Origin of the sequence: Paenarthrobacter sp. YJN-5 (assembly GCF_015040095.1) — a bacterium.
GTDB classification, from domain to species: domain Bacteria; phylum Actinomycetota; class Actinomycetes; order Actinomycetales; family Micrococcaceae; genus Arthrobacter; species Arthrobacter ureafaciens.
In genome coordinates this window covers 1364614-1479956 of the sequence record NZ_CP053544.1, presented here as the reverse complement: position 1 = coordinate 1479956, position 115343 = coordinate 1364614, and the positions used below count along the sequence as shown (strand labels likewise).

The following is a 115343-nucleotide window of genomic DNA, read 5'->3' as shown; positions in this document are numbered from 1 at the left end:
GCTGGTTGATGGGGCTGATACCGCCAAAGGCGCGGTAATGGTGCGATACCTCTTCAAGGCGTTCGTCAGGGATGCCCCGGCCCCTGGTTACATTCCGCAGGAACGGGATGACGTCTTCCTGGCCTTCCGGACCACCGAAGGAGGCCAGCAGCACGGCGTCGTAGTTCTTCGGCTCCAGCCTGCCGCGCTCGGTCACCTGGTTCGGTTCAGTGGAGATGGGGAAAGTGCTCATGCAAGGACCTCTGCAATCTCAGCGGCGGTGACCCGGCGCCCGGTGTAGAACGGAATTTCTTCACGAACATGGTTGCGGGCCTCGGTGGCGCGCAGGTGGCGCATCAGGTCCACGAGGTCCACGAGCTCAGGTGCCTCGAGGCCGAGGATCCACTCCCAGTCACCCAAGGCAAAGGATGACACGGTGTTGGAAATGACCTGGGGGAAGTCCCGGCCCAGGAGGCCGTGGTCCCGCAGCATCTTGCCGCGCTCTTCAGCCGGCAGGATGTACCACTCGTAGGAGCGGACGAACGGGTAGACGCAGAGCCAGGTGCTGGGCTCGACGCCACGGGCGTAAGCAGGCACGTGGTTCTTGGCGAACTCCGCTTCGCGATGGACGCCCATGGCCGACCAAACGATTTCCGTTCCTGCGAAGAGCTTGCTCCGGCGGATGGCGCGGACAGCGGACTGCAGGTCTTCGGGCTTGGAGCCATGCAACCACACCATGATGTCAGCGTCGGCACGCATGGCGGACACGTCATAGCACCCCCGCACCGTCACGCCGTCCGCAGCCAGTTTCCCGGTCAGGGCTTCAAATTCCTGGGCAGCTTCGCCGCTGCGCAGGACGTCGGCAGAGCGCTTGAAAACGGTCCACAGCGTAAAAAACTGTTCTTCGTTTTCGGCAGTTTTAGTGACAGATTCGGCGGAAGTGTGGCTCATGGTTCAAGTTTGCCCCGTGCTGGCCCCTAAGTCGAAACGGATCAGTTCTACAAGACGTAGAAGTGATGCAAATCACATACTGGCGGTCTCGTGGGCAAGCTTCTTCGCTTGGGCCCGGGTATCGGCAACCACGGCAGCAAGGCCGTTCCCGGCCAGCCATCCCCCCACGACAGCCAGGCCCTCCATAGCCCCGCAGACCCGGCGAACCTCAGCCACGCGCTGTTTGTGACCCACGGCGGCAAACGGCAGGGCACCTTCCCATCGCACGACGTCCCAGTCCACGACGTCCGCACGGGTGATGGGAACCGTGAGGAGGTTCGAGGCGTCTTCCACTGCAGCCGAAAGCAGGGACTGGTCGTCCATGGCCGATGCAGACTGCCCGTCAGAGCCTTCGACGCCGACCAGCCGTCCGTAGGAAAGGCGGACCACGTGGGTGCCGGGACCGGCTTCCCCGGCAAGCCAATCCCACTTGGAGGTGGCGTGCGTCAGGGCCTTGGCCCTGATTCCCGGAGTTTGGGGGGCAACGAGGATTCCGGTACCGCGCGGCCGGCTGTCCAATTCGGGAAGATCCACTACCAGCGTCACCAGGCTGACCAGCGGGCCTGCTTCCGGGCGGAGTCCAGCCAGCGCCGGCACTGACTCCGCAAGCAGTCCGACGGCGGCCGGGCCGTCGAGCGCAACCACCAGCCGCCCGGCGTCGTACGTGGAATCACCAGCCGAAACCTGCCAACCGGTTCCGGCCTTGCGGATGCCGTCCACCCGCTGGCGGGTCAGCAGCACTGCCCCGCGGTCCTGCAGGTCCTTGATCAGGGCTCCGACCAAGGTGTGCATGCCGCCCTTCAGCCCCGCGACGGCGGAGCCGGCTTTGGCAGGCGCGGACCCCGCACCGCGCGCAGCCTTTCGTTGTGCTGCGACGGCAGCGGCAAGCGAGCCGTTGGCGCGGACGCCATCGCGAAGCCCGGGCGCCACCATGTCAACGTCCAACAGGGCCGGGTCGGCCGAATGGACGCCGCCCACCACGGGCTCCACCAGGCGCTCGAGGACCCGCTTGCCCATTCTCGTCCGGACCAGTTGGGAAACGCTCGTCAGCTCGGCAGAGGTGCCGAGCCCGGCCGGCAGGATCCGGTCCATGGATGCGCGCAGGGCACCAAGGAAGCCCAGCGAGCGCCGGACCTCGGGGTCCCACGGCTTGGCCGGGATGCCCAGGATTCCGGTTTTCGGAAGTTCCCTGGCGCCCTCGGGCAATTGCACCCATGCTCCCCCGGGCCGCGGTGCGACAATCTGCCCGCCGATTCCCAGCTCCCGGACCAGGTCGGCAACAGCGGAAGAACGGGTGGCGAATGACTCAGCCCCACTGTCAAGGGACAAACCTGCCACGACGTGGCTTCCCACACAGCCACCCCAGGACTCCGAGGCCTCGAGAACCGTCACGGCGATGCCCGCCATCGCCAGTTCGCGGGCGGCCACCAAGCCTGAGACGCCGCCGCCTACAACCACCGCCGTGGGGCTTTGGGGCGCGGCACCTCGCGAGCGCACGACGACTACTCCGAGGGGATGGAGTGGATGAGTTCAACAACCCGGGTCAACACGGTGGGATCCGTCTCGGGCGGAACACCATGGCCGAGGTTCACTACATGTCCGGGTGCCGCGGAACCGGCTGCGATGACTTCCCGGACGTGGGCCTCCAACACCTCCCAGGGAGCAGAAAGGAGCGCTGGGTCGATGTTGCCCTGCAACGGCACGCTTCCGCCCAACCGGCGGTTGGCCTCGTCCAGGGGCAGCCGGTAGTCGACGCCGACGACATCCACGCCAACATCCCGCATGGCCACCAGGAGCTCGGAGGTGCCGGTACCGAAATGCACCAACGGCGCACCCAGTCCGCGAACGTGGCTGAGGGCCCGCGAAGAGGCCGGCGCCACAAACCTGGTGTAATCAGCCAGGCCGAGGGAACCCGCCCAGGAATCGAAGAGCTGGCCGGCCGACGCGCCGGCTTCCAACTGAGCCTGCAGGAACAGGCCCGAGGCGTCGGCAGCCCAGTTGGCCAACGCCGTCCAGGTTTCAGGGTCTGCGTGCATCATGGTCCGGGGGCCCAGATGGTCCCGGGAAGGACGGCCTTCCACCATGTAGGCAGCCAGGGTGAAGGGAGCGCCGGCAAAACCGATGAGCGGAGTCTTGCCAAGCTCCGCCACCGTGAGGCGGACGGCTTCGCGGATGGGCTCCAGCGCTTCCCAGGTCAGCTCGGGCAGCGCGGCTACGTCGTCGGCAGTCCGTACCGGCTTGTCCAACACCGGCCCGACACCGGGAACGATGTCCACTCCGACGCCGGCGAGCTTGAGGGGAATGACGATGTCGGAAAAGAAGATACCGGCGTCTACATCATGGCGACGCACGGGCTGCAGCGTGATCTCTGCGGCGAGTTCAGGACGCAGGCATGAATCGAGCATGGCAACGCCCTCGCGTACCTTGAGGTACTCGGGCAGGGAACGGCCGGCCTGACGCATGAACCAGACGGGCCTGCGCGAAGGCGTACCGCCGCGGTAGGCGGTGATCAGCGGCGAGTCCGCAGTGCGGCCATCATTGAGGGGGTGGCCCGGCCCAAGCTTGCCTGCTGGGGCATTGATGGCCGTATTGTTGGAGGGTGCCGCGCTAGAAGTCATGCCTTTGATTGTGCCGAAAATCCGGTGCAAAAGATAACGACAGGCTGTCACGTTCCACCCGCCGCCATACCCATGTGGCAGGGATCACTCCAGCTGGTGGTCATTGCCACGGCGGCACGTTGTTCTACCGCGCTACGAAAAAGCTATGATTGGTTTGTTGTGGTTCTTTTCTCATTGGTGGCTACACACGCCGACATCGACCTCGAAACCGTCGCTCAGTTGAGCAACGGTTCCTCCGAGCTGGCTTCCACCGCCCTGACGGGCTCACCGGTCGTCTCCGGAGCCGTGGTCCTGGCAACGTGCAACCGCTACGAAATCTATGGCGAAACAGCGAACGGCGCCGACGTCGAAGCCGCCCGCTCCGCCCTGGTTTCCCAGATCAGCGAACTCAGTGGACTCAATGAGCAACTCGTGTCGCGTTCCTTCAACACCCATGCAGGTCCGGACGTAACACGCCACCTCTTCGCGGTGAGCGCCGGGTTGGATTCCGCCGTCGTGGGCGAACGTGAGATCGCGGGGCAGGTCCGCCGCGCCCTGATCACCGCACAGCAGGAAGGCACCGCAAGTCCGGGGCTGGTCCGGCTCTTCCAAGCGGCTTCCAAGACCGCCAAGGACGTTGGCGCGCAGACGGCACTCGGTTCCCGTGGCCTTTCCATTGTCTCCGTGGCACTGGACCTGGCAACCGATCTTTCGGACAATCCGGACTGGTCCACCAAGAAGGTAGTGATCTTCGGTACCGGCGCCTATGCGGGAGCCACCATGTCCCTGCTGCGCGAACGGGGCTGCTCGGACATCTCCGTCTATTCCTCCTCCGGCCGCGCGGAAACATTCGTTGCCACCCGCGGCGGAACAGCCCTCGACGCCGATTCGCTTCCCGGGGCCGTGGCAGCCGCCGACGTGATGATCGGCTGCAGCGGTTCCGACAACCGGGTTGAGGCAGAGGATCTCGCCCGCGTCAGGACCAATTCGGGAAAGCCGTTGATTGCGATCGACCTTGCACTGACCCACGACTTCGATCCCGCCGTCGGCGAACTCGACGGCGTTGAACTCCTTACCCTCGAATCAGTCCGCCTGGCTGCGCCGCAGGAGCAGGCCGAGTCACTGTCCCAAGCCAGTGCGATCGTCAGCGGCGCCGCCACGGCTTTCGAATCAGAGCGCGAATCGCGCTCGGTGGATTCGGCCATCGTTGCCCTGCGACGCCACACCATGAACGTCCTCGACTCCGAAATGGAGAAAGTCCGCGCCCGGCACGGGTGCACTGCAGCGGCCGAGGAAGTCGAATTCGCACTTCGCCGGATGGTGAAGCAGCTGCTGCACATCCCCACCGTACGTGCCCGCGAACTGGCCTCCGACGGCCGTCAGGAAGACTACGTGGCAGCGTTGGAAGCGCTCTACGGTATCCAGGTGGAGCCGCCCCAGGCAGCTCCCGCAGCGGAGTGCCCGGTAGACCACCAGCAACTTCGCTCCGAAAGCGCCTAGCGCAAGCTTCGCCGGCTAAACCTGGCTGCCGCTCACCGCGACCGGTAGGCGGCTATTCTCTGCCTACATGTCAGTAGACGGGCTTCTCCGGTTCCACATCCCGCACCCAGGCGAGGATGCCGCCGTCGAGATGGCTGACACGCGTGTACCCCGCCTTCCGTGCGGCCTCCAGCACTGCGGCCGAACGCGTCCCTGCCTTGCAGTGGAACACGATGTCCCGGTTCTGCGGCAGGTCAACCCAGGCCTCACCGGCCAGGATCCTTCCCTGCGGAATCAGCACGGCGCCATCGATATTCACGATGCTGTACTCGCCTGATTCCCTCACGTCCACCAGGTCAAAATCGCGCTCCCCCGCTGCACGTTCGGCCAGCATCGCGGCGAGTTCCTTGGCTGTGACGGTGTGTTCGCCGTCGGTCGGGGCCGGCGGCGTAACCCCGCAGAATGCCTCGTAGTCCGTCAGTTCAGTGATGGGTTGGGCTTCGGGATCCTTGGACACCTTGATTTCGCGCCAGCTGCCGCCCAACGCGTCGAAGAGGGCAACCCGCCCCAGCAGGGAACGCCCGACGCCGGTAATCAGCTTCACTGCCTCGGTCACCATCAGCGAGCCCACTGCGGCGCACAGCATGCCGAAGACACCGCCCTCGCCGCAGGAGGGCACCGAGCCGGCGGGCGGGGCTTCGGGGTACAGGTCGCGGTAGGTGGGGCCGTGTTCTGCCCAGAACACGCTGACCTGGCCGTCAAAACGGAAGATGGAGCCCCAGACGTACGGCTTGCCGAGGATCGCTGCGGCATCGTTGACCAGGTAGCGCGTGGCGAAGTTGTCCGCACCGTCGAGGATGAGGTCATAGCCCGCAAAAAGCTCCAGCGCGTTGGACGCATCCAGCCGCTGGTTGTGCAGGACTACGGTGACCAGCGGATTGAGCTCGGCGATGGCCTTGCGTGCGGACTCGATCTTGGGTGTGCCCACATCGTGAACACCGTGGATGACCTGGCGCTGGAGGTTGCTCAGGTCAACGGCGTCATCGTCCACGATGCCCAGAGTCCCGACGCCGGCCGCGGCCAGGTACAAAAGCGCCGGAGAGCCCAGGCCACCGGCACCTATGACAAGGACTTTCGCATTCTTAAGCCTGCGTTGGCCCACCGCGCCGATTTCGGGAATGATGAGATGCCGGGAGTACCGTTCCACCTCGGCCGGCGTCAGTCCGTCGGCCGGTTCAACGAGTGGCGGCAGGACCGCGGGCGCAGTGGGGGCAGCAAGAATTGAGGCCATACCCCAATGTATGCCTGCCGATGCCGCCCGGTCATATTACCCACCGGTACAGTGGTCATAACTGCAAAGGAAAGGCGGCAGACTGTGGCTGACGGCGCACGGGCAAACGATGGGGCAGCAGCAAAGCAGGAACGGTCCGGTTCCACCCGCTCAGCAAGGTTGCCGCGGGACGAGCGCCGGGCACAATTACTGAACGCGGCATTGGAGGTTTTCGTTTCCAATGGCTTCCATGGAGCAGCCATGGATGAGATCGCCGAAACCGCCCACGTCAGCAAACCGGTCCTCTACCAGCACTTTCCCTCCAAACGGGACCTCTACATGGCGTTGCTGGACAGCCATCTGGCCGCACTGACGGAACTGATGCTCAGCGCGCTGAACTCCACCACGGACAACAAGGAACGCGTCAAGGCGGTAATGCGCGCCTATTACAAGTTCATTGCCGATGACGACCAGGCCCACCGCCTCGTCTTCGAATCGGACCTCATCAATGATCCCGACGTCAGCTCACGCCTGGAGACGTTCAACAAGACGTTCGCGGACGCAGTAGCCCATGTGATCGCCGAAGACACCAAGCTGCCGCCCCTTGAAGCTCAGTTGCTGGGCCGCGGCCTGGCGGGAATGGCGCAGGTCAGCGCCCGGTACTGGCTGGAAACGGATGGAAACCTTGACCTCGATGTGGCCAGTGATCTGATCTATCGTTTAGCTTGGCGCGGAATCAGTCGATTCCCCAAAGAGTCCTAGGCTACAAATAAGGGACTGACCTAAAACGTTGATTGGCTTGGAGGCCTTGTTGTGGAAGTAAAGATCGGCATTCAGAACGTTGGCCGCGAAATTGTGCTCGAATCCTCGCTCGATGCCGAGGCCGTAGGCAAGCTTGTTTCAGACGCCCTGTCCAAAGGCTCGGAATTGCGCCTCACCGATGATAAGGGCCGTCAGGTCATCGTTCCGGGCGGTGCCCTGGGCTACGTCGAGATCGGCGCTGAGGAAGTTCGTCGCGTGGGCTTCGGCGCACTCTGATCCAGAACGCCCGCAACGCTAAGGAGACCCCATGCTTTCCCTCGTCGTGATGGTGTTCGTAACCGTCGCCACCGGCTTCCTGGTGTGGGCAAACGACAAACGGCATGGCAAGTACGGCATTGCCGTCCCCGCGGGAGTATCCCTCGGAGTCGGGGCCCTCAGCTGGATCGCCTTCATTGCGGCCGGCTTCGGCTACCAGCCGGGGCTGACCTGGATTCCATGGGTCTTGCCGATCGTCCTTGGCACGGCAGCTGCGGCAGGCGTCGCGGTGTTCCTTGGCAGGACCCGGACCCTGCGGGACACTGAAGCGCTCACCAAAGCACTCCGTCTGTAGCACCTTCCCGGCTCAACGGGGCGACTAACAACTGTGGCCACCGCCCGCATGGGGTGGTGGCCACAGTTGTCAGCAGTACCCGCCGTCGCAGCTTTAGTAGGGACTCAGAGGAACTCTGCCCGGCCCTCCATCGCCGATGATGCCAGCGCGTGTTCCCTCCGTGGAATGCGGCCTGCCAGCCTGGCCAGCCTGCCTGCCTTGACGGCGTGCATGAATGCCTCACCCATCTGGACAGGGTTCTGGGCACGCGTCACCGCTGTGGCCAGGAGGACAGCGTCGCAACCGAGCTCCATGGCCAGTGCCGCATCGGAAGCAGTTCCGATGCCTGCGTCCAGGACAACAGGCACGGAGGCACGGGACACAATGACTTCAATGTTGTGCGGGTTAAGGATGCCCAGGCCGGTTCCGATCGGTGCTCCGAGGGGCATGACCGCAGTGGCGCCGAGGTTTTCCAGTCGCAGTGCCAACACGGGGTCGTCGTTGGTGTACGCGAATACTTTGAAACCCCGATTGACCAGTTGTTCAGTGGCGTCGACGAGTTCAACCGCGTCCGGCAACAGCGTGTGTTCGTCCGCGATGACTTCCAGCTTCACCCAATCGGTCTCCAGTGCCTCGCGGGCCAGCTCAGCGGTGAGGACAGCGTCCTTGGCAGTGAAACAACCTGCCGTGTTGGGCAGCACCCGGATGTTGTTGTCCACCAGCAGTTGGAACAGCGAGCCCGTCTCGGCCGGCGAGTAGCGGCGCATGGCCACCGTGGTGAGCTCCGTACCGGAAGCAACCAGGGCCGCCCCCAAACCGTCCAGGCTCGGGGCGCCACCGGTGCCCATAATGAGCCGCGAACTGAAGGCGACACCGTCGATTTCCAGCGTGTCAGTAGTGGTTTCGGTGTTGAGGATAGTCATGGTCAGCCTCCCTGGACTGCGGTAACGAGTTCGAGTTCATCGCCGTCGGCGAGGTTCGTTGCTGCCCACTGGCTACGCGGGACCACCTCCGCATTGCGCGCGACGGCGACACCCAGCTTGCCGCCGTCGGCCGCCTGTCCGCTCGGGTCGAGGATGCGGCCCGTAACGGACGTGACCAGGGTGCTGACGGATGCGCCATCGGCCACGGTGTGCCGGGCGCCATTGAGTGTGATGTTCATGCTGTTTCCTTGGTGGAAGCGATGGATGGTGTTGGAATGCCGCGCCCGGCGAGGGCGCCTTGCGGAGAAAAACGATCCGGACGGAACCGGACCCACCGGTCATCCGCGGAACCGTCGAGCAAGCCGGCCACGATCTGTGCGGCTATGGGGGTCAGGAGTACGCCGTGGCGGAAGAAACCCGTGGCTATGATCAGGCCCCGGACGGCGCCGTCCGGCGCACCCACCCGCCCCAGGAGCGGGGCGTTGTCCGGTGTTCCCGGCCGTGCCCGGGCTGTCACTTCGATGAGTTCCAGCTCACCGACTGCGGGGACCAGGACCTGGGCGTCCCGAAGCAGCTGGTACACGCCTCCGGCAGACACCGCATTCGATCCCGTCGAAAGCCCGTCCTCGCGTTGGGTTGCCCCGATCACCACGGTCCCGTCCTCGCGGGGCACGATGTACACCGGCACTCCCCGCACCATTCCGCGGACTGTGGAGGTCAGCAACGGCCGCAGGTCCTTCGGTACCCGGAGCCTGAGGATGTCTCCGTAAACCGGCCTGAGCGGCAGGTGCAGGTCCTCAGGAAGTCCGCCGGTCGCCGCAGCCGCCAAGCCATTGGCCAGCACGGTTTCCCTTGCCGCTACCACTTGGCCGGTGGAGAGTTCAGCGCCTACAACGCGGTCACCCTCCCACAGCAGCCGCCGGGCCGCCGCTGCCAGCTGGAACCCGCAGCTTGCGCCCGGGACCCATGTGGCATCCGACGGGGTGTGCGCGGCCAATCCGGCGAGTATGCACTCCGCCAGCCGGCGGGGGTCCACTTGGTGGTCGGCCGGGATATCGAAAGCGCATGAAATTCCGGGGCTGAGCAGCGGCTCGCGCTGCCGCGCGTCCCGCAGCATCAACGGCTCCACTGTGAGCCCCGCCGCCTGTTGCACGGAGCGCAGATCGGCGAGCGCCCGTCGATCGGCGGCGTCGGCACCCACCGCGAGCGTCGACGTCGTGCTGTAGCCGGTGGTGACGCCGGTACCGGACAATCCGGACACGAACGTTGGCCATAGCCTGGACGATTCGAGCATCAGTTCCAGGAGATCTTCTTCCTGGTAGTGGAGTTCGCTCACGGGGGCCAGCATCCCGGCCGCTGCAAAGGTTGCTCCACTGGCAGGGTTCGGATCGATGAGGGCCACGGAACGGCCTGTGGCCCGGATCCGGTGGGCGATGCCCAGGCCGACTACGCCTGCGCCGATGACGGCAACGTCTGCTTCGATGGCTTCTGCCATTGGTTTCCTTCCCTACGCCGGTATTAGCCGGATCAGGTCAAGCGGTCGGCTCTGAAGCCCTCTCAGCCGGACGGTCATATGACGCTGTCACGGCTCCCGCAGTACGTGCCCAGTTTAGAGGAACTACTCTGGTTTCCATGACCCAGCCTGATCTCCTGACCGACGCCCGCCTCTACCTGTGCACCGATGCCCGCCGGCGGCAAGGCGATTTCGAAGACTTTGTGGACGCCGCGTTCGAAGGCGGCGTGGACATCATCCAGCTCCGTGACAAGACCCTTGAGGCCGCCGAGGAACTGGAGTTGCTCGAGGTCCTGAACAAAGTTGCCACCCGCCGTTCCAAGCTCTGGGCGGTCAACGACCGGGCTGATATCGCCCGTGTTTCCGGGGCTCCTGTGTTCCACGTGGGCCAAAAGGACCTCCCGCTGCCCGTGGCCCGGCAGCTGCTCGGGGACACCGCTGCCATAGGTCTTTCCACGCATGGGCCTGATCAGGTGGACGCGGCCATTGCGGCTTCGTCGGGCAGCGAAGGACTGGACTACTTCTGCGTCGGTCCCCTCTGGGCCACACCCACCAAACCGGGCCGGACGCCAGTGGGCCTGGGCTTGGTCACATATGCCACCGAAGCTGTGGAACGCGCAGGATCCGCCCTTCCCTGGTTTGCCATTGGCGGGATCGATCTTTCGAATGTGGAGCAGGTGGTTGCGGCAGGAGCCAGCCGCATCGTCGTAGTCCGCGCCATCACCGACGCAGAAGACCCGACGGCGGCGGCCAAAGCGCTGCTCGAAGCCCTGGACGCCTAGGCAGTCAGTCCGAGGCCCGTCATCCGGCGCCCGTGGTGATCGGCGAGTTCCGCCGTCAACCGGCGTACCTCCGCCTTGGCCTGTCCGTCATGAAGTACGGCACGCAGGTCCGGGTGCTCCAACGCCACCCGTTGCACCTGGGTGAGGGCCTCACCGACCAGCCTTCGGCCCCATAGGGCAAGGCGCGAAGCCAACCTGGGATCGTCCCTCAGGGCCCGCATGAGGAGGATGCGCAACGCCTCGGTGGCTTGGTCCGCAGAAGCGACTTTCCGGACGAATTGCTGTGTCCCGGCGTCCAGGAAGCCGGACACCGTCCTGTAGAAGTCCGAGGACACCGTGTCGATGATGTACGCCTTCAGAACAGACTCGTACCAGTCCCCTGGCGGGGTGCGCTCATGGAAGTGATCGAACGACGGCTGGAAGCGAAGCATGGCGTCTTCGGGGTCCCGCCCCATCTCGGTAAGCCTGCCGCTGATCAACGCATAGTTGCCGAACGCACCGACCGCGATCTTGGCAAAGGTAGCCCGGTCCCGGAGGGTAGGGGCAAAGCGGGAGTCCGCGGACAACCGCCCGAACGCTGACAATTCGCCATAGGCCATGGCTCCCAGCAGCTCTGCCGGGAGAACGTCCGCGGGAATCCCGCCAAGAGTGGACGTGCCCATGGTCCAAGACTATCCGCCGTTTTCGGGCTAGTCTGACTTTCGTGTCACATCACCGGATAGCGCCCAACGTCGACGATTCTTCCGACCGGCTCGCTGCCTCCCTGGCTGCCTTGAGGAGCGAGCTGGAACTACCCGGCGACTACCCTGCCGACGCCGAGCATGAAGCGCGCCAGGCGGTTCAAAACCTGCAGTTGCCGCCCCGCAGCCTGCTGGACGTGCCGTTCGTGACCATAGACCCCGCGACTTCCACCGATCTGGACCAAGCGCTGTTCATTCAGCGGAACGATGCCGGCTACAAGGTCCTGTACGCAATTGCCGACGTGCCTTCCTTCGTGGCCCCCGGCGGAGCCTTGGACGCCGAAACGCGGCGGCGCGGGCAAACGTTCTACGCACCGGACGGAAGGGTCCCGCTGCATCCGGAGGTCATCAGCGAGCAAGCCGGGAGCCTCCTGGCAGAGCAGGAATGCAGCGCCTTCGTGTGGGACTTCGACCTCGACCACAACGCGGAAGTGGTCTCCATGTCCGTGGAGCGGGCCACCGTTCGCAGCCGTGCAAAGCTCAGCTACAAGGGTGCACAGAAGCAGATCGATGCGGGAACCGCCCCCGAGGTCCTCATGCTCCTGAAGGAAGTGGGCCTGAAGCGGGTCGAACTCGAGCGCAAACGCGGCGGGGCGAGCCTGAACATGCCCGAACAGGAGATCGTCCAGGTCACCGACGGCGACTACCGGATCGTGGCTGCTCCCTCGCTGCCGATCGAGGACTGGAACGCCCAGATGTCCCTGATGACCGGAATGGCTGCGGCCCAATTGATGCTCGACGGCAAGGTGGGCATCCTGCGGACCATGCCGGCCCCTGATGAGCGCTCCTTGCTCCACTTCAAACGCCAAACCCAGGCCTTGGGAAAACCGTGGGACGGCGACATCAGCTACGGCGAGTACCTCCGGACCCTAGATGGTTCGGATCCGAAGCAATTGGCCATCCTCCACTCCGCCGGCATGCTGTTCCGGGGCGCCGGCTACACCCCGTTCGACGGAGAGGTACCGGAGAACGTCATCCAGTCCGCCATCGGGGCCCCGTACGCGCACACCACTGCTCCACTCCGCAGGCTCATTGACCGCTTTGTCCTGGTGATCTGCGAAGCCCTCAGCAACGGCCGGGAGATCCCCGCCTGGGCGCGGGAAGCGCTGCCTGACCTGCCCGGGATCATGGCTGCTTCCGACTCATTGGCCGGCCGCTTGGAGCGAATGGCCCTGGACACCGTGGAAGCCGCGCTCGCGGCAAACCACGTAGGTCAGGTATTCGACGCCGTGGTGATCTCCGGGTCCAAGCCAGCCAACGGGAACGGCAACGGCAATGGCCCCTACGGCACCGTGCAGATTGCCGAACCTGCCCTCACTGCCCGATGCGATGGTGAGCTGGTGTCCGGAACCCAAGTGCGCGTGCGCCTGGTGAAGGCCGACATCACCGGCCGGGTGATCAGGTTCGAACTGGCCGAATGACACCTTGTGGGCCAGGGAATCCGCGGTGTCGGGCCGCTATGGGCCTCGGGGATTTCGGCCGCAACGGGGTTTTTGTCCGGCACAGGATAGACTGGGACAGTAGTAATGGATGCCCGGTCGTTGATTCAGTTAATTTTTGAACTCAACAAGCCCGCCCCTACGCGATCTTGAGATGTGCCCGCTGGTCCCCAGTGCCAGTACTTAGATAGCCCGCGATCGGCTTCCACTGGAAATGCTTGCGCCAGTTCGTGCTCCGGTACAGCTTTGCCGCCGTTGAGCATGCAGCGCCTGCCCAAATGAATAAGGAAACTCCCTGTGAGTGAATTGCACACCCATGAAGTCCTGACGGACTCCACCGGAACCGAGACCATCGAACCCGAGGAAACGATCACCTCGGACGAGACCCCCCACGAGATCGAAGAGAAGTCCTTCGCCGACTTCGACGTCCGCGCGGACATCGTCGAGTCCCTTGCCGACGCCGGAATTACGCACCCGTTCCCGATCCAGGCCATGACGCTTCCCGTGGCCCTGGGCGGCCATGACATCATCGGCCAGGCGAAGACCGGAACGGGCAAGACCCTGGGCTTCGGCATTCCGGTACTCCAGCGGATCGAAGGCCGCGATGACCCCGGATACGCCAAACTTGCCGTCCAGGGTGCGCCTCAGGCGCTGATCATCGTCCCGACCCGCGAGCTTGCGGTCCAGGTGGCCAACGACCTCCAGACGGCTTCGCGCAAGCGCAACGCCCGCATCGCCACCATCTACGGCGGACGTGCCTACGAACCGCAGATCGATGCCCTCCAGAAGGGCGTGGAGATCGTGGTGGGCACCCCCGGACGCCTGATCGACCTGTACAAGCAGCGCCACCTGAGCCTCAAGAACGTCAAGATGGTAGTCCTCGATGAGGCCGACGAGATGCTCGACCTCGGCTTCCTGCCGGACGTCGAGACCCTCATCGCCGGCACTCCCCCGGTCCGCCAGACGCTGCTCTTCTCGGCCACCATGCCCGGCCCGGTCATCGCCATGGCCCGCCGGTACATGACCCAGCCCACGCATATCCGCGCTGCGGACCCCAATGACGAGGGCCTGACCAAGCGCGATATCCGCCAGCTCATCTACCGTGCGCACAGCATGGACAAGACTGAAGTCGTTGCCCGGATCCTGCAGGCCAAGGACCGCGGCCGCACCATCATCTTCACCAAGACCAAGCGCACCGCCGCGAAGGTGTCCGAGGAACTCGTGGACCGCGGCTTCGCAGCAGCGGCCATCCACGGCGATCTCGGCCAGGGAGCCCGCGAACAGGCGCTGCGTGCCTTCCGCAACAACAAAGTGGACGTGCTCGTCGCAACCGACGTCGCCGCCCGCGGCATCGACGTCGAGGACGTCACCCACGTCATCAACTACCAGTGCGTCGAAGACGAAAAGATCTACCTGCACCGCGTAGGCCGCACCGGCCGTGCCGGAAACAAGGGTACGGCCGTGACGTTCGTGGACTGGGACGACGTACCCCGCTGGGCGCTGATCAACAAGGCACTGGGACTCAACGTCCCCGAACCGGTTGAAACCTATTCCTCATCCCCGCACCTCTACACCGACCTCGACATCCCCGAGGGGACCAAGGGACGGCTGCCCCGCAACAAGCGGATGCTGGCAGGCGTGGACGCCGAGGTCCTGGAGGACCTGGGCGAGACGGGCAAGAAGAACTCCCGCTCGCGCAGCGGAGGACGCCAGGGCGGATCCGGTCGCGATGGTGGCCGCACCCGTGACGGGAAGTCCGCAGACTCCGCCGGCTCCAAGGGCGAGGGTGGACGCAACCGCACGCGCCGCCGTCGTACCTCCGATGCAGAGGGCACCGCGACTACTGGCGCCGCTGCTCCCCGCGAGGAGGGTGCATCGGAGAAGCCGGCGCGTACCCGCCGCACCCGCACCCGTCGTCGCAACGGCGAGGTAGTTTCCGGCGAGGCCGCAGGCACCACGCCTGCCACCACCGAGGCCTAACCGGACGGCGATGGCTGAAACTGTTTGGGCGCCGGACGGCAGCAACCTGGTGGTACATGCGGACAACGCATCGTTCCTCCCCACGCTGCCGGACGGCGCCTTCACACTCATCTACGTGGATCCCCCGTTCAACACCGGGCGGGTCCAGCGGCGCCAGGAAACGCGCATGGTCCGCAACGCGGACGGTGACGGTGACCGGGTGGGCTTCAAAGGCCGTTCCTATGACACCATCAAGGGCGCCCTGCACAGCTACGACGACGCCTTCAGCGACTACTGGTCCTTCCTGGAACCAAAGCTGGTGGAAGCGTGGCGGCTCCTGGCCGATGACGGCACACTGTACCTGCACCTGGACTACCGCGAGGTGCACTACGCCAAGGTCATGCTCGACGCCATTTTTGGCCGCGAGTGCTTCCTCAACGAGATCATCTGGGCCTACGACTACGGTGCGCGGGCCAGGAACCGCTGGCCCACCAAACACGACAACATCCTTGTGTACGTGAAGAACCCGGCCAAGTACCACTTCGACAACGAGGAAGTGGACCGGGAGCCGTACATGGCGCCGGGACTGGTGACGCCCGCAAAACGCGAGCGCGGCAAGTTGCCGACCGACGTCTGGTGGCACACCATCGTCTCCCCCACGGGCCGCGAGAAGACCGGCTACCCCACGCAGAAACCCGAGGGGCTCATCCGCAGGGTAGTGACAGCTTCAAGCCGCAAGGGTGACTGGTGCCTGGACTTCTTCGCCGGTTCCGGAACGCTCGGCGCTGTTGCCGGCAAACTCGGCCGGAAGTTCGTGTGCGTCGATCAGAACGAACAGGCGATCGAAGTCATGCGCAAACGGCTGGGAACCAAGGCGGTCTTCCACGCCGCTCCTGCTTCCCCTGACGGATCAGGCGGCTCCCTTGACGGGTCAGGCGGCGCCCTTAACGAAAGCCTGCACAGCGTCGGCGATCATCTGCACGGCAATAGCTGACAGCAGCAGGCCGGCAATCCTCGTCACGAGTTCCACGCCGTTTTCGCCCAGCACGCGTTGGACGACGCCGGCGAAGCGCATGGCGAGGTAGAGCGAAACGAGCACGGCTGCAATCCCCGCGCCCACAGCCAGGTATTCGGACAGCTCAGTGGACTGCTGCACGAACACCATGACTGCCACGATGGCGCCGGGGCCGGCCATTAACGGCGTCCCCAACGGCACAAACGCCACGTTCTTGTACTTGGCGGCGTTCTCTTCCCCGCTGGTGCTGCCGGTCAGCAGCTGCAGGGCGATCAGCACCAGCAGGAGTCCTCCCGCTCCCTGCAGCGCAGCCAGGGAAATGTGCATGTAGTTGAGGATGGACTGGCCGAAGATCGCGAACACGACGATGACGCCGGTGGCCACCAGCAGCGCCTGCAGGGCTGAACGGTTCCTGTCCTTGGCGCTCATCTGTGCCGTCAGGGACATGAAGATCGGCACGGTTCCGGGCGGGTCCATGATGACGAACAAGGTGACGATCACGGACGCCAGCAACTGCAGGTCCATCACCGGACCACAGTACTTCCCGTGCCCAGCTCCTCGATCCTTTCCAGGACGGCCGGATCAGTGAGGTTCTCGCCCAGCAGGTTGGGTTTGCCGGTGCCGTGGTAGTCGGAGGACCCGGTGATCAGCAGGCCGTGTTCGGCTGCGAGGTTGCGGAGGAACTTCCGTCCTTCTTCCGGATTGTCGCGGTGATCGATTTCCAGGCCCAACAGCCCGGCGTCGATCATCTCCCGGTACGTCTTGTCCCCCACGATGCGGCCACGCGAAGACGCAACGGGATGGGCGAACACGGGCACGCCGCCGGCGGCCCTGACAAGCCCGACGGCGAGTGCCGGGTCAGGTGCGTAGTGCTGGATGAAGTAACGCGAATGCGAGGTGAGGATGCTGTTGAAGGCCTCAGACCGGTCGGCAACCACCCCGGCGGCCACCAAGGCGTCGGCTATATGCGGCCGACCCACCGTAGCGCCCGGGGCTACATGGTGGATGACGTCGTCCCACGTCAACGGGTAATCCTCGGAGAGCAGGGTGACCATGCGCTCGGCACGGGTGAGCCTGGCGTCCCTGGACTTGTTGATTTCCTCCAGCAGGCCGGGGTGGGTGGGGTCGTGGAGATAGCTGAGCAAGTGGACGCTGATGCCCTTGTCCGTGCGGCACGAGATTTCCATGCCGGGGACGAATGCGAGGCCATGCTGGATTGCCGCTTCCGCTGCTTGGTCCCAACCGTCGGTGGAGTCGTGATCCGTCAGCGCCACGGCGTCCAATCCGGCCTTGGCAGCTGACCGGATCACCTCGGCCGGGGTTTCGGTTCCGTCGGAAACATTCGAGTGCGTATGCAGGTCAATCCTCACTTTCCCAGCCTATGGGATGCTGGCTTGTTCAGCGTGTTGCGCCGTGGGCCTCCCCACGGAACAGGTGTTGGCCGCATCATGGGGCAGCCGTTGGCCGCGCCATGGCGCAGCCGTTGGCCTCCTCTTGGAACTGGTGGGACGATGTAACGGTGAATGATGCCAAAAACTCCCAGCACATGGACTCCGCTGAGTCCCAGCCACTGCAAGAGCGCGTCAACAACCGCTCGCAGCGGCCCACGTCCGATGCCTTCAAGGCGTTCATGGCCAGCAATTGGGCGCCGGCCCCGCAGGTGACCCCTGCGCGTGACGCCGTCGCGGACCACGCCGCCCGCCGCCGTCGTGCCATTTCCGAGAAGTTCAAAGGCGAACGGCTTGTCATCCCGGCCGGTCCGCTGAAGGTCCGCTCCAACGACTGCGACTACCGCTTCCGCCCGCATTCGGGCTTCGCCCACCTCACCGGCCTCGGCCTGGACCACGAGCCGGATGCCATCCTCATCCTTGAGCCGGTGGCAGAAGGCAAGGGCGACGACGGCGGCCACCACACCGCGACGCTCTACTTCCGTCCGCTGGCGGGCAGGGACACAGAGCAGTTCTACGCTGATTCCCGTGCCGGTGAGTTCTGGATCGGCCCCCGGCCGACGCTCGCGGAGTTCGAGGCCCGCCTGGGGCTGCCCACAGCCCACATTTCCGAACTTGAAGTGGCCATCACCAAGAACGTCGGCGCACCGGAGATCGGCGGCATTTCCATCCGCCTGGTGCGCAAGGTGGACGAGAACATCGACGCCCTGGTGGACACGGCCCGCTACAACACGGCCAAGGACCCCGAGAACCTTGACCTGGGCGAGCTCGATGCCTTGGACGAGAAGCTCAGCGAAGCCCTTTCAGAGCTCCGCCTCATCAAGGACGAATGGGAGGTGGAGCAGATGCGGATCGCCGTCGCGGCCACCGTGGAAGGTTTCGCCGACGTCGTCCGTGCACTTCCCCGCGCCCTTACCCACAAACGCGGCGAACGCGTCGTGGAAGGCGCGTTCTTTGCCAAGGCGCGCGAAGAAGGCAACGAACTGGGCTATGACACCATCGCAGCGTCAGGGAACAACGCCACAGTGCTGCACTGGAACCGCAACACGGGAACGGTCGACGCCGGCGATCTGCTCCTGCTCGACGCGGGCGTGGAAGCTGACTCCCTCTACACCGCCGATGTCACCCGCACCCTGCCGGCGAACGGCAAGTTCACCGACATCCAGCGGAAGATCTACGAAGCAGTGCTCGACGCCGCCGACGCCGGTTTCGCCGCTGCCCGTCCGGGAGTGAAGTTCCGCGAGATCCATACGGCAGCCACCACGGTGCTCGCCGAGCGCCTGGCCGAGTGGGGCCTGCTGCCGGTCTCCGTGGAGGAAGCCATCAGTCCCGAAGGCCAGCAGCACCGCCGCTGGATGCCGCACGGTACCAGCCACCACCTGGGCTTGGACGTCCATGACTGCGCCCAGGCCAAGCGCGAACTTTACCTGGATGGTGAGCTCGCCGAGGGCATGGTCTTCACGATCGAACCCGGCCTGTACTTCAAGGCCGAGGACCTCGCCATCCCGGCTGAATACCGCGGCATCGGTGTACGGATCGAGGACGACATCCTCATGACGGCGGATGGCCCGGTGAACCTGAGCGCCGCCCTCCCCCGCAAGGCCGACGACGTCGAGGCCTGGATGGCGGGAATCTACCAGGAGGGCTAGTTCCCAGCGTGGAAGAAAGCCGAAGGGGCCACCGGGATAATCCCGGTGGCCCCTTCGCTTTAATATTGCCCGCCTGCTACTTCCTGCCTGCCTGCTTACTGCCTGCCGGCGTCGTGCTCGGAGGCTTCAGGTGACTCTTGGCCGGCTTGGTTCTGGCCTGGCTGCGGCCGGCCATTGTCATCGCTGCCCTGGTGGCTGTGCCGGGACTGCTGACTCTGCTGGGGCTGTTGGCCCTGCTGCGGTTGCCCTTCGGGAACCCTGATGCCGTACTGGGGACGTCCGTCCGGCAGGTCCGGGTACCGTGCTGATGACGGTGCAGGCGCCGGGGCGGGCTGCGCAGGACGCGGTTCAGGTTCCCCGGGCTGCGGGGCGCGCTGGCCATAGGGGTCGTTCCAGGTGGATGGGCGTTCCGGGGCCTGGCCCGGCTGCTGGAACGGCTGGGACGGCTCCTGGCGCGAAGCGTAGCCCTGCCCCTGTCCCGCGGCCTGCGCCGGATTCATGGGCAACTGCTGGAGGAGGCGCCGGGCCTCATTGGCAGCTTCGAAAGCCACAATGACGTCATAGTTGGTGGCCACCACCTGGCTGGTGGACGTGAAGTCACGCTTACCCCGCTGGGTGGCATAGGTGACAATGCCGAACAGCATGAAGAAGGCCGCGCCCATGAGCACCGAGGTGATGATGGAGAACGGACCGCCGCCCGGCGTGAAGAAGGACAGCATGACGCCAACGAAGAGGCCGAACCACATGCCGCTCAGGGCACCTGACAGGGCAACCCGCGGGTAGCTGAGCCTGCCCGTGACGCGCTCCACCATTTTGAGGTCGTTGCCAACGATGGATACCAGCTGCACGGGGAACTGCTGGTCTGCGAGGTAGTCCACCGCCTTCTGGGCATCCAAATAGGAAGTGTAGGAGCCTACGGTGTCACCTTGCGGGACGCTCCGGGCTTCTTCGACGGCTTTTGGACCACCAAAAATGTTAGACATAGCCCCATTGTGTCGCATGGAGATGTGCAGGAGCTGGAATTCAGCTAAAAGAGAGCAGACTCGGTAGCCTGTAAATATGAGCACACATCCCTCACGCGTCTTTGTTGCGCGCCTGCTCGGCTTGGACGTCTTCGACCCCATGGGCGATCGTCTGGGCCGCTTGCGGGACGTCGTTGTGCTCTCCCGGGGCACCCGCGGAGCTCCGCATGTTGTGGGCATTGTTGTTGAAGTTCCCGGCAAAAAGCGCGTGTTCGTTCCGATGACCCGGATCACGTCCATCGACCAGACGCAGATCATTTGCACCGGCCTGGTGAACCTCCGGCGCTTCGAGCAACGCGGGGCGGAAACCCTGGTGGTGGCCGAAATGTTCGATCGAAGGGTCACCTTGGCCGATGGCAGCGGGGACGCCACCATCGAGGACATCGCCATGGACCAGCACCGGTCCAAGGACTGGTTCGTGAGCAAGCTGTTTGTACGCCGCGGCCACTCGTTGTCTCCCCTGAGCCGGCTGCGGCGAAACGAAACGCTGATCATCGACTGGGCAGACGCCGTCACCGGTGCCCGCACCGAACCGCAGGCGGCAACGCAGTTCGTGGCAACGCACGAAGACCTCAAACCGGCCGACTTCGCAGAAGCGCTCCAGGAGATGAGCGACAAACGCCGCTTCGAGGTGGCCAGCGAGCTGCAGGACGAACGGCTCGCCGATGTTCTCCAGGAGCTCCCGGAAGACGACCAGGTGGAGATCCTTTCCGCGCTGGACCTGGAACGCGCTGCCGACGTCCTCGAGGAAATGGATCCGGACGACGCCGCCGACCTTTTGGCGGAACTCCCCACGGCCCAGGCAGAGGAACTCCTGCAGCTGATGGAACCCCAGGAAGCAGAAGACGTCCGCCGCCTGCTGGAATATGACGAAGACACTGCCGGCGGTCTGATGACCCCCGTTCCCGTCATCCTGCCGCCCGAAGCCACGGTCGCCGAGGCCCTCGCGCACGTCAGGCGCGAAGAACTTTCGCCTGCGCTGGCCTCGTCCATCTTCATCACGCGTCCGCCGCTGGAGACTCCCACCGGCCGGTTCCTTGGTGTGGTCCACATCCAGCAGCTGCTGCGCTTCCCGCCTCCGGAGCCACTGGGGAACCTCGTGGACAAGAACCTGGAACCCCTGTCGGACCAGGCCCACATCAGTGAAGTAGCCCGGACGCTGGCCACGTACAACCTGAACTCCCTTCCCGTCGTCGACGACGATGGCCGCCTTGTGGGGGCGGTGACTGTTGATGACGTGCTGGATCACCTGTTGCCGGATGATTGGCGCGCCCACGAGGACGACGCCCCTGTAAGGAAACTTGGAGGCCGCATTGGCTGATAACACCGCCACACGTTCAACCAAGTCCTCGGACCGGATGGCAAGCAGCCTCGACACTCCGCTCAGCGGCAGGAAACGCATCCTCCCCAAGTTCTCCCCCAACCCGGACGCGTTCGGGATCGCGACGGAGGGCTTTGCCCGCTTCATGGGCACGCCGCAGTTCCTTCTGTACATGACCATCTTCTGTGTCTTCTGGCTGGCGTGGAACACCTTCGCGCCCACTGAATGGCAGTTCGACCGGGTGGAACTGGGCTTCACGCTCCTGACGCTCATGCTGTCCCTCCAAGCTTCCTACGCCGCTCCGCTCCTGCTCCTTGCCCAGAACCGGCAGGACGACCGGGACCGCGTGTCCCTCCAGCAGGACCGCCAGCGGGCCGAACGGAACCTCTCCGACACCGAGTACCTCACCCGGGAACTGGCCTCACTGCGCATCGCCCTGCGCGAAGTGGCTACCCGCGATTACGTCCGCGCGGAGCTGCGCAGCCTCTTGGAGGACATCATCGATGCCCAGGAGGAACTCCGGGACGGCGAGGCAGCATCGGAGGAGGGCGAATCGGCAAGCGAACGGGTGAAGGAAAAGCTGAAGGAAAAGCGGGACAAGTCCCGTGGTCCGCGCACGCAGCAGCTGCCCAAGGTCCGGCCCCGGCGGAATGCTCCGTCGCAGTCCAGCCCCAAACCATCGACATCCGATCCCGAAAGCCGAGCCTGACCCCATGAGCACCCCCGCCACTGAGGCGCTGCAAGCTGCCCTGGCGACCGTCATCGACCCTGAGCTGCGGCGCCCCATCACGGAACTGGGCATGGTGGAGTCGGTAGCAGCCGGTGATGACGGCACCGTTCAGCTTGTTGTCCTCTTGACCATTGCGGGATGCCCGCTCCGCGAGACGATCACGGCAGATGCCACGGCGGCATTGTCACAGGTTCCCGGGGTTAAGGCCGTGGACGTGGAGCTGAAGGTCATGACGCCGGAACAGCGCGACGCCCTCAAGGAACAGCTCCGGGGTCCCGGCGGCCAGCGCGGTATCCCCTTCGCCAAGCCCGAATCGCTGACGAAGGTCTACGCCGTGGCCAGCGGAAAGGGCGGCGTTGGCAAGTCTTCTGTCACTGTGAACCTTGCCAGTGACTTGGCGGCCCAAGGCTTGCGCGTGGGCATCGTGGACGCGGACGTCCATGGGTTCTCCGTCCCGGCGCTCATGGGCATCACGCAGAAACCCACCCAAGTGGACGACATGATTCTTCCCCCGGTGGCCTACGGCGTGAAAGTCATCTCCATTGGGATGTTCGTCGCCGGCAACCAGCCCGTTGCCTGGCGGGGCCCCATGCTGCACCGCGCTTTGGAGCAGTTCCTCACGGACGTTTATTTTGGCGACCTGGATGCGCTCTTCCTGGATCTGCCGCCGGGCACCGGAGACATTGCCATTTCCGTGGCGCAACTCCTGCCCAACGCCGAGATCCTGGTGGTCACCACTCCCCAGGCTGCCGCCGCGGATGTGGCCGAACGTGCCGGGACCATCGCCACCCAGACCGGACAAAAAGTGGCCGGCGTCATCGAGAACATGTCCTTCCTGGAAATGCCTGACGGCGGCCGGATGGAATTGTTCGGAAGCGGCGGCGGGGAGGTCCTCGCCGAGCGGCTCAGCAGCGCTGTGGGGGCGGAAGTTCCCCTGCTGGGACAAATACCTTTGGACATCGAACTGCGTGAAGGCGGGGATGCCGGCAAGCCCGTGGTCTTGTCCACGCGGGAGACCGCTGCGGGCCAGGCCATGAAGGCTATCGCCGCAAAGCTGGCCACCCGGCCACGGGGATTGGCGGGGATGCCCCTGGGGATCCAGCCCCGGTAGCAGCGGGAGCTTCCTGTTCCTAGGTAGCCTCGGTGTCGAACGGAGCAGGTTCGCCGGGAGCGAGGCGTTCGATCACGCGTGACGGAGCCTGGGCCCTCGCGGGTGCTGCCGAAGCGACGGTCGCAGCAGCTGCGGCGGCTCCGGCTGCGGGGGCTCCGGCGCTGACCGGTTTTGTGTCGTCCTCAAAGAGGGCATCCTTGATGATGCGGCGGGGATCGTACTGACGGGGATCGTATTTTTTCCAGTCGACGTCATCGATGTCGATGCCGACTTCTTCTTTGATCTGTTCCCGGGCACCGGACGCCATCCGGCGTACTTCCTTGACCAGGTTCGCGAGCTTCTGCGTGTATTCGGGCAAACGGCTCGGTCCGATGATGAGTACGCCGATGATCAAGAGGACTATGAACTCCGGGCCGTTGATTCCAAACACGTTACGAAGATTACCCTGTCTGTGAACCCGCTCATAAACCAGCGGGATGAATGAGGGTGCGCAACCCCCGGAGCAGCCGTTCCAACCAGGTTTCGGAGGTTCCACTGGCTGCTTGGTGGGCCATCGAGTCGGCGGCGCGGACCAGTTCAGGAACGGCGTCGTCCGCCTTCTCCGCAGGCAAGTCGGACGAGTAGCTCAGCACCCCGGCCGACGTGCGGTAGACGGCTTTCCACGGGTTGCCCTGGCTGAGTGACAATTGCGCGGAAGTGGCGCCTGCAGCAGCCGACGCGTTCGGGACCGGCAAGTGCTCTTCCATGACCGTCGCGTGATGGTTCCCGTTTTCCAGACGGATCTCCACGGCAGGATGGCCGTTATGCCGGGTCACCTCGGCTGAAACCACCTGAAACCCCATCCCCGACAGTTCGGGGCATGCCCAGCCTTGGGAACGCAACGAGTCCAGCTCAGACGGAGCGAGGACGCGGCGCGACTCCGGGACGGGACCGGACGCGGCACGTTCCGTAGGGCCTCCGAGCATTGCTGCCATCGACGACGCGCCGACGTTACGGACCGCTCCGGCATCGTAAACCGCGTCTCCAGCCACGGTGTAAGCGGCCAGGGCCAAGGCGCCGGCGCTCACGGCAAGAGTCCCGGCAGCTATTCCGGCGGTCCTGATGCTGCGCCATGAAGTGCGCCTTACGAGCGGGTCGGCGGTGGCGGTTTGGTCCGCAAGCAACTGGGTCTGCTGGAGCAGCCGCCGGGTCAGGTCAGGGCTGGCTTCGGGGACCGCCGCACCGCGAAGGCGCTCCAGATACTGCCGCTCACGGTGCACTGCGGACCGGCACTCAGGACACAGCTCAACGTGCTCCGGATGACGCGTGTGGCGCAGGCCGCCCGCTTTGGACCGGGGCGGCGGACCCGGCAGGAATTTCCGACGAGGCATTGACTTCCTAGAGAATGCCGGCGATCCGGGGCATTTTCAGACGTGGCTTGCGCGCGGCTGCCGAGCGGGGGTCGCGGTGTGCGAGCTTCTCGCGAAGCATGGTGCGGCCCCGGTGGATGCGGGAGCGGACAGTGCCCAGTTTCACGCCAAGAGCTTCTGCGACCTCGTCATACGAAAGGCCCTCAAGATCGCAAAGAACGACGGCGGCCCGGAAGTCGGGCGGCAGTTCCTCCAAGGCGCGCTGGACGTCGAGGTCAAGATTGTTGTGCTCGTAGCTCTGCTCGGGGCCGGGTTCACGGCCGGGAAGGCGGGACTCGGCGTCCTCGGCCAAGGCATCGAAGCGGATACGGCTCTTACGCCGGGCCTGGTCCAGGAAGAGGTTGGTGGTGATGCGGTGCAACCAGCCATCGAGGGTTCCGGGCTTGAAGTTCTCCAACGAACGGAAGACGCGGACGAAGACCTCTTGGGTGAGGTCCTCGGCGTCGAACTTGTTGCCTGTCAGGCGGTACGCGAGGCGATAAACCTTCGCGGAGTGGTTGGCAACCACTTCCTCCCAGCTGGGCATGACCCAGTCAGTCGCAGCCTCGTGGCTCTCCGATATTTGGACTGGCGCAGCATTCGATGCCGGCATCGTCCACTCCCCTCAAACTGTGGTTCACCTTTCCGGTGCCGGCCGCCGCGTGGATGACCGGACCAATATCATCCCAAGAATTTCTGGGAATTTCCTGACTGCAGCAGCTTTTTCCCGGACGGCATAACACCGGTTCCGCCGGTGCCGTAGAGAACACACGCAGGCACGGGGCCGAACGCCGGAGTAGCGTGCGCGAACACAGTAGTCTGGAGGGTAAATCCCCTACACGCGGAAAGCGAACCCTTCATGAGCGCCGACAAGTCAACCAGCTGGTCCTACGCAGAGAACCTGCCTGCTGAGGACGAGGTTTTGTTGCGCGCCCGCGAGCGGTCCTTCGAACTCGGTGTGACCCCCGTCAGCCAAGGCGTGGGCGCGGTCCTGACCGTTCTGGCGGCCGCTTCCAAAGCCCAGACCGTGGTGGAAGTCGGTGCAGGAGCCGGCGTTTCCGGTGTCTGCCTGTTGCGCGGCTTGGGACGCCAAGCCGTACTGACCACCATCGACCTGGATGTCGAACACCTCAAGGCGGCGCGGCAGGCGTATCTGGAGTCAGGCTCCCCGGCGAACCGGATCCGCACCATCTCCGGGCGGGCGGCAGACGTATTGCCCCGCCTGACGGACAATGCCTATGACCTGGTTTTTATTGACGCAGACAAAGCAAACTTCCCTAAATACGTCGAGCAAGGAATACGGTTGCTCAAATCCAAGGGAACGCTTGTAGTCAATGATGCCTTGGATAAGGACCGGGTCTCCAATCCCGCAGCCCGCGATGCCACCACCACGGTTCTCCGGCAGGTAGGTAAAAGCATTCGCGAGGACGACCGCCTGGTTTCGGCAATGCTGCCCACCGGAGACGGCCTGCTGGTAGCGGTCAAAAAATAGGAATTTCTTTTAGGCAATGAATAAAAGACCCTGGATCCGGTCCGGGCCTTAAACCCAAAAGCAGCGCCCGGTGACGGCCGGACGCTGCTCCTAAACGTTTCTATTCGGTTACGCCTACCAGGCACTCCTTGAGGTTTTGGGCCTCTGCGGCATTCAGCTCCACCACCAACCGCCCGCCACCTTCAAGCGGCACGCGCATAATCAAGCTGCGGCCCTCTTTGGTCACTTCCATAGGGCCGTCGCCAGTACGTGGTTTCATAGCCGCCATTAGGAAAATCCCCTCCATTTGTCCCAAGTCACGCCCAACCCGGCCGGGCTGGATCCGCGTCGCAATTGCAGCCGGCGGCAACGCTTGGGAGGCCGCCTTGGCCGGGCACAATATGTGCTTTTGTCCTTGCTTGTATTCCATTATCCCGTACTTACCCGCCCGTAGCGAATCAATGGAATGCCTTACGGAGGATAGTCGCCGCCGCCGGGCAATTGCGCCCATGCCCACAGCCACACCACCCAGACGATTTGGAGGAGGAGGAACATGAGCACCACCGTGCCCCGGTATGCCTTCGATCTGGAGAGCAGGGCAGCGCCAAGCGCCAACGGAAAGAGCGGCAGGAGCATCCTGAATGTACTGGTCTGCGGGTGGAGGAAAACCAGCAAGTAGCCCATGTAAGCGGCGCACCACAACCTCAGTTCGGTCCCCAGGGCACGGACCGGCTTTGAAATCATCACAAGGACGAACAGTCCGGCGAAGACGAAGGGGGCCAAGACGCCGAGGACCGGCCCGAACAACATTCGCCCGGCATCGAACCAAGGCTTAAAAGGAACCAGGTCGTCCCCTCGCCATGCCGTCTCCGTGCGCGTGTAGGCGGTCGGGTCCCCGGTGACAGCCCACGCGATAGCGGGCCAGGCCAATGCGCCGGCGCCAGTAGTCACCACCAGCGTTGCCAAGGACAACAGCTTCGGTGTGGCGACGGCGTCGCCCACCTCACGGGCGGGGCCGAAGCGCCGCCAGAGGTGCCATACCAGGAGGAGGCCCACCATCGCAGCGAACGGAACGCCGGTTGGTCGGGAAAAACACATCAACAGCACCACTGGAACAGCGGCAAGGTAGTGACGCCGTACCACCAGGAGCAACGATGACGCCAGCAGCAGGAGGTTGAGGGACTCAGCGTACGGAACCTGGAGGATGGGCGAGACCGGGAAGGTCGAAACAAAGACGACGCCCCACATCGCAGTGCGTCGACCGGTCACTTCCCGGAAGAGCTTGAAGATCACCAGGGCGGCACCCAATCCGGCCACCATGGCGATCGCCGTCAAGGACTGGAGCGTCCCGAGCCCGGTTATCGCGCTCAGGCCCCTGCCCAGGAAGGGGAAGAGCGCGTAAAAGGCCCAGGCGTTTTCTTTGACGACGCCGTTTTGGTCGACGGGCAAGGTGGCCGGATAGCCATCCTCCGCCGCCCGTTGGTACCAGCGTCCGTCCCAAATGGTGATGAAGTTCCAGTAGTCAGGGGCCGGGGGAAACCACGGGTTGGTTCCCTGATGGATGGCTGCTGCCATGAAGATGGCGGCACTGACGAGCCGCGCGGCGACGAAAACCAGGGAAACCTGGAGCCACCAAGGCCACGCCGCCATCGCGGCTCCTGCCCGGACAACTGCGCCTGCGAGGTGCTTCGTTGCTCCCTCCGTGGCCGCCGGGGTTCCGGCTGCCCGGGAGGGAACCTGGTTGTTCACTGCGTGGCCCTCAGGTTTTCGCCACCCTCGGCCTGCGACTTCAGCTGATCCCGCAGCCGCTCAATTTCGCGGTCCTTTGCCAGCAACTGGTCCCTTAGTTGGTCCAGGACCTGGTCTACCTGGTCCATCCGGTATCCGCGAAGGCCGAGCCCAAAACGAACGTTGTCCACGTCGGCTGCGCCCGCTTGCTCCGGCAGGAGGACTGGCGGCAGGTTGGGGGTTGGTTCGTCCAAGCCGGCTCCCATCGAGCGGCCCCGGACGATTCCGGCTCCGAAATACAGACCTGCCCCGACGAGGACGATCGCGAAAAATACCAGAAAAGAGCTCACAGCACCATCGTGCCAGAAGCAGTTGCCTACTCCGGGCGTTGCTCCCCCGTCGGCGTGGGCAGGGGTTCGCCGTGAAGCACACGGTGTACCGCGTCTGCGGGGTCATCCACCAACTGGATCAGGTCAAGGTCCTTTTCCGACACCATGCCCTCGGCCACCAGCGTGTCACGGATCCACTCGATCATCGGGCCCCAGAACCGGACGCCCAGAAGGACGATCGGGAATGATGTCACTTTGCGCGTCTGGACCAGCACCATGGCCTCGAACAGCTCATCGAGGGTTCCCAGGCCGCCCGGAAGCACTACGAAGCCTTGGGCGTACTTGACGAACATCGTCTTCCGGGCGAAAAAGTACCTGAAGTTGATGCCGAGGTCCACCCAGGGATTCAGCCCCTGTTCGAACGGCAGCTCGATCCCCAAACCGACGGAAACGCCGTTGCCCTCCACGGCTCCTTTGTTGGCAGCTTCCATGGAGCCCGGGCCACCGCCCGTGATGACGGCTACGCCGGCTTCGGCCAGCTTGCGTCCCACGTCCACTGCCATCTCATAGAACTCTGTGCCCGGCTTGGTGCGGGCGGAACCAAAGACACTGACAGCGGGCCCGATGTCGGCCAAAGCCCCAAAGCCCTCTACGAACTCGCTTTGGATGCGCAGTACCCGCCAGGGGTCGGTATGGATGAACTGTCCGGCGCCGCTTGTATCCAGCAGGTGCTGGTCCGACATTCCGGTATCTGCCTGTTTACGCCGCAGCTCCAGGGGGCCTTTATGCTTGGCCGGCGCTGCCGCGGAAGGAAGCGCCGCGTTGCTCCCCCCTCGGCCGTTGGCGTCGGGGTTGGGAACTGGATGCTGGCTGATACTCATTGCCCAAGGCTAACGCCTAGGAATGCGAGTATCCGCACTTGGCGCACAAGCTCGCATTGCAGTCTCATATCCGGCTGAAAAACAGGTTTCTGTTCAGTCACGATCTCAAAGAAGTTGCCGTGATCGTGGTCATAATTGCTGCGTAGTTCGCTAGATTCAAGCTATGACTACTCAAGTGCCCGGCGATGCGCTCGTCTCCCTGAACAGCGTCAACAAGCATTACGGTCAATTGCACGTCCTCAAAGACATCAACCTTCAGGTCAAGAAGGGTGAAGTTGTAGTGGTCATCGGACCCTCCGGCTCCGGTAAGTCCACGTTGTGCCGTGCCATCAACCGTTTGGAAACGATCGACGACGGCGAGATCTCGATCGACGGAAAGAAGCTCCCCGAAGAGGGCAAGGAACTGGCCCACCTCCGTGCCGACGTCGGCATGGTCTTCCAGTCCTTCAACCTCTTCGCCCACAAGACGATCCTCGAGAACGTCACGCTGGGTCCCATCAAAGTCAAGGGCGTCGCGAAGGGTACGGCCGAGCGCGAAGCCATGGCCCTCCTGGAGCGCGTCGGCGTCGGGCATCAGGCACCGAAGCTTCCTGCGCAGCTCTCCGGCGGCCAGCAGCAGCGTGTGGCCATCGCCCGGGCCCTGGCGATGAAGCCCAAAGTGATGCTCTTCGATGAGCCCACCTCCGCGCTCGATCCGGAAATGATCAACGAGGTCCTCGATGTCATGATCCAGTTGGCCAAGGAAGGCATGACGATGATCGTGGTCACCCACGAGATGGGCTTCGCGCGCAAGGCAGCCGACCGCGTTGTGTTCATGGCGGACGGACAGATCGTCGAAGACGCCAAGCCTGAGGAATTCTTCACGAACCCGCAGAGCAACCGGGCCAAGGACTTCCTGTCCAAACTCCTGACCCACTAGCTCCTGAAGGCCTTCACCCTGGCCACCAGGAATCGCACCCCCGGCCGTACACCGGCCATCCACTGAAAGGAACGTCATGAAGTCTCTGATTACCCGGAGGAAGTCACTCCTGGTTGCCGCATCGGCTGCGCTTGCCCTCTCGCTGAGCGCCTGCGGTGGCGGCGGGAGCTCGACGACTCCCCCCGTAGCGTCTGCGAGCTTCGAAGCAGGCACCACCATGGAGAAGCTCAACAAGGCACAGAAGATCACCATCGGTACCAAGTTCGACCAGCCGCTCTTCGGCCAGAAGGGCCTTGACGGCAAGCCGGTCGGTTTCGACGTTGAAATCGGCAAGGCAATCGCCGCCAAGCTGGGCATCCCGGCAGACAAGATCGAATGGGTCGAGACCGTTTCGCAGAACCGCGAATCGTTCATCGAGCAGGGCCGCGTTGACCTGGTCATCGCCACGTACACCATCAACGACGCCCGCAAGGAAAAGGTCTCCTTCGCTGGCCCGTACTACGAAGCCGGCCAGGCACTGCTGGTCAACAAGGACGACAACTCCATCACCAAGCCGGAGGACGTCAAGGGCAAGAAGGTCTGCTCCGTCACTGGTTCCACCCCTGCCAAGACCATCGCCGAAAAGTACGGTGCTGAAGTTGTTCCGGCCGCTACCTACACCGCTTGCCTGGAGCCGCTGCGCAACAAGCAGGTTGTCGCCGTGACCACGGACAACGTCATCCTGGCCGGTTACGTTGACAAGGAACCGGATGCCTTCAAGCTCGCCTCGGATGAAACCTTCACCAAGGAGCCTTACGGCATCGGCCTGAAGAAGGACGACACCGTCTTCCGCAACTGGATCAACGACCAGCTTGAAGCCATCCAGAAGGACGGCGACTACAAGAAGGCTTGGGAAGCTACGGCAGGCAAGGTCATCAAGACCGCACCTGAGCTTCCGGCCGTCGACCGCTACTAGCAGTCAGTCCAGCAGCTGCCGCCGTCCCTTCCCCGGGACGGCGGCAGTTCCTGAACCAGGACCCTGTTCCGTGATCAGCTGCAGCAAAAGGAAGCCATGGACGCCGTCATAGCAAGCCTCCCCCAATACTGGGACGGATTTCTCCGCACCCTCTACCTCTCCGTCATCTCAGGAATCATCGCCCTCGTCGTAGGAACCATCCTCGCGGCCATGAGGGTCTCGCCCGTTGCTGCGCTCCGCGGCTTCAGCATGTTCTATGTGGAAGTCGCCCGGAACACGCCACTGACGATCATCTTCTTCTTCTCCGCAATCGTCCTCCCCAGGCTGGGAGTGAAGTTCGACCAATTCGAAGTCGCCGCCATCATCGCACTGAGCAGCTACACGGCCGCCTTCATCGCCGAAGCCGTCCGTTCCGGCGTTAACAGTGTTCCGGTGGGACAGGCAGAAGCAGCCCGAAGCGTCGGCATGACCTTCACCCAGGTTTTGGGCTTCATCGTCCTGCCCCAGGCTGTCCGCACCGTGGTTCCGCCCTTGATCAACATCCTGATCGCCTTGGTCAAGAACTCTTCGGTTGCCGGCGCCTTCTTCGTCCTCGAGTTGTTCGGCTACGGCCGCCAGCTCTCCAATGACTACGGCAACCAGGTCCTTTGGATCCTGCTCGGGGTGGCGTTCTTCTACCTCCTCATCACGGTTCCGTTGGGTCTCCTGGCGCACTTTGTTGAACGAAAGGTGGCGATTGCCCGATGACCTCGGTCCTTTACGACGTCCCGGGGCCGAAGGCCCGCCTTTACTCGCTCATCGGTTCGGCGGCCGGGATCGTCCTGATCCTTGGCGTGCTGGCCATCGCCGTCATCACGCTTGCGCAGCAGGGCATTTTCGACGCCGACCGCTGGGAAATCTTCTACGGTCCCATGGCGCCGGATGTCTGGAACCTGATCGGCCAGGGCATCATCTCCACGCTGACCGCGGCGGCCGTGGCAGCGATCATTGCCTTTCCGCTGGGAATTGCGCTCTGCCTCCTGAGGATCTCGTTGATCCCGTGGGTTCGAATTCCGACGCAGGTGGTCCTCGAGTTCCTCCGCGGCATGCCGGTTGTCCTCATGATGTTGTTCGTCCTGCTGGTGTTCGCCACCGGACAGTTCCAAGCGGTGGTTGTGGGCCTGGTGCTCTACAACGCCGCCATCTTCGCCGAGATCCTGCGTGCAGGCATCCAGTCGCTGCCCAAGGGCCAACGTGAAGCCGGCCTGGCCATCGGCCTGCGCAGCTTCCAGTCGCGCATGATCATCGAATTCCCGCAGGCTGTACGCCGCATGCTGCCGTCCTTGGTGGCACAGCTCGTCGTGCTCCTGAAGGACACGTCGCTCGGCTACATCGTGGGCTACGAGGAATTGCTCCGGAAGATCCAGATCATGGCTGACTTCCTGGGTCCGGACTTCCTGTTCCCCGCGTTCTTCGTGGGCGCTGCGATCTACATCCTGATCAACCTCACGGTCTCCCGGATCGCGATCTGGATCGAACGCCGCGGCTCCAAGAAGGCCGCGGGCGGCACAGCCCGCGCCAACGCGGCCGGAACCGTACCAACCGCCAAGTAGTCGTAAAGCCCGACTATGCGCCAAAAGGGGCGGGACCGGTGATCTTCACCGATCCCGCCCCTTCTGCATTGCCGGCAAGGGACTACTGACCCAGCCACGTCCTCAGGGCACGCAGGCACTCACGGATGGCATCGGCGTCGACGTGTTCATTGTCCTTGTGCGCCAGCAGCGGGTCCCCGGGTCCGAAGTTCACAGCCGGGATGCCCAACTCACTGAAGCGTGCGACGTCGGTCCAGCCGTATTTGGGCTTCGGCTCGGCTCCCACTGCGGCCACGAAGGACGCTGCGGCAGGGTGGTTCAGGCCGGGACGCGCACCGGCCGCGGCGTCGGTACGGACGACCTCGAAGCCTTCCAGCAGTTCCCGCACGTGGGCTTCGGCTTCATCCGGAGTCTTGTCCGGCGCAAACCGGTAGTTGATCTCCACCACGCAGCGGTCCGGGATGACGTTTCCGGCCGTTCCGCCGTTGATCTTCACGGCGTTGAGGCTTTCCCGATAGTCGAGGCCGTCCACGTTGATGGTGCGCGGTTCATAGGCTGCCAGCCGGGCAAGGATGGGAGCCGCAGCATGGATGGCGTTGCTACCCATCCATGCGCGGGCCGAGTGCGCCGCTTCTCCCAGCGTGGTTGCTTCGAAGCGGCTGGTTCCGTTGCAGCCGCCCTCCACTGTGCCGTGGGTAGGTTCCAAAAGGATGGCGAAATCACCGTCCAGCAGCTCGCCGTGGTTCCGCACCAACCGGCCAAGGCCGCTCTTGACGGCCTCCACTTCCTCATGGTCGTAGAAAACGAACGTGACGTCCCGGTCCGGCTCCCGGTCGCCGTCGAACAGTGTTGCTGCCAAGGCGAGCTGTACAGCCACTCCGCCCTTCATGTCCGTGGTCCCGCGCCCGTAAAGGACACCTTCGCCGGGAACACCGGACTCCCACGTGGCTGGAACAGTACCCAGCGAGCCAGGAACCGTGGGAAGCGGGACGGTGTCCAAGTGGCCGGCCAGGATGACCCGCTCCGGGCGGCCCAGCTCCGTGCGGGCGATGATGGCGTCACCGTCCCGCACCACTGTGTAGCGGGGAAGGGCCCGCAGGGCGGCTTCGACGGCATCGGCCAGTTCGGTCTCGTTGCCCGAGACGCTGTTGATATCGATAATGGCCGCCGTCAGTAAAGCAACGTCCTGGCGCAGGTCGAGGAGGGCAGGTGCGGATTTCAGGGTCACCCCTCCACCTTAACTGCTGCGCGCCTCGGACCAGGGAAAAGGGAATACGACTCCAGTCCTTGGAACGGGTTTCAGCCGCACCGCGCCCGGTAGCTAAACTTGGGGCCATGACTGAAACTGCTTCTTCCGCTGTGCCCGTAACTGCGTCCGTTAGCGACCGATCAGCTTACGGATTCGGCCTCGCCACGATCGCTACCTCGGCCTCCGGGGAAGCAACCGTACTGGATGTCTGGTACCCCTCCCCCGCGTTGGGGGTAGCAGCCGACACCCTGAGGGACGTCGACAACGCCGACCCTGCACTGACTGCCCTCGCCGAGGACGGCAAGGACGCCGACCGCGGCACCGAGCAGAAGGTAGTGTTCGCCCAGATCGACTTGGACGCTGCCCCGGCCGACACGGCTGACGCCTACCTCCGCCTGCACCTGCTGTCACACCGCTTGGTCAAGCCGAACAGCATCAACCTGGACGGTATCTTCGGCAAGCTCCCCAACGTTGTGTGGACCAACTTCGGTCCGGCCGCCGTCGAGGGCTTCGAGCTGACGCGCGCACGCCTGCGCAAGCGTGGCAACGTGGTGGTCTACGGCGTGGACAAGTTCCCCCGCATGGTGGACTACGTCGTCCCCACCGGCGTCCGCATCGCCGACGCCGACCGCGTCCGCCTGGGTGCCCACCTTGCCGAAGGCACCACCGTAATGCACGAAGGCTTCGTTAACTTCAACGCCGGCACCCTGGGCACGTCCATGGTCGAAGGCCGTATCTCCGCTGGCGTGGTGGCCGGCGACGGCACCGACGTCGGTGGCGGCGCGTCCATCATGGGCACGCTGTCCGGCGGCGGCAAGGAGAAGATCGCCCTGGGCGAGAGGGTCCTGTTGGGCGCGAACTCGGGCGTAGGCATCAGCATCGGTGACGACTCCGTGGTGGAGGCGGGCCTCTACGTGACCGCCGGCACGCGGGTCCGCGTTCCGGGCCCCAAGGACGAGAACGGCGAGGACACCAGCCAGATCATTAAGGCCGTGGAGCTTTCCGGAGTCCCCAACCTCCTGTTCCGCCGCAACTCCACCACCGGTGGCGTCGAGGTCCTGCCACGCAAGGGCCAGACCGTGGAATTGAACGAGGCTTTGCACGCCAACTAGCAGGAGACCAACTGTGCGCCGTTTGCGCCGCATCATCATCATGGTGCTGGCCTTGGCCTTGGTGGCCGGCGCCGTTTACGCCATAGTCGCCGTGCTGCAGCGCTCCGAGACACTGGTCTCGGAGCGCTGCGTCGCTGTGGTGGGCTCAGCCAGCTTCGAACTCGCCACAGACCAAACCGCGAACACGGCGCTCATTACGGCTGTGGCCGTCCGCCGTGGCCTGCCTCCGCGCGCGGCCAGCATTGCCCTGGCAACCGCGATGCAGGAGTCACGCCTGCGGAACATCAATTACGGAGATGAGGCCGGCCCGGATTCCCGCGGCCTGTTCCAACAGAGGCCATCCCAAGGCTGGGGAACCGAAGCCCAGGTCATGGATCCCACCTATGCCGCGAATGCTTTCTATGACGGGCTGGTGAAGATTCCCGGCTACGAAAGCATGGAAATCACGCAGGCGGCGCAGGCAGTCCAGAGATCGGCCTTCCCGCGCGCGTACGCCCAGCATGAACCCATGGGCCGCGCCTTCGCTTCTGCCCTGACGGGTCATTCCGAAGCAGCGTTGGACTGCGAGTTGAGGATGCCGGAAGCGGCCGGTGACCCTGCCGCCGTAGTGGATGAACTCACGACGGCGTTCGGCACCCAAGTGGCCGGCGTCGAGGGACGGTCGGTGCGCCTTGAGGTGACGGGCCCGCAGGCGTGGGCTGTGGCCCATTGGGCCGTGGCCAATGCCAAGTCACTGTCGATTACCCAGGTCGATGCGGCCGGCCGGACCTGGAACCGGGAGCAGCGCAAAGGCTGGACCGACTCTGCGGCGGCATCGGACGGTGTGACCATCACGGTGTCAGCCCCCACCACCTAGGCCACAGGTTCAGGCAGCGGGCCTAGGCAAGAAGCTCCACCACCGGCTGGACGTAGCTCCGGAACACGTCCGGCTGGGACAGGAGCCTGTGGCTCATGAAGATCGTGCTCGGCTCCAGGTACCAGGCCCGTGGCTCAGTCAGCGGAAGCTCGATGATGGTGAGGTCGAAGTCGCGCGAGCTCCGCCCCACTTCCAGGAGCCGGTCCTCCACCAGCTCGTTGAGGACGTTGGTGACCCCGTTGGCTTCGCGGGCCGCTTCGAGATCCGCATATTCGTCGATCCTGTCCGTGGCCCATGCCAGGGCAGCTCCGAAGTGCGCCTGCAACACCCTTTGTAGGGCCGGTGAGTTGCCGAAGGCCTTGAAACTGGGAGGAGTAAGCTCCTGGGCCGGTTCGGGATAGGACTTGACGAGCTTCTCCCACCACGCTTCCCATTCGGTCTTCAGCGCGCTGATACCTCCCACATCCGAGGTGAGGTGGCTATGGTCGGCTTGGCGGATCTTGGGAGCGGCGTGGGCCAGCATCGGCTTTCCGACGCCGTCGAGTCCGGCTACGTCCCGCAAGTACAAGGCGATGAGCATCGGCCCTGACGTGTCCATGGTGATGCGCCATCCCGGGCCGCCTGACTCATGCATCCGAATTCCTCCCTTGGACAGGGTTCCCGACATGTCCCAGTCTATTCCTGAAGGGCCCCGGGGGTAACGGCCCGGGGGCACGGCTTCCGGGGTTAGGCCCGGGCCGAAGCCACCTGAAGGGTTTGGAGGTGTGCTTCCAGGACGTCGCTGCACATCGCTGCGGTCATCCATTCAGGCTGCAACAGCGCATGCATGCATAATCCGTCCACAGTGGCCAGGAGCCGTTCCGCTTCCGTCACCAGCGCCTGCGGGTTGTCGATGTCCTGTGGACGCAACAGCACCATCAACCGTCCGATGACGGCGGCAACCGAACGGTGGCTGCGTTCGGCCTCGGGGGCCAATACGGGGGTGATCCGCGCTGCCTGCCGGAAAGCCATCCATACGCAGGCGTCCACGGCCGATTCCTCGTCCAAGGGCAGGAGCTGACCCAGGAGGTTCAGAACGGCCTTGTGGTGTTCAGCGCCCTCACTATCCTCTACCAGTCCCAGAGCCGCTTCCAGGCGGGCAACGATCCGGTCCACAACGGAGGCGAAGGAGTACACCAGGAGTTCATCGCTGCTGGCGAAATAGTGGCGGACCGATCCGACGGCGAGCCCCGCTTCATCGGCCACCTCGCGGAGGGATGCCCTGTGCAGGCCGTCGCCGGCGATGATGCGGAACACGGCTTGGACGACTTCCTGGCGCCGGACTTCGGCATCAACAATTTTGGGCACCAGTATTTTCTAGCACGAATGTGCTTCCACCACGCTCAACACTGAGCGGCGTGGCTCCGATTTCCGATAGCGTAGACACCATGAAAATTCTTGTCACGGGCGGCACCGGCTACATCGGTTCGCACACCGTTTTGTCCCTCCAGGAAGCCGGCCACGACGTCGTCGTCCTCGACAACCTCGTGAACTCCAGCGAAGAGTCGCTGCGGCGGGTGTCTGAACTGACAGGCAAAACCGCCGCCTTCCACGAGGTGGACCTGGTGGACGAGCCGGCCGTCGAGGCGGTCTTCGGCCAGCACGACATCGACGCGGTCATCCACTTCGCGGGCCTCAAGGCAGTGGGTGAATCAGTCCAGGAGCCTCTGGCCTACTACTACAACAACATCGTGGGCACGCTGAACCTTCTCCGCGCCATGGATAAGCACAACGTCCGATCGATCGTTTTCAGCTCCTCGGCAACTGTTTATGGCGAGCACAACCCGATCCCCTACATCGAGAAGATGGAGATCGGCGCCAACAATCCGTACGGCCGCACCAAGGAACAGATCGAGGACATCCTCTCCGATCTTGGCAACGCCGATGACCGCTGGCATATAGCACTGCTGCGCTATTTCAACCCGGTGGGCGCCCATCCCTCGGGCCGGATCGGCGAAGACCCGCAGGGCATCCCGAACAACCTCGTTCCGTTCATTGCCCAGGTTGCCGTGGGCCGCCGCGAGAAGCTCATGGTCTTCGGCGGCGACTACGACACCCCTGACGGCACCGCCCAGCGTGACTACATCCACGTGGTTGACCTCGCGGAGGGGCACGTGGCCGCACTGAACTACATCGCGTCCCGCCAGGGCGTCCGCCGCTGGAACCTCGGTTCGGGCAAAGGATCCTCGGTGCTGGAAGTCCTCCGCTCCTTCGAGAAAGCCGTGGGCCGGCCCATCCCCTACGAGATCACGGGACGCCGCGCAGGAGACCTTCCTGCCTTCTGGGCCGACGCTTCCTCCGCTTTGGCAGACCTTGGCTGGTCCACTACCAAGACCGTGGACCAGATGTGCGAAGACCACTGGCGCTGGCAGAAGAACAACCCGTACGGATACAACGCCACCGAGCCTGCCGCGGCCCAAGCCTAGGCGGGCACCACTTCGGTGACCAACGACGGCGGCCGCCCACCTCGCGCGAGGTGGGCGGCCGCCGTCGTTATTGGCTCTGATGCAGTATCAGTTGGCCGGGTAGTTGCGCTCCGGCTCCCCCGTGTAGAGCTGCCGCGGACGGCCGATCTTGGTCTGGGGATCGTTGATCATCTCACGCCACTGGGCAATCCAGCCCGGGAGGCGTCCGATGGCGAAGAGAACGGTGAACATCTTCTCCGGGAAGCCCATGGCCTTGTAGATGAGGCCGGTGTAGAAGTCGACGTTCGGGTACAGCTTGCGCTGGATGAAGTAGTCGTCCGCGAGGGCCTTTTCTTCCAGGCGCATGGCGATGTCCAGCAGTTCGTCGTTGCCGCCGAGCTTGCTGAGGACCTCGTGGGCCGTGGCCTTGATGATCTTCGCACGGGGGTCGTAGTTCTTGTAGACGCGGTGCCCGAAGCCCATGAGGCGGACGCCGTCTTCCTTGTTCTTGACCTTCTCCATGTAGTCCTCAGGCTTGATGCCCTCGGCCTGGATCTGGCGGAGCATCTTCAGCACGGCCTCGTTGGCGCCGCCGTGGGCAGGGCCGAAGAGTGCGTTGATGCCTGCCGAAACGGAGGCGAAGAGGTTTGCGTTGGATGAACCCACCAGGCGCACCGTGGACGTGGAGCAGTTCTGCTCGTGGTCGGCGTGCAGGATGAGCAGGAGATCCAAAGCCTTGACCACAACGGGGTCGAGCTCGTACTGCTCCGCCGGGAGGCCGAAGCTCAGGCGCAGGAAGTTCTCCACGAGGTTCATGGAGTTGTCCGGGTAGAGCATGGGCTGGCCGATGGACTTCTTGTGGGCGTAGGCAGCGATCACCGGAAGCTTGGCCATGAGCCGGATGGTGGAAACTTCCACGTGTTCGGCGTTGAACGGATCCAGCGAGTCCTGGTAGAAGGTGGACAGCGCGGAAACAGCCGAGGACAGCACCGGCATCGGGTGGGCGTCGCGCGGGAAGCCGCCGAAGAAGCCCTTCAGCTCTTCGTGCAGCAGGGTGTGGCGACGGATGCGCTGATCGAACTCTTCCAGTTCGGTGGGGGTCGGCAGGTTGCCGTAGATCAGCAGGTAGGAAACTTCCAGGAAGTTCGAGTGCTGTGCGAGCTGCTCAATGGGGTACCCGCGGTAGCGCAGGATGCCTGCGTCACCGTCAATGTACGTGATGGCCGATGTGGTAGCTGCGGTGTTCATGAAGCCGGGGTCATAGGCAACGGCGCCCGTCTGCTTCAGCAGCTTGGAAACGTCATAGCCTTCGTTTCCTTCTACAACCTTGATGCGCGGCAGTTCAAGTTCGCCGCCGGCATGGCGCAGTGTCGCGCTGGTGGTCTCAGTCATGGAGTCCCCTTCACGAGGCCTCTGGGCCTCTATAGAACGCTTGTCCAATCAACTTCTGGTGACGCCGTGTTCTGCCCTGCTGTTGCAGGACTCCAACGGCCGGAGTGCTTTCTTATTGAAGGCCACCATTGATAGTCAATTAAAAAGCTACCGCCAGTAACCGTCGGGAACTAATCCAAGCCCAACGATTACTGGCGGAATCACGCTAATTGTGCCGCAAGTCACAGCTTCGTTATGCGACCGAGTTCAACCTCTCCACAGCCGCGTCGATTCGTTCGTCCGTGCCCGTCAATGCCACGCGAACGAAGCCGTTGCCTGCCTCGCCATAGAACACGCCTGGTCCCACCACGATGCCCAGCCCGGCGAACCGTGCCACGGTATCCCACGTGGCTTCTCCGGCCGTCGACCACAGGTAGAGTCCCGCGTCGGAGTCGTGGATGGTCAGTCCAAACTTCTCCAGCGCCGGAACCAGCCTCTCGCGGCGGCTCCTGTAAAGGTCCTTCTGCGCCAGGACATGGTCGGCGTCGCCCAGTGCCACGCGCATGGCTTCCTGCACCGGGTAGGGCACAATCATTCCGGCATGCTTACGGCTGTTAACCAGGTTCGCCATGATGGCGGCGTCGCCGGCCACGAATGCGGCCCGGTAGCCGGCCAGGTTGGATTGCTTGCTCAGGGAGTACACACTCAGCAGCCCGTCAGTGGAACCACCCGTAACGCGCGGGTCCAGCACACTGGGTACCGGTTCTCCCCCGCGTTGGGCGTCCCAAGCACCCCAGCCCAGTTCCGCGTAGCATTCGTCCGACGCCACCACAGCGCCGATCTCCCGGGCCTGGGCCACAATTCGCCGCATGGATTCGACGTCCCTCACGCTGCCCGTCGGGTTGCCCGGCGAGTTGATCCAGACCAACCGCACCTTGGCACGGGTGGCGGCATCAAGTTCGTCCAGGTCATCTGCGGCAACGGCCGTGGCTCCGGCCAGCGTGGCACCGATGTCGTAGGTCGGGTAAGCCACCGTGGGCCGCACCACCACATCGCCGCTTCCCAGACCCAGGAGGAAGGGAAGCCAGGCGACCAGTTCCTTGGAACCCACAGTCGGCATCACGTCGCGGGGGTCCAGGCCGGGGACGCCACGACGGCTGGCAAACCAATCCACAACTGCCTGGCGCAGCGGTGCAGTGCCGTGGACAGTGGGATAACCGTGGGCATCCGATGCCGACGCCAAGGCCTCACGGATGAGGCCAGGCGTGGGATCCACGGGAGTTCCGATGGAGAGGTTGACTACCCCGCCAGGGTGCTTCGAAGCGGTCGCAACATACGGCGCCATGGCCTCCCACGGGTAATCGGGAAGGTTAAGGCCGAACGCGGGCGCCGCGGAAATCAAGGGCGCAGCCACCTCTAGTGGTCTTGGTTCTGCGGCGGCAGGGCGGCAATGAACGGGTGGTCCTTGCCGGTGTTCCCGATCTTCGCAGCACCACCCGGAGAGCCAAGGTCGTCAAAGAATTCGACGTTGGCCTTGTAGTAGTCTGCCCACTCTTCCGGGGTGTCATCCTCGTAGTAGATGGCTTCCACCGGGCACACGGGCTCGCAGGCACCACAGTCGACGCATTCGTCGGGGTGAATGTAGAGGGAACGCTCACCTTCGTAAATGCAGTCAACAGGGCACTCTTCGATGCATGCCTTGTCCTTGACATCCACACACGGCTGCGCGATTACGTACGTCACGTCCCAGACCTCTCAACGGTTTGTCCCGGCAACAGGCCGGGTAATACTCCCGACAATATGCCGGGCACTCAACTTCCAACCTATTATCCATCAGTGCCGCGACGCCAACCTAGCTCGCGTCATAGTATGAATCGGTGACCCAAACGCTGCCGCCCGCTCAATTCCTCCAGACAGCCGAGCCCGGTACGCGGGTAGTGGTGCGCTACAGGATTGCCGACGGCCTCACGGATGCACTGGGCTACTTGCTGGAGGCCGGCGAGACCAGCTGCACCGTGCGGACGCGGACGTCCGACGTCGAAATTCCCTTGGAACTGGTGATCGCAGCCAAGCAGGTACCGCCCCCTCCGCCGCGGCGTAAGCCGACCGTGCGCTGAGAGGTTCAGTCTTCTCTTGCCGTTGACGCAACGTCCACGGCGGCATTCCACCGGGCGCGAAGACGGCTGGCGACCAAGAGCATGATGAACGTCACGCCGGCGATGCCGTAGACCCAGACGTTTCCCGCGACGTCCGCCAGGACCAATTGCTTGGCGGGACCGCCCGAGGACAGTACCCCCACCGCAGCGTAGGTCACAATACCGGCGACCGCCGTCGGGACTACCGAACGGCGCCATGCCGCCAGCCACAGCTGCACGGAAGCCAGCAACAGCAGCGCGGCACAAATGCCCCAGGGAAGTTCGACGCCGGCCACGGATACGGTCTGCCGGTGCAGGGCCGTGCCCGCAAGGGACACGAAAAGAGCCGCCAGTACGGCTGCAGCAATGCTGCGGGCTGTACTGGCGGCTCCCCTCTTCATGCAGAGATTCGGTTCCCTGCGGCGACTATGCGCGGGCGCGGGCGCGGTTGGCCTTCGCGCGCTCGTTCGAGTCCAGGATCACCTTGCGGATGCGGATGTCCTCCGGGGTGACCTCAACGCACTCGTCCTCGCGGGCGAACTCGAGCGACTCTTCCAGGGTGAGCTCACGCGGCGGGGTCAGGTTCTCGAAGGAATCCGAGGAAGCCGCACGCATGTTGGTGAGCTTCTTTTCCTTGGTGATGTTCACATCCATGTCGTCGGCGCGGGAGTTCTCGCCGACGATCATGCCTTCGTACACCTCGGAGGTGGGCTTCACGAAGAAGGAACCGCGCTCTTGGAGGTTGATCATGGCGAACGGAGTCACAACACCGGCGCGGTCGGCGATCATCGAACCGTTGGTGCGGTATTCGATCGGGCCGGCCCACGGCTCGTAGCCCTCGGAAATGGAAGCCGCGATACCGGCACCACGGGTGTCCGTGAGGAACCGGGTACGGAAGCCGATAAGGCCACGGGCGGGAACAATGAACTCCATGCGGCACCAGCCGGTGCCGTGGTTGGCCATGTTGGTCATGCGACCCTTGCGGGCAGCCATGAGCTGCGTTACGGCACCCAAGTACTCTTCCGGCACGTCGATGGTCATGTGTTCCATCGGCTCGTGCAGCTTCCCGTCGATGGTCTTGGTGACTACCTGCGGCTTGCCGACGGTGAGTTCGAAGCCTTCACGACGCATCTGCTCAACGAGGATGGCCAGGGCGAGCTCGCCACGGCCCTGGACTTCCCAGGCGTCGGGACGCTCGGTGGGGAGCACCTTGATGGAGACGTTACCGATCAGTTCCTTGTCCAGGCGGTCCTTCACCTGGCGCGCGGTGACCTTGGCACCCTTGACCTTGCCGGCCAGCGGCGAGGTGTTGATACCGATCGTCATGGAGATCGCGGGATCGTCCACCTTGATCAGGGGCAGCGGCTGCGGGTTTTCCAGGTCGGTGAGCGTCTCACCGATGGTGATGTCTTCGATGCCCGCGACGGCAACGATCTCGCCGGGTCCTGCGGATTCAGCCGGTACGCGCTCGAGTGCCTTGGTGGCCAGGAGCTCGGTGATCTTGACGGTCTTCAGCTCGCCGTTCTGGCGGGCCCAGGCAACCTGCTGGCCCTTGCGGAGGGTTCCGTTGTAGATGCGGAGCAGGGCGAGGCGACCGAGGAACGGGGAGGCGTCCAGGTTGGTCACGTGTGCCTGCAGCACGCCTTCCGGGTTGTACGTCGGGGCCGGGATGTGCTCGATGATCGTCTTGAACAGGGGCTCAAGGTCCTCGTTCTCCGGAGCCGAGCCGTTGGCAGGCTGTTCGAGGGATGCGCGGCCGACCTTGGCTGCTGCGTAAACGACCGGAACTTCCAGGACCTTGTCCAGGTCCAGGTCCGGAACTTCGTCGGCGAGATCGGAGGCCAGGCCCAGGAGGAGGTCCATGGACTCGTGCACAACCTCATCGATACGGGCGTCGGGGCGGTCGGTCTTGTTGACCAGGAGGATCACCGGCAGGTGGGCAGCCAGTGCCTTACGGAGGACGAAGCGGGTCTGCGGAAGGGGACCTTCGGAAGAGTCGACCAGCAGCACGACGCCGTCAACCATCGAGAGCCCGCGCTCAACTTCGCCACCGAAGTCGGCGTGGCCGGGGGTGTCGATGACGTTGATGGTGATGGTCTCGCCATTGGAGGACGGGCCGTTGTAGGCAACCGTGGTGTTCTTGGCGAGGATGGTGATGCCCTTTTCGCGCTCCAGGTCACCGGAATCCATGACGCGGTCCTCAACCTCGCCGTGGGAGGCGAAGGAGTTGGTCTGCTTGAGCATGGCATCGACCAGGGTGGTCTTGCCGTGGTCAACGTGTGCAACGATCGCGACGTTGCGCAGATCGCTCCGCGACGCAGTATTAACGGTAGTTTCAGACATGCGTTTATGACTCGTTTCAGTGGTGAAGTCAGCTGTTGTAATCCGCGCGCAAACCTGATCTTCCTGACCGGAATACACAACGAAAAGACCCCGGGACACAGGGCACCTATGGCTATTCTAAACGCACACGCATGAGAGGGCCTAAAAAGCAATACTTCAGGGGCCCGGATGTGCCCCTGCTCACGCTGCCGCAGCGTTTGCTAAATGTTCAATCAAGATGCTGGATTTTCTTCCCGCCGTGCCCCATGATGTCTGCAGGAACCAGTGCCCTTCGGAGAAAATCGATGCGAAAAGCTTCGGCCGTGTTCCGCATGCTCGCACCGTTGATCGCCGTAGGCGTTCTGGCGGCCGGCTGCGGAACAAGCCAGCCATCCCCTGCCGCCACCTCACGCTCGGCCGCGCCCGCAGCGGCAGCGACGGCGGCCGCGGAAAAACCCCGGAGCGTGGCCTCGGAGTCCCCCGCTCCGAATCTGCCCGCAGGCTCCCTCTACAGGAACCCCGCGAACAACCGGAACGAAATCGTCCTGGCCGACGTCCGCCACACGGCTGTCCTCATTGGCGACTCCCAGTCCCAGCCCAAGGACTCGTGGCCACAACGCGGCATCGCTGCCCTCGGCTACAAGCTGTACGTGGCAGGGATGGGCGGCACCGGCTTCGTGGCCGCCAACGACAAGACCGGTAACTACATTGACGCCCTCCAGCGCGGTGACTGGGTGCTCCCCTACGGGAGCCCGCCGCTCATTGTCATCCAAGGCGGTGGCAATGACGCCGCCCAGAAAGCTACGGACGCGCAGATCGCTTCCAACGCCGAACGGCTCCTGGCGGTGCTGAAGAAGCGGTACCCCGGCTCGAGGATGGCCATGATCGGCACCCTGGCCAAGGGGGCTGCCAACGGCGGCGGACGGCGGACAGAAGTGGATGCCCTCCTCGGCAGGGTTGCTGCCAAGAACAACATTCCGTTCGTCAGCGCCGGCGACTGGCTCACGAGCTACGACGCGGCGAAGGACCTGCAGGACAACGTCCACATGAAACCGTCCGGCCACGAGAAGCTGGGCAAGGTCTTGGCGGGCCAGCTTGCCGCCCTCGGGCTGGCTCCGCGGCCGGACAGCGATACCGCGCCGCAACCGGCGTCGTAATTTGTCCCTTAGACGGCAAAGCCGGTGGTTCCCTTTCGGGGACCACCGGCTTTGCCGTTGCTCTACTGACCGGAAGTACGACGCCGGTTATGCCACCGCCGGGGGCAGCAGCAGCGAGCCGCCCGGGATCGCATCCAGCAGGGCCTGCGTGTAGGCCTGCTGCGGGTTGTCGAAGACGTCGTCGGTGCTTCCCGTCTCTACCAGCTTGCCCTTCTCCATGACGCAGACGTGATCGGCGATCTGACGGACCACCGCGAGGTCGTGTGTGATGAACAGGTACGTCAGGCCGAGGTTGTCCTGAAGTTCAGCGAGGAGATTGAGCACCTGCGCCTGGACCAGGACGTCCAGTGCGGAAACAGCCTCGTCACAGATGATGACCTCGGGATCCAAGGCGAGGGCACGCGCGATGGCAATACGCTGGCGCTGACCGCCGGAGAGCTCGTTCGGGTAACGCTGCATGGTGGTCTGCGGCAAGGCGACCTGGTCCAGCAGCTCCCGGACCTTCTTCTCACGGCTTGCCTTGTTCCCAATCTTGTGGGTCCGAAGCGGTTCTTCGATGGTCCGGAAGATGTTGTACATCGGATCCAGCGAACCGTAGGGGTCCTGGAAGATTGGCTGCACGCGCCGCCGGAACTTGAAGAGGTCCTTGCTGTTAAGCGTGGAGGTATCCACGCCGTCGAAAATGATCTTTCCCGACGTTGGTTCCAGCAGATTCAGGACCATTTGCGCGACGGTGGACTTTCCGGAGCCGGATTCGCCAACGATGGCGGTGGTCGTTCCACGCTTCACGGCAAAGGACACGGAATCCACTGCCGTGAAGTCCGTGGTCTTGCCCACGCCCCCGCGCAGTTTGAATACCTTAGTGAGGTTCTCTACCTGCAGCACATTCTCCGTGAGCTCGGGCTGAGCTACAACCGGTTCCGTGGGGGCCAGCACTTCTTCGGACTCGATGCCCTGTTCCTTGGCCACCTGAATACGCCTTGAGGCGAGGGAAGGCGCGGAAGACACAAGCCGCTGGGTATAAGGGTGCCGGGGATTGCGCAACAGTTCGAGCGATGGACCTGATTCAACCACCTGGCCCCGGTACATCACGACTACCTTGTCGGCGCGCTCAGCCGCCAAACCGAGGTCGTGGGTGATCAGCAGCACCGCTGTCCCGAGCTCGGTGGTCATCTTGCCCAGATGGTCAAGAATCTGCCGCTGGACGGTGACGTCAAGCGCCGACGTGGGTTCGTCGGCAATCAGAAGCCGCGGCTGACACGACAGGCCGATGGCTATCAAGGCACGCTGCCTCATACCCCCGGAAAATTCGTGGGGGTATTGGTTGGCCCGACGGGATGCATCAGGAAGCCCTGCCTCGGAAAGGACCTTCGCAACATCCTTCGGGCCGGAAGGCAAACCGTTGGCTTTGAGCGTTTCACGCACCTGAAAACCGATCTTCCACACCGGGTTGAGGTTGGACATCGGGTCCTGCGGAACCATGCCGATCTGGTTGCCGCGAAGTTCGATCATCCGCCGTTCATTGGCGTGGGCGATGTCCTCGCCGTCAAAGATGATCTCGCCGCCTGCCACACGACCGTTTCCCGGGAGGAGTCCTATGGCGGCCAAGGCCGAGGTCGACTTGCCGGAACCGGACTCTCCTACGATGGCGACCGTTTCGCCCGGCATCACCGTAAAATGCGCGTTCCTCACAGCGTTTACTTCGCCATTGCTCGTAGCGAAGTTGATGGCCAGATTCTTGACTTCCAGGAGCGGACGCTCCGCGCCGGGCGTCTCTTCCGTGATGTGAACACTTGCGTTCATGTCAGGGCCTTTCATCGTTTCCGCGCTTTGGGGTCCAAGGCATCACGCAGGGCGTCACCCAGCATGATGAAGCTCAGGACCGTTATGGAAAGCGCGATGGCGGGGTACAGCAGCGGCATCGGGTTGGACCGCAGGGAGGCCTGCGCCGCCTGGATATCGTTGCCCCATGACATGACGCTCGGCGGAAGACCAATGCCCAGGAACGACAAGGTGGACTCGGCGACGATGAAGGTTCCCAAGGAGATGGTGGCTACAACGATGATTGGCGCCAGCGAGTTGGGCAGGACGTGCCGGACCAACGATTTGAACCGCGATACTCCCAGGGAACGTGCGGCAACCACGAAGTCGGCATTCCGCACCTCTATGACGGCGCCACGGGTAATACGCGCAATCTGTGGCCAGCCAAACGTGATCAGAATCAGCACCAGTGTCCACACTGTCCGATTGGAGCGGAACATCGGCAGCTGCATCAGAACGATTGCGCCGAGGATCAGGGGCAGAGCGAAGAAGATGTCGGTGACACGGGCGAGGATGGCGTCAAGCCAGCCGCCGTAGTAGCCGGCCAACGCACCGATGATGCCACCCAGAAGGACGACGCCGATGGTGGTGAACAGCCCGACCATCACGGACGACCGCGTGCCGAATATGACGCGGGCGTATACGTCGCAACCCTGCTTGTTGAAGCCCAATGGATGCCCGCCAACCGGTGCGCCGTTGGAATTGGCCAGTTGACAGGCCTCGCTGGACGGATCGATCGGGGAGAAAAGGTGCGGGAAGATCGAGACGACTACCACTGCGAAGATCATGATCACCGAGATGATGAACAAGGGCTGCTTGCGCAAGTTCTTCCATGCTTCACCCCAAAGGCTTGAGGGTGCGTTCTCCTCCCTCACCTTGTCAGTGGCCTGCAGCGGTGTTTCGTCCACGTCGGCAACGAAGTGCTCGATACGACGGCGGGTAGTGCTGCTCTTCCCCGTCAGGTTGTTATCAGGCGTCATAGCGGATCCTCGGGTCAAGCCAGGCGTACAGGAGGTCAACGAGGAGGTTCGATACGCAGTAGATCAAAACCAGTACGGTGACGATGGAAACAACGGTCGGTCCCTCACCTGACAATACGGCGCGGTAAAGACGATTGCCGACGCCGGGCACGTTGAAGATTCCTTCTGTGACGATGGCGCCGCCCATCAGCGTTCCCAGGTCCGCACCCAGAAAAGTCACGACAGGAATGAGGGAGTTACGCAGAATGTGAACGTTGACCACCCGGAACCGGGAAAGGCCCTTGGCCGTGGCCGTGCGGACGTAGTCGGCGTTCATGTTCTCAATAACACTGGTTCTGGTCAGTCGCAGCACATAGGCAAAAGACGCCAGGCCAAGGACCACCGCCGGAAGGATGAGGTCCGGAATAGTGGCAGCGGCGCTGACCGTGGGTTTTGCCCATCCCAGTTGCACACCGATGAAGAACTGGAGCAGGAAGCCCAGAACGAAGATGGGGATGCCGATCACAATAAGGGAGGCGATCAGGACGGTGCCGTCAAAGAGCTTGCCTTTCCGGAGGCCAGCGATCAGGCCGAAGGCTATACCGAAGACACCTTCAAAGATAAGGGCCATGACAGCCAGTCGCGCCGTGACCGGGAAGACCTCACCGAGTACAGCGGCGATGGGCCGGCCGGAGAAGTCCTGACCAAGATCAAACGTGACGATGCTCTTGAGGTAGAGCAGGTACTGGACAATAAACGGCTGATCCAGGTTGTATTGCGCCCGTAACCGGGCCGCGACAGCCTCGTTCACGGGTTTGTCGCCGAACAGGGCGGCGATGGGGTCCCCGGGAAGACTAAACACGAGGAAGTAGACCAACAGGGTAGCTCCCAGGAAAACCGGGACCAGTTGGAGGAAGCGCTTGAGGATGTACGTTGCCATCAGCAGACCACATCCTTGTCAGCAGGCACCCGTTCCAGGGGTACAGCGGAGTTGTTCATTGAAGAACCTTTTCGTTTGAAATGCGGTCGGCACTCCCCCAGGACGTGTCTCCGCACAAGGACGCCCAACCGGAGTTGGGCGTCATTTAGTTGATGCGCAGTAAGGCGGTGGCGGTGCTCATGACACCACCACCGCCTAGCCGTTTATTTGCCAGTGATGTTGTAGTACAGCGGGACACCGTCCCAGCCGTAGTCAACATTGGTTACGCCGTCACTCCAGCCACCCTGGGCAACTTGGTACCACAGGGGAATGGCGGGAAGATCCTGAAGCAGGAGCTCCTGCGCCTTGTTCATGGCCTTATTGCCCTCAGAAACCGAGGATGCGGACAGGCCGTCGGAGATGGCCTTATCGAATTCAGCATTGTTGTAGCGTGCATCATTCGAACCGGCGCCGGTCTTGTAGATCGGGCCGAGGAAGTTGTACAGCGACGGGTAGTCAGCCTGCCAACCGGCACGGATAGCTCCGGTCAGCTTGCCTGACGTCGCGAGGTCACGGGCTTCCTTAAAGGTCGCGAAAGGCAAACCTTCGGCCTTGATGCCGAGGTTGTTCTTCAGCTGGTTGGTCATGGCTTCAACCCAAGCCTTGTGGCCACCCTTGTCGGCGTTGTAAGCGACGGTAAAGACGGTGTTGGGATCCCACTTCTGAATGGCGTCTGCCTTGGCCCAGAGGTCCTTGGCCTTCGTGGCGTCAAATTTCAGGTTGTCGGAGCCCGGGATGCTGTCGTTGTAGCCGTCCAGAACAGGAGCCGTGAAGTCCTTGGCAGGCTGGCGACCACCGCTGAAGATCACCTGGGTGATTTCCTCACGGTTAATTGCCATGGAGATAGCCTGGCGACGAAGCTTGCCGGCCTCACCGCTCCACTCCGGAAGGTATTCCGGGATGGCGATAGTCTGGTTGCCGGCGTAAGGCTTTTCGATGAAACGGTCGCCGAGGTCGGACTTGAAGTTTGCCAGCGCGCTGGTCGGGATTGTCTGGAGAATGTCCAGGTTGTTGCCGAGCAGGTCCTGGTACGCGGCGTCGTCGTTCTGGAAGATCTTGAACGTTACGCCGCCGTTCTTGGCCTTCCGCGGGCCGTTGTAGTCCGGGTTCGGAACCAGTTGGATCTGGACGTTGTGCTGCCAGCCATTTTCAGCCATCTTGTACGGGCCGTTGCCTACAGGCTTCTCACCATAGGTCTTGGGATCAGCAAGTGCAGCGGCGGGCACGGGCATGAAGGCCGTGTAGCCAAGGCGCAGAGGCCAGTCTGATTCAGGCTGCTTCAGCTCAACGGTGAAGGTGGTGTCATCCACAACTTTCAGGCCGGACATAGTATCCACGGTGGAGCCTTCAGCACTGGCTTCGTCGTAGCCCTTGATGCTCTCGAAGAAAGTCGCACTCAGCTGCGCGTTCTTTGCTGCGGCCCCGTAGTTCCAGGAATCCACGAACGTCTTTGCCGTGATTGGGTCACCGTTGGTGAACTTCTGGTCCTTCTTGATCTTGATGGTGAAGTTCTGAGCGTCCGGCGCCTCGATGGACTCCGCTAACTCATTGACCGGTTTGCCGGAAGGATCGTAGCTGACGAGCCCAGAGAAGATCAGTGTGGCGACCTTGCCGCCACCTACTTCATTGATGTCGGCTGGCATAAGCGGCCGCTGCGGCTCGGAGCCGTCAGCAATGATGACCTTGTTAGGGTCGCCGGCAGAAGAGCTGTTGGATGTACCGGAGCCGCCGGAGCAACCGGTCATGGCGAGGGCAACAATGGCCGCTACGCCCAGAGCTTTGGAAGTGCGCGAGAAACGCATTCCGCCTCCTATGAGTCGTGGAGTTGGGCAGGGAGAAACCAGGTTCTCCCCAGGCGCGGGCACAGATTCCTACTGTGACGTTGCCTACATGTGAGTGTAAGCCTACCCACATTGCGTCCAGATGTTGGAACAAACCAACCAAACTGTAACCGTTCCGCAACCTCTACTTGCCTAATTTGCCAACGATTTCAAGTCAAAGACTACTCGGTGGTAACATTCGCTGTCTGACAGCAGGACAGGGGTGATTTTGGGCATAAAGAAGCCCCGGTCCAGCTAACGAATCAACAGGACGGGGATTAATACAACAGGACACCTCTGGGTGATCGCTCGTAGTAGCAGTTAGCCGGCGACGTTCTCCCTGTTTTGATAACCAGCGACACTTCTGCCAAACCCGGGACGTCGGCGGGATCTCCTTCAAGGCAACGACGTCCAGTTCAGTTATACAGCGATTGCCGTGGTCAGGATCTCATGGTCCGGGCGCAGTCCCCCGTCGGTGACAACGTCCACCTCAACACCTAATAACTCACTTGCAGCTGCAGCGAAGGCAGCTATGGTCAAGAGCCCTACCCCGAGCGAACGTGTGACGAGGATATCGAGATCACTGCCGGGGCGGTCGGTGCCACAGGCTGCTGAACCAAAGACACGAACGTTGCTTAGCCCGTATCGAGATGCCAAATCGGTCAATTCATGGCGATGATTCGCAAGTGCATCATGCGGCAGGGGCTGAGCAGCCGCCCGCAACCTTTGCAGCATGGAAGCCGAAGCCCTGCGTCGACCCGTTTCATATGCAGCTATGTTGGGTTGAGCTACACCGGAACGTAGAGCGAGCTCAGCTTGGCTAAGCCCTGCTGCTTCCCGAACCTCACGCACCACGTTGCCCACGCCCATCACAGTATCGCTTGATATGCCCAGTGTCTCTGGTGACCCGGCGCCACGGTAATCCCCGCAACCACCATTGGCCGGGCGGTGTCCTTACCCGATCAGGTACACCATGCCTCGTCCTTCGTCAGCGAGGCCCCGCACGAAAGTCCGGGCCCGTCGAAGATAGGGGATGGCATACTCAGCGTCGGAGTCCGAAAGGGCACAGGAAGTGGTGGTGCCCTGCACCCTCATCGTGTCCCTCTACTCAGGGCGGCCAAGCTGCCGTATGTGGATAACGCGGATACCATGCCTCACTTGTATGTCTTTTCAGGGTTGGCCCCGCAGTGCCGCTGCCAAATACGGCGCCGTCCGGCCTCAGCGGAGCGCGCCACCTCAACCGGCGTTCCGGCGGCGATGATCCGGCCGCCGGCGTCGCCTCCCGCGGGTCCCAGGTCGATCACCCAGTCAGCGCCGGCCACCACGTCCATGTAGTGTTCGACCACGATCACTGTGTTGCCGGCATCGACCAGCCGGTGCAGCTGCGCCATCAGAAGCTGGACGTCTGAGGGGTGCAATCCTGTGGTGGGCTCATCCAGCACATAGAGGGTGTGGCCACGCTGGGCCCGCTGCAGTTCGGTGGCGAGCTTGATGCGCTGGGCCTCTCCACCGGAGAGTTCGGTGGCGGGCTGGCCCAATTTCAGGTAGCCCAAACCTACCTCGCGCAGGGTCTTGAGGCTGCGCGCGGCGGCAGGCACGTCTGCAAGGAACTCTGCGGCGGAGTCCACCGTCATGGCGAGGACCTCGGCGATGTTTTTGCCGCGGTAACTGACTTCCAGCGTTTCCGGCTTGTAGCGCGTGCCGTGGCACTCCGGGCAGGGCCCGTAGCTTCCGGGCAAGAACAGCAGTTCAACGGCCACGAACCCTTCGCCCTGACAGGTCTCACAGCGGCCTCCGGCCACGTTGAAGGAAAACCGTCCGGCGTCGAAGCCGCGGGCGCGGGCTTCGTCCGTGGCGGCGAATTCCTTCCGAACGGCGTCGAAGAGTCCCGTATACGTCGCGAGGTTGGAGCGCGGAGTACGGCCGATCGGTTTCTGGTCCACCTTTACAAGCCGGTCCAACAGCCCCAGCCCCGAGACGAATTTTCCTGTCAGCGCTTCGGCGGGGTTCCCGGCCTCAGTGCCGTGCTCCTCCGACGCCGGTTCCCCAAGAGCATCGGCGTCCGGACGCAATTGAGTGCCCACCATCCCGGCGAGAACCTGGCTGACCAGGGTCGACTTGCCTGAGCCGGATACGCCGGTCACCGCGGTCAGCACCCCCAGCGGAAAGTCGGCGTCGAGCTTACGCAGGTTATGCCGGCTGATGTCCCGGAGTTCCAGCCAACCAACCGGTTCCCGGCGGGTACCTCTGCCGCGGGCAAAATCTGCGACCGAACCGCCGTCGACCGTTCCATCGGAACCATTCGGGAACAAGAAGGGCCTCGTCACGGATTCGGGGACCTCGGCGAGGCCGGCTACCGGGCCGCTGTAGAGCACCTCGCCTCCTCCTTCACCGGCGCGCGGACCCACATCCACCAACCAGTCCGCGCGGCTTACCAGATCCATGTTGTGCTCCACCACGAACACGGAATTGCCGGATGACTTGAGTCGGTCCAGGACCGCGAGCAAGGGTTCGGCGTCGGCGGGGTGGAGACCGGCGGAGGGCTCGTCAAGCACGTAGATCACACCGAATAACCCGGAACGAAGCTGGGTGGCAATCCTGAGGCGCTGCATCTCTCCCGGGGAGAGCGTGGGCGTGGAACGTCCCAAGGCAAGGTAACCCAGCCCCAAATCCAACAGCACAGTGATCCGCATCAACAGGTCCCGGGTGATGGCGACAGCCACCTCATTGCCTTCGCCTGAAGACTGCTTGCGGGAAGCGGTACCGGCTGCCGTCAGTTCCGTGGTGGGCCGGATTACCTCCGCCAGCTCGGTCATGGACAAGGCGTTCAGCTCGGCGATGGTCTTTCCGGCAAAAGTAACAGCCAAGGCTTCCGCCCTGAGCCCGCTGCCGGCACAGCGCGGGCACGGTCCCGTCTGCATGAAGCGCAGCACGCGGTCGCGCATGGCGGAGCTTTTGGAGTCAGCCAAAGTGTGCAGCACATAGCTCCGGGCGCTCCAGAACCGGCCCTTGTACGGCTTGGCGACACGGTCGCGTTGCGGCGTCACCTCCACCACCGGCTGCTCTTCCGTGAAAAGGATCCAGTCACGGTCCTTCTTGGGTAGCTTCCGCCACGGGGTTTCGATGTCGTAGCCGAGGTGGGCCAGGATATCGCGCAGGTTCTTGCCCTGCCATGCACCGGGCCAGGCGGCGATGGCGCCCTCGCGAATGCTGAGGGAAGGATCAGGGACAAGGGAGCTTTCACTGACGGTGTGCGCGACGCCTAAACCATGGCATTCCGGGCAGGCACCTGCCGCGGTGTTCGGGGAGAAGGCATCCGAGTCCAGCTGACCGGAACCTTCCGGGTAGCTGCCGGCGCGGGAGAAAAGCATGCGCAGTGAGTTGGACAGCGTAGTGACAGTGCCAACCGTGGACCGGGCCGTTGCTGTACCGCGGCGCTGCTGAAGCGCGACGGCGGGCGGCAGGCCCGTGATCTGCTCCACCTTCGGGTTGTGCCCCTGCTGGATGAGCCGGCGTGCGTACGGCGCGACAGATTCGAAGTACCGGCGCTGGGCTTCGGCATAGATGGTACCGAAGGCCAACGACGACTTCCCCGAGCCTGACACGCCGGTAAACGCCACGATGGCGTCGCGAGGCACGTCAACGTCCACGTTGCGCAGGTTGTTTTCCCGGGCGCCGCGGACCCGGACAAAGCCATCTCCGGAGTGGTCGGGATCCAGTGTGGACAAGGTCAGCGCAGGCAGATCGGAAGCATACTGTTCACTAGTCATCGATCCGACTCTATCGGTGGCGGTGAGTCAATGCCGACCCGGCTGGTCAGCCGGGTCGGCAGCCTCGATGGCAGTGAGCAGGCAGAGGCTTAGACGTTGAAGCGGAACTCCACCACGTCGCCGTCGGACATGACATAGTCCTTGCCTTCGATCCGGACCTTCCCGCGGGACTTGGCCTCGGCCATGGATCCGGCATCGACGAGGTCGTCAAAGGAGACGACTTCGGCCTTGATGAAGCCGCGCTGGAAATCGGTGTGGATGACGCCGGCAGCCTGCGGGGCGGTGTCACCCTGGCGGATGGTCCAGGCACGCGTTTCCTTGGGTCCTGCGGTGAGGTACGTCTGCAGGCCAAGAGTGTGGAAGCCAACGCGGGCCAGCTGGTCAAGGCCGGACTCGGTCTGGCCGTTCATTTCCAGCATCTCGCGGGCTTCTTCCTCGTCGAGTTCAACGAGGTCCGCCTCCAGCTTGGCATCCAGGAAGATGCAGTCGGCGGGAGCAACCATGGCGCGCAGTTCTTCCTGCTTCTCCGCGCTGCCCAGGATGCCTTCATCTGCGTTGAAGACGTAGATGAACGGTTTGGCTGTGAGGAGGCTGAGCTCCTTCAGGTACTCCAGCTCCAGCTTGTCGCTCTTGATCGAGGAGAAAATGGTGTCCCCACGCTCCAGCACCGCTTGGGCGGCCTTGATGGCGTTGAGCTCGGCAGCCTCGCGCTTCTTGATCTTGATTTCTTTTTCGATGCGCGGGATGGCTTTTTCGATCGTCTGCAGATCGGCCAGGATCAGTTCGGTGTTGATGGTTTCCATATCCGAACGCGGATCAACCTTGCCGTCAACGTGGACAACGTCGGGATCGTCGAACACCCGGATGACCTGGGCGATGGCCTCGGCTTCGCGGATGTTCGCCAGGAACTGGTTGCCCAGGCCTTCGCCCTCGGAGGCGCCCTTGACGATGCCCGCGATGTCCACGAAGGACACGGTTGCCGGCAACTGCCGCTGGGAACCGAAGATTTCAGCCAGCTTTTGCAGACGAGGGTCCGGCAGGTTCACGACGCCGACGTTTGGTTCGATAGTTGCGAACGGGTAGTTCGCTGCAAGAACCTGGTTCCGGGTCAGTGCGTTGAAGAGGGTTGATTTGCCGACGTTGGGCAGTCCGACGATGCCAATAGTAAGAGCCACGAGCATTGATTCTACCCGGTAGCGCACGCCGTTCCGATTCAGCTCCCTCCGGGTTGGGACACCCCGGCAGGGCCCTGCACTAAAACTGTCGTACCCCTGTGACAGGGTTACTGCATGGATGGATTTGGATTGGTTCTGGCCTTGTTGATGCTGCTGATCGGAGCAGCACTGGGACTTGGCATCGCGTACGTTGTCTTCCGTCGCCGGGGTGCGGGATTGGAAGCGGATTTCGACGCCGTTTCGGCGCGCCTCTCGGAGGTGACCGCCCAGTACGCAGCCGCCGACGCCGAACGTCGCCTTCTGTTCGCACAGAACCGCGAGCTCAGCGAATCGAGGAACTCGGACGGCAGCGTGCTACGCGCCCTGGCCCCGGTTGCGGAGAAGCTGACAGCCGTCCAGCAGCAAGTCTCGCTGCTGGAGCGCGACCGCGTTGAGCAGTACGGCCAGCTCGCCCAGCAGTTGCAGGATGCCCGCCTTTCCGACGAGCAACTCCTGAGGTCGACGCACGCGCTGGCCTCGGCACTACGTTCCAACAGTGCCCGTGGCCAGTGGGGCGAAGTCCAGCTCCGCCGGGTGGTTGAGGCCTCCGGAATGATGCGCCACGTCGACTTCTACGAGCAAGTCCATTCCGGGCGGAGTGAGAACACGCTGCGGCCCGACCTCGTGGTCCAGTTGCCGGGCAGCAAGCAACTGGTGGTGGACGCCAAGGTACCTCTTGGGTCGTACCTCGCGGCGCAGGAACAGATCCACGGTGAGGGTGCCCTGGGAGAATCAGTCACGGACCAGGCCCGTCAGGATTCCAAGAGTCTTCTGGCCCAGCATGCGAAGGCCCTCAAGGCCCACATCGACGCCTTGGCGGCAAAGAAGTACTGGGATATCCCGGGCAACTCCCCCGAATTAGTGATCTGTTTCCTGCCGGCGGAGTCGATCCTCGCCTCGGCGCTGGAAGCGGACGCCGGGCTCCTGGAGCACGCGCTCTCCAAGAACGTCGTCCTGGCATCGCCCGGAACGCTCTTGGCAGTCCTCAAGTCGGTGGCGTTCACCTGGCGCCAGGACGTCCTCACGGACAGCGCACACGAGCTCTTCGAGCTGGCCAAGCAGCTTTACGAGCGCATGGGCACCTTGGGGGAAAATGTCGGCAAGCTGGGCAGCTCACTGAAAACGTCCGTGGACCGCTACAACGCGATGGTTGGCACGCTTGAAGCCCGGGTTCTTCCGACCGCGCGCAAGCTCAACACCATGGATGACGCCGGCCTCACCTCACCCCCTTCGGTGGAAGTGGTCCCGCGCTCCCTCGCAGCACCCGAACTCCTCGCTGTAGAGCCGAGCGACAGGGGCATCGACGCAGATGCAAGCAGGGAGTCTGCCGCCTGAGGACCTGACAGGGCATAAGGAAACGGCCCGGTTGCTTGCATCCTGTCGATGCACGCAACCGGGCCGTTGACGATCACGAACCGTTAGGACGTGGGGCGGTTGCCCCGTCCGCCCAAGGCACGGCTGACGTCGCCGGCTTGCTTGAGCGTTGCGCGGAGTTCCTTGGGCAGCGAGAAAAGGAGGTCTTCCTCTGCCGTGACAACTTCCTGAACCTCGCCGTAGCCATAGTCGGCCAAAAGCCGGAGCACGTCCTGGACCAGGACCTCGGGAACGGATGCCCCTGAAGTCACGCCCACCGTGGCCACGCCTTCGAACCAGCTTTCGTCCACCTCATTGGCGAAGTCCACCCGGTAGGACGCTTTGGCCCCGTATTCAAGGGCTACCTCGACGAGGCGGACGGAGTTGGAGGAGTTGGCCGAACCAACCACGATCACCAAGTCAGCCTGGGGAGCGATCTTCTTGATGGCTACCTGGCGGTTGGTGGTGGCGTAGCAAATATCGTCGCTGGGCGGATCCTGGAGGGTGGGGAACCGCTCCTTGAGCATCCGCACGGTCTCCATGGTCTCGTCAACGCTCAGGGTTGTCTGCGAGAGCCAGATGGTCTTCTCCGGGTCGCGGACAGTCACCTTGCCGACCTCGTGCGGGCCGTTGATGATCTGGATGTGTTCCGGGGCTTCGCCGGCGGTTCCTTCAACTTCCTCGTGGCCGTCATGGCCGATCAGCAGGATGTCGTAGTCCTCCTTCGCGAAGCGAACTGCTTCACGGTGGACCTTGGTAACCAGCGGGCACGTGGCATCGATGGTCCGCAGGCCGCGGTCCTCTGCGGATTGAACAACGGCCGGAGACACGCCATGCGCCGAGAAAATGACCAGGGCACCCTCGGGTACCTCGTCCGTCTCGTCAACGAAGATGGCGCCCTTTTCTTCGAGGGAGGTAACAACATGCACGTTGTGCACGATCTGCTTCCGTACATAGACGGGCGGACCGTAGTGCTCCAGCGCTTTCTCCACCGCGATGACGGCCCGGTCCACGCCGGCACAGTAACCGCGGGGAGCTGCCAGCAGGACTTTCTTGGTTCCCGTAACCGGGGCGGCAGCCAGCACCTCTTCAGGAGATCGACGTCTGCGGGGCACCGTGGGCATCGGAATAGAAACTGCTGTGCTGGTCATCCTTCAATGTTACCGGCCAGTGCCGGACCGGACCGCAGAACGTGACCGTCCTCTCCCTGTGAGAAGCCACGCAATGACGCCCAACGCCAGCATTCCGCCAGAGGCCCATATGCCCGCCGCAATCCATTCCCCGAAGCCGGATCTGGCCGAGGCGAGAAACTCCTCCTTGAAGAGTTCCGCCACACTGTTGCCGCTGGAGAGGTTTTCCGCAGCACGGACGGCGATGTCCGCCGTCGTCGTCCACACTGCAGCCAATGCCAGCCCGCCCAGCCCAAGGAAGATCAGGACCACCGCGCGTCGCCGCGCTGCGGCGAGGGCAAGCAAGGCGGAAAGTACGGCACCGACGGCGGCCACCCACCACAGCGGGGCAAACGCAGAAACACGTTCAATGACCTGCCGTTGCGCGGGTTGGCCGAGAGTTACGACGCTCTGTTCGGGTACGTCCAACCGGATGCCCGTGGAGGAGGCAAAGTGATCCCGGATCAGCCGCACCAGCGGAGCAATATCCAACTGCAGCGCCGTTGGTGACTGCGCCTCCTCCGTCTGGACGGTGCCGAAGTTCAGCCGGTGGCTGTTCCTCGCGGTCTCCTCCCAGGCCTGCGGGTAGTCGCCCCAGGATTGCATGCCGGACGCGGCATCCTTGATGGCACCGGCAGCGAGGTTTCGGACGGGTTCCGGAAGCGAAACAGACGATTCAAAGGTGCCCGCTGCGGCAGCGGCGAGCCGTTCCTGGAAGCCCGGATCGTTTCCCAGCGCCGCAGCCATCCGGACGAAGCCATCTTCCTTGACCACGTTGGTGTCCACCCACGCCAGTGGTATAGCTACTGCTGTCAGCAGCAACGCAAGGATCACTCCCACTGCAGAAACAAAGGTACGCACAGTCATCCTTGAGGTTCGGGGGCAGTGCCACCATCCTAGGCTGTCCACATACGGGGAAAAATGTCGGACCCGGGGTTGAGGCTATGGATAGAGTTGGAAGGCGCCGGCAACGGCAACAGCAGCGCTAGCGAGGACAAACACATGCAGGACAACGCACGGATCACTGATGTCAGCTGAAGCCAGACCCGAATCGACCCTGCCCGGTACTGCTGCGGAGACCAGCCCGGACAATCCGTGGCCGCTCCAACTGTTGTCCCGCAAGCTCAAAGCCCACATTGAGCGCGCACCTGCAGCCTGGATCGAGGGCCAGGTTATTGAAATGAACCGCCGCGGAGGCAACGCCTTCCTCACCTTGCGGGACATCGACGCCGAAATCTCCCTGCCCGCCTCCGTGTGGTCCACAGTCCTGGACCGCCAGCGGACTCCCTTGGAACGGGGCTCCCGCGTGGTGGCCCTGGTGAAGGCAGACTTCTGGGTCAAGACCGGACGGCTCAACATGTCCGTCAAGGACATCCGGCCGGTGGGTCTGGGCGATCTTCTCGCCAGGATCGAACGGCTACGCCAGGCGCTGGCTGCCGAGGGCCTCTTTGCCGAATCCAGGAAACGCAAGCTACCGCTCCTCCCCCACCGGATCGGCCTCATCACCGGCCGGGATTCGGACGCCAAGAAAGACGTCCTGCGGAACGCTGCGCTCCGCTGGCCCGCCGTGGAGTTCGATGTCCGCGAAGTTGCGGTCCAAGGCAACACCGCCGTATCGCAGATCATCGGGGCGCTCCGGAAACTGGATGCGGATCCGCATGTCGATGTCATTGTCATGGCCAGGGGCGGCGGAGCACTGGAAGACCTCCTGCCTTTCAGCAACGAGGACCTCATCCGGGCCGTGGCCGCAGCAACCACCCCGGTGGTGAGCGCCATTGGCCACGAGGCCGACCGTCCAATCCTTGATGACGTTGCCGATCTCCGGGCGTCCACGCCAACCGATGCGGCAAAGCGGATTGTGCCGGACGTTTCAGAAGAACTCGCGGCGGTGCGGCAGGCACGCGACCACCTGAGGCGCAGCATCGGAAGGATGGTGGATCGGGAAACCGACAGACTGCACGCGCTGAGGTCGCGTCCGGTCCTGGCAGCCCCGGATACGCTGGTGGATGTCCGCGCCGACGAGGTTGCGCGTCTTAGGCAGAGGTCCCACACGGCCGTGAACTCGGCGGTAGTGCGGGCCCTCGACCAGGTGCACCACCTTCGCGCCCAGGTGTGTGCGCTGTCTCCGCAAAAGACCCTTGACCGGGGTTACGCCGTAGTGCAGATCGTCGGTGAGGATCAGGCAGGGCACACCGTGGTCACCAGCCCGGATCAGGTACCTGAAGACACGCCCCTCTCGATCCGGGTAGCAGACGGCAGGTTCCGGGCGACGTCCGCCGGCCATGCCGAAATAGCCGAACGATAACCGAACGCCGGGCGCACCCAGGAAATGGAAACAGCCGCCGGGCACGCCCACTCACCCGCTGGCAGCAGCACTAAGACAAAAGGATTTTCAATGACCGAGAACAGCAGCCAAACACCTGATGCCTTGGACGGGCTGAGCTACGAAGAGGCACGGGAACAGCTGGTGGCCGTCGTTGGGCGGCTCGAGGCAGGCGGAGCAAGCCTCGAGGAGTCCCTGGCGTTGTGGGAGCGCGGAGAGGCCTTGGCCAAGCGCTGTGAGGAGTGGCTCGAAGGAGCACGGAAGCGCTTGGCGGCTGCCCGTGAACCGGGCAACGGCCCGGAGTAACCCGAAAAGCTTAGGATTCCGCCACGAGCGCGCGCTCTGCGGCAACGTCGAATTCCGCCTTGGGCCAGTCCAACGACATCCCCCGCAGTGCCTCCAACAGCAACTCCTGGACAGCGATCCGTGCGTACCACTTCTTGTTGGCAGGAACTACGTGCCACGGAGCTGTGTCCGTAGAGGTTTCCGCAAAGGCAGCCTCGTACGCCTTCATGTAGTCATCCCAATGGGCCCGCTCGGTGAGATCGCCACGGCTGTACTTCCAGTGCTTGCTGGGATCGTCCAGCCGGGCGATCAAACGCTCCTTCTGCTCGTCCTTGCTGATATTGAGCATGACCTTGACGATCGTGGTGCCCTGTTCGGTAAGCCTGGCTTCGAAATCGTTGATGGCTGCGTACCGCCGTTCCAGCTCCTTGGCGTCGGCCCAACCGTGGACGCGATGGATGAGGACATCCTCATACTGGGAGCGGTCGAAGACGCCCACCATGCCTGCGGCCGGAACCTGCTTCTCGATCCGCCACAGGAAATCGTGGGCTTTTTCCTCGTCCGTGGGCGCCTTGAACGCCGTCAGGTGGACGCCTTGGGGATCCATGGCACCGACGACGTGGCTGACGATCCCGCCCTTACCGGCGGTATCCATGGCTTGAAGGATCAACAGCAGGCGTTTGTCGCTGCCGAACTTACCTTCGGCAAACAGCTGTTCCTGAAGCTCAGCCAGCCTGTCGTCCTGTGCACCCAGCAAAGCCTTCCCGTCAACCTTGTTGCCTGTGTAGCCGGGCGTCGATTCGGGATCCACGCTTGCGAGCGTAAACCCCGAACCGACCTTCAACGTTTCTGCGGGACTCTTGGCGAACTCAACTGCAACCATGGCTAGCCTTTCTGCCGGACGACGCCCCCGTGGCGCCCTGGGATTCAGGCTAGTTGCCCGGATACCTCGACAGGAAGTCCGCCATGCGGCCGATTGCTTCCTCGATGTCCTTGACGTTGGGCAGCGTCACCATGCGGAAGTGGTCAGGGCGCACCCAGTTGAACGCCCTGCCGTGCGAGACAAGGATCTTCTGTTCCTTCAAGAGATCCAGGACAAACTTCTCGTCGTCCCGGATGTGGTAAACCTCCGGGTCCAGCTTGGGGAACAGGTAGAGGGCTCCCCTGGCTTGCTGCGTGCTCACTCCCGGAATGGCGTTCAAGAGGTCGTGGGCTTTGTTGCGCTGCTCAAGGAGCCTGCCGCCGGGGAGGATGAGGTCGTTGATGCTCTGGTAACCACCCAGCGCCGTTTGGATGGCGTGCTGGGCCGGAACGTTCGCGCAGAGGCGCATGTTCGCCAGGAGGTTGATGCCTTCAAGGTAGTCCGCGGCGTCCTTCTTGGGGCCGGAGATGGCCATCCAGCCGGCCCGGTAGCCACAGACGCGGTACGCCTTGGACAGTCCGCTGAACGTCAGGCACAGCACGTCGTCGCCGGTCAGGCCCGCCAGGTTCACGTGGACGGCGTCTTCGTACAGGATCTTCTCGTAGATCTCGTCGGCGAAAATCACCAGCCCGTGCTTTTCGGCCAGGGCGACGATCTTCTTCAGGGTCTCTTCGGGGTAGACCGCGCCCGTGGGGTTGTTGGGGTTGATGACGACGATGCCCTTGGTACGTGGCGTGATCTTCGATTCCATGTCATCAAGATCCGGCTGCCATCCCGATTCTTCGTCGGTCAGGTAGTGGACGGGACGGCCGCCGGCCAAAGAGACGGACGCCGTCCACAAGGGGTAGTCCGGGGTGGGGATGAGGACTTCGTCGCCGTCCTCGAGCAACGCCATGAGGGACATGGTGATGAGTTCGCTGACCCCGTTGCCCAAGTAGATATCATCCACATGGATGTTCTGGATGCCGCGCGTCTGGTAGTACTGCGACACCGCCGTACGGGCGGAGAAGATACCGCGGGAGTCACTGTAGCCCTGGGCATTGGGAAGGTGGCGGATCATGTCCACCAAGATGGCGTCAGGCGCTTCAAACCCAAAGGGTGCCGGGTTTCCGATGTTCAGTTTGAGGATCCTGTGACCCTCCGCCTCCATTTGCTGGGCGGCCTGAAGAATCGGTCCACGGATGTCGTAGAGGACATTATGAAGCTTGGTGGACTGCTTGAAATTCGCCATCCCTCAAATATGCCACAGGGGTCATGCGCTTCCGTTGAGACATCACTCACAGAGAGACCGACGGCGGAGACGGACCTCCGGAGGTCCGTCACCGCCGTCGTACGCGGTTTTACCCAAGTGCTACTTGACGATGCCCTTGTCCTTCAGCCATGCGGCAGCAGCGTCCTTGGCGCTCTGCTTCTGGTCGCCGCTGACGGAGCGGTTCAGGTTGATGAGGTCCTCGGTGGTGAGGATCTTGGAAACGTTGTTGAGCGCTTCCTTCGCTTTGTCCGTCATCTTGGACTTGTTGTAGAGCGGCAGGACCTGCTGGGCCTTGAAGTTGTTCTTCGGATCTTCGAGGACCACGAGGTCGTTGTCGGCGATGGACGGGGTGGTGGTGTAGATGTCGGCCACCTGCACCTTGTCTTCCAGGAGTGCCTGGAGCGTCAGGTTGCCGCCGCCGTCGTTGAAGGGCTGCAGGCCCTTCAGTTCGCAGTTGTAGTTCTTCTTCAAACCGGGGAAGCCGTAAGCGCGTGTCTCGAAAGTGGCCGGCGCTGCCATGGTGAAGTCCTTGCACACCTTGGCGAGGTCCTCGATGGACTTCAACTGGTACTTCTCCGCCGTAGCCTTGGTGACCACCATTGCGTCCTTGGACTCAGCCTTCGCCGGTTCAAGGACAGCCAGCCCCTCGGGCAGCTTCCCCGGAAGGGCTTTGTAGACGTCTTCGGCCGAAACCTCGGTGGCCTCGGTGTCCACGTAGGACAGCAGGTTGCCGGAATAGTCCGGAACAATGTCCACCGAGCCGTCCTGAACGGCCTTGAAGTAGATCTCCCGCGAGCCAATGTTGGGCTTGGTGCTGGCTGTGACCCCGGCTGCGTTGAGCGCGCCGGCGTAAATCTCACCGATGACCTGGCTTTCAGGGAAATCGGCTGAACCCACCACCAGGGGAGCCCCGGAGTCCGCAGACCCGGAACCTGCCGAAGTGGAAGGCGAATCCAAGGGGGTGCCGCCACCGCATGCGCTCAGCGCAAGTGCCACACCGAGGCCGGCTGCCAGGCCGCCGAGGCCCCGGCGTGTAAGGGACGTGGGGTTAGTGTGTTTCATGGTGTACCTCCTTGAACGGCAGCCCCTGCGGGAGCTGTGGCTGTGGAATCGGCGGTTGCCTTGTGGCTTCCGCGTGAATCGAGGGTGAGCCCGGGTGAGAGGGCCAGGCGTTGAACGGCGGCGAGGATGAGGTCCACGGCGATCGCCAGGGCCGCGATGAGGAAGGAACCGGCAAGCATGCGCGGGAAGTCCTGCAGGACCAGCCCGTCGAACAAGTAGCGGCCAAGGCCGCCCAGGGGCAGGTAGGCGACCACCGACACTGTGGCGATCACCTGCAGCACAGCTGTCCGGATACCGCCGAACATCACCTGCAGCCCGTTGGGCACCTCCACCTTGAACAGGATCTGGAGTTCGGTCATGCCCATGGCACGCGCCCCGTCCACTACTGAACGGTCAACGCTGGAAATGCCTGCGTACGTACCGGCGAGCAACGGCGGAACGGTGAGGATCACCAGGGCCCACACGGGAGGCATCAGTCCACTGCCGGCCAGCAGTGCGAACAGCACCAGCAAACCCAGGGTGGGCAAGGCCCGCAAGGCGCCTGCCAAGGCTACGGCTACGACGCGCCCGCGCCCGGTGTGGCCGATGAAGAGTCCCACCGGGATGGAGATGGCAGCCGCTATCAGCAAAACCAGCCCGCTGTACTGCAGATGCTCGGCCAGGCGGACGGGGATACCGCCGCTGCCGCTCCAGTGGAGTGGATCGGCCAACCAGGCCACGGTGTCGGTGAAGACGTTGCTCATGCCGACGCCCCCGGTTCCGGACGGCTGACGACGGCGGTCCCTGGCTTTGGTTCGGTGGCCGGCGCCGGGGTGGCTGAGCGGCCGCCCGTTCCCGTTGCCCGGGTCCACGGCGTCAGGACGCGTTCGAGGACCACCAGGATTCCGTCCATCACCAAGGCCAACACCAGGATGGCGATGATGCCAACAACAACCTCCGTCACGAAGGTGCGCTGGAGGCCGTCCGTGAACAGGATTCCCAAGTTCCCCACTCCCAGCAGGGCGGCTACGCTCACCAACGAAATGTTGCTGACCGAAACGACGCGAAGTCCTGCGAACAGGACCGGCAGGGACAACGGAAGGTCCACCTGGAAGAAACGAGCCAATGGCTTGAAGCCCATGGCAACAGCCGCGTTCCGGAGGTCGTCGTCCACGGAATCGAAGGCATCCATGGCTGCCCTGACCAGGAGTGCCACGGCGTAGATAGTCAACGCCACAACGACGTTGAGGGGATCGAGGATCCGGGTGCCAAGGATGGTTGGCAGGATGATGAACAGGGCCAAGGACGGAATGGTGTAGAGCAGGGACGTGGCTGTGGCCACCACGGACCGCAGCGTACGGTTGCGGCGGGCAAGTTGGGCCAGCGGGATGGAGATCAACAGTCCAAGGACCATGGGAACGACCGCCAGGACCAGGTGTTGTCCCGCGAGGCCGAACACCATTGCGCTGTTCGCGATGAACCACTCCATCAGGTGGCGTCCTCGCGGTGGCGGCGGACTTCCTCGATGAGGGCAAGGACTTCCGGCGCCTTGAGGACTCCGGCAACCCTGCCGTCGTCGTCCACTGCGACGCCCAACCCCGACGGCGAGGACAGTGCCGCATCCAAAGCCCGGCGCAGCGTGTCCCCCTTGCGGAACAGCGAACCCCCGGGAATGATGCCGGCGCCGTCGCGGGGCGATGACCAACCCAGAGGCCGGGAATCCTGATCCACCACCAGCGCCCACTCCCCCGATTCGCGGCCGGCGTGGTGCCCGTCGGAGACACTCACCATGGTGACGGGGTGCAGTTGCACGGAGTCGGCAGCGTTGAAGGCGAGGTGCCGGAAGCCCCGGTCCCTGCCCACGAAGGAGGCGACGAAGTCGTTGGCCGGTGCCCGAAGGATTTCTTCAGGAGCCGAGTACTGGGCCAGCTTTCCGCCCACGGCAAAGACCGCCACCTTGTCCCCCAGGACTGTCGCCTCGTCGATGTCGTGGGTGACGAACACGATGGTCTTGGCCAACTCCCGCTGCAGTCTCAGAAGTTCCTGCTGGAGCTCGTCGCGGACCACCGGGTCAACGGCGCTGAAGGGTTCATCCATCAGGAGGATCGGAGGATCGGCGGCGAGCGCACGGGCTACGCCAACGCGCTGCTGCTGTCCGCCGGACAACTGCGACGGGTACCGCTTGCCGAGGCTGGAAGCCAGCCCGACGACGTCGAGCAGTTCAGCGGCGCGTTTCCGCGCCGCTGCCTTGGGCACGCCGTTGAGCCGGGGAACCGTGGCGATGTTGTCCAGGACGGATCGGTGGGGAAGCAGGCCTGCTGACTGCATGACGTAGCCCATGGAGCGGCGGAGTTGCGCCGCCGGAACCTGGGAAACGTCTTTGCCGTCCACCGTGATGGAGCCTGAAGTGGGCTCCACCATGCGGTTGATCATCCGAAGCGAGGTGGTCTTGCCGCAGCCCGAGGGACCGACGAAGACTGTGATGGCGCCTTTGTCGATGGACATAGTCAGATCGTCAACCGCCGGCTGTCCCCCCTGGTACCGCTTGGTCACGCTCTGGAACTCAATCATGGCTTCAGCCATACCTGGGCTTACCTATCTGTAAGTCGACATCCTCGGACGGTAGAGCCAAATGATCATAAGCACACTGACTTTGGCTGTAAAGCCGATCTTCCCCCAGAGTAGCCAGCGGGCCTTGCGATGTCAGCGGCGCCACGTATTCCGTAATGAATCGGCAATAATCGTCACCGCTTCCGGCGCTTTCCCTTCCTGGCCGACCTCTCCTGAGCCCGATCATGGCGGTACCTTTCGGCGGCGCGTTGCCCTCGTTCGGCCGACACTACTTTCTGGTGCCATTCCCGCTGGTAGGCGCGGCGCGCAGCAGCGTCGTGCTTCCGGTTGAGTGCTGCCAATTCTCGTTGCAGTTTCAGGAAGCTGTCCCACCTCCGCTGGTCCAGGGAACAGTCGGCCAAGGCCTCCAGCACAGCGCAGCCAGGCTCTGCCTGGTGGGAGCAATCAGAGAACCTGCATTGTTCAAAGAGCTCTTCCAGATCGCCGAACATCTCTTCCATGCCATCGTCAGCATCAAAGAGGCCGAAGCCGCGGACTCCGGGCGTGTCCATCAGCACGGCTCCGCCGGGAAGGGGAACCAGTTCACGGGACGTCGTGGTGTGCCTGCCCTTGCCGTCACCGGCGCGTACTGCACCCGTGGCCTGCTGCCGGCGCCCCGTGAGCGCGTTGATGAGCGTGGATTTACCGGCACCGGAGGGTCCCAACATCACGAGGGTCGCCCCCGCCGGGATGTGTCTCAGGAGCTCGTCGATGCCGTCACCCTGTTCGGCCGAGGTGGTGACAACGTCCACGCCGGCTGCCTGCCGCAGCACTTCCCCCACGACGTCGTCTGCGATGTTGGCAAGGTCCGCCTTGGTGATGACCACCAGCGGCGTTGCCCCTGAATCCCAAGCGGCTACCAGGGTTCGTTCGAGCCGGTTGTGGGTCAGTGGACGGTCCATGGGGACCACTACCGCCACGATGTCGATGTTTGCCCCGAGGACCTGCTCCTCGGAGGAGGACTCGAAGGCGCGTTTGCGGCTAAGTGCCGACAGGCGCGGGAGGATCGCGACGACGGCAGGCTCACCTGCCGTGTTGTGGCCCAGCCAGACCCAGTCGCCCGTGGCAGGGGCAGGCCCGTGGGACGGGTACGGCAGGTGCAGCAGGCCCTCGCTGGATGCGACGAGGACTCGGTTCCTGTCCAGCCTCACGATCCGGCCGGGCGTGCAATCTTCCTTCTCCGGGACGGGGTTGTCGCGGAAATGCCCGGCCGTGGCGGGAGTGAAGCCGTATTCGATGGGGCCATGAGCCGGCGGAGCCGTGGTGTGGTTGTTTTCAGTAATGGTGGGGTCGCTTGATGAAGCGTAAGTGTGCAATTCAGTGCCTCTTGTGAGGCCCGGCAGACCTAGCTCTGGCAGGTGGATGCCGGGACGTGGTTGGTGGTGTGATGATGCGCCGCGGCTGTGAGCGGGGCGCGCAGGACTGTGGCAGTCATCAAATCCACCTCCTCGGCATCAGGACCGGCATCTCATCAGCCGTCAGCGTCCAAACAATTGGCAACAGAGTTCAGGATAGCCAGCTTCGGGGGTCCTGACCAGACCTCAGGACCCGATTGGCGCGGGCTTTTCCACCTTTAGGTCGAGCCGGCATGTTCCGCATCAGCCCAGCTCGGCCGCGGCTATGGGACCTGCCTCGGCCGGTCCCAGGTCCGGCTTTTCCCGGAGTTCGACGACGTTCCCCGCCTTCTCCAACTCGAGGACCCTGATGCTGTTGAGACCGGCTTTAAGCAAAGGGGCCGGGGCATACAGCGTGGCTTGCGGGCCTTTGTTCCAGAAGCGGCCAAGGAGGAAACCATTGAGCCAGACGAATCCCTTGCTGGACTGCGGAAGGGCGATGTGGGTGTCCGCCGGCTCGGGCACGTCAAAGGAGGCTTCGGCAAGACCCTGAAGGTTCTCCTGCGTCCAATCGGCCAAGGCAACAGGGGTCTGCGTCCAGTGGAATGTATAGCGCTGGTTGATCAGGACGCCGCCCAGGATGCCCTTGCCGTGGCCCGTCATGGGACCGTAGTTGATGCGGCCCAGGTTTTCGACGAGGATTTCAAGTTTGGCCGGGGCACCCTCTCCGGTGACGGCAATTCCTTCAGGGCCCGTGACGTCGTCCAGGACCCCCACATAACGGCCATCAACCCGGAGGTAGGCGCGATCGTTCAGCCCGGCAATCCTGATGCGGCTTTCCACAGGGGCGCCCGGTCGTCCCGGGAGGATCGCCGTTGCCTCGTAAAGCACCATGCCGCCGTCGAGCCCCAGCTCCTCGAAGCTGAGCGGCCTGACGCTGGTGACCGGTTTGCCGGAACCGCGGGCCGAATCCCACAGGTCCTGGCCTTCCGAGAGCGTCAGCGTGCGGGCGGGGAGAACCGGAGGCGGGGTCAGAAGATCGGCGGGCAGCTCGGGGAGGTCCTGGATTCCCTGCGCCCGGTGGAACTCCCGCCGGAAGGCATGGAACTTCGGTGTGAGGCTGCCGTCCTCGGCGATCGGAGCGTCGGAGTCGTAACTTGTGACCGTGGGTTGGAGCAGGCGGCCGTCATGGTTGCTGCCGGAGCCCAGGCCGAAGTTTGTTCCTCCGTGGGCCATGTAAACGCAGAGGGAACCACCAGGCTCGAGGATGCGGCGAGCCTCGGCGGCCGCTTCTTCGGGGTCCCGCCGGTGATGGTGCTCGCCCCAATGGTCAAACCATCCACCCCAAAATTCCACCGTGAAGAAGGGTTCTCCGGGACGCCGCCGCTTCCACGTTTCGATGGCTTCATCACCGCGGCTCCCCAACGTAGCCGCGGCCCACGTACCCTCGATCGAGCCGCCGTCCAGGAAGTAGTCCGTGCCTCCGTCTGCCGTAAAGAGCAGCTCAGTGATGCCGCGCTCTTGGAGCGCCTGCCGGTTCCACCGCAGGTAGTCGTGGTCGTCCCCGTAACTGCCGTATTCGTTCTCGATCTGCACCGCAACCACAGGCCCTCCCTGCGATGCCTGCCGGGAGGCAACAATGGGGAGCAGATGATCAAACCACTCCTCCACAGCCTCCGTGAAGTCCGGGTCCATGCACCGCAGCCCGATCCCGGGCATGCCGGTCAGCCACGCCGGGAAGCCGCCGTTGTCCCATTCGGCGCAAATATAGGGGCCGGGCCGGACAATGACGTCCAGGCCTTCCCCGGCAGCGGTATCGATGAAGCGTCCCACATCCCGCCAGCCCGTGAAATCCGGGGCCTGGTCCTTCTTTGGCTGATGGAAGTTCCACGCGACGTAGGTGTCGACCGTGTTGGCTCCCATGGCTTTGAGGCGGCGAAGCCGGTCCTGCCACAGCTCGGGGTGGACACGGAAGTAGTGGATGGCTCCAGCGAGGATGCGATACGGTTCACCCGAACGGTAGAGCACGGCGTCGTGGTAGCTCAGGAGGGCTTTGCTCACGCTGAACAGATTAGCTCAAATTCCAACATTTATGCACAGGTGATGAGATGACCAACCTGGAACCGGCCCCCACAGAGCAGGTATGTCCCGCCGCAGTCGAAGGACAGGGCCCGTGTGTGCAGTTGTGGCCGGAACGTGAAGTGCCGCTTGGCGGCGTGCGGGCGATGAACGTCTACCGCACGCTGCCGCAACGGGGACTGCCCACGGTGGGTGCCTGGTGCTTCCTTGACAGCTTCGGGCCGGACCGCGTCGCCATGAGCGTCCTCCCCCACCCCCACTGTGGGCTCCAGACGGTCACGTGGCCCTTGGAGGGAGCAGTGCGGCACCGCGACAGCGTAGGCAGCGACGTGGTGGTCAAGCCGGGCGAACTGAACATCATGACCGCGGGAAACGGCATCTCGCATTCGGAATTTTCCGTCCTCCCGGCAACGCAGGAAGAAATCCCGGTGTCCCGCGGACTGCAGCTGTGGGTAGCCCTCCCCGACGCGCACCGGCACCGCGAACCGTCCTTTGAGCAGCACCGGGATTTGCCCGTGGTCAACGGCGAGGGTTTCACCGCCACCGTAATGGTGGGCGAATTCGGCGGAGTGATCTCCCCCGCCACCATGTTCAGCCCCATTGTTGGTGCTGACATCACGGGCTCGGGGGCGCTGGCATTGCCGCTGCGGCCTGAATTTGAGCACGCGGTCCTGGTCCTTGACGGGCAGCTGGTGATCGACGGTGTGAACGTCACCGCCGGGCCACTGGCCTACCTGGGCGCTGGACGGAACGAACTGCGGGTGGAGGTCGAACCGGACACCCGCTTCATGCTGCTGGGCGGCGAGCCCTTCGGCGAGGATCTGCTGATGTGGTGGAACTTTGTGGGCCGAACCCACGACGAAGTGGAAAAAGCCCGCGAAGAATGGGAGGCGCAGGGATTGCTCGACGACGACGCTGCCGCCACCGCGCGCTTCGGGCTGGTCCGCGGCCACGGACCGGATGCCGGGCCCGAAGCGGGCCGGATTCCCGCTCCGCCCTTGCCGGGAGTCCGGCTAAAGCCGCGCACCAGGGGCCCGCAGGAATGACCGACGCCCGCTGGCGCTGACCGTCAGGCGCGCTGTTCGGCCACGAGCCGTGGCACGCCGAACACGGGGTCTTGATCCAGGATCCGGACGTCCGTGATGCCGCATTCAGCCAAACGGGCCTTGAACGCCTCCTGGATTGGCACCACGTTCATCCCCAAGCCGCTGCCGAGGATCACCGGTCCGTCCAGGCCCAGTTGACGCACGGCTTGGGCGGCAAGGTCCGCGAGGTCGTTGCCCGCTTGGACGAGCAACCGTTGGCTGGTTTCATCGCCTGCGGCGGCCGCCTCCACAACAAGCCGGGCCTGCTGCGCCCAATACCGGCGACCAGTGTCCGGGGAGTGGAAAAGGGCGATCAGCTTTCCCGGATCATCAACGCCGCAGGAGTCCAACAACGCCTGGCTCAACGCGTCAGGCTCCAGGCCCTGGTTCATGCGCCTCAGGCTGTGGCGTACGGCTTCCCTGCCCAACCAATAACCACTGCCTTCGTCCCCCAACAGATAGCCCCACCCGCCGGCACGGGCTTCCTCGCCGGCCTGGTTCCGGCCCCAGGCAGCCGAACCGGTGCCCGCAATGACAGCCACGCCCGTACTCGCTCCACCGGCTGCCAGCAGGAGCCGCGAATCGTGCACCACCGTGATCCGGGCACCCGGCACATGGGGCGCTATGAGATCCGCGAGCGCCTTGGCGTCTTCATCAGTGTCAATCCCGCCGGATCCTGCGTAGACCTCATCCACGGCGCCCCCGCCGATCTTGGCAAACAATTCAGCCAGGTTGGCCTTCGCCTGTTCCCGGGTGACGTTCTGGACGTTGGAGCTCCCTGCACTCTCATCCCGGACGGGAACGCCGTCCTGGAACCTGACGCCGCGTGTCTTGGTGCCGCCAATGTCCAGCCCGATCACCGTGCCGGCCGGGGCGGCCAGGCCAGAGGAGGAGTTGGAAGGGGAATGGCTTGCGGAGTCAAGATTGTTCACCGTGAAAGACTAGCTTGGAGCGCCCCTAGGAGAAACCGCCATGCCGTTGTTCGACACTCCCTTCATCGCGGCACCCATGGCCGGCGGAACGTCCACCACGGCACTGGTCCGCGCTGTCCAGGAAGGAGGCGGCCTGGGCTTCCTGGCGGCCGGTTACAAGAGCACCCAGGCCATGGCGGCGGAGATTGCCGCCGCCCGGTCCGAAGGCCTCCGCTTCGGCATGAACGTCTTTGTGCCCGACCCCGGCCAACTCCACCCCGGCCCCGCAGTCCTGGCACAGCTGGAGGCCTACCGGGCGGAACTGCAACCTGACGCCGCACGCTACTCAGTGACCTTGCCTCCGCTGCGCCTGGATGACGACGACGCATGGCAGGAAAAGATCGACGCTCTTCTGGCAGATCCGGTTGAATACGTCAGCTTCGCCTTCGGGCTCCCCGGCACCTCCGTGGTCAAAGCCTTGCAGAACGCAGGGAGCGTCGTAATCACCAGCGTGACCACCGTCGAAGAGGCCCGGGCGGCCGCTGAGGAAGGCCCGGACGCACTGGCCGTCCAGCACAGTTCGGCAGGAGGCCACACCACCGCCTTCCTCCCGCGCGCTGCGGGGAGCGCCACCGCACCAGGAACGACGGCGGCGCTCCTCACCCAGGTGCGCTCCGCCGTCGACCTTCCCTTGATAGCCGCAGGCGCCATCACTGATGGCGAGGCCCTCAGGGAAGCTCTCGCCGCAGGCGCTTCGGCAGTTCAGGTTGGCACCGCCCTGGTCCGGACCGACGAAAGCGGTGCCCGGCAAACACACAAAGACGCCTTGGGCGATGCGCAATTCAGGGAGACTGCCATGACGCGTGCGTTCACCGGCCGCCTGGCGCGTTCCTTGGTGAACGACTTCGTCCGCGATCACGCCAACGCACCTGTTGGGTATCCGGCCATCCACCACCTGACAGCACCCGTGCGTGCCGCCGCGTCGGCCGCCGGCGACCCGCACCGCCTCAATCTGTGGGCCGGAACCGGTTGGCGGACCGCCCGGACCGGCTCAGCAACCGACGTCGTCAAGGACTTCCTCGGCGGGGCATAACCTGAAACGGTGACAAAAGCACCTGACACCACTGCCGCAACCGATACCTGGGACGGCCACCCCAAAGGCTCCAGTGGCTACCGCCGGATCCTGGCGGCCCTGGCAATGGCAGGTGTAGCCACGTTCGCCCAGCTGTATTCCACCCAAGCAGTCCTGCCCCTTATGGCCGCTGACCTCCGCATCTCCGCTGCCGACGCGGCACTCAGCATCTCCCTGGCCACCGTGGGCCTGGCCGTCACCGTCCTCCCTTGGTCTTTCCTCGCCGACCGCATCGGCCGGGTCCGCGCCATGGCAATCGGAATCGGCGCCGCCACCATCCTTGGACTGCTGGTTCCACTCGCACCCACCGTTCCGGTCCTCCTGGGCCTGCGGGCGCTGGAGGGCATGGCATTGGGAGGAATTCCCGCCATAGCCATCGCCTACTTGAACGAGGAAGTCACCAAAATCCACACGGCCCTCGCCGCCGGCAGCTACGTGGCCGGAACAACCCTGGGCGGATTGGCCGGACGGCTGGTGGCCGGGCCCGTGGGCGAGCTGTGGGGGTGGCGGGCGGCTGCGCTCGCGGTGGCCGTGCTGGCCACGTTGTCAGCAGTCCTCTTCCTGCTCTTGGTCCCCAAACAGCGGCGCTTCACACCGGCTCCTGTCCAAGGCCTTCGGGGCGCGTGGCGCACCTTGAGCGGACACGCAACCAACCCCAAGCTCTTCGCCCTCTACCTTCAGGCCTTCCTGCTCATGGGCGGTTTTGTGGCGGTCTACAACTACCTGGGCTTCCGCCTGCATGCCGAACCGTTCAATCTTCCAGCGACGCTGGTCAGCCTTATTTTCCTGGCCTATCTCTCAGGCACGGTGACGTCACGGTGGGGAGCGGGACTGACGACGCGGTTTGGTCGCCGCAACGTGCTCCTGGCCGGCATCGGCGTGATGTGCGCCGGTCTTGCCCTGACTCTTTTCGACAACCTCGTGGCCACCTTGGCCGGACTCGTGGTCTTTACCGGTGGCTTCTTCGCCGCCCACAGCGTTGGGTCAGGATGGACTGGGGCCATCGCCACGAAAGGCCGGGCACAGGCTGCTTCGCTTTATAACCTCTCCTACTACATGGGCTCGAGCATCATCGGATGGGCGGGCGGGCTCGCCTTCCAGGCCTATGGGTGGACAGCTTTGGCGTTGGCCGTGACCGCCCTGGCCATCACGACGGCGGTTGTCACCGCGGTGGTTCACCGAACGGTTCCACAGGGCTAATGACAGGCTGGTTTCGGCGCGGAACCCCCTACAATCAGTCTCATGGCACAGGTCACCAGGCCCCGGGAACTGTCCTCGCCGGAGCGGCTTCAGGCATTTACCGACGCTGTTGTGGCGATTGCCCTGACGTTGCTGATCCTCCCGCTGATGGAGAGCGTGGGCGACCTCGCCGATGAGGAAGGAACTACCGCCGAATGGTTCGACCATGAGCGGTTTGCGTTGCTGGGCTTCGCTCTGAGCTTCCTTCTGATCGCAGTTTTCTGGGTTCACCACCACCGTCTCTTCCGGGTAGTGCGCCGCGTGGATTCCGGTTTGCTCTGGCTGACCGTGGGGTGGATGTTTACCATCGTCTGGATGCCGGTGGCCACTGCCCTGTCAACACAGATGCATCCGGACTGGGCCCAACCACTGGTCTACATCGGCACTTTGCTGGCCACCAGTGTCATGCTCCTGGCCGCCCGCCTGTACTTGCGCCGCCACCCGGACCTCCACACCATGGACCGCGTGGAGTCCGCGGCCGGAATCCGTTCCGGGGCCATTGTGGCGGGCCTCTTCTTCCTGGCGCTGATCGTTGCCCTCATCGCTCCCGGCCTCGGCAATCTGCCGTTGATCCTCATGGTGGCCAGCGAACCGCTGCAGCGGCTCTCCACCAGGCGCCTCGAGAGGGCGGCAACCGCTTAGTTGCAGGGAATTCACCGTTATGATGTACGAACGGCAATTTCAGGAGGACAAGTGAGCAGCGCCGCGAAGAATGTTCGATCCAGCCCGGGTAACGCGGAGCCGCTGGATGCTATCGACGAGCGAATCCTTGCCGCCCTGGTGGAGGACGCCCGCATCTCCAACAAACAACTGGCTGAACTGGTGGGCATTGCCCCTTCCACGGCGTTGATGCGGACCCGGGCTTTGTCAGAGCGCGGCATCATCGAAGGGTTCGAGGCCGTGCTGAGCCTGCCCGCAATCGGCCGTTCGGTGCAGGCACTCATCGCCGTGCGCCTTCGCGCCCACGACCGCGATCAGATCGACCGCTTTACCGCCCGTGTGCCCAAGCTGCCGGCAGTGATTTCCACGTTCCACACCACGGGTTCCGTCGACTACCTGCTGCACATCGCCGTCGCCAATACGGACGATCTCCGCAACTGGCTGCTGGACAATCTGGCCACCGACCCCGTGGTGGGCCATACGGAAACCACCATGGTTTTCCAGCACATCCCGGGCAACCGGGGTCCGCTCCCCGAGTAAGCACGGCTGGACCGGGCCGCCCACGTGCGCGACCGGCGTCGTTAGCCCTTGCGGGCAACCCGCAGCGAAACGGCGGCGAGCAGCAGCGCCGCCACCCCGCACAGGACCGTGAAACCCACGACGGCGGCCTGGAGCCCTACGGCGGTGACGGCGAGTCCCAGCCCAATCACCGGGACGGCGCTGCCCATGTAGGTGATGACGTAGACGGTACTGATGACCTGCGCGTGGCGGGTGCTTTCGACCTTGCCTGCGACGTCGTTGAACACCTGCCGGAACGCAACGCCTTGGCTGGCTCCCGCCGTGATGCTGACCACCACCAGCAGAACCGGGCTGGACCAGGCCGCAGCAGCCCCCAGCAGACCAACCGACACACCCAACAGGGCCAGAGTCACGGGAACCAGGTACCTTCCCCGGACGCCCACCAACTGGCTCATCGCCGAGGCGCCCAAAGTGAGGCCGGCGAGCAAGCCGATGAGCGGCCGCGAGTCCGCTTGCACAATGCCCGCAAAGTAGCCCGGCGCCAGGGAAAGGCAGAATCCGAAGACCGCGAAGCTCAGGAAGCCCACCGAGGAAGCCATCCAGAAGGCACCCCGGGCAGCCCGGGAAACGGCAGGACGCCTGGGAGCAAGGACCTTGAAAGCCGGCTTGCCCGGGGCGGGTGCAATGGCGGGCCGTGCCTTGAGCAGCCACAGCGGCAAAAGCGCAGCAAGCAGGACTGCGGTGTGGATGTAATAGGGCGTGCGGGTGGGATCGGGCAGGAGGGAGATCAGACCGCCGATGAACGGGCCTGCCGCCACTCCTCCGGCCGAGGAGAGCAGGGTGAACCGGGACGCCCAATCAGGCCGGTGCGGCAACAACTCCCGCAGCGCCGCCGAACTGGCGCCCGTTGCCAGCCCAACCGCCACGCCTTGGAGCGCGCGGCCCACCGAGAGTGCGGGAAGGCCGTCCGCGTTGGCGAAGATGATGCCGCCAAGAAGCCCCACCAGGACAGCCAGCACCAGGGCAGCGCGGCGTCCGATGTGATCCGACCAGTGGCCGGCAACCATGAGGACGAGGATCAGCGCCAGCACGTAGCTTGAAAAAGCGACCGTCACGTCGAGCGAAGACAATCCCATCTGGGCCTGCAACAACGGATACAGCGGAGTGGCCAGGTTGGCGCCCACCAGCAAGGTGAAGATCACCACTCCGGACAGGACCAGCCGTGCCGTGGTTCCGGCATTCCAGCTCCAGCGGACGGCTGTGGCCGGACGCATGCGGAGCTCGCTCAAGACAGTCAATACATGCCTTCATCGTTTTGTGGCCCCACCGCCTCCTTGTGGGAGGGCCTGCGGCCAAGTGTGTTCATGGGTGGCAACAGGATGTCGCATCATTGAGCGTAAAGAAGTGCTTGGGTGAGAAGATTGAGCGAAAACATCAAAGTATTAGGACCCAAGTGAGCCGGAGTGATCATTTGAACAGCCTGGACCCCATGGATCTGCGGATCCTGCTGGAGCTCATCAAGGACCCCCGCATCCAGATAGCAGAGCTCAGCGACACCCTCGGCATCGCCAGGAACACGGCGCAGAGCAGGGTCAAGAGGCTGTTGCGTTCCGGCGTGCTGCAGGCCGCAGGCCGTGAAGTGGACCTCGAGAAGGTCGGCTATGACGTGGTTGCCTTCGTGACCATCGAAGTGACACACCGAGAACTCGACGGCGTGATCGGAGCCTTGCGCCTCATCCCCCAGGTCTTGGAGGTTCACGAGATCTCCGGACGAGGCGATCTTTGGTGCCGGGTAGTGGCAACAGACACCCATAACCTCCAGTCGGCGCTTCGATCCGTGCTCCGCACCAAGGGCGTCATCCGCACGGAGACTGTCCTTGCCCTGCACACCCATATCCCCTACCGCACTGAACCCTTGATCAGCCGGATGGCAGCCCCAACACGCGGCCGGCAGGACCACGTACAGAACGGTTCCGGGACCTAAGATTTTGGGTATGGACTGGCTTTCACACATTTCCGACATCAACTGGCTCGCCGTGCTTCTGGCCTTCATTTCCAGCATGGTGGTTGGGTTCGTCTGGTACATGCCGGCGGTTTTGGGACGCAAGTGGATGGAAGCCATCGGCAAGACCGAAGACGACCTGAAGAACATCGAAGGCGGAGCGGGCATCTGGCTCCCCATGATGTTGGCCTCGGCCATCACGAGCATTCTCCTGGCAGTGTTCATCAGCGCCTTGGACGCGAACACCTTCTGGGGTGGAGCCTTCCTCGGCATCATCATCGGCCTGATCTTCCGGGCAGGCGGCCACGTGATCCACAACGGTTTTGCCGGTCGGCCGTCCGCTGTGACCTTGATCGACTCCGGTCATGACGTGCTGGCCCTGGCCATCGCGGGTGCCATCATCGGAGCCATCCAGTAGCTTTCCACCAGTGACCATCATCGATAACGCCGTCTATGTGGACGGTGTCCGCACCGCCACCCCCGCGAGCCTGGAGCAGACCTTCGAAACACTTGCCCGGCACGGCGGCATGGCCTGGATTGGGCTCTACCGTCCAACGCAAGAGGAGATGGCGGGCGTCGCCGCGGAATTCGGGCTCCATGAGTTGGCCGTGGAGGACGCTGTGTCCGCGCACCAGCGCCCCAAACTCGAGAGGTACGACCACAACCTCTTCACCGTGCTTCGTCCTGCGAGGTATGTGGACCACACCGAAACCGTGGAGTTCGGGGAGTTGCACGTCTTCACCGGACCGAACTTCGTGGTGACCATCCGGCACGCCGAAACGGCGGGCGTCGCGCAGGTCCGCAAACGCTTGGAGGGCAGGCCCGACCTCCTCAGGCACGGGCCGGAAGCAGTGCTGTACGCCCTCGTGGACCAGGTGGTGGATGACTATGGCCCGGTAGTCGCCGGCCTCGAGAACGACATCGACGAAATCGAGGACCAACTCTTCAGCGGCGACACCAAGGTCTCGCGCCGCATCTATGAACTTGCCCGTGAAGTCATCCAGTTCCAGCGTGCCATCCACCCACTGCCCGAAATGATGACGCTCCTGGAAAAGGGGTTCGAAAAGTACGGCGTGGACATTGAACTCCAGCGCTCCCTGCGCGACGTCGAAGACCATGCCCAGCACCTCATTTCCCGGGCCAACTCTTTCCGGGACATCCTGCAGAACGCCCTCACGCTGGATGGCACTCTCACGGCGAACCGTCAGAATGAAGCCAGCGCCGCCCAGAACGAGCAGGTCAAGAAGATCTCATCCTGGGCTGCGATCTTCTTCGCCCCGTCGTTTGTGGCCGGCGTCTACGGCATGAACTTCGACGTCATGCCGGAACTGCATTGGGATTTCGGTTACCCCATGGCGTTGGCGTTCATGGTTGGCTCAGCGCTGCTGATGTACGTGATCTTCAAGCGCAAGGGGTGGCTCTGACGTACCCTCGGCTAGAGGGCACCGCCTGCCGCTGATGGCGCTCCGGAGTCGTGCCCGCCGTCGCCCACGGCCTCGCGAGCCACGTAGTTCTCAATGTCGAACAGGTTCTCGGCACGCTCGGTGATGTTCAGCAGCGTCGTCATCGATGCCACTTCTTCGACCTGCTCTTTCAGGAACCACAGCATGAACTGCTCACCGAGGGCGTCACCCTCTGCACGGGCCGCCCGGAACATTTCCTCGATGTTCCGGGTCACTTCCTTTTCTTGCTGCAGGGCCAACTCGATCGGTTCCCTAGCATTGGCGAAATTGTTGCGCACCGGTGCTACGCCCGGGATCTCCACGCGCAGGTTCCTGTCCAGCATGTACTGGACCATCATCATGGCGTGATTGCGTTCTTCCAAAGCCTGGCGGTAGAAGTGGCGCGCCAATTGCGGCAGGTCCTCTCCATCGAAGTACACGGCCACGGCGATGTACTGCTGCGAGGCCGCGAACTCATTGGCGACCTGGGCGGACAACAACTCAGTGAATCTATTCTTAGCCATGGCCTGATCCTACAACCGCGTCGCCACAGTTTTCAGGGCAAGGCGAACGCAATCCATAAGCCCACAGCGGCCGCCCCGACACTAGCCACCAAAGATCCCACGGCATTGGTCAAGGCCAACCCCGTGCGCCCGCTCTGCACCAGCCTGATCGTCTCAACGCTGGCCGTGCTGAACGTGGTGTAACCACCCAGGAAACCGGTACCAAGAACCAGCTGCAGCGAATCCGGAGCGTGGCCGCGCACCACCAGCCCGCCCACGAACCCCAGGACCAAGGACCCGGAAACGTTGATCAGGATGGTGGCCCACGGCAGCGCCGTGCGCAGCCTGCTCCGGATCAGGCCGTCCACAATGAACCTCACCGCCGCGCCCACGCCGCCGGCGAGCGCAAGGAAAACCACCGTCATGGCTCCACCGTGCCATCCCCTGGGCGTCCACGGGCCAGGGACCTGCGATGCTGCCTGGCGGCGAACCAGATGCCCGCGATAGTCGCCGCGGCGCCGCCAACAACGGTGGCCCCCGCGTACCACACAGCTCCGGCCAGGTCAGCGGAGGTCATCAGATGCACTGTATCCAGCGCCAAGGTGCTGTACGTGGTGTAAGCACCAAGGAAACCCGTGCCCAAGGCGAGGCGCAGGACACGGCGACGACCGGCGTCGGGCCCTCTCCTGGACAGTCCCTCCAACAGGGCGCCCAGTGCCAACGCCCCCGTAATGTTGATGATCAGCGTAGGCAGCGGCCACCTGTCGGGTGAGGGGATGACCAGCCCCAGCCCGTAACGGCTCAGGGCTCCCAGCACTCCTCCGGCAGCCACGAGACCCACAAACCTCCAATTGAGGTGGACCGGCCGGGTCACTCCCCCGAGCCCGTCAGCCGGTCCATGTTGTCCGGGGGCACGGGCACCACCACGACCGGCCGATCCTGCAGGTGCACCAGGTGCCGCGCGACGGACCCACCTGCGAACTCCTTGATGGCCGAACCTGGTTTCCGCTCCCTCGCGCCGACGACGATCAGGGAGGCACCGATCGCCTTGGCGTGTTGTGCCAGCGCGTGGGCCGGTTCGCCGGACAACCATTCCATGGACCACGTGACACCCTTGCCCCTGAGCACAGCAGCAAGAATCTTCTCCAAGGACTCCGGCAGCAGGCCTGCGGTGTCATCAACGCCATCGGGGTCTATGGGAGCCAGCCGCCGCCCCGCCGGACCGTCCACGCGGTAGGCCGTGACATCGACAAAAACGCAACTTAGCTCAAGGCCCGCCGCAGCAGCAAGGTCCGCGGCGGCACCGAGAACCTGCGCGCTCTGCCCGGGAACGACGCCCACCACAACCGGGCCTGACATCCCAAGCCCTGGCTCGTTACGCGCTGCAGGGGTCTCGGTCACAGGGAAAGTCTACGGCGCTTTGCAGGACCCGCTGTCAGGGACGCGGCGGCTTCAGGACGAAGAGCAAAGGCAGGACAGAAAGGATCATCAGGACGTTGCCAAGCCCGCTGTCCGCTGCCCGCACCAGGGCTCCGGCGAGCAGCAGGGCACTGAAAACCAGAGCAGCAACACCGCGTTGGCCAAGACGGACAAGCCTCGCCAACTGCCGCTCCACCCGCGGATCGGCCACCTCCACGGCACCTTCATTCAGACGGGTGAGGACGGCATCCAGACGCTTGGGGAGGCCGACGGCCACCGTTGCGATCTCAAGCGCCTGCGAGGCCGCGTCCCGGGCGAAGTTGCCGCGCTCCTCACGCAGCAAGCCGGCGGCGTAGGGTTCCACGGAATCCCAGAGGTTGAACCTCGGATCAAGGGAGCTGCAAACCCCGGAGGTCAGGGACATGGCGCGGATGACAAGGAGGAAATTCTCCGGCAGCTGGAAGGGCAAGGAACGAACAACGTCTCCAAACTCCACGGCAAACTGGCGGAATTCCCGTGGATCCACCTCACGCAGCTCGGCAAACCCCATACCGCCAAAGCGTGCGAACAGCTGCGTCATGGCCCGTTCCAGAGTACGGGTATCTGCGGATGGAACCAGTACACCAATATCGCTAATGGCGGCCACCAGTCCTTTTCCGTCCCTCGCGGCCGCCGCAATCAGCAGCTTCCGCAGGCCGCCGCGTGTCTTCGGAGGCACCTGCCCCATCATTCCGAAGTCGATGAAGGTCAGTTTCCAAGGGTGTTCTGCCGCCGTATCGCCGGCAGGGGTAACGAAGATGTTGCCCGGATGCGGATCTGCGTGGAAGAAGCCGTTGGTGAACAGCTGGTCGAACATGACCGATGCAAAGACGGGTGCGACTTCCGCAGGGTCGATTCCGGCGGAACGGAGCCCGTTCGCGTCGGTGATCTTGATGGCTGTGACATCCTCCAGCGTGAGTACCCGGCGCGACGTCCGCTCCCACACCACGCCCGGGACAGCCACCCGGCCATCGCCTGCGAAATCCGCGGCAAAATGCTCGAGGTTGGCTGCCTCATTCAGGTAGTCGATTTCCTCAAGACTGGTTTGGGCGAATTCCTTAATGATCGCGGGAACGTCGGCACGGCTGGCTACCAGGCGGATCCGGCTTAGCCAGCCACCCACCTTCCGCAATGCGGCGAGGTCCACGTCCACGATCTTGTCGATACCAGGCCGCTGGACCTTGAAGACGACGCTGCCCAACCCGGTGTCCTCCCGATCGGCGGCACGAAGTTCAGCACGGTGGGCCTGCCCCAGCGAAGCTGCAGCAAGAGGGACCTCGTCAATGGAGGCAAAGACCGCCTCCAGTGGCGTCCCCAGCTCGGCCTCCGCCAGTGCCCTGATCTCATCGAAAGGAACAGCCGGCACCTCGTCCTGCAGCCCTTCGAGTTCCTTTGTGATCTCGGGCGGAAGGACATCCAGCCTGGAGGACATAAACTGCCCCACCTTGATCATCAGGCCACCAAGTTCCACAGCCAGCACATGGAACCGCCGGGCGAACTGCTGCATTCTCCTCGCCCGGTTGCGTTCCGGAATCCTCCGCAAGCCAAGCCGGGGCAACGCAAGCTCGAACCACCACGTAACAGCGAGGTGCCACGCCGCGAAACGCAGGATGCGGCGGTACCGGGCACGCGTGTTCCCGAAACCGGGCGACTGGACAGACCGGCTTCCCCTAACCGATGCCACCCCCTCAGTCCCGGGCGAGGATGGTGTAGATCCGGCGTCTGGCGTCCTCCAGGACGGCAATAGCTTCCTGCACCTGCTTGGGAGTTCCGGAACGACCAACCTGGGCCGCAGCCTGGGCCAATTCCATGCCGGCCTTGGGCAACGCCCCGAACCCGGGCCCGGCCTCCGCCCCGCTGCCCCACAACGACGACGTTTCAGTGCTGTCGACGTCCTCCCGGCCGGCCTCGGTCAGTGAATAAATCTTGCGGCCGTTGGATTCCTCGGCACTGACGAAACCTTCATCCGCCAGCAACTGCAGTGTCGGATACACGGAGCCCGCGCTGGGCTTCCAGTTACCGCCGCTGCGCTCCTCGATTTCCCGGATGATTTGATATCCATGCATGGGCCGCTCGGCCAGAAGCGCGAGGATGGCCGTCCGCAGTTCGCCGCGGCCCGCCCGGCTTCCTGCCCGCTTTTCAAAGCGGGACTTGAAGTCCTCCACCGCTTGCCATACGCCGTCGAAATTGTTTCCCATGAACCCGCTTGCGGGGAATGAATCACGCATGATGCCCACCTCGGAAGATCGCGAACGATACTGAACGATAGCTAACGCTATACCCGGGGCATTAGAGGGACAATGGCTGGTCAGCCCTGATCGATTCTTTCCGCCAGCGCCACGATGATTCCTTCAGGACCCCGTATGTAGGCCATGCGCCACATGTCCTCATACCGGCCAACGCCGCCGATGAGTCCATAGCCAGCCGAACCCACGCGTTCAATGGCGGCATCAAGGTGGTTCACCTCGAATGCGACGTTCCGCAGCCCGAGATGGTTGGACATGGCCGCGGGCGAACCGGGTTCGTGCCCGGGCTGGGTAAACGAGGACAGTTCCACACCCGTTCCACCGTCAGGAGCCCGCAGAGTGGCAATCTCGCTGCGGGAACCGGGGATGCCGATCACCGTGTCAACGAATTCACCCTCCATGTGCATGCGGCCCTCAAGTCCAAGGCCCAGGCTTTCAAAGAAGGCTATGGCTCCATCGAGGTCAGCAACGGTGATTCCGACGTGGTCGAAGTGTTTTACGAAGGACATGCGGCCAAGGCTAGCCCAGGCCGGGAGCGTTCGTTAAGGCAGCCTGAGAACCGCTGGAGCCATGAGACGAAGAATCCGGGCTTGATAGCCATGGGATGGAGAAAATGTGTGGAGCTAAGGAGATTCGAACTCCTGACCTCTTCGATGCGAACGAAGCGCTCTACCAACTGAGCTATAGCCCCCGAACCTGCGCCCTTGCGGCGCGGCCAGTGTCCCTAGGCTATAAAGTTTTCCGACCGTTTTCCAACCACGACACGAACGTCTCCCGGCCGTACTTCTGCTCCGGCACCAGGTTCAAGCCCGCCCGCAAATAACGGCCCATCGCTCCGGGCAGCGGTACGTGGATGAGCTTGCCCCGCGAGCCAGTGGCTGCCTTCCAAGACACCGCCAACTCCTGCATGCTGAGCACTTCCGGCCCGCCGACAGTCCGCACGTGATGACCCGCCCCCTGCCCCGGCCCCTCCGCTGCTTCCAGCACTGCCTTGGCCGCATCCGCCGGGGAGATGGTCTGGAACCTCGCGCCCTTGAAGACAGGGATCAGCCCCAAACGGGAACCGGCTCCAAAGACCATTGCCACCAGGCTGTGGAACTGGGTGGCCCGCACCACTACGCTCTCCAGCCCGGAGTCGGCGTAGGCCCGCTCCTTTGAAGCTTTGGATACGTAGTAGGGATACGTGCTGCGATCGCAATTGATGATCGACAACACCACGGCCCTGCCCGCCCCGGCATCGCGCGCTGCCTGAGCAAGCCGGGCACCGCCGTCGGCGAACTGCTTCCGCGCCTTGCCGAATTGCCCCTCCAGGCAGTCGATCACGACGTCGGCACCCGCCACTGCGGCATCCAAGCCAACACCGGTGGTGACGTCGCCCGCGAAGTAGGTGGCGCCGTCGTGATGCGTGGACGATCCAGGGGACGGCACGTGGCGGCTCAACACCCTGACGGTGTGGCCTGCTTCCAAGGCGAGCCGAACGACTTCGCGACCAACCTGACCGGTTCCGCCCGCAACGCAAAGAACCGCCATTGGCCTAGGCGCGCCGGCGCTGGAGGACGTCGTCGAGGTTGCTCAGGGCGCTCTGTCCCTTGACGGCGGTACGGGCCGGCCCTGCAGACTCCTGCTGGACGGCACCCTGCTTGAGCACAGGCTTGCCCACCGGCTTGGGGGCCTCAGGCAGGTCCAAGGGCTCGGGGGCGGGACGGTTCGCCTTGGCCGCGCCCACGTACGTGGGTTTGGGGATCTCAACCGGTTCCCAGGGAGTTCCCTCGTTCCCGGCGGACGTTTCTGCCGTCTTATCACCTGCTGCCACGGCAACTGCAAGTGCCGCTTGCCGGAGTTCCAAGGCAGAAAGCCGTGGCGCTTCCGGTTTGTCCGCTTCCGCATCAAAAACGGGAGTTTCCTTGGCCTCGCTAATGGGCTCCTTGGGCAGGTACCTGGCCGGCGTGGGAATCCGCGTGGCCTGTGCCGTGCGGCGGGCGCGCCGTTCACGGAGATCACGCAGGGCCAGCTTCCGCAAGACGACCACGGCCAGGACGGCACCGATGAACGACACCAAAGGCAACCAGAAGGAGCCTTGGCCAAAGAGGGTGAACACCCCCGAGACGGCGGCAGTGACCAGCAATATCAAACCGGCCAGGGCAAGGGTCAACCTTGCGTAGCGGATGGTAAACGGCGTACTGGGCGTAGCCCGGGGAGACGACTCAGCCACACGGGATTCCTGGGGCGACGCCTGTGCTTTGCTGTGCATGGTCTCCATCGGTTTCTCCTGCTGAGGTGCCACGGTAAAGACCACCCCTGCCTGCGTTTCGTCTGGCTTGTCCTCGAATACGTCACCCGGCACGGTGGCCGTTTGGACCTGCGTCCGTTTGCTCCGAAGAACATAGGGCGCCACCCACACCATCCACAGCGCAACAGTGACAACGAGTATCACTGAGCTGCTGAGAGGGAAGTCCACATTCAAAACCGTAGAAGCAAATCGTCAGGTGCTGCGGCATTGCCTGCGGTGTGTCGCTTGCGAGTCCCCAAATGATGGCCGCGAACGGGAAAAACGGCCTATGACCTGCCCGTTCTTCGTTCCAGCCAACCTCGCAGAAGTCCCTGCGGCACTTCCTCGGACGTCAGCGCGAAGGACCGGTGGTCCGCCCATTCACCGTTGATGTGCAAGTACCTCTGCCGGTAGCCCTCGTCCCGGAATCCGAGCTTTTCCACCACGCGCAGGCTGGGCCCGTTCTCTGGACGGATGTTGATCTCCATCCGGTGCAATCCGAGCGCGCGGAAACAATGATCCGTAGCCATAGCCACCGCCGTTGGGGCAATCCCGCGGCCGGCGCGGTCCTTGTCCACCCAGTACCCCAGCGTGGCCATCATCGCCGATCCCCAAACGATCGAGGAGACGGTCAGCTGTCCCACGATGCGCGGCTCGCGGAAACCGGGAGTCCTTTCGGTGATCAGGAAAGGCAGTGCGGTAGCCTGCCTCGCCTGGTCATTAAGTGACGCCACCATCTGGCGGTAGCTTGGGAGCCGTCCGCCCGGAGCCGGATTGGATGCCTCCCACGGCGCGAGCCATTCACTGTTCCGCGAGCGGACCTCGGACCACTCCCGCTTGTCGCGGTACCGGATTGGCCGAAGTACGAGGTCTCCGCTTTCCAGCGTTACCGGCCAGATGGCAGAGCCGTACACCGCAGTTACTTGGGCAGGGAAGCCGTGAAGTCCGGCAGCCAGTCGCGAAGCTCGGGACCGAGGTCTTCACGCTCGCAAGCAAGCTCGATGCAGGCTTTGAGGTAGCTCAGCTTGTCCCCGGTGTCATAACGGCGGCCGCGGAAGACCACGCCATAGACGCCGGATCCTTCGCCTTCTCCACGGGCCAGTACCTCAAGGGCGTCGGTCAACTGGATCTCGCCGCCGCGACCGGGAGCGGTGTTTTCCAGGACATCGAACACTGCCGGGTGCAGGACGTACCGGCCAATCACGGCCAGGTTGGAGGGTGCTTCTTCCGGGGACGGCTTCTCAACAAGCTGCTTGATGCGTACGTAGCCGTCTTCGTCGTTTTCTTCGACGTCGGCACAACCGTAGGCGCTGATCTTGGAGGGCTCCACCTCGATCAGGGCAACTACTGAGCCGCCGGTCTTCTGCTGCACGGCGATCATTTCGCTCAGGAGGTCGTCCTTGGGATCGATGAGGTCGTCACCGAGGAGCACGGCGAAGGGCTCGTGCCCCACGTGCTGCTTTGCACGGAGCACAGCATGGCCCAGACCGTTGGGATCGCCTTGGCGGACGTAGTGGATGTCCCCGAGGTTGGTGGCGGACTGGATCGCCTCCAGCTTGGTGGTGTCCCCCTTCTCCGCAAGCGTGGCTTCAAGCGCCGGCACACGGTCGAAGTGATCCTCCAAGGCACGCTTGCTGCGGCCGGTGATCATGAGGACGTCGTGCAAGCCGACCTTGACTGCTTCTTCGACCACATACTGGATGGCGGGCTTGTCAACTACGGGCAGCATTTCCTTCGGCATTGCCTTCGTGGCAGGAAGGAACCTGGTACCGAGACCCGCTGCGGGGATGACGGCCTTACGGACAGCATTGTTATGGTGAGTCACCGGACTAATCTAACGGAAGGATCACGTCAAAAGGTAAACCCCCGCCGTGCGGGTGTGCACAATCTGTTGACGTTCACGTCCGGCAAGGGCAGCGCTGCCCGGCCCGCCGGACCACTTCGACGAAACGGACGGACATGGAATCCAAGGAAGAAATCCGCAGCGCCCGACGGCTGCAGCGGCGAAACCGCACGCCGGAACAAATTGCCGCGGCCGGAGAGGCGCTGGCACGGCACGGGGTGAGTTGGGCAAAGGACGTCTCAGGCGGGTCCCCGGCCACCTTTACCGTCTACTTGGGCGTGGCCTTCGAGCCGCCAACCCTGCCATTGATTGAGGCCCTGCATCAGGAGGGGCACAGGATCCTGTTGCCCGTCTGCGAGCCCGGGCGCACGATGAGCTGGGTGGAATGGACGCCGGAAACCACCTTCGTCAGGTCCTCCTACGCCCCCATCGATGAGCCCGAGGGCGAGAGGCTTACCAGTGCGGTGGCAGGAGCGGACGCGGCAGGCATCTTCATGCCCGCGACTGCCGTTGACGGCGATGGCAACAGGATCGGCCAGGGCGGCGGATACTATGACCGTTTCCTCCAAGGCCTCAAGGCTTCGGCGCAGCGGCCGCGCACCATAGCGGTGACGTACGACGACGACGTGTTGCCGTCCGGTGCTATTCCCGCCGAGGCTTTTGACCAGCCGGTTACGGAGGTTCTGACGCCCTCGGGAATTGTCCGGCTCGGCCGGTAGTTATATGCCGTGGTATCCCGCACAGATAACGACCGGTCGACGGGCGGAATCCACGGGATGATAGAATTGGCACTCAGGCCCTGCGACTGCTAAGGGAGGTTATCCTCCCCTCGCCGCCGCCGGACCTGAACTTTGTTCTGAAGGAGGAATTCAGTGCCCACTTACGCATACGCCTGCAAAGACTGCAACCATGCCTTTGACATCGTGCAGTCCTTTTCGGACAGTTCCCTGACGGAGTGCCCGGAGTGCAAGGGTGCGCTTCGCAAGAAGTTCAACAGCGTCGGCGTCGTTTTCAAGGGCTCAGGGTTCTACCGCACGGATTCCCGCGATTCCAAGGGAAGCACGGTTTCGGCCGCTCCTTCGGCTCCCGCGACCCCGGCACCCGCTGCGACTCCTGCGCCTGCTGCCGCCGCCAGCTGATCGCTTTATCCACATAGGGCTTCCGGCCGCTCCCCTGCGGCCGGACCCCTTGGCTAGCGTGGCCATATGCCACTCAAGCCACCCTCCGCACCGCGCTTCCGCACCAGGCAAACGCCCTTCGGGACCCGCCGCCATCGGGGCACCACCCGTACAACAGACCCAAGCCGTCACGGGCAGCGCTGGACAGCCACTGCCGCTTCCTTTGGAGCCAGGCATCGGCGCCTGACAGTGGCCCTGCTGCTCTGCCTGGCCACCGGAATCGCCGTCCAGCAACTTACTCCAGTTCCCGAGCAACAGGTCAGCATAGTGGTTTCGGCCCGGGACCTCCCGGTCGGCGCCAGCGTCTCTGAAGCAGACTTCATCACCGCCGGCGTACCCCGGAGCGCTTCCTTCCCCGGAGCCATCCAGGACCCTGCACGTCTTCAGGGCCGCCAACTCGCTGCACCACTGGCCAAAGGCCAAATCCCCACCGAGACCAGCTTCCTGGGTCCGGGATTGCTCACCGGTGCACCGTCGGGGTCGGCCGCCGTCCCGCTCCGAATGGCCGACCCGGCATCAATTCGCTTACTCTCGCCCGGGCAGCTCATCTCGGTCATCCTCTCGGCCACCGAGGCATCCGAATCTTCCCCACGCCATGACGTGCTGGCAGGGGCCGTTCCTGTGCTGTGGACCTCAGCCCAAGGCGATGCCCCCGGTCAATGGCCGGGGACATCCGAAGCGGATGGGCTGGTAGTGGTAGCCGCAGACCCCCAGCAAGCAGAAAAGCTTGCCGGCGCTTCAACGCACGGCAAGCTTTTCTTTATGTTGGTGCATGGACCCCAATCCGGCCCACCGGACACCGCAGAATGAACGTCAGCCCCAGTGCGGGGGCTTCTGCTCCTTCAGCCATTGGTCATGGTCATAGCCGGGTTCGTCACCCCATCGGCGCGGATCATCTTCGGCCGCCTTATTCGGCAGGACGCCTTCAGCAGCGGGCTTAGCCGCAGCACGCTTTCCCTTGGCGTCCTCGGGTGCCTCACTATCCACTTCCGGTTCTTCCTTTTCCGTGCTTTCCGTCATGCCGGTAGCGTCTGCGTTGCCTTCATCATCGTCCGTTGCCTTGGCCATCCCGTCGGTACTCCCCTTGCTTCCGGACTCGTCGCTTCCGGATTCGTCGCTGCCCTTGGCTTTGGCCACATCCTGGCTCTTCGCGCCGGGTTCAGCCGGGTTCACGGTCGCTTCTTTCCCGTCACCGGTTGCGGACCCTGACGCAACGCCCACCGGAGCTGCCGGTGATGAGCGAATGTAGGAGGGCTGGACGTCACGCAAGTCCAATTGTTCTACATCCATGTCCAGGAAACCATGGTGGGGCGCAGTCGCCGGCTGCGGAACGTGGTTTTCAAGCCCCAAGTAGGAGCCGATCCGATCGGCACAGGAGGAGGGATCGGTGAAAACCTCGATGGTCCACAAGGACATGTAGCGCCATCCCATCCGCTCGAGCAACTGCGGGCGGAGCCTGCTGCGCTCACGGACGCTCATCCGGCGGTACCGTTCCGTACCATCCGACTCGATGGCCACGGGGGTAGGAATCTCCGCGCCTTCCCTGCCGATGGTGTGCACGGGATCGGCGGCTGCGGCAATATCCAGGACGCCATCGTAGAGATGCCATACCCGGGCTCCCCTCGCCCGCAATCTCTCACCGAGGTCGGCAACCAGCGGATCTTCACCCAGGGCCTGTTCGCTGGCCACCGCGCGGGAAGCGGGTGTACCCAGATTGCTGTTACCCGAAAGCTCGCGATCCAGCAGTTCGTAGAAATCAACCGCACCATGCGAAAGCCGGTCCAGGTCCAGGTCCTCCGGGCGGAAGCAGCTCAGGACGTGCATCGAGCGCCTGGCCCGGGTCATGGCCAACGCGAAGCGGTTCCGCCCACCCTCAGTGGACAACGGACCGAAGGAGTGCAGTGCACGGCCGTGCGGCGTGCGACCATAGCCGAGCGAGAAGATCACGTGATCCCGCACAAGGCCCTGCGCCCGCTCCAGGTCAACCACCCGGAAGGACTCCGGTCCAGCACCGAAGAAGGTCTGCAGCAGCGGGTGGTTGGGCAACTGCAGCCTGATGGCCTCGCCGATCCGGGCCGCGTGGCGCAGGCTGGCCGTCACAACAGCCAACGAGGTGCGGGGCCGCAGGCGGGCGTGTTCGAAGACCAGGTCAACTACCCGGTTCACCTCGGCTGCGACGGATTCAACGCCCTCATGGTCGGCTCCCGGCAGGCCGGTGCCGTCAGGAATGTACTCCACCACAATGGAGCGGTCCAGGCCCGTTACGGAGCTGCCGTCGGGGAGCCGCCGAAGTCCGCCGTCGTAATAGTTCTTGCTCAGCTGCAGGACCAGGTCCTCGTCCACCGCACGGTAGACCCAGTTCAATTGCCACGTTGGCAGGATCCGTGCCAGTGCCTTGAAGGCGCTGTCCACGGCTTCGTGGCTGGCTACCCCGGCAACCGGAGGTTCCACGGCCACGCTGAACGTCCGCGCATTGGCGATCTTCGCGTCACCGAAAGCCACCACCTGACGGGCCCGGGCAATAGCCGGGAGCACCGCTTGGAGGGACGTCGATTCGGCGTCGATGATCACCACGGCGTCGAACTTCTGCTCGGCCGGAAGAACCCCGGTGAGAAGGTAGGGGCTGACCGACCAGACCGGGACCAAGCGCGGAACCAGGTCCGGCGCCTGTGCGCTCAGGGCAGGCAAGGTAACCCTGCCGTCCTTGAGCAAAGCACGGAGAAGTTCGGCTTGGCGCGGATGTTCCACGATCCCCTGGCGCCACTTGGACGCGAGCTGCCACCGCAATCGGGCGGCCCCACTGGCAATGTGCGCCTGGTCGGCGAGGCGGAACTCGGCTTCCAGCTTGCGCAGGGAGTCGCCGTCGGACATGGCCAGGTAATCGTCCCCGCTGATCATGGCTTCCAGAGCGGACTGCCACCAGGCCAGATCCAGCTCAGCGGCCACGGATTCGGCGGGCACCTCGCGCGCAGCGAGGTCTGCCAGGAGCTCACCCAGGCCGTGCTCGCGCATCTGTTCGATGAGGAGGGTACGTTCGGGCAGCGTCTCCAAGGTGGCGGTATCGGCCACCAAACGTTCCAACCGCTCCATCAGCTCTTCATAGGGCGTCTTGTGCAGGGAGCCGCCATCAGAGGTGTACTTCAACGCCTCCCCCAGACGCTGCAGTTCGCCTTCCAATTCACGGTAAAGCGCGCCCAGATCCGCAAGACCCGACGGTACAGCGGGATGCCTCTGCGTTGTGGCGTAGCCAGCCCACAGGGCACGCTGCTCCTGGACGAGGACCAGCGAGCTGTGCAGATCAGCTATGTGGACGCCGGGACGAACGTATTCCTTGGCCACACGGCGCAGCCTGGAACGTTGCATGGAGGGCATCTCGATGTTGCGTTCCCGCCGCCAGGCCGAGGTGGCCGTGGCCGAGATCAGGTCATGGACCGGACGGTCGAAAATATCCGGGGTGAACTTGTCCAGGCTCTCGCGCACCGCGATCAGCAGTTCCAGCTGCGTGCCCCACTCAGCGAAGGTATCGCCCAAGCGGATCTCTGCGTGGTCCGCCAGTTGCTTCATGCGCTCCCGGAGAACAGGAAGCTTCTCTTCCGCCACTTGGGCCAGCTGCCGGGCCTCTTCGGTTTCCTTGCGGGTGAGGAGCCGGGCCCCGTACCAAGGGCTCGACGTCGATGCCCGGCTGAAGCTGCCAAGCTCCGCGGCGCGGCGCAAACGGCCCGCCAGCTCCTCGCGGTCCTTGATGTTGTCCAGCACGCTGCGCTTGAGTCGAACGGTGGTGGACGGTGCCGGGTGGATGGACGTCAGCTCAGCCAGCGACTGCATGGCCTGGTATGGGGAGCACCCCCACCGTTCACGGACGTTGTGCAGCGAGGCAACATGGTCCACCAGGGCATGCCGGTGGCCGGTCAACGTGGCATGCAGGTTGCCGAGCTGCGGCTCCAGGGCTTTCTCGTTCCGCATGATTGCACGGACCAACTGGCCCTTCAATTGCTGCGGCGTGGTGCCGTTGCCGGGCCGGAAAAGCATGGAATCCAGGCCGAGGGACTCCAAGTGTGCAGCCAGGCCCGCAACACTGGATTGACGTTCGCCAACCACCAGCACGGACTTGCCTTCGCTGACCAGGGCGCCGATCGCGTTGATGGCGGTCTGGGTTTGGCCGCTGCCGGGAGGCGTGCTGACCACCAGGGAGTCACCGGCGCGGACGGCGTCCACGACGTACTGCTGGTCGGTATCGGCATCCAACAGCAGAAGCTCATCGGCGGGATCGCGTTCATCCAAGCTGGGGAAACGCCCGGCCTTGATGGGCTCCGGTTCAATATCGGCACCATTTGCGGCCGCTGCCAGCGCGGCGACGATGGGGTTGTTCATGTTGATCCACGGATCATCGAGGTTGCCCGAAAGGTCGGCCAACGTGGTGACCAAGAGGTTGAACTCCACCTCGGCACCGTGGATGGGCTGTACGAGCGTGGCAAGGCGGTCGAGGACCGGTTGGGGATCCAGCCGCGCGGTGTTGTAGGCCATGCGTGCCACAGCGTTGACGTCGAAGACGATGCCGTGAACATTCTTGAGATGACGCACCAAGGCCGGGTTGATGCGGGCTTGTTCGGTCAACTGCAGTTCGAAGTCGTCCTCGCCCGGACGAACAGTGAGAGCAATGGACGTCAGCATCACGGGAGCCGAAACGCGCTGCGGCTTCCCACCGACGGCCGATGTCCACACCACAGTGCCGGCCGACAGATAACCTGCTTCAATGCCGCGGTCGTTGCCCAGCTCGAAGATCTTTGAGCGGATGTTCCGGGCAGCACGGGCTGCAACAATGTATTGCTGCCTGTCCCGGATCAGCGTGGACAGGCGCGTTCTGCGCCCCGCCAACAACTGCGCCAGTCCGGATGGATGGGCGTTGCTGAGATCAATGGCGCCTTCGGGCGTCTTGACGAAACGCAGCATCGTGTCCGCACCAGTGACGGGCTTAAGTCCGGACAGCCATTTCCGGAGCTCTTCGGAGCCGTCCTCGTGGCCTTGACTTACTGACACAACTTCTGCCTTCTTTTCTGTACTAGCTTTAGACGCCTTGGACCATACCGGCATACTTTCGAGGGTAGCGGGAATACCCTGCCAGCCCGCTTCACGACACTGGCCGGGGAAAAAATCGACCACAATTCGTGGGTGCCGCCATGTTCAGGCCGGCCCCTGAATAACGCAATGGCCGGCCTCCCAAAAGGAGACCGGCCATTTACGATGCTATTCCCACTCGATGGTTCCCGGCGGCTTGCTGGTCACGTCCAGCACTACGCGGTTGACGCCATCCACCTCGTTGGTGATGCGGTTGGAGATACGGGCCAGAAGGTCATACGGCAAGCGCGACCAGTCTGCCGTCATGGCATCCTCGGAGGACACCGGGCGCAGGACGATGGGGTGGCCGTAGGTCCGGCCGTCGCCCTGCACGCCAACGCTGCGGACGTCTGCGAGCAGCACCACCGGCATCTGCCAAACGTCGTTGTCCAGGCCGGCAGCGGTCAGCTCGGCGCGGGCAATGGCGTCGGCCTTGCGGAGGAGGTCAAGCCGTTCCTTGTTGACTTCGCCGACGATCCGGATACCCAAGCCGGGGCCGGGGAACGGCTGGCGGCCAACGATTTCCTGGGGCAGGCCGAGCTGTGCGCCAACGGCGCGTACCTCGTCCTTGAAGAGGGCGCGCAGCGGCTCAACGAGCTCGAACTGCAGGTCCTCCGGGAGCCCGCCAACGTTGTGGTGGCTCTTGATGTTGGCTGCGCCCTCGCCACCGCCGGATTCGACGACGTCCGGGTACAGGGTGCCCTGCACGAGGAACTTGATCTTCTCACCCTCGGCCGCGGCCTGGGCAATGATGGCCCGTTCCGCTTCTTCGAAGGCCCGGATGAACTCACGGCCGATGATCTTGCGCTTGGTCTCCGGATCACTGACGCCGGCCAGTGCGTTGAGAAAACGCTCTTGTTCGTTGGCAACGTAGAGGTTGACGCCCGTGGCTGCAACGAAGTCGCGCTCCACCTGCTCGGCTTCACCTTCGCGCAGCAGACCGTGGTCAACGAAGACACAGGTCAGCTGGTCCCCCACGGCACGCTGGACCAAGGCTGCGGCCACGGCGGAATCGACGCCGCCGGAAAGGCCGCAAATGACCTTCGAGTCCCCGATCTGCTGGCGGATGCGTTCCACCTGCTCTTCGAGGATGTTGCCGGTGGTCCAGTTGGGCGTCAGGCCCGCGCCCTTGAAGAGGAAGTTCTCCAGGACGTGCTGCCCCAGGACGGAGTGCTTGACCTCGGGGTGCCACTGCACGCCGTAAAGGCGCTTCTGGTCATTGGCAAACGCTGCAACGGGGGCGCCCTCAGTGGTTGCGAGCACCTCGAAGCCTTCCGGGGCCTCGTGGACGGAGTCACCGTGGCTCATCCAGGTGTTCTGGGTGGCGGGAACGCCGTCAAGGATGGAGCGGGCATCGCCCACCAGCAACGCTTCGGTTGCGCCGTACTCCCGCAGGCCCGTGCGGGCTACCTTTCCGCCCAGTGCGTTCGCCATGGCCTGGAAGCCGTAGCAGATGCCAAAAACCGGAACGCCGGCATCGAAGAGGTCAGCGTCAACCTTGGGGGCACCATCCGCGTACACGCTGGACGGTCCGCCGGAGAGGATGATGGCTGCCGGGTTCTTGGCCAGAAGCTGCTCGGTGGTGAAGGTGTGCGGAACAATTTCCGAATACACATTTGCTTCGCGGACGCGGCGGGCAATCAGCTGCGCGTACTGGGCACCGTAGTCAACAACCAGCACCGGCTTCTGGGAAGTCTGGGGTGCGGTGGGAGTAGTCACCAAACAAGACTACTTTGCCCGGCCGCCCCGGCGCACGCCGGGGAAGGCCCCTGACGGTCATATAGAGCCGAAAAAGGGCCCACCGTAAGCGATCTCACACCACCCGGCGGACGGACGATGTTTTCAGTACCGCTTTGAAGCTTTCGGGTTGGCCGCGAGTTCCGCCTCTACCTGCGCGTGGAACTTCTTCTCCACGATGAAGGACAGGAGCGGGACCACACCGCCCAGCGCCAACAGGATCAGCTTGGAGAACGGCCACCGCATAAGCGACCACAGCCGGAAGTTGGAAACCAGGTACACCACGTACATCCAGCCGTGGACGATCAGCACCGTGGTGGAAATGTTGAATCCGCCAATGACGCCCTTCGGTTCAGACTGGGCGAATCCGAAACCGAACGGCTGGCCGGTCACGGCGTTTGTCCCGCCGGCGAACAGCGAGACACCGAAGGCGTAGCGGGCCACCAGCTCTGCGCACAGCAGGAGGAGCATGGCACCGGTGAGGTAAGCCATCACTTTGTAGAACTTCAGGGCCGAACGGATCTGCGCTTCGGTTCCGCCGAACCGCCGCTTCTTGGGCTTGGGTCCGGACTGTTCGGGCTGGATGGCCGGTTTGGGTTCAATCATGGCTGTACCTTATGTTCTGGTTCAGAGTGCTGGGATTCCTGGACGGCCGGTTCGTCGCTGTGGTGCGCTTCGCCGTTGTGGTGAGGGCCGCCGTCGTCGAAGTCGTCGTCAAAGTCGTCACCGTCGAACTCGTCGCCCTCAAGGTCCCGACGGTAGTCATCGGCGACCATGCGCCACCAGATGTACAGGGCGAAGCCTGCGAACACCACCCACTCAACCGAGTAGAACAAGTTCAACCAGTTGATCTGCGTGGCAGGCGGCTGGGCCGGGATGTTCAAGGCCTTCACGGCCTCGTTCGCCGGAACCGGGCCCGTAGGCGTCGATTCAGCGGTGGCTGCGACGAAACCGGGGTAGCTGGAAACGTCCCATTTGTTGATGAGCTCCGCGACGGAAACCGCCGATGCCCGGCCTGGACCGGCGTCGACATTGGGCAGCGGTGCTTCAGAGGCCAGCAGGCGGCCGGTCAACGTCAGGGGGCCCGACGGCGGCGGTCCGGCTTGGTCGGGTTCGGCCACCCAACCGCGTGCGACAGGTATCCAGGTTTGGGGTGAGGCCGCTGCTCCGCTGAGCTTGGGAGCGTTATCCACGGCCAAGGCCGTAACGATCCAGTAGCCCTTGCGGTTGTCGTACAGCCTGCCTTCGACGAGCACCTGCTTGCCCGGATCATAGCTGCCGGTGGCTGTGACCATCTGGTCTTCCACCGAACCGGGGAAGAACTGCCCCGGCTTCAGGACGTCCACCAGGGGTTTGACTTCCTCGATGGAGGACGGTGTGGCCGGTTCGTGCTGTGCTGAACGGCTGAGCTGCCACTGGCTGAGCAGCACAAAAACCCCGGAGAGCAGGAGCGCAAAGACCAATCCTGCGATCCAGCGGGGTTTCAACGCAGTTTTCAACACCCCTTAACCGTACTTCGTCCGGCTGTAGAACAACGAAACGGGGTCAGTGGTCGAAGAACACCAGGGAGGAGTTGATGAGCTCTGCGATGACTTCGGTGTCGTGGGCCCGGCGCAAGGATTCCCGGAAAGATTCCTTGGACAGTGACCTCGCCAACGTGGCAAGGACTTCCAAATGGTCGGAGAAGGAACTTGCAGGGGTGGCGATCAGGAGGATGACGGTGGCGGGACCGTCGGTGGCACCGAAGTCCAGGGCGTGCCCGAACTTGGTGACGCCAACGGCGATGGAGATCCGGTCCACGAACTCGCTGCGCGCATGCGGAAGTCCGATGCCGCCGGGAAGTCCGGTGGCCAGCTGGTGTTCACGCGACTGAACCTGCTTCAGGAACCCGTCGAGGTCCGTAATCCTGCCTGCTTCATAAAGCTTCCCGGCCAACTGCGCCGCAGCGTCATTCTTGTCCTCGGCAACGAGTTCAAGAATGACGGTCTGCGGCGTTGTGAGTTCCGCGTCATACCGGTCAAGTGGTTCTGCCAAGTCCTGTTCCCTCCAGATGCGGCCTCCCGGCCAGAGTCCCCCGGCGGAGCCAAGCGAATGTCAGCGAAGGGGCATGATGTCATCGACTCCCATGCGGGCCGCATCCGCTGACTCGTCGTCCGGCTGCTCCTGGCTGAGCCTTTCGGCTTCCACCCTTGCCAAGTAATGCTTGATTTCGCTTTCGCGCTGGGTGTCGCTCCAGCCGAGGATTTCTCCCATCAGCTTAGCGACTACCGGAACGGCGGACACACCCCGGTCCCAGGCTTCGATGGATATCCGGGTCCGGCGCGTCAGGACATCGTGTACATGTCGTGCGCCTTCGTGGGTGGTTGCGTAGACCACTTCGGCTGCCAGGTAATCGTCCGCACCGGGCAGCGGCTCCGCCAATTCCGGTTGCCGCGCAATGAGATCCAGTACCTCGGCTGTCATGGAGCCGTAACGGTTCAGCAGGTGCTCCACCCGTGCCACGTGGACTCCGGCTTCCTCCGCTGAACGTGCGCGCCGGTTCCACGCTGCCTTGAAGCCTTCGGCTCCGAGCAGCGGAATGGTATCCGTGCAGCTTGGCGGGACCCGCTCGTCCATGGCCCGGGTGGCCTCGTCCACGGCGTCCTTGGCCATGACCCGGTACGTGGTGTACTTACCGCCGGCAACCACCACGAGCCCTGGAACCGGATGCGCCACGACGTGCTCCCGCGACAACTTGGCCGTCGAGTCGTTGTCCCCGGCGAGGAGCGGCCGGAGCCCGGCATAGACGCCCTCCACATCCTCACGGGTCAACGGGCGCTTCAGCACACGGTTGACGTGCTCCAGGACGTAATCGATGTCCTTGCTGGAAGCTGCGGGGTGCGCTTTATCCAGCGTCCAGTCAGTGTCAGTGGTGCCGATGATCCAGTGGCGACCCCAGGGGATAACGAAAAGGACCGACTTTTCCGTGCGCAGGATGAGACCCACGGTTGATTGGAAACGGTCGCGGGGAACCACCAGGTGGATCCCCTTGGATGCCCGGACCTTGAGCTGGCCGCGATCGGTGACCATGGCCTGGGTCTCGTCCGTCCAGACGCCCGTGGCATTGACCACTTGCTTGGCCCGGACTTCGAAAACCTCGCCGTCCTCCTGGTTCTCAAGCTTGGCGCCGACCACGCGCTCACCCTCGCGGAGGAAGTCCACCACGCGTAGCCGGTTGGCAGCATGGGCTCCGTAGTGCGCGGCGGTCCGGACGACGTTGACCACCAATCGCGCGTCATCCACCTGCGCGTCGTAATAGCGGATGGATCCCACGAACGCGTCGTCCTTGAGGCTGGGAGCTGCACGAAGAGTGCCGCGCTTGGTGAGGTGCCGGTGCATCGGCACGCCACGGCTGTGACCGGAGGTGAGGCCCAGGGTGTCATAGAGCATGATGCCGGCGCCGACGTAGGGCCGCTCGACGAAGCGCCGCGTCAGCGGGTACAGGAACGGCACGGGGCGGACCAAGTGCGGTGCAATGGTCTGGATCAGGAGTCCGCGTTCCTGGAGCGCTTCCTGCACCAAGGCGAAATCCAGCATCTCAAGGTACCGCAAGCCGCCGTGGATGAGTTTGGAGGATCGCGACGACGTGCCCGATGACCAGTCGCGTGCCTCGACGATGCCCACCGTCAAGCCACGGGTCACTGCATCAAGCGCGGCGCCGGCGCCCACGACGCCTCCGCCGACAATCAGGATGTCCAGTTCCTTGCCTGCCTCGGCAGTGGCCTTCAACGCTTCAATGGATGCGGCACGGGATTCGGGACTCAGGGCTCCCGCAGAATTCACCTGCGAACCGCCTGCGATATTGCTCATCGGACTCCTCCTCAAACGCAACAGCTGGTAGTCCACTACCCTACTGGCTGGCCGCCGCCCGCGGCAGTGCCGGTTTCCCGGAGATCCTTGGAGGCGCCGGTCCCTACAGCGGGCCGAATGACCTGCCGCCCTGGTTGTCCTGCCACGTGAGGGCCATTTCTTCCAGGTATCGGCGCAGTTGCGGATCGGCGTCGATGCGCCTGCGGAAGTGCTCGCGTGCGTGTTCGGAGAAGAAGGCAGGGACCGCGAACAGGCTCACAGTGACGACCAGCATCAATGCGTAGGCCGCCACGAACGCGAGGACTTGGAGTGGTCCTCCTTGAAGCAACGGGGCCACAACCGGGAACAGCCCGATGCCAAACACCACGGCCAGGAAGGCGGCCAGCCCGAGCCCGGAGGAAAATCTTCCGGGCGCCCTGGACTGCATCACGGCTTTGATACGGGGCACGCCGCGCAGCTTTTGCAACGCAAGCACGGCACAGCCGAGGAGGACGAGCCCGGCCACAGCGAACAGGACTATCCCAACGGCCGGGCCGCCGAGGATCAGGATGAGCAGTGCTGCCGCCAGCAGCGCGGCCCCGCTTCCGCCACAAGCGACGGCGAGGCCACGCCACTGGCCTTGGTTCCAGGCCATGTTTCGCAATACCGACTGCGTGCCTTCCGGGGTGGCCCGGGCGACATCACGGGACAGCCAGTAATCCAGGGGGTATTGCCGGGATTGGTGCCCAGGAGAGTGGAACTGTTGACTCATGCGAAGGTCAGCGCGGCCTCGAAGGAAGCAAGGGCCTCGGTTGCGGGCACCTGACGGGTAGGCGGATTGTCGCCGTCGCCCTCAGCAAGTGTCCAACTGCCGTCTTCACCGGCCTTGAGGTTGGCGACCAAAGGCTCACCACCGGCCCGGTGGTGCTTGATCATCGCGGCTGCGGGTAGTCCGTCAGGGCCGTCCACCAAGTATTGCTTGGCGATCGCAACACCCAGTGACAGCATCCCTGAGCGCGAATCAACCGGCTGGATCTCATGAACCCCGTAACGGCTGAGGTTCAGCAGGACGGCGCCTTGCTCCGAACCCGCAATGAACAGCACATGGTCGCTGGTAGGCGTCACCAAAGCCATCTCCAGCCACTCGTCTGCGGTAGAGACCACGGCAGCCACAATGGCTCCCTTGTCCACGGGAACGATGTCCTCGCCGGCAACCTCCGCCAGGCCACGCACAAGGAGGGTGGTGATTCCCGCCTGCTCCAGCACGTCCTGGTGGTTCACACCTGCAAGGCGGAACAGCTCCCGGGATCTTTCCGCGGCGGGCGTGGGGTTCATGGCAAGCAACGCCAGGAGTTCGTGATCGGTCAGTCGCAGTGTGTCCACGTTTGCTGTCTGTGTCATGCCATCCTCATGTTGTTCGTCTGTACAACGCTATCCCAGGACTGCCGGTCAACCACCGAGCCAGCCCCACACCTTCTTGGCTCCGTCCGCAATGGCTTGGGCTCCGTCCTCTACTGCGCCGGCCACGGCTTTGGCCCCGTCCACCACCATTTCCGAGGTGGATCCATAGCCGAGCCCCTTGGCGAGGAACCCCATTCCCGCCCAAGCCAGGCTTGCCCCGGCAAAGAAGGGACCCACCACGGGCACGAAGCTGCCGGCGGCCAGGACCGTGGTGATGCCACCATCGGCCATGGCATATCCATCGCCGCGCATGTACCCGTCGGCGAACTGGGCAACGCCGCCTACAACGCTCAGGACACCGGCGGCGCGGCCCACCATGGACAGGCCATTGAGCAGCTGGGTGCCCCTCACATAGCCCAGGCCCGGCATCTGCCCGTACTGTGCACCGAGGACGCTCCACGGCATCCGGGACAGGAGGCCGCCCTGGGCCATCCTGTTCAGCAGGACGTCAGCAATGAAGCCGCCGCCGGAAGCCGCAAAGTTCAAGGACTGGTAGACAGTGTTGCCGTTGGCATCCACCACGGGGGTGAAGGGCGTGGACGGCTGAGCCGGCGTCGGGCCCTGGCCGGGCGACGTTCCGGAGCCTGTCCGGCTGGCCTGCTCCTGTTCATCCGCCTGGACCAGGAGGGCCTTTGCCTGGGTTCGCAAGGATTCGCTGGCCTTGTGCAGCATGGGCCGCATCTTGCTTGACCAGTCAGCGCGGAACCGATCGCCGTCCGCGCCCTTCCAGGCGGCCGAGGCCACGATCCCGTTGATGTTGAGCTCGAGGTTGGCCAGCGTGTTCCCCGATGTTCCCATCACCTTTGACAGAGACCTCAGTTGTGCAATGTCTGCCCCGTAGATTCCCGGCGCCATACTTCCCCCGATTCATGACAGCAATAGTTCTTCGGCTGCCAGACTACGTGCCGGGGCAACACAACGCGATGGGGAGAACTTCCCCGGGCAACGAAAAAAGCCCCTGCCGGCCCCCGTGTCGACCGGGACCAGCAGGGGCGTTTCACGTCAGGAAATCAGTTGCCTTCGTAGGGCGAAACCACAACATCCACGCGCTGGAACTCCTTCAAGTCCGAGTAGCCCGTGGTGGCCATGGACCGGCGGAGTGCTCCGATGAGGTTGGACGTGCCGTTGGTGTGGTGACCCGGTCCGAACAGGACTTCCTCCAGCGGACCGACGGTTCCCACGTTGACGCGATCCCCACGCGGTGATTCAAGGTGGTGTGCTTCCGGGCCCCAGTGCCAGCCGCGGCCGGGGGCCTCTTCGGCACGTGCCAACGCGCTGCCGAGCATCACGGCGTCGGCGCCCATGGCGATCGCCTTGACGATGTCCCCGGAGCTGCCCATGCCGCCGTCGGCGATGACGTGGACGTACCGTCCGCCGGATTCGTCCATGTAGTCCCGTCGGGCGGCAGCAACATCGGAGATGGCTGAGGCCATGGGCGAGTGGATACCAAGCGCACGCCGGGTGGTGGTCGTCGCACCGCCGCCAAAACCGACCAGGACACCGGCAGCGCCCGTGCGCATAAGGTGCAGCGCCGGGGTGTAGCCGGCCGCGCCGCCCACGATCACGGGAACGTCGAGTTCGTAAATGAACTGCTTGAGGTTCAGGGGCTCGTGGTTCTTGGAGACATGCTCGGCCGAGACTGTGGTGCCGCGGATGACGAAGATGTCGACGCCGGCAGCCACCACGGTCTTGTAGTGCTCCTGGGTGCGCTGCGGCGTGAGTGAACCGGCAACCGTTACTCCCGCTGCGCGGATCTCGGCAAGCCTGGAGCTGATGAGTTCGGGCTGCACGGGAGCCTGGTAGAGGTCCTGCATGCGCCGCGTGACAGCGGGGCTGCTGGTTTCGTCGGCCAGGCCGGCAATTTCGTCGAGGACCTTCTGCGGGTCCTCGTAACGGGTCCACAAGCCTTCAAGGTCAAGGACGCCAAGGCCACCCAGCCGGCCAAGGGCAATGGCCGTTTCAGGGGACATGACGGAGTCCATGGGAGCGGCAATCACCGGCATGTCGAACTTGTAGGCGTCAATCTGCCAGGAGACCGAGACGTCCTTCGGGTCACGCGTCCGTCGGTTCGGAACGATCGCGATGTCATCCAGGGAGTAGGCACGACGCCCACGCTTGCCACGGCCAATCTCAATCTCATAAGTCACGGCTACAACTCTACTGGACCCCTACCGTAACCAGGCACCGCCCGGCACGCCGCGCGGTTTTCCACCGCTCTAAGCCTCTGGAGCCGCCCGACTGGTCTCATCCACTGACAGCTGGGACTCGAACATCCGGAAGTACCGGCCACGCAGCGCAACAAGTTCCTTATGCGTTCCCTGCTCCGCGATCCGGCCGTCCTCGAGCATGTAGACGACGTCCGCCTTCTCGATGGTGGCCAGGCGGTGGCTGATGGCGATGATGGTGCTGCTGCGGTCGGCGAAAAGCCGCGAAAAGATGCGGTGCTCGGCCAAGGCATCGATGGCCGAGGTGGGCTCGTCCATCACCATGAAGGATGCGTCACGGTAGAAGTTGCGTGCCATGGCCAGGCGCTGCCATTGGCCACCCGACAGCCCGCTCCCCTTGCGTCCGCGCGGATCCTCCATCCAATTGCTGACGTGGTTGTCCAGGCCATTGGGAAGCTTGTTGATGAAGTCCATGGCCTCAGCATCAGATGCCGCGCGCCTGATCCGCTGATCGTCCCGGGGTTGCTGGACGTCCCCCAGGTAGATGTTGTCAGCGGCCGTGGCGAACTCGTATTTGAGGAACTCCTGGCTCAACACGGCCAGATGGCGGTGCCAACTGGTCACGTCAACGGTGGCGAGGTCGACGCCGTCGAGCAGTACCTGGCCCGAGTCCGGCCGGTACAGCCCGGCCAGGATCCGGATCAGCGTGGACTTTCCAGCACCGTTCTCCCCCACGATCGCGATGTGTTGCCCGGCTTTGATGGTGAGCGAGATGCCCTTGATGACTTCAATATCGCTGCCGGTGTAGCTGAAGCGGATGTCCTTCATTTCCACGGTTTGCGGGGATTTCAGGAGCGGCGGTTCGTGGCCGGTGGGCACCGGGAGCGTCATGAAGAGTTCGTAGTCCTTGAGGTTGGCGAGGTCTTCGTCGATGGAGCTGAGCGAGGACACCAGGTTGTTGGCCGTGGACAAGGCCCGGCTCACGATCTGCTGAACGTAGAGGAACTGGCCCACGGGCTGCGCCCTGGCAATGATCTGCCCGACCACCCAGATGAGCGAGACCACCTCGGCGCCGTACTGGAGTGCGTCGGCCGCCAGTTGCTTGGGGATGTAGCGCTTCTGGAAATCGAGACGCCGGCGCTCGTCCGCGTCACGCAACCTTGACCGGAGGCCCATGAGGTACCCCACGATCCCGTAGAGGCGCATCTCGGCAATGTGTTGCGGCCTCAGGAGGTTCTGTTCGATCATGCGGCGCTGCCGCCGGGAGTCAACCTGCGTGTTCCAGTGGGCGATCTGTTCACGCGAAAGTTTGAACTGCAGATAGACACTGGGCACGATCGCCACCAGGACGATCACCGCAATCCACCAGCTCACCAGGAACAAGGCTCCGACGGCGAGGATGACGGAAACCAATTGCGTGAAGATCGCGGCAATGCGGTCAAGGACGCGGGCATAGGAGTCGGAGAACCGCTTGGCACGATCGTAGAGGTCTACCGTTTCCTTGTCGTCGTAACGCCAGAATTCCAAGGCAAGGAAGCGCTCGTACATCATGTCGCCGACAATTGCGCCTACCCGGAAACTCATGAGCTGCTGGATGTAGCGGTCAACGCTGCTGAAGCCGCCCCAGAACAGTCCCAACGCCGCCGTGATGACGACGTACAGGATGGCGCGCGGACCGGCGTCGGGGTCTCCTGCGTAGCCGGCCGCCAGCGCCGTTGTGGTCAACGCAGCGAAGTATGTTGTCACCAGCGGCAGCGTGGCTGATATCAGCGAGCCGGCCACCTTCATGATGACGGCGGCGGGCGAGGCTTTGAAACTGACCTTCAGGACCTGCCCGACGGCGCGTGCGTACGGCCGGAGTGCCAGCTTCCGGGGCGGCGCCTTGGTCACCCGGACGGACTCCGGATGCATAGGCCGGCCGCGGCCCGGGCCACCTGGGTTTTCTGACATACGCCCAGCCTATTCCTCCCCTCTGACACTAAGGCACCTGCCGCGAAGGGACCTGCGACTGCCCGCGGAACATGCCCGGACGCAAAGACTCCCCGTGGAACACCACGGGGAGTCTTCGATCGCGTCAATCCTGCAGGGAATCAGCGGGAGTAATTCGGCGCTTCCACCGTCATCTGGATGTCGTGCGGGTGCGATTCCTTCAGGCCTGCAGCGGTGATGCGGACAAACTTGCCGCGCGCCTTCAGCTCCGGAATGGTGGGTGCGCCCGTGTAGAACATGGTCTGGCGCAGGCCGCCCACCAACTGGTACGCCACCGAAGCCAGGGGCCCGCGGTATGCAACGCGGCCTTCGATGCCTTCCGGGATGAGCTTGTCGTCACCGGAAACGTCGGCCTGGAAGTAACGGTCCTTGGAGTAGGACGTGTTCTTGCCGCGTGACTGCATGGCCCCCAGGGAGCCCATGCCGCGGTAGCTCTTGAACTGCTTGCCGTTGACGAAGATGAGATCGCCAGGAGACTCTTCACAACCGGCCAGCAGGGAACCGAGCATCACGGTGTCGGCGCCGGCAACCAGCGCCTTGCCGATGTCGCCGGAGTACTGGAGGCCGCCGTCGGCGATCAGCGGAACGCCGGCCGGAATCGCGGCCTTCGCGGATTCGTAGATGGCGGAGATCTGCGGAACGCCGACACCGGCCACCACGCGGGTGGTGCAGATGGAACCGGGACCGACACCCACCTTGATGCCGTCGGCACCGGCGTCGATCAGAGCCTGGGCTCCCTCACGGGTGGCTGCCTGGCCGCCAATGATGTCAACGTGCGCGGCAACGGGATCGGACTTGAGCCGGGCAATCATGTCCAGCACGCCCTGGGAGTGGCCGTTCGCGGTGTCCACGAACAACGCATCCACGCCGGCGTCGATGAGCTTCATGGCGCGCTCCCAGCCGTCGCCGAAGAAGCCGATGGCCGCACCGACACGCAGGCGGCCCTCATCGTCCTTGGTGGCCAGCGGGTACTGCTCGGCCTTGGTGAAGTCCTTGGTGGTGATGAGGCCCTTCAACCGGCCCTGGTCATCCACGAGCGGCAGCTTTTCAATCTTGTTGGTGGCCAGCTTGTGCGAAGCTTCCTCGCGGCTGATCCCGACGTGGCCGGTGACCAGCGGCATCTTGGTCATGACGTCGCTGACGCTGCGCAGCGGGAAATCCGATTCGGGAACGAAGCGGGTGTCGCGGTTGGTCACGATGCCCAGGAGACGGCCGTCGGTGTCCACCACGGGAAGGCCGGAGACGCGGTAACGGGCGCACAGCTCATCAAGTTCCAGCAGCGTTGCCTCGGGGCCGATGGTCACGGGGTTGGTGATCATGCCGGATTCGCTGCGCTTCACGCGGTCCACATGCTCTGCCTGGTCATCGATGGACAGGTTGCGGTGGACAACACCGAGGCCGCCCTGGCGTGCCATGGCGATGGCCATGCGGGACTCGGTCACGGTGTCCATGGCTGCCGAGAGCAAGGGCGTCTGGACCGTGATGCGCTTGGAGATGCGCGAGGACGTGTCGGCCTCGGACGGGATGACGTTCGTGTGGCCGGGCAGCAGCAGGACGTCGTCGTAGGTGAGGCCTACGAAGCCAAAGGGATCGTGTTCGGGCTGGGTCATGAGTGCGCCTCTTACCTGGGTTTGGGGACTGGAACTGGTAGGGGTTGCAACTGATGACCAGCCCGTCATTACGGGACTGGCCTGTGCAGAAGTGTTGGATAAATACTAGAACCTCCGCGGCGATCGCCATATTCCGTGGCAGCGGAGTGTGAGCAACAGCACTGGCGGCAGGCCGCCGTCGTGCATTTCAACCGCGGACAGCACCCATGGCTACCGGGAAGTAGCCCAACCCGTCGCGGCCAGCAGCCGTTCTTCGAACATGGGAATCATGCTCTGCACATAGGTTTTGGTGAGGTGGTTGTCGTCCTTGTAGACGTACACATTGCCCACCACGGCCGGACACGTACCCTGCGCGCAAATGAAGTCGCTCATGTCCATCAGGTACAGCCCGTCCACCTTGCCCACGTAGTCGTCCAATGGCGAGGACGCCGCCAACGAGTGCTCCAATGGCGCGTTGCAATCGGGGGAATCCGGCCCCTTCTTCTGAACGCACTCGGGCATGTTGATGCTGAAGCGCGGATTGTCCCGTACACCCACAACATCGATTCCGGCATCGGAGAAGGGCTTGATGCCTTCCAGGTAGCCCGGAACCTCTGTCTCAAACGGTTCAGTGACATGGGTCAGGGATGCCACCGTGAACACGGCATCCGGCTTGTGCTCCAGGACGTAGGCGGCGCTGGCTTTGTTGAACGCATTGCAGTCGTCCGGCCGTTCTGTGGACTCCGCACCGAACCGGCAGTTGCCTTTCAGGAGCGTCACGACTTCCCAGCCATGCGCTTTGGCAATCGGGCCCAGTGCCGCCATGTACTGCTGCGCATGCGAGTCACCCAGGACCACGATCTTCTTGGTGGTGACGTCCGGCGGATCGTTCTGGAGGCAGCCCTCCAGCAGAGGATCCGACGGGACGTTATCGCCGGTGCAGAGGCCGTCGATGTCCGCCCATTCATCCTTCATGGCGGCCGGCGCCGGGATGATCTTCGCTTCGGGAGTCGGCTGCCCGGCTTTGTCCGGTGCCAGCGCAGCGGCGCCCGGGGTCAGCTCCATGGGCTGGTCCGCGATCGCCGCCCCCTCAGCCGAGATGGCACCCTGCCAGGCGGTGACAGGCAGCGCGAGCAGGGCACCGCAGGAGGCAATCACGACGGCGGCACGCCAGGAACGCACGTTGGGCCACTCCCAGCGGCGCATGGGACGTTCCACGAACCGGGTGGTGGCCACCGCCAGGATCATGGAAACGGCCATGATGGCCAGTCCTTGCACCAGGTTGGGCGTGGTGGTTTCCGTCACCAGGAGGAAGAACACCAGGACCGGCCAGTGCCACAGGTACAAGGCGTAGGAGTTGTCCCCCACCATGACCAGCGGGCGGGACGCAAGGAAGCGGTCGGCTCCGATCCTGCTTCCGCTTTGCCCTGCCACGATCACTGCGGCCGCGGCCAGGGTGGGCCACAGGGCAACAAAGCCGGGGAACGAACGGTCAACCGTGAGCATCAGCCCGCAGGAGAGCATGGCAGCCAAGCCGCCCCAACCGAGGAACACGCGGAGCTTGGGACCCGGTTTCAGGTACGGCAACGCCAGGGCGAGCAAGGATCCCAGCGCGAATTCCCACAGCCGGGTGCGGGTGTCGAAGTAGGCGTAGCTTTGGTTGTTGGCCGTCTGGTCGATGGAGTACACCAGCGACGCCACGAAGACGGCCCCGAACGCCATCAGGAGCAGAGACCGGTGGCCCACTGCCTTCCTGCCGGGCAAAACCTTGGCAAGGAAGGGCTGCAGCAGGGCCACTGCGGCGAAGATCAACGGCCACAGGATGAAGACCTGCCCTTGGATGGACAAAGACCAGAAATGCTGGAGGGGGCTGGCGCCTGAATGGTTCTGCGCATAGTAGTCCACCGCGGAATCAGCCAGTTGCCAGTTCTGCCGGTACAGCAAAGAGGCCCAGGCCTCCGCCAGAACGTCCGGCCAGCGGCTCTGCGGAACAAACGCCCACGTGGCAGTGAGGACTCCCAGCAGCACAACGACGACGGCGGGCAGCAAGCGCTTGAACACGTGCAGCCAGTGCTGCAGCAGGCGCAGGGGCTTGCCGCCTTCAAGTTTCCTGGTGAAGGACAGCGTCAGCAGGAATGCCGAGATGAGCAGGAATACGTCCACCCCGCCCGACACCCGGCCGAGCCAGATGTGGTACGTGGCGACCATCAACACGGCCAGGGCCCGCAGGCCCTGGACCTCCGGGCGGAAAGTGCGCTCCGCCGTCGTGCTTTTTGTCTGTTCCGTCATTGCGCCCATCCAGTCGCGGCAAACCACCTCTCGGAGAACATGTCGCCCATGCTCTTGACGTAAGTCCGGGACAAGTGGTTGTCGTCAAGGTAGACGAACACGTTGCCGATGACGCTGGGGCACGTGGCTCCGTCGCACAGGAAATCGGTCATGTCCAGGAACGCGGCGTTACCGAAGGTCCCCTGTACTTGGGCGAACGGACTGGTTGGTGCAAGGACATCGGGCTGGTCCGACTTGCACTCGGGACTGTCCACGCCCTTGGCGAGGGCGCACTCGGTCACGTTGTAGTCGTACCGGGGGTTGTCGCGGACGGCCACCACCTGGATGCCGAGGTCGTTGAGGTTGGTGACGGTCTGGTCGAAACCATAAACAAGCTTTTCATCCGGGGACGACGGGGACGCCATGGTGCCCACCATGAACACCGCGTCCGGAGTCTGGGACGCCACGTAGCGGAAGGCCGCAGAGTTGAACTCGTTGCACTGGTCCTCCGCGTCCGGGTTTTCCGGCATGAAATGGCAGCCGCCCAGGAGGAGCGCCGTCACCTTCCAGCGATGCGCTTCAGCCATGGGGCCAAGCGCCGCAAGCCATTGCTGCGAATGGGAATCCCCCAGCACCACAATGTGCTTCACGGCGTCATCGCCAACATCGTTTTGCTGGCAGTTCTCCGCGAGGAGCTTATCCTCGGGTTTGTCGGCGCCCTCGCACGTGCCGTTCAGGCGGGCCCAATCCTCCGGCAACTGCTCGGCCGTGGGCAGGGTCTTGGCTCCCTCGCTCACCAGATCGACGTAACCCGGAAGCAACGCGTGAGCGCCGGGATTGTCATTGAAGGCCTGGGTTTCAGCGGCCTTTTGGTCAAGGTACTGCTTGTACTGGAAGCCCACCATCGGAGTGCTGGCAACTGCCAGGCACACGGCGATGGAGATGGCAGCGCGGCGCCGCTTCACCTCCGGCCACTTCCATTCGCGGAAGGGCTTCTCCACGTACTTGGTGGTAAGGAATGCCAGGCCCAAAGCAAGGGCAATGATCGCCGAGCCGGACAACCAACCGGCGTGGTCCTTGCCGCTCCACGCCAGGTAGATCACCAGGATGGGCCAATGCCACAGATACAGCCCGTAGGAATTGTCCCCCAGGCGGACGAGGAACTTTGAACTCAGGATGCGGTCCACGCCGAGGCGGCTGCCCGTTTGGCCTGCCGCGATGACGGCAACGGCAGCAAGGGTTGGCCACAGGGCGACGAAGCCCGGGAACGCCGTCTGCACCTGCAGGAGGATGCCGCAACTGAGCATCGCGGCGACCCCCGCCCAACCCATCACCACACGGACGGGTTTGGAGAAGTCCAGGGCAGGCAGGATCAAGGCAACCAAGGTTCCCAAGGCAAATTCCCATAGCCGGGCGAACGTATCGAAGTAGGCCACTGCCTGGTTGTTGGCGGTGAAGATGATGGAGTACGTCAGCGAAGCGATGAAGATCAGCGCAAAAACGTAGGCCAACGACGCCCGGTAACGGAGCTGGAACTTCCGGCACACCACTGCCACAGCGGCGAAAATGGCCGGCCACAGGATGAACACCTGCCCTTGGATGGACAGCGACCAGAAGTGCTGGAGCGGACTGGCGAGGCTGTGGTCTGTTGCGTAGTAGTTCACCGCCAGCGTCTGGAGCAGCCAGTTCTCGAAATAGAACAACGACGCCCAGCCTTGGTTCACCACTTCCACCCACCGCGTGGGCGGCAGGAACACAAAGGTGGCGGCCAGGGTGCCGAGCAGAACGACGACGACGGCCGGCAGCAGGCGCCGGAACAGGTGCAGCCAGTGCCTGACCAAGTCCATGGGACGGCGCTGCTTGTAGCGCCCGGTGAACTGGAGCGTCATGAGGAATGCCGAGATCAGCAGGAAGACATCCACACCGCCGGAGACGCGGCCGATCCAGATGTGGTAGCTGACCACCATGAGGACCGCGAGCGAACGGAGACCCTGTATTTCCGGGCGGAACTTTGACTTGGCAACGGGTCCATGAGCCCGCCTGTCGGGACGGGCGGGCTGTTGGATCGTTGATGCAGACACGTTAGGCGATTCCTCAGGGGCTATTTTGCAAAGGTTCCATCATATGCGGTTTGGAGCATGCGACCCAGTCAAGTGGCTTGCCCGGAGGCGCCGGGGAACGTCAATCAGCGCGCCTTGCACTGAGGATCGGGACCGTGCCGGGGCTGCGCCCGGAGTACCAACACTGCTGTGACGAGGCAAAACGATAATAAGGGTACTTAGTCAAGATTACCGACCGCAATGTGACGCATTCCACGCAAAGAATCAGCCGGTTGCCGGGCTTCCGCACCAATGACGTCGGCCGGGACCGGGAGGTGATAGAGCGATGCCCGAAAGCCGGCGGGAGGTGATAGAGGGACGGCCGAAAGCCGGCGGGAGGTGATAGAGGGACGGCCGAAGGCGGGCGGGAGGTGATAGAGGGACGGTTTGCAGCCGCGGCGAGGCAGCAAAAAGCCCCGGCCACTGGGCGTGACCGGGGCTCTCTGGGGCAGGCAGCCTAGTGCTGGTGGCCTGCGTGTGCGTCTTCTTCCTCGGCCGGCTTCTCGGCAACCAGGGTCTCGGTGGTGAGAACCAGGGCAGCGATCGAAGCGGCGTTGCGGAGGGCGGAGCGGGTGACCTTGACGGGGTCGATGATGCCGGCAGCCGTCAGGTCCTCGTACTCGCCGGACTTGGCGTTGAAGCCGTGGTTCGCCTCGAGCTCGGAAACCTTGGCAACCACAACGTAGCCGTCAAAGCCTGCATTCTGGGCAATCCAGCGCAGCGGCTGGGTCAGTGCACGTCGGACGATGCCAACCGCAGCGGCGGCGTCGCCTTCGAGTGCCTTGACGGCCGGGTCCTCGTCCAGGGCCTTGAGAGCGTGGATGAGGGCCGAGCCACCGCCGGAAACGATGCCTTCTTCAAGGGCGGCACGCGTAGAGGAAACAGCGTCCTCGATGCGGTGCTTCTTTTCCTTGAGCTCGACTTCGGTAGCAGCGCCAACCTTGATGACGCCGATGCCGCCGGCCAGCTTGGCCAGGCGTTCCTGCAGCTTCTCGCGGTCCCAGTCGGAGTCGGTGCGGGCGAGCTCAGCACGGAGCTGGGCAACGCGGTCCGCAACGTCCTGCTCGGTTCCGGCGCCGTCAACAATGGTGGTGTGGTCCTTGGTGACGGTGATACGGCGGGCCGTACCCAGCACCTCCAGGCCAACGGTGTCCAGGCTCAGGCCCAGGTCCGGGGAAACAACCTGCGCACCGGTGAGGGTGGCGATGTCCTGCAGCATGGCCTTGCGGCGGTCGCCGAAGCCGGGAGCCTTGACGGCAACAACGTTGAGCGTGCCGCGGATGCGGTTGACGATCAGCGTGGACAGGGCTTCGCCCTCGATGTCCTCGGCGATGATGAAGAGCGGCTTGGAGGCCTGCAGCGCCTTCTCCAGCAGCGGCAGGAATTCCTGCAGCGAGGAGATCTTGCCCTGGTTGATCAGGATCAGGGCGTCTTCGAGGACGGCTTCCTGGCGTTCTGCGTCGGTGACGAAGTACGGGGAAAGGTAGCCCTTGTCGAACTGCATGCCTTCGGTGAGGACGAGTTCGGTCTGGGTAGTGGAAGACTCTTCGATGGTGATGACACCATCCTTGCCCACCTTGCCGAAGGCCTCCGCCAGCAGTTCGCCAACCTCTTCGCTCTGCGCGGAGATGGCAGCGACGTTGGCAACCTGGGTGCCTTCGACTTCGCGGGCGTTCTCCAGCAGGCGGGCGGCAACGGCCTCGACGGAAACCTCGATGCCGCGCTTGATTTCGCCCGGTGCGGCGCCGGCTGCAACGTTGCGCAGGCCTTCCTTGACCAGGGCCTGTGCAAGCACGGTGGCGGTGGTGGTACCGTCACCGGCAACATCGTTGGTCTTGGTGGCGACTTCCTTGGCAAGCTGTGCGCCAAGGTTCTCGTAGGGGTCGTCCAGCTCAACTTCGCGGGCGATCGTCACGCCGTCGTTGGTGATCGTGGGGGCGCCCCACTTCTTGTCCAGGACGACGTTGCGGCCGCGGGGGCCAAGCGTCACCTTGACGGTGTTGGCGAGCTTGTCGATACCGGCCTCGAGGGACCGGCGGGCAGCGTCATTAAACGCAAGCTGCTTTGCCATGGTTGTGTCCTTTCAGAACGGAAAACCCGCACCGCAGGCGGCTGGAAGATATTCCAAGCGGGCCTGCAGCGCGGGATTCCCAGGAAGTTACTTTACGACGATCGCGAGGACGTCGCGGGCGGACAGAACGAGGTACTCGTTGCCACCGGTCTTGACTTCGGTTCCACCGTACTTGGAGTAGATAACGACGTCGCCAACAGCTACGTCAACCGGCACGCGGTTGCCGTTGTCATCGAAGCGGCCGGGGCCGATTGCAACAACTTCGCCTTCCTGCGGCTTCTCCTGTGCGGAGTCCGGAATGACCAGGCCGGAAGCCGTGGTCTGCTCTGCTTCGAGCGGGCGAACAACAATACGATCCTCAAGAGGCTTAATCGAGACCGACACTCGGATCTCTCCTTTTCATGAGCTGATTCATGGACTAAGAACAAGGGTGCCGAGGCGTGCAACCGTCGTCGCGGTGCCGGCAGCGTACCTGGCGGTAGTGGTTAGCACCCTCACGGGGAGAGTGCTAACAAGACTCTATGTAAGGCGTTAGCACTCGGTCAAGGTGAGTGCCAGCATTTCGTCATGGGTGAACCCGGATTACTGCTCCCGGAGGTCCTCGAGATCGTAGTCATCGTAGTCGTTGCCGCCCGCTGTTCCGCGGTTCAGGTAGAGCACGACGCCGGCGCCGACAGCTACGACGCCGGAGATCACCAAACCGATGATTCCCCCTGCACGGGCGCCGCTGTGGAGTTCGCGGATATCGCGGGCCTCGTCCGTCGCGTCGCCAATGTTCTTTCCGGAGACGGAATAGGCAGCTGCATTGAAGGCATCCAAGGCGAAAATAACGATCAACAGCGCCACGCAGACGACGGCGATAACGACGCCGGCGATCAACGCCGGGCGGGCGTAAGTAGAAAGCGACCGGCCGGGGCTATGCTCTTCGGCTCCGGAACGGGCGGAACTGTGGTCGTCCGGATTGTTGGTGTCGGAGGGCTGCGGGGTTGCGGTGTCTTCCATGAAAACAACCCTATCCGGATGACCTGGCCGGTCCCGGCTGCAGGTCATAAACGTTAGGCTGGATGGCATGCCCCACGCTCCCCAGGACCACCTCGCGCCGTTGCTGACTACCGAAGGATGGGAGCTTCTCGCCTCGTTAGGGCCCTACAAAGAGGCCGACGCCATGGCAGTGAACCAGGAACTGCGCAAGGCCGGACACCCGGCAGAGCTGGTCGCCGCGGTCCTTACCCAATCCCGCCTCAGGACCCGTGCGGAGGCAAAGTTCGGTGAGTTCGCCCGGCAAATGCTTTTCACCCAGGCCGGCCTGGAACAAGCCACCAGGCTCAACGTTGCGGCACGTCACGCCGAACGTTTCGCCAGGGCCGGGATTTCGCACGTAGCTGACCTGGGTTGTGGTTTGGGCGCCGATTCCATGGCAATGGCCTCCATGGACATCAACGTCACCGCCGTTGAAATGGACGAGACCACAGCCGCGTGCGCCACTATCAACCTCATGCCGTTCCCCCACGCCAAGGTCCTTCATTCCGATGCCACGTCCGTTGACCTGAACGGCGTGGACGGGGTGTGGCTTGATCCGGCACGGCGCACCACGTCCACCTCCGGAACCAAGCGGATCTGGGACCCGGAAGCCTTCTCTCCGCCGTTGTCTTTCGTGGAAGGCCTTGCCGCCACGGGACGCGCCGTCGGCGTCAAGATGGGTCCGGGCATGCCCCACGAATCAGTTCCCGCAGGCTGCGAAGCGCAGTGGGTGTCCGTAGGGGGCGACGTCACCGAGGTGACGCTGTGGTTCAACGCAGTGGCGCGGCCCGGTGTCCGCCGGGCGGCCCTGGTGATCGGCCCCCAGGGCGCTGCGGAGGTCACCAGCGGTGAGGATATCGACGGCGGTCCGGCAGCCGCCGTCGGGCCCGTGGAGGGATTCCTGTACGAGCCCGACGGCGCAGTGATCCGGGCGGGGCTGGTGGCCGATGTGGCAGGAATGCTGAACGGCCACTTGGTGGATGAGCACATTGCCTACATCTGCGCGCCGGAGCTGCGCGACACGCCCTTCGCCCGCGCCTACCGGGTGCTGGACGTCATGCCATACAACGTCAAAGCCCTCAAGGCCTGGGTAAAAGCGAACGGAATCGGCGTACTGGACATCAAGAAGCGCGGAACAGCGGTCACGCCGGAAGAGCTCCGCAAACAACTCCTGCCGGGCAAACCTGCCGGGAAAGCCGGAAAACCCAAGACAGCCACCCTGGTCCTCACCCGGATCGGGGAGGAGAGGGTGGCCGTCGTCGTGGAGCCGGTCAGCGCCTGACACAGGCCCGGGCGCTGGCGGTCGGGCCCCGGGGCCCGACCTTAGGCTTGGCGCCGCGAAAACTCCGACGCTTCGCGGACCTGTTCGGGAGTGGG

112 protein-coding genes, 1 tRNA gene and 1 riboswitch (2 of these 114 only partly in view) are annotated in these 115343 nt (G+C 63.7%); of the genes, 37 read left to right on the top strand and 76 right to left on the bottom strand.

Annotated features, from left to right (window positions below; all coding sequences use genetic code 11):
* The 4 genes from HMI59_RS07035 to hemE form a co-directional block, all read right to left on the bottom strand.
* Positions 1-232: the 5' end (the start) of a ferrochelatase gene (locus tag HMI59_RS07035; protein WP_166183416.1), read on the bottom strand. 992 nt of this gene lie to the left of the window's left edge; 232 of the gene's 1224 nt are visible here — the first part of the coding sequence; the start codon lies at positions 230-232; its stop codon lies off the left edge, out of view.
* Positions 229-930 carry a hydrogen peroxide-dependent heme synthase gene (gene hemQ / locus HMI59_RS07030; RefSeq protein ID WP_021471809.1) on the bottom strand — a complete coding sequence of 234 codons (702 nt, stop codon included), beginning with the start codon at positions 928-930 and terminating at the stop codon, positions 229-231. The genes HMI59_RS07035 and hemQ overlap by 4 nt, the downstream gene beginning before the upstream one ends.
* 72 nt (positions 931-1002) lie before the next feature.
* Positions 1003-2466 (bottom strand): protoporphyrinogen oxidase, encoded by a 1464-nt coding sequence (gene hemG / locus HMI59_RS07025; RefSeq protein WP_255527656.1) that lies wholly within the window; start codon positions 2464-2466, stop codon positions 1003-1005.
* Between the two features lie 5 nt (positions 2467-2471).
* Positions 2472-3587, bottom strand: coding sequence for a uroporphyrinogen decarboxylase (gene hemE / locus HMI59_RS07020; protein WP_031216331.1), 1116 nt, complete (start codon positions 3585-3587; stop codon positions 2472-2474).
* 159 nt (positions 3588-3746) lie between these two features.
* On the opposite strand from hemE, the gene HMI59_RS07015 reads away from it, so the two are divergent.
* Positions 3747-5066 (top strand): glutamyl-tRNA reductase, encoded by a 1320-nt coding sequence (locus tag HMI59_RS07015; RefSeq protein ID WP_193593208.1) that lies wholly within the window; start codon positions 3747-3749, stop codon positions 5064-5066.
* A 70-nt stretch (positions 5067-5136) separates the two neighbouring features.
* Here HMI59_RS07015 and moeB read toward each other — a convergent pair whose 3' ends face one another.
* The gene (gene moeB, locus HMI59_RS07010) at positions 5137-6336 is read right to left on the bottom strand and encodes a molybdopterin-synthase adenylyltransferase MoeB (protein WP_193593207.1); all 1200 of its coding nucleotides are present in this window, start codon (positions 6334-6336) and stop codon (positions 5137-5139) included.
* An 84-nt stretch (positions 6337-6420) separates the two neighbouring features.
* On the opposite strand from moeB, the gene HMI59_RS07005 reads away from it, so the two are divergent.
* From HMI59_RS07005 to HMI59_RS06995, 3 genes are read left to right on the top strand one after another with little or no spacing between them, the layout of a single operon-like run.
* Positions 6421-7077, top strand: a complete 657-nt coding sequence (locus HMI59_RS07005) for a TetR/AcrR family transcriptional regulator (protein WP_370583575.1) — start codon at positions 6421-6423, stop codon at positions 7075-7077.
* Between the two features lie 51 nt (positions 7078-7128).
* Positions 7129-7353 (top strand): DUF3107 domain-containing protein, encoded by a 225-nt coding sequence (locus HMI59_RS07000; RefSeq protein WP_021471803.1) that lies wholly within the window; start codon positions 7129-7131, stop codon positions 7351-7353.
* A 31-nt stretch (positions 7354-7384) separates the two neighbouring features.
* Positions 7385-7687: a hypothetical protein gene (locus HMI59_RS06995; RefSeq protein WP_069695187.1), complete on the top strand. Its 303-nt coding sequence runs from the start codon at positions 7385-7387 to the stop codon at positions 7685-7687.
* A gap of 104 nt (positions 7688-7791) precedes the next feature.
* On the opposite strand, the gene HMI59_RS06990 is transcribed toward HMI59_RS06995, so the two are convergent.
* The 3 genes from HMI59_RS06990 to thiO all read right to left on the bottom strand — a co-directional run bounded on the left by HMI59_RS06990 (position 7792) and on the right by thiO (position 10084).
* Positions 7792-8589 (bottom strand): thiazole synthase, encoded by a 798-nt coding sequence (locus HMI59_RS06990; protein ID WP_021471801.1) that lies wholly within the window; start codon positions 8587-8589, stop codon positions 7792-7794.
* A gap of 2 nt (positions 8590-8591) precedes the next feature.
* Entirely contained in the window at positions 8592-8828 is a 237-nt protein-coding gene (gene thiS, locus HMI59_RS06985) for a sulfur carrier protein ThiS (RefSeq protein ID WP_166183425.1), read from the bottom strand.
* Positions 8825-10084 carry a glycine oxidase ThiO gene (gene thiO, locus HMI59_RS06980; RefSeq protein WP_193593206.1) on the bottom strand — a complete coding sequence of 420 codons (1260 nt, stop codon included), beginning with the start codon at positions 10082-10084 and terminating at the stop codon, positions 8825-8827. The genes thiS and thiO overlap by 4 nt, the downstream gene beginning before the upstream one ends.
* Positions 10077-10194, bottom strand: a riboswitch (TPP riboswitch). Its footprint overlaps the gene before it by 8 nt.
* 27 nt (positions 10195-10221) lie before the next feature.
* On the opposite strand from thiO, the gene thiE reads away from it, so the two are divergent.
* Complete coding sequence (gene thiE / locus HMI59_RS06975) at positions 10222-10884, top strand: thiamine phosphate synthase (protein ID WP_193593205.1); 663 nt, start codon at positions 10222-10224, stop codon at positions 10882-10884.
* On the opposite strand, the gene HMI59_RS06970 is transcribed toward thiE, so the two are convergent.
* The gene (locus tag HMI59_RS06970) at positions 10881-11546 is read right to left on the bottom strand and encodes a ferritin-like fold-containing protein (RefSeq protein ID WP_193593204.1); all 666 of its coding nucleotides are present in this window, start codon (positions 11544-11546) and stop codon (positions 10881-10883) included. The genes thiE and HMI59_RS06970 overlap by 4 nt on opposite strands.
* Positions 11547-11587: 41 nt before the next feature.
* On the opposite strand from HMI59_RS06970, the gene HMI59_RS06965 reads away from it, so the two are divergent.
* The 3 genes from HMI59_RS06965 (at position 11588) to HMI59_RS06955 (ending at position 16016) form a co-directional block, all read left to right on the top strand.
* Positions 11588-13045: an RNB domain-containing ribonuclease gene (locus HMI59_RS06965; RefSeq protein WP_193593203.1), complete on the top strand. Its 1458-nt coding sequence runs from the start codon at positions 11588-11590 to the stop codon at positions 13043-13045.
* Positions 13046-13360: 315 nt separating this feature from the next.
* On the top strand, positions 13361-15043 hold the full coding sequence (locus tag HMI59_RS06960; RefSeq protein ID WP_193593202.1) for a DEAD/DEAH box helicase: 1683 nt from the start codon (positions 13361-13363) through the stop codon (positions 15041-15043).
* A gap of 10 nt (positions 15044-15053) precedes the next feature.
* Entirely contained in the window at positions 15054-16016 is a 963-nt protein-coding gene (locus HMI59_RS06955) for a site-specific DNA-methyltransferase (protein WP_227471558.1), read from the top strand.
* Here the strand turns inward: HMI59_RS06955 and HMI59_RS06950 are convergent.
* Positions 15954-16562, bottom strand: coding sequence for a MarC family protein (locus tag HMI59_RS06950; protein ID WP_021471793.1), 609 nt, complete (start codon positions 16560-16562; stop codon positions 15954-15956). The two genes, HMI59_RS06955 and HMI59_RS06950, sit on opposite strands and share 63 nt — an antisense overlap.
* On the bottom strand, positions 16562-17407 hold the full coding sequence (locus tag HMI59_RS06945) for a PHP domain-containing protein (RefSeq protein WP_193593201.1): 846 nt from the start codon (positions 17405-17407) through the stop codon (positions 16562-16564). Before HMI59_RS06945 ends, HMI59_RS06950 begins: the two co-directional genes overlap by 1 nt.
* Positions 17408-17556: 149 nt before the next feature.
* Between HMI59_RS06945 and HMI59_RS06940 the strand changes: the two genes are divergently transcribed.
* Entirely contained in the window at positions 17557-19134 is a 1578-nt protein-coding gene (locus HMI59_RS06940; RefSeq protein ID WP_193593200.1) for an aminopeptidase P family protein, read from the top strand.
* A gap of 95 nt (positions 19135-19229) precedes the next feature.
* Here the strand turns inward: HMI59_RS06940 and HMI59_RS06935 are convergent, their stop codons facing one another.
* Entirely contained in the window at positions 19230-20117 is an 888-nt protein-coding gene (locus tag HMI59_RS06935; RefSeq protein WP_193593199.1) for a general stress protein, read from the bottom strand.
* Positions 20118-20193: 76 nt separating this feature from the next.
* On the opposite strand from HMI59_RS06935, the gene HMI59_RS06930 reads away from it, so the two are divergent.
* Genes HMI59_RS06930 through HMI59_RS06920 form a run of 3 tightly spaced genes read left to right on the top strand, consistent with a single transcriptional unit; the run spans position 20194 to position 23318 of the window.
* On the top strand, positions 20194-21477 hold the full coding sequence (locus HMI59_RS06930) for a magnesium transporter MgtE N-terminal domain-containing protein (RefSeq protein WP_166183440.1): 1284 nt from the start codon (positions 20194-20196) through the stop codon (positions 21475-21477).
* Positions 21458-22186, top strand: coding sequence for a DUF1003 domain-containing protein (locus HMI59_RS06925; protein ID WP_069695194.1), 729 nt, complete (start codon positions 21458-21460; stop codon positions 22184-22186). The genes HMI59_RS06930 and HMI59_RS06925 overlap by 20 nt, the downstream gene beginning before the upstream one ends.
* A 4-nt stretch (positions 22187-22190) precedes the next feature.
* Positions 22191-23318, top strand: a complete 1128-nt coding sequence (locus HMI59_RS06920; RefSeq protein ID WP_193593198.1) for an Mrp/NBP35 family ATP-binding protein — start codon at positions 22191-22193, stop codon at positions 23316-23318.
* Positions 23319-23337: 19 nt separating this feature from the next.
* Here the strand turns inward: HMI59_RS06920 and HMI59_RS06915 are convergent, their stop codons facing one another.
* Genes HMI59_RS06915 through sigE form a run of 3 tightly spaced genes read right to left on the bottom strand, consistent with a single transcriptional unit; the run spans position 23338 to position 25319 of the window.
* Positions 23338-23748, bottom strand: coding sequence for a hypothetical protein (locus HMI59_RS06915; protein WP_062097345.1), 411 nt, complete (start codon positions 23746-23748; stop codon positions 23338-23340).
* A gap of 31 nt (positions 23749-23779) precedes the next feature.
* The gene (locus tag HMI59_RS06910; RefSeq protein WP_166183443.1) at positions 23780-24688 is read right to left on the bottom strand and encodes a hypothetical protein; all 909 of its coding nucleotides are present in this window, start codon (positions 24686-24688) and stop codon (positions 23780-23782) included.
* Between the two features lie 7 nt (positions 24689-24695).
* Complete coding sequence (sigE, locus tag HMI59_RS06905) at positions 24696-25319, bottom strand: RNA polymerase sigma factor SigE (protein ID WP_031216324.1); 624 nt, start codon at positions 25317-25319, stop codon at positions 24696-24698.
* 246 nt (positions 25320-25565) lie between these two features.
* Between sigE and HMI59_RS06900 the strand changes: the two genes are divergently transcribed.
* On the top strand, positions 25566-26198 hold the full coding sequence (locus HMI59_RS06900; RefSeq protein WP_062097349.1) for an O-methyltransferase: 633 nt from the start codon (positions 25566-25568) through the stop codon (positions 26196-26198).
* Between the two features lie 100 nt (positions 26199-26298).
* On the opposite strand, the gene HMI59_RS06895 is transcribed toward HMI59_RS06900, so the two are convergent.
* The 4 genes from HMI59_RS06895 to HMI59_RS06880 all read right to left on the bottom strand — a co-directional run bounded on the left by HMI59_RS06895 (position 26299) and on the right by HMI59_RS06880 (position 29115).
* A complete protein-coding gene (locus tag HMI59_RS06895) occupies positions 26299-26466 on the bottom strand; it encodes a DUF3117 domain-containing protein (protein ID WP_069695244.1) in 168 nt (55 codons plus the stop codon).
* Between the two features lie 182 nt (positions 26467-26648).
* Positions 26649-27827 carry a hypothetical protein gene (locus HMI59_RS06890; RefSeq protein WP_166183820.1) on the bottom strand — a complete coding sequence of 393 codons (1179 nt, stop codon included), beginning with the start codon at positions 27825-27827 and terminating at the stop codon, positions 26649-26651.
* Positions 27828-27922: 95 nt separating this feature from the next.
* A complete protein-coding gene (locus HMI59_RS06885) occupies positions 27923-28255 on the bottom strand; it encodes a DivIVA domain-containing protein (RefSeq protein WP_227471557.1) in 333 nt (110 codons plus the stop codon).
* 26 nt (positions 28256-28281) lie between these two features.
* Positions 28282-29115, bottom strand: coding sequence for a TIGR00730 family Rossman fold protein (locus tag HMI59_RS06880; RefSeq protein ID WP_021471778.1), 834 nt, complete (start codon positions 29113-29115; stop codon positions 28282-28284).
* A gap of 163 nt (positions 29116-29278) precedes the next feature.
* Here HMI59_RS06880 and HMI59_RS06875 point away from each other — a divergent pair, with 163 nt between their 5' ends.
* From HMI59_RS06875 to HMI59_RS06860, 4 genes are all read left to right on the top strand, one after another.
* Positions 29279-30034, top strand: coding sequence for an amino acid ABC transporter ATP-binding protein (locus tag HMI59_RS06875; protein WP_031216321.1), 756 nt, complete (start codon positions 29279-29281; stop codon positions 30032-30034).
* A 76-nt stretch (positions 30035-30110) separates the two neighbouring features.
* Complete coding sequence (locus tag HMI59_RS06870) at positions 30111-30989, top strand: glutamate ABC transporter substrate-binding protein (RefSeq protein ID WP_069695198.1); 879 nt, start codon at positions 30111-30113, stop codon at positions 30987-30989.
* A gap of 96 nt (positions 30990-31085) precedes the next feature.
* Positions 31086-31736: an amino acid ABC transporter permease gene (locus HMI59_RS06865; RefSeq protein ID WP_021471775.1), complete on the top strand. Its 651-nt coding sequence runs from the start codon at positions 31086-31088 to the stop codon at positions 31734-31736.
* Entirely contained in the window at positions 31733-32581 is an 849-nt protein-coding gene (locus tag HMI59_RS06860; protein WP_193593197.1) for an amino acid ABC transporter permease, read from the top strand. Before HMI59_RS06865 ends, HMI59_RS06860 begins: the two co-directional genes overlap by 4 nt.
* An 82-nt stretch (positions 32582-32663) precedes the next feature.
* On the opposite strand, the gene dapE is transcribed toward HMI59_RS06860, so the two are convergent.
* On the bottom strand, positions 32664-33788 hold the full coding sequence (gene dapE, locus HMI59_RS06855) for a succinyl-diaminopimelate desuccinylase (RefSeq protein ID WP_193593196.1): 1125 nt from the start codon (positions 33786-33788) through the stop codon (positions 32664-32666).
* Between the two features lie 107 nt (positions 33789-33895).
* Here dapE and dapD point away from each other — a divergent pair, with 107 nt between their 5' ends.
* The gene (gene dapD, locus HMI59_RS06850) at positions 33896-34921 is read left to right on the top strand and encodes a 2,3,4,5-tetrahydropyridine-2,6-dicarboxylate N-succinyltransferase (RefSeq protein ID WP_069695200.1); all 1026 of its coding nucleotides are present in this window, start codon (positions 33896-33898) and stop codon (positions 34919-34921) included.
* 13 nt (positions 34922-34934) lie between these two features.
* Positions 34935-35777 (top strand): hypothetical protein, encoded by an 843-nt coding sequence (locus tag HMI59_RS06845; protein ID WP_166183452.1) that lies wholly within the window; start codon positions 34935-34937, stop codon positions 35775-35777.
* A gap of 22 nt (positions 35778-35799) precedes the next feature.
* Here HMI59_RS06845 and HMI59_RS06840 read toward each other — a convergent pair whose 3' ends face one another.
* Together HMI59_RS06840 and HMI59_RS06835 are read right to left on the bottom strand one after the other, a co-directional pair.
* Positions 35800-36411 carry a hypothetical protein gene (locus HMI59_RS06840; RefSeq protein ID WP_031216320.1) on the bottom strand — a complete coding sequence of 204 codons (612 nt, stop codon included), beginning with the start codon at positions 36409-36411 and terminating at the stop codon, positions 35800-35802.
* A 92-nt stretch (positions 36412-36503) separates the two neighbouring features.
* Complete coding sequence (locus HMI59_RS06835) at positions 36504-37124, bottom strand: TetR/AcrR family transcriptional regulator (RefSeq protein WP_166183454.1); 621 nt, start codon at positions 37122-37124, stop codon at positions 36504-36506.
* Positions 37125-37204: 80 nt separating this feature from the next.
* Here HMI59_RS06835 and galE point away from each other — a divergent pair, with 80 nt between their 5' ends.
* Entirely contained in the window at positions 37205-38242 is a 1038-nt protein-coding gene (gene galE / locus HMI59_RS06830; RefSeq protein WP_166183456.1) for a UDP-glucose 4-epimerase GalE, read from the top strand.
* Between the two features lie 87 nt (positions 38243-38329).
* Here the strand turns inward: galE and HMI59_RS06825 are convergent, their stop codons facing one another.
* From HMI59_RS06825 to fdxA, 3 genes are all read right to left on the bottom strand, one after another.
* Positions 38330-39613 (bottom strand): citrate synthase, encoded by a 1284-nt coding sequence (locus HMI59_RS06825; RefSeq protein WP_021471767.1) that lies wholly within the window; start codon positions 39611-39613, stop codon positions 38330-38332.
* A gap of 232 nt (positions 39614-39845) precedes the next feature.
* Positions 39846-40994: a succinyldiaminopimelate transaminase gene (gene dapC / locus HMI59_RS06820; RefSeq protein WP_193593694.1), complete on the bottom strand. Its 1149-nt coding sequence runs from the start codon at positions 40992-40994 to the stop codon at positions 39846-39848.
* A 14-nt stretch (positions 40995-41008) separates the two neighbouring features.
* On the bottom strand, positions 41009-41335 hold the full coding sequence (gene fdxA, locus HMI59_RS06815) for a ferredoxin (RefSeq protein WP_018776555.1): 327 nt from the start codon (positions 41333-41335) through the stop codon (positions 41009-41011).
* Positions 41336-41469: 134 nt separating this feature from the next.
* Between fdxA and HMI59_RS06810 the strand changes: the two genes are divergently transcribed.
* Entirely contained in the window at positions 41470-41709 is a 240-nt protein-coding gene (locus HMI59_RS06810) for a hypothetical protein (RefSeq protein WP_193593195.1), read from the top strand.
* A gap of 5 nt (positions 41710-41714) precedes the next feature.
* Here the strand turns inward: HMI59_RS06810 and HMI59_RS06805 are convergent, their stop codons facing one another.
* Both HMI59_RS06805 and typA read right to left on the bottom strand, forming a co-directional pair.
* Positions 41715-42128 (bottom strand): hypothetical protein, encoded by a 414-nt coding sequence (locus tag HMI59_RS06805; protein ID WP_021471764.1) that lies wholly within the window; start codon positions 42126-42128, stop codon positions 41715-41717.
* Between the two features lie 25 nt (positions 42129-42153).
* Positions 42154-44070, bottom strand: coding sequence for a translational GTPase TypA (gene typA / locus HMI59_RS06800; protein ID WP_021471763.1), 1917 nt, complete (start codon positions 44068-44070; stop codon positions 42154-42156).
* Between the two features lie 284 nt (positions 44071-44354).
* Here typA and HMI59_RS06795 point away from each other — a divergent pair, with 284 nt between their 5' ends.
* Positions 44355-45206: an SGNH/GDSL hydrolase family protein gene (locus HMI59_RS06795; protein ID WP_166183457.1), complete on the top strand. Its 852-nt coding sequence runs from the start codon at positions 44355-44357 to the stop codon at positions 45204-45206.
* Between the two features lie 87 nt (positions 45207-45293).
* Here HMI59_RS06795 and HMI59_RS06790 read toward each other — a convergent pair whose 3' ends face one another.
* The 7 genes from HMI59_RS06790 to ychF form a co-directional block, all read right to left on the bottom strand.
* The gene (locus tag HMI59_RS06790; RefSeq protein WP_227471556.1) at positions 45294-47009 is read right to left on the bottom strand and encodes an ABC transporter ATP-binding protein; all 1716 of its coding nucleotides are present in this window, start codon (positions 47007-47009) and stop codon (positions 45294-45296) included.
* Between the two features lie 11 nt (positions 47010-47020).
* Positions 47021-48007, bottom strand: coding sequence for an ABC transporter permease (locus HMI59_RS06785; RefSeq protein WP_193593193.1), 987 nt, complete (start codon positions 48005-48007; stop codon positions 47021-47023).
* Positions 47997-48926, bottom strand: coding sequence for an ABC transporter permease (locus tag HMI59_RS06780; protein ID WP_193593192.1), 930 nt, complete (start codon positions 48924-48926; stop codon positions 47997-47999). Before HMI59_RS06780 ends, HMI59_RS06785 begins: the two co-directional genes overlap by 11 nt.
* A 203-nt stretch (positions 48927-49129) precedes the next feature.
* On the bottom strand, positions 49130-50767 hold the full coding sequence (locus tag HMI59_RS06775; protein ID WP_193593191.1) for an ABC transporter substrate-binding protein: 1638 nt from the start codon (positions 50765-50767) through the stop codon (positions 49130-49132).
* 438 nt (positions 50768-51205) lie between these two features.
* Positions 51206-51655, bottom strand: coding sequence for an XRE family transcriptional regulator (locus HMI59_RS06770; RefSeq protein WP_227471555.1), 450 nt, complete (start codon positions 51653-51655; stop codon positions 51206-51208).
* Positions 51656-51939: 284 nt separating this feature from the next.
* Positions 51940-54555, bottom strand: a complete 2616-nt coding sequence (locus tag HMI59_RS06765) for an ABC transporter (RefSeq protein ID WP_370583574.1) — start codon at positions 54553-54555, stop codon at positions 51940-51942.
* Between the two features lie 89 nt (positions 54556-54644).
* Positions 54645-55730, bottom strand: coding sequence for a redox-regulated ATPase YchF (gene ychF / locus HMI59_RS06760; RefSeq protein WP_062099270.1), 1086 nt, complete (start codon positions 55728-55730; stop codon positions 54645-54647).
* A gap of 114 nt (positions 55731-55844) precedes the next feature.
* On the opposite strand from ychF, the gene HMI59_RS06755 reads away from it, so the two are divergent.
* On the top strand, positions 55845-57104 hold the full coding sequence (locus HMI59_RS06755; RefSeq protein WP_166183493.1) for a DNA recombination protein RmuC: 1260 nt from the start codon (positions 55845-55847) through the stop codon (positions 57102-57104).
* 83 nt (positions 57105-57187) lie between these two features.
* Here HMI59_RS06755 and HMI59_RS06750 read toward each other — a convergent pair whose 3' ends face one another.
* Both HMI59_RS06750 and HMI59_RS06745 read right to left on the bottom strand, forming a co-directional pair.
* A complete protein-coding gene (locus HMI59_RS06750; protein WP_062097379.1) occupies positions 57188-58273 on the bottom strand; it encodes a 4-hydroxy-3-methylbut-2-enyl diphosphate reductase in 1086 nt (361 codons plus the stop codon).
* A 9-nt stretch (positions 58274-58282) separates the two neighbouring features.
* Entirely contained in the window at positions 58283-59158 is an 876-nt protein-coding gene (locus tag HMI59_RS06745; RefSeq protein WP_166183495.1) for a hypothetical protein, read from the bottom strand.
* Between the two features lie 160 nt (positions 59159-59318).
* Here HMI59_RS06745 and xseA point away from each other — a divergent pair, with 160 nt between their 5' ends.
* Together xseA and HMI59_RS06735 are read left to right on the top strand one after the other, a co-directional pair.
* A complete protein-coding gene (xseA, locus tag HMI59_RS06740; RefSeq protein WP_193593189.1) occupies positions 59319-60596 on the top strand; it encodes an exodeoxyribonuclease VII large subunit in 1278 nt (425 codons plus the stop codon).
* 90 nt (positions 60597-60686) lie between these two features.
* The gene (locus tag HMI59_RS06735; protein ID WP_193593188.1) at positions 60687-60920 is read left to right on the top strand and encodes an exodeoxyribonuclease VII small subunit; all 234 of its coding nucleotides are present in this window, start codon (positions 60687-60689) and stop codon (positions 60918-60920) included.
* Positions 60921-60930: 10 nt separating this feature from the next.
* Here the strand turns inward: HMI59_RS06735 and HMI59_RS06730 are convergent, their stop codons facing one another.
* The 8 genes from HMI59_RS06730 to HMI59_RS06695 form a co-directional block, all read right to left on the bottom strand.
* Positions 60931-61782 (bottom strand): polyphosphate kinase 2 family protein, encoded by an 852-nt coding sequence (locus tag HMI59_RS06730; RefSeq protein WP_166183498.1) that lies wholly within the window; start codon positions 61780-61782, stop codon positions 60931-60933.
* Between the two features lie 49 nt (positions 61783-61831).
* A complete protein-coding gene (locus HMI59_RS06725) occupies positions 61832-63052 on the bottom strand; it encodes a pyridoxal phosphate-dependent aminotransferase (protein ID WP_193593187.1) in 1221 nt (406 codons plus the stop codon).
* Positions 63053-63172: 120 nt separating this feature from the next.
* Entirely contained in the window at positions 63173-64135 is a 963-nt protein-coding gene (locus HMI59_RS06720; protein WP_193593186.1) for an ABC transporter substrate-binding protein, read from the bottom strand.
* Entirely contained in the window at positions 64132-64878 is a 747-nt protein-coding gene (locus HMI59_RS06715) for an ABC transporter permease (RefSeq protein WP_021472522.1), read from the bottom strand. Before HMI59_RS06715 ends, HMI59_RS06720 begins: the two co-directional genes overlap by 4 nt.
* Entirely contained in the window at positions 64875-65603 is a 729-nt protein-coding gene (locus HMI59_RS06710; protein ID WP_193593185.1) for an ABC transporter permease, read from the bottom strand. Before HMI59_RS06710 ends, HMI59_RS06715 begins: the two co-directional genes overlap by 4 nt.
* Positions 65603-66697 (bottom strand): ABC transporter ATP-binding protein, encoded by a 1095-nt coding sequence (locus HMI59_RS06705; protein ID WP_166183504.1) that lies wholly within the window; start codon positions 66695-66697, stop codon positions 65603-65605. The genes HMI59_RS06710 and HMI59_RS06705 overlap by 1 nt, the downstream gene beginning before the upstream one ends.
* 161 nt (positions 66698-66858) lie before the next feature.
* On the bottom strand, positions 66859-68040 hold the full coding sequence (rsgA, locus tag HMI59_RS06700) for a ribosome small subunit-dependent GTPase A (protein ID WP_193593184.1): 1182 nt from the start codon (positions 68038-68040) through the stop codon (positions 66859-66861).
* A gap of 282 nt (positions 68041-68322) precedes the next feature.
* Positions 68323-70119 carry a beta-galactosidase family protein gene (locus HMI59_RS06695; protein WP_193593183.1) on the bottom strand — a complete coding sequence of 599 codons (1797 nt, stop codon included), beginning with the start codon at positions 70117-70119 and terminating at the stop codon, positions 68323-68325.
* Between the two features lie 47 nt (positions 70120-70166).
* Here HMI59_RS06695 and HMI59_RS06690 point away from each other — a divergent pair, with 47 nt between their 5' ends.
* Positions 70167-71183 (top strand): pirin family protein, encoded by a 1017-nt coding sequence (locus HMI59_RS06690; protein ID WP_193593182.1) that lies wholly within the window; start codon positions 70167-70169, stop codon positions 71181-71183.
* 23 nt (positions 71184-71206) lie between these two features.
* Here HMI59_RS06690 and HMI59_RS06685 read toward each other — a convergent pair whose 3' ends face one another.
* On the bottom strand, positions 71207-72154 hold the full coding sequence (locus tag HMI59_RS06685; protein ID WP_193593181.1) for an N-acetylglucosamine kinase: 948 nt from the start codon (positions 72152-72154) through the stop codon (positions 71207-71209).
* A 40-nt stretch (positions 72155-72194) separates the two neighbouring features.
* Here HMI59_RS06685 and HMI59_RS06680 point away from each other — a divergent pair, with 40 nt between their 5' ends.
* From HMI59_RS06680 to HMI59_RS06665, 4 genes are read left to right on the top strand one after another with little or no spacing between them, the layout of a single operon-like run.
* Entirely contained in the window at positions 72195-73226 is a 1032-nt protein-coding gene (locus HMI59_RS06680; protein WP_193593180.1) for a nitronate monooxygenase, read from the top strand.
* Between the two features lie 9 nt (positions 73227-73235).
* Entirely contained in the window at positions 73236-74465 is a 1230-nt protein-coding gene (locus HMI59_RS06675; RefSeq protein ID WP_193593179.1) for an MFS transporter, read from the top strand.
* A 42-nt stretch (positions 74466-74507) separates the two neighbouring features.
* Complete coding sequence (locus HMI59_RS06670) at positions 74508-75146, top strand: TMEM175 family protein (protein ID WP_193593178.1); 639 nt, start codon at positions 74508-74510, stop codon at positions 75144-75146.
* Between the two features lie 51 nt (positions 75147-75197).
* Positions 75198-75704 carry an Lrp/AsnC family transcriptional regulator gene (locus tag HMI59_RS06665; protein ID WP_166183519.1) on the top strand — a complete coding sequence of 169 codons (507 nt, stop codon included), beginning with the start codon at positions 75198-75200 and terminating at the stop codon, positions 75702-75704.
* Positions 75705-75745: 41 nt separating this feature from the next.
* Here HMI59_RS06665 and HMI59_RS06660 read toward each other — a convergent pair whose 3' ends face one another.
* Positions 75746-76981, bottom strand: coding sequence for an MFS transporter (locus HMI59_RS06660; protein WP_193593177.1), 1236 nt, complete (start codon positions 76979-76981; stop codon positions 75746-75748).
* A 173-nt stretch (positions 76982-77154) separates the two neighbouring features.
* Between HMI59_RS06660 and HMI59_RS06655 the strand changes: the two genes are divergently transcribed.
* Genes HMI59_RS06655 through corA form a run of 3 tightly spaced genes read left to right on the top strand, consistent with a single transcriptional unit; the run spans position 77155 to position 79109 of the window.
* Positions 77155-77667, top strand: a complete 513-nt coding sequence (locus HMI59_RS06655; RefSeq protein ID WP_021472509.1) for an Lrp/AsnC family transcriptional regulator — start codon at positions 77155-77157, stop codon at positions 77665-77667.
* Between the two features lie 10 nt (positions 77668-77677).
* A complete protein-coding gene (locus tag HMI59_RS06650) occupies positions 77678-78103 on the top strand; it encodes a DUF1761 domain-containing protein (RefSeq protein WP_021472508.1) in 426 nt (141 codons plus the stop codon).
* A gap of 10 nt (positions 78104-78113) precedes the next feature.
* Positions 78114-79109 carry a magnesium/cobalt transporter CorA gene (gene corA / locus HMI59_RS06645; RefSeq protein ID WP_021472507.1) on the top strand — a complete coding sequence of 332 codons (996 nt, stop codon included), beginning with the start codon at positions 78114-78116 and terminating at the stop codon, positions 79107-79109.
* An 11-nt stretch (positions 79110-79120) separates the two neighbouring features.
* On the opposite strand, the gene HMI59_RS06640 is transcribed toward corA, so the two are convergent.
* The 12 genes from HMI59_RS06640 to galU all read right to left on the bottom strand — a co-directional run bounded on the left by HMI59_RS06640 (position 79121) and on the right by galU (position 87428).
* Complete coding sequence (locus HMI59_RS06640; RefSeq protein ID WP_031216600.1) at positions 79121-79651, bottom strand: ferritin; 531 nt, start codon at positions 79649-79651, stop codon at positions 79121-79123.
* Between the two features lie 32 nt (positions 79652-79683).
* Positions 79684-80055 carry a fluoride efflux transporter CrcB gene (crcB, locus tag HMI59_RS06635; protein ID WP_069695747.1) on the bottom strand — a complete coding sequence of 124 codons (372 nt, stop codon included), beginning with the start codon at positions 80053-80055 and terminating at the stop codon, positions 79684-79686.
* Complete coding sequence (locus HMI59_RS06630) at positions 80052-80471, bottom strand: CrcB family protein (RefSeq protein ID WP_318255059.1); 420 nt, start codon at positions 80469-80471, stop codon at positions 80052-80054. The genes crcB and HMI59_RS06630 overlap by 4 nt, the downstream gene beginning before the upstream one ends.
* Before the next feature lie 29 nt (positions 80472-80500).
* Positions 80501-81031, bottom strand: coding sequence for a universal stress protein (locus HMI59_RS06625; RefSeq protein ID WP_193593176.1), 531 nt, complete (start codon positions 81029-81031; stop codon positions 80501-80503).
* Positions 81032-81065: 34 nt separating this feature from the next.
* Complete coding sequence (locus HMI59_RS06620; protein WP_193593175.1) at positions 81066-82772, bottom strand: AarF/ABC1/UbiB kinase family protein; 1707 nt, start codon at positions 82770-82772, stop codon at positions 81066-81068.
* A 4-nt stretch (positions 82773-82776) separates the two neighbouring features.
* Positions 82777-83316, bottom strand: coding sequence for a PadR family transcriptional regulator (locus HMI59_RS06615; protein WP_062097411.1), 540 nt, complete (start codon positions 83314-83316; stop codon positions 82777-82779).
* A gap of 80 nt (positions 83317-83396) precedes the next feature.
* Positions 83397-83843, bottom strand: coding sequence for a VOC family protein (locus HMI59_RS06610; protein WP_166183530.1), 447 nt, complete (start codon positions 83841-83843; stop codon positions 83397-83399).
* Between the two features lie 109 nt (positions 83844-83952).
* A tRNA-Ala gene (locus tag HMI59_RS06605) sits at positions 83953-84025 on the bottom strand.
* A 38-nt stretch (positions 84026-84063) separates the two neighbouring features.
* Positions 84064-84864 carry an SDR family oxidoreductase gene (locus HMI59_RS06600; protein ID WP_193593174.1) on the bottom strand — a complete coding sequence of 267 codons (801 nt, stop codon included), beginning with the start codon at positions 84862-84864 and terminating at the stop codon, positions 84064-84066.
* A gap of 4 nt (positions 84865-84868) precedes the next feature.
* Entirely contained in the window at positions 84869-85792 is a 924-nt protein-coding gene (locus tag HMI59_RS06595; protein WP_370583573.1) for a hypothetical protein, read from the bottom strand.
* Between the two features lie 98 nt (positions 85793-85890).
* Positions 85891-86517, bottom strand: a complete 627-nt coding sequence (locus tag HMI59_RS06590; protein ID WP_021472497.1) for a GNAT family N-acetyltransferase — start codon at positions 86515-86517, stop codon at positions 85891-85893.
* Positions 86518-86522: 5 nt separating this feature from the next.
* Positions 86523-87428 (bottom strand): UTP--glucose-1-phosphate uridylyltransferase GalU, encoded by a 906-nt coding sequence (galU, locus tag HMI59_RS06585; protein WP_166183534.1) that lies wholly within the window; start codon positions 87426-87428, stop codon positions 86523-86525.
* A gap of 134 nt (positions 87429-87562) precedes the next feature.
* On the opposite strand from galU, the gene HMI59_RS06580 reads away from it, so the two are divergent.
* The 3 genes from HMI59_RS06580 (at position 87563) to HMI59_RS06570 (ending at position 89434) form a co-directional block, all read left to right on the top strand.
* Positions 87563-88165, top strand: coding sequence for a 5-formyltetrahydrofolate cyclo-ligase (locus tag HMI59_RS06580; RefSeq protein ID WP_166183536.1), 603 nt, complete (start codon positions 87563-87565; stop codon positions 88163-88165).
* A gap of 153 nt (positions 88166-88318) precedes the next feature.
* Complete coding sequence (locus HMI59_RS06575) at positions 88319-88585, top strand: FmdB family zinc ribbon protein (protein WP_021472493.1); 267 nt, start codon at positions 88319-88321, stop codon at positions 88583-88585.
* Between the two features lie 66 nt (positions 88586-88651).
* On the top strand, positions 88652-89434 hold the full coding sequence (locus HMI59_RS06570; RefSeq protein ID WP_084798125.1) for an RcpC/CpaB family pilus assembly protein: 783 nt from the start codon (positions 88652-88654) through the stop codon (positions 89432-89434).
* Between the two features lie 3 nt (positions 89435-89437).
* Here HMI59_RS06570 and HMI59_RS06565 read toward each other — a convergent pair whose 3' ends face one another.
* The 17 genes from HMI59_RS06565 to HMI59_RS06485 form a co-directional block, all read right to left on the bottom strand.
* On the bottom strand, positions 89438-93715 hold the full coding sequence (locus HMI59_RS06565) for a DUF4011 domain-containing protein (RefSeq protein WP_193593173.1): 4278 nt from the start codon (positions 93713-93715) through the stop codon (positions 89438-89440).
* Positions 93716-93868: 153 nt separating this feature from the next.
* The gene (guaA, locus tag HMI59_RS06560; RefSeq protein WP_031216589.1) at positions 93869-95458 is read right to left on the bottom strand and encodes a glutamine-hydrolyzing GMP synthase; all 1590 of its coding nucleotides are present in this window, start codon (positions 95456-95458) and stop codon (positions 93869-93871) included.
* 123 nt (positions 95459-95581) lie between these two features.
* Positions 95582-96082 carry a DUF3817 domain-containing protein gene (locus HMI59_RS06555; RefSeq protein ID WP_021472488.1) on the bottom strand — a complete coding sequence of 167 codons (501 nt, stop codon included), beginning with the start codon at positions 96080-96082 and terminating at the stop codon, positions 95582-95584.
* Positions 96079-96978: an SURF1 family protein gene (locus HMI59_RS06550; protein WP_193593172.1), complete on the bottom strand. Its 900-nt coding sequence runs from the start codon at positions 96976-96978 to the stop codon at positions 96079-96081. The genes HMI59_RS06555 and HMI59_RS06550 overlap by 4 nt, the downstream gene beginning before the upstream one ends.
* Before the next feature lie 43 nt (positions 96979-97021).
* Positions 97022-97510, bottom strand: a complete 489-nt coding sequence (locus HMI59_RS06545; protein WP_021472486.1) for a PTS sugar transporter subunit IIA — start codon at positions 97508-97510, stop codon at positions 97022-97024.
* Between the two features lie 60 nt (positions 97511-97570).
* Entirely contained in the window at positions 97571-99325 is a 1755-nt protein-coding gene (locus HMI59_RS06540; protein ID WP_062097420.1) for a glycerol-3-phosphate dehydrogenase/oxidase, read from the bottom strand.
* A gap of 103 nt (positions 99326-99428) precedes the next feature.
* Positions 99429-100076 (bottom strand): hypothetical protein, encoded by a 648-nt coding sequence (locus HMI59_RS06535; RefSeq protein WP_193593171.1) that lies wholly within the window; start codon positions 100074-100076, stop codon positions 99429-99431.
* Positions 100073-100705, bottom strand: coding sequence for a hypothetical protein (locus tag HMI59_RS06530; protein ID WP_193593170.1), 633 nt, complete (start codon positions 100703-100705; stop codon positions 100073-100075). The genes HMI59_RS06535 and HMI59_RS06530 overlap by 4 nt, the downstream gene beginning before the upstream one ends.
* A gap of 48 nt (positions 100706-100753) precedes the next feature.
* Positions 100754-101563, bottom strand: coding sequence for a hypothetical protein (locus tag HMI59_RS06525; RefSeq protein ID WP_227471554.1), 810 nt, complete (start codon positions 101561-101563; stop codon positions 100754-100756).
* A 212-nt stretch (positions 101564-101775) separates the two neighbouring features.
* Positions 101776-102912: a GuaB3 family IMP dehydrogenase-related protein gene (locus tag HMI59_RS06520; RefSeq protein WP_021472481.1), complete on the bottom strand. Its 1137-nt coding sequence runs from the start codon at positions 102910-102912 to the stop codon at positions 101776-101778.
* Positions 102913-102981: 69 nt separating this feature from the next.
* On the bottom strand, positions 102982-104841 hold the full coding sequence (locus HMI59_RS06515) for an ABC transporter ATP-binding protein (protein WP_021472480.1): 1860 nt from the start codon (positions 104839-104841) through the stop codon (positions 102982-102984).
* A gap of 179 nt (positions 104842-105020) precedes the next feature.
* Positions 105021-106529, bottom strand: a complete 1509-nt coding sequence (gene guaB, locus HMI59_RS06510) for an IMP dehydrogenase (protein ID WP_021472479.1) — start codon at positions 106527-106529, stop codon at positions 105021-105023.
* A gap of 210 nt (positions 106530-106739) precedes the next feature.
* Positions 106740-108797 (bottom strand): acyltransferase family protein, encoded by a 2058-nt coding sequence (locus tag HMI59_RS06505; protein ID WP_227471553.1) that lies wholly within the window; start codon positions 108795-108797, stop codon positions 106740-106742.
* On the bottom strand, positions 108794-110857 hold the full coding sequence (locus HMI59_RS06500) for an acyltransferase family protein (RefSeq protein WP_227471552.1): 2064 nt from the start codon (positions 110855-110857) through the stop codon (positions 108794-108796). Before HMI59_RS06500 ends, HMI59_RS06505 begins: the two co-directional genes overlap by 4 nt.
* Positions 110858-111332: 475 nt before the next feature.
* Positions 111333-112946 carry a chaperonin GroEL gene (groL, locus tag HMI59_RS06495; RefSeq protein WP_021472476.1) on the bottom strand — a complete coding sequence of 538 codons (1614 nt, stop codon included), beginning with the start codon at positions 112944-112946 and terminating at the stop codon, positions 111333-111335.
* Positions 112947-113033: 87 nt separating this feature from the next.
* A complete protein-coding gene (gene groES / locus HMI59_RS06490) occupies positions 113034-113330 on the bottom strand; it encodes a co-chaperone GroES (RefSeq protein WP_011775524.1) in 297 nt (98 codons plus the stop codon).
* A 198-nt stretch (positions 113331-113528) separates the two neighbouring features.
* Positions 113529-113948 carry a hypothetical protein gene (locus HMI59_RS06485; RefSeq protein ID WP_227471551.1) on the bottom strand — a complete coding sequence of 140 codons (420 nt, stop codon included), beginning with the start codon at positions 113946-113948 and terminating at the stop codon, positions 113529-113531.
* 67 nt (positions 113949-114015) lie between these two features.
* Between HMI59_RS06485 and HMI59_RS06480 the strand changes: the two genes are divergently transcribed.
* A complete protein-coding gene (locus HMI59_RS06480) occupies positions 114016-115248 on the top strand; it encodes an SAM-dependent methyltransferase (protein WP_193593167.1) in 1233 nt (410 codons plus the stop codon).
* Positions 115249-115289: 41 nt separating this feature from the next.
* On the opposite strand, the gene HMI59_RS06475 is transcribed toward HMI59_RS06480, so the two are convergent.
* A protein-coding gene (locus tag HMI59_RS06475; protein WP_193593166.1) for a shikimate 5-dehydrogenase crosses the window boundary here: on the bottom strand, positions 115290-115343 show its 3' portion. The gene runs 765 nt beyond the window's last position; 54 of the gene's 819 nt are visible here — the last part of the coding sequence; its start codon lies off the right edge, out of view — the gene reads right to left on this strand; the stop codon is at positions 115290-115292.

Bases quoted from the DNA above. Each gene is read 5' to 3' on its own strand.
- hemQ (WP_021471809.1), bottom strand. From the start codon at position 930: ATGAGCCACACTTCCGCCGAATCTGTCACTAAAACTGCCGAAAACGAA.
- hemE (WP_031216331.1), bottom strand. From the start codon at position 3,587: ATGACTTCTAGCGCGGCACCCTCCAACAATACGGCCATCAATGCCCCA.
- moeB (WP_193593207.1), bottom strand. From the start codon at position 6,336: ATGGCCTCAATTCTTGCTGCCCCCACTGCGCCCGCGGTCCTGCCGCCA.
- HMI59_RS06995 (WP_069695187.1), top strand. From the start codon at position 7,385: ATGCTTTCCCTCGTCGTGATGGTGTTCGTAACCGTCGCCACCGGCTTC.
- HMI59_RS06990 (WP_021471801.1), bottom strand. From the start codon at position 8,589: ATGACTATCCTCAACACCGAAACCACTACTGACACGCTGGAAATCGAC.
- thiS (WP_166183425.1), bottom strand. From the start codon at position 8,828: ATGAACATCACACTCAATGGCGCCCGGCACACCGTGGCCGATGGCGCA.
- thiO (WP_193593206.1), bottom strand. From the start codon at position 10,084: ATGGCAGAAGCCATCGAAGCAGACGTTGCCGTCATCGGCGCAGGCGTA.
- thiE (WP_193593205.1), top strand. From the start codon at position 10,222: ATGACCCAGCCTGATCTCCTGACCGACGCCCGCCTCTACCTGTGCACC.
- HMI59_RS06970 (WP_193593204.1), bottom strand. From the start codon at position 11,546: ATGGGCACGTCCACTCTTGGCGGGATTCCCGCGGACGTTCTCCCGGCA.
- HMI59_RS06955 (WP_227471558.1), top strand. From the start codon at position 15,054: ATGGCTGAAACTGTTTGGGCGCCGGACGGCAGCAACCTGGTGGTACAT.
- HMI59_RS06950 (WP_021471793.1), bottom strand. From the start codon at position 16,562: ATGGACCTGCAGTTGCTGGCGTCCGTGATCGTCACCTTGTTCGTCATC.
- HMI59_RS06935 (WP_193593199.1), bottom strand. From the start codon at position 20,117: ATGTCTAACATTTTTGGTGGTCCAAAAGCCGTCGAAGAAGCCCGGAGC.
- HMI59_RS06930 (WP_166183440.1), top strand. From the start codon at position 20,194: ATGAGCACACATCCCTCACGCGTCTTTGTTGCGCGCCTGCTCGGCTTG.
- HMI59_RS06920 (WP_193593198.1), top strand. From the start codon at position 22,191: ATGAGCACCCCCGCCACTGAGGCGCTGCAAGCTGCCCTGGCGACCGTC.
- HMI59_RS06910 (WP_166183443.1), bottom strand. From the start codon at position 24,688: ATGCCTCGTCGGAAATTCCTGCCGGGTCCGCCGCCCCGGTCCAAAGCG.
- sigE (WP_031216324.1), bottom strand. From the start codon at position 25,319: ATGCCGGCATCGAATGCTGCGCCAGTCCAAATATCGGAGAGCCACGAG.
- HMI59_RS06900 (WP_062097349.1), top strand. From the start codon at position 25,566: ATGAGCGCCGACAAGTCAACCAGCTGGTCCTACGCAGAGAACCTGCCT.
- HMI59_RS06895 (WP_069695244.1), bottom strand. From the start codon at position 26,466: ATGGCGGCTATGAAACCACGTACTGGCGACGGCCCTATGGAAGTGACC.
- HMI59_RS06890 (WP_166183820.1), bottom strand. From the start codon at position 27,827: ATGGCGGCGTGGCCTTGGTGGCTCCAGGTTTCCCTGGTTTTCGTCGCC.
- HMI59_RS06880 (WP_021471778.1), bottom strand. From the start codon at position 29,115: ATGAGTATCAGCCAGCATCCAGTTCCCAACCCCGACGCCAACGGCCGA.
- HMI59_RS06875 (WP_031216321.1), top strand. From the start codon at position 29,279: ATGACTACTCAAGTGCCCGGCGATGCGCTCGTCTCCCTGAACAGCGTC.
- HMI59_RS06870 (WP_069695198.1), top strand. From the start codon at position 30,111: ATGAAGTCTCTGATTACCCGGAGGAAGTCACTCCTGGTTGCCGCATCG.
- HMI59_RS06865 (WP_021471775.1), top strand. From the start codon at position 31,086: ATGGACGCCGTCATAGCAAGCCTCCCCCAATACTGGGACGGATTTCTC.
- HMI59_RS06860 (WP_193593197.1), top strand. From the start codon at position 31,733: ATGACCTCGGTCCTTTACGACGTCCCGGGGCCGAAGGCCCGCCTTTAC.
- dapD (WP_069695200.1), top strand. From the start codon at position 33,896: ATGACTGAAACTGCTTCTTCCGCTGTGCCCGTAACTGCGTCCGTTAGC.
- HMI59_RS06840 (WP_031216320.1), bottom strand. From the start codon at position 36,411: ATGCATGAGTCAGGCGGCCCGGGATGGCGCATCACCATGGACACGTCA.
- galE (WP_166183456.1), top strand. From the start codon at position 37,205: ATGAAAATTCTTGTCACGGGCGGCACCGGCTACATCGGTTCGCACACC.
- HMI59_RS06825 (WP_021471767.1), bottom strand. From the start codon at position 39,613: ATGACTGAGACCACCAGCGCGACACTGCGCCATGCCGGCGGCGAACTT.
- HMI59_RS06805 (WP_021471764.1), bottom strand. From the start codon at position 42,128: ATGAAGAGGGGAGCCGCCAGTACAGCCCGCAGCATTGCTGCAGCCGTA.
- typA (WP_021471763.1), bottom strand. From the start codon at position 44,070: ATGTCTGAAACTACCGTTAATACTGCGTCGCGGAGCGATCTGCGCAAC.
- HMI59_RS06795 (WP_166183457.1), top strand. From the start codon at position 44,355: ATGCGAAAAGCTTCGGCCGTGTTCCGCATGCTCGCACCGTTGATCGCC.
- HMI59_RS06790 (WP_227471556.1), bottom strand. From the start codon at position 47,009: ATGAACGCAAGTGTTCACATCACGGAAGAGACGCCCGGCGCGGAGCGT.
- HMI59_RS06785 (WP_193593193.1), bottom strand. From the start codon at position 48,007: ATGACGCCTGATAACAACCTGACGGGGAAGAGCAGCACTACCCGCCGT.
- HMI59_RS06780 (WP_193593192.1), bottom strand. From the start codon at position 48,926: ATGGCAACGTACATCCTCAAGCGCTTCCTCCAACTGGTCCCGGTTTTC.
- HMI59_RS06775 (WP_193593191.1), bottom strand. From the start codon at position 50,767: ATGCGTTTCTCGCGCACTTCCAAAGCTCTGGGCGTAGCGGCCATTGTT.
- HMI59_RS06770 (WP_227471555.1), bottom strand. From the start codon at position 51,655: ATGGGCGTGGGCAACGTGGTGCGTGAGGTTCGGGAAGCAGCAGGGCTT.
- HMI59_RS06765 (WP_370583574.1), bottom strand. From the start codon at position 54,555: ATGACTAGTGAACAGTATGCTTCCGATCTGCCTGCGCTGACCTTGTCC.
- HMI59_RS06755 (WP_166183493.1), top strand. From the start codon at position 55,845: ATGGATGGATTTGGATTGGTTCTGGCCTTGTTGATGCTGCTGATCGGA.
- HMI59_RS06750 (WP_062097379.1), bottom strand. From the start codon at position 58,273: ATGACCAGCACAGCAGTTTCTATTCCGATGCCCACGGTGCCCCGCAGA.
- HMI59_RS06745 (WP_166183495.1), bottom strand. From the start codon at position 59,158: ATGACTGTGCGTACCTTTGTTTCTGCAGTGGGAGTGATCCTTGCGTTG.
- xseA (WP_193593189.1), top strand. From the start codon at position 59,319: ATGTCAGCTGAAGCCAGACCCGAATCGACCCTGCCCGGTACTGCTGCG.
- HMI59_RS06735 (WP_193593188.1), top strand. From the start codon at position 60,687: ATGACCGAGAACAGCAGCCAAACACCTGATGCCTTGGACGGGCTGAGC.
- HMI59_RS06730 (WP_166183498.1), bottom strand. From the start codon at position 61,782: ATGGTTGCAGTTGAGTTCGCCAAGAGTCCCGCAGAAACGTTGAAGGTC.
- HMI59_RS06725 (WP_193593187.1), bottom strand. From the start codon at position 63,052: ATGGCGAATTTCAAGCAGTCCACCAAGCTTCATAATGTCCTCTACGAC.
- HMI59_RS06720 (WP_193593186.1), bottom strand. From the start codon at position 64,135: ATGAAACACACTAACCCCACGTCCCTTACACGCCGGGGCCTCGGCGGC.
- HMI59_RS06715 (WP_021472522.1), bottom strand. From the start codon at position 64,878: ATGAGCAACGTCTTCACCGACACCGTGGCCTGGTTGGCCGATCCACTC.
- HMI59_RS06710 (WP_193593185.1), bottom strand. From the start codon at position 65,603: ATGGAGTGGTTCATCGCGAACAGCGCAATGGTGTTCGGCCTCGCGGGA.
- HMI59_RS06705 (WP_166183504.1), bottom strand. From the start codon at position 66,697: ATGGCTGAAGCCATGATTGAGTTCCAGAGCGTGACCAAGCGGTACCAG.
- HMI59_RS06690 (WP_193593182.1), top strand. From the start codon at position 70,167: ATGACCAACCTGGAACCGGCCCCCACAGAGCAGGTATGTCCCGCCGCA.
- HMI59_RS06680 (WP_193593180.1), top strand. From the start codon at position 72,195: ATGCCGTTGTTCGACACTCCCTTCATCGCGGCACCCATGGCCGGCGGA.
- HMI59_RS06670 (WP_193593178.1), top strand. From the start codon at position 74,508: ATGGCACAGGTCACCAGGCCCCGGGAACTGTCCTCGCCGGAGCGGCTT.
- HMI59_RS06650 (WP_021472508.1), top strand. From the start codon at position 77,678: ATGGACTGGCTTTCACACATTTCCGACATCAACTGGCTCGCCGTGCTT.
- HMI59_RS06640 (WP_031216600.1), bottom strand. From the start codon at position 79,651: ATGGCTAAGAATAGATTCACTGAGTTGTTGTCCGCCCAGGTCGCCAAT.
- crcB (WP_069695747.1), bottom strand. From the start codon at position 80,055: ATGACGGTGGTTTTCCTTGCGCTCGCCGGCGGCGTGGGCGCGGCGGTG.
- HMI59_RS06615 (WP_062097411.1), bottom strand. From the start codon at position 83,316: ATGCGTGATTCATTCCCCGCAAGCGGGTTCATGGGAAACAATTTCGAC.
- HMI59_RS06610 (WP_166183530.1), bottom strand. From the start codon at position 83,843: ATGTCCTTCGTAAAACACTTCGACCACGTCGGAATCACCGTTGCTGAC.
- HMI59_RS06600 (WP_193593174.1), bottom strand. From the start codon at position 84,864: ATGGCGGTTCTTTGCGTTGCGGGCGGAACCGGTCAGGTTGGTCGCGAA.
- HMI59_RS06580 (WP_166183536.1), top strand. From the start codon at position 87,563: ATGGAATCCAAGGAAGAAATCCGCAGCGCCCGACGGCTGCAGCGGCGA.
- HMI59_RS06570 (WP_084798125.1), top strand. From the start codon at position 88,652: ATGCCACTCAAGCCACCCTCCGCACCGCGCTTCCGCACCAGGCAAACG.
- HMI59_RS06565 (WP_193593173.1), bottom strand. From the start codon at position 93,715: ATGCCGGTATGGTCCAAGGCGTCTAAAGCTAGTACAGAAAAGAAGGCA.
- HMI59_RS06555 (WP_021472488.1), bottom strand. From the start codon at position 96,082: ATGATTGAACCCAAACCGGCCATCCAGCCCGAACAGTCCGGACCCAAG.
- HMI59_RS06540 (WP_062097420.1), bottom strand. From the start codon at position 99,325: ATGAGCAATATCGCAGGCGGTTCGCAGGTGAATTCTGCGGGAGCCCTG.
- HMI59_RS06535 (WP_193593171.1), bottom strand. From the start codon at position 100,076: ATGAGTCAACAGTTCCACTCTCCTGGGCACCAATCCCGGCAATACCCC.
- HMI59_RS06530 (WP_193593170.1), bottom strand. From the start codon at position 100,705: ATGACACAGACAGCAAACGTGGACACACTGCGACTGACCGATCACGAA.
- HMI59_RS06525 (WP_227471554.1), bottom strand. From the start codon at position 101,563: ATGGGAACATCGGGGAACACGCTGGCCAACCTCGAGCTCAACATCAAC.
- HMI59_RS06515 (WP_021472480.1), bottom strand. From the start codon at position 104,841: ATGCATCCGGAGTCCGTCCGGGTGACCAAGGCGCCGCCCCGGAAGCTG.
- guaB (WP_021472479.1), bottom strand. From the start codon at position 106,529: ATGACCCAGCCCGAACACGATCCCTTTGGCTTCGTAGGCCTCACCTAC.
- HMI59_RS06505 (WP_227471553.1), bottom strand. From the start codon at position 108,797: ATGACGGAACAGACAAAAAGCACGACGGCGGAGCGCACTTTCCGCCCG.
- groL (WP_021472476.1), bottom strand. From the start codon at position 112,946: ATGGCAAAGCAGCTTGCGTTTAATGACGCTGCCCGCCGGTCCCTCGAG.
- HMI59_RS06485 (WP_227471551.1), bottom strand. From the start codon at position 113,948: ATGGAAGACACCGCAACCCCGCAGCCCTCCGACACCAACAATCCGGAC.
- HMI59_RS06480 (WP_193593167.1), top strand. From the start codon at position 114,016: ATGCCCCACGCTCCCCAGGACCACCTCGCGCCGTTGCTGACTACCGAA.